This window comes from Citrobacter sp. Marseille-Q3906 (assembly GCF_916618775.1).
GTDB classification, from domain to species: domain Bacteria; phylum Pseudomonadota; class Gammaproteobacteria; order Enterobacterales; family Enterobacteriaceae; genus Citrobacter; species Citrobacter murliniae.
In genome coordinates this window covers 288,357-403,699 of the sequence record NZ_CAKAKA010000001.1, presented here as the reverse complement: position 1 = coordinate 403,699, position 115,343 = coordinate 288,357, and the positions used below count along the sequence as shown (strand labels likewise).

Genomic DNA, 115,343 nt, shown 5'->3' with positions numbered 1-115,343 from the left:
TTCAATATGGCTGACATTCAGCTGCAGCTTTTCATACGCTACTGTTAAGCCGTGATAGCGAAACTCCAGGTATTCATGCGCGCTTTGCGCATAGTTCAATAACTTATGTGACGCAGAGCGTAGTGCATAGAGCGAAGCATTAGCGTAGGCAGCATGGATCAATTTTTGAATCGGCTGCTCAAACAATGAATCTTCCCAAAGCAAATCGGCGGCATGCCTAATATGCTCCGTATCATCAAGATCGGTGGTTCGCCAGCGCCTGCCGAGCGCCGCTTCGGCAAAATCCTGTACCCAGCGTTGTTTATGGTGATCCGGCAACCGCCCGTTAGTCGTCAACTCATGACGCGCTCTGTTCGCCAGATATCCCCACATTGAAGAAACCGGATAAATACGTTCAGGTGTAATAGCGCCTTTCATCAAGGTACCGGAAATCAACGCCCGCACCTGCTCTTCATCATCACTATTGCGGTCTTTCTGATCGAATTTATTCACCAGAGCGTACAACGGCACCGACTTTCCAACCGCTGTAATGGCCTGACGGACTTCCTCATCCGAAATAGATTTCAGTTGGGTATAATCCATCACCGCCAGCACCGCTGAAGCCCGCGCCAGCTGTTCATTAAGCATCTTTTGTAAGTGCGGCTGCCCCGCCTCATTTGGCCCCGGCGTATCCAGCAGGGTCAATTGCCCCGGATAGCTCGCCAGCCCGGCCAAATGCACAAACTCAACTTCAATAACCGGAATATGCTCAATCGCTGCGTAAGCGGAAAAAGGAAAATCGACCTCCAGCGCTTTTGACAGACGCACAAGATCGTTCAGACTTTTGAGACAGTGGAAAATAGGTTCTGCGCCAAGATAATACCGTTCAAATGCCACGCCGGTTTCAATACGCTGAAGCAGGGCATTCATATCCTTATCAATTTCCAGCGTCTGAGTCAGAAGCTGGCGATCGCACTCCCGCACGCGCTGCTGTAATAAATTCATCAAGGCATCAATCGGTGCAACATGAGAAAAATGCAGCACCGGCTCTTTCTGACCTGGCGTATGGCGGATAAGCGTCGGCAGCGCCGTCATCGGGCGATTACGATTAGGCAGAACCTCCGTACCCACAATCGCGTTTATTGTCGTCGATTTACCCGCCTTCATGGTGCCGACAATAGCCAGCACCATCTCCAGACGCGTTATCTTTCGCAGCTCATTGTTGAGCGTTGCCTGCTGGACATCCATGCCACGCGCACTGAAATGCAGGGGCTGTACCTGTCCGCTATGCTCTCCTTCTTTCTGCGTGACGTTATCCAACGATGTCGCGGGCAATTTTTGTAATTGCTTGAGATGTTCCTGAGAGAGCATCAGCAAGCGTTCAGCTTCCTGACTTAATTCATATATTGTCTGTGTGTACATGGAAAATTTTTCCTTAACGCAAATAGCAGTGCTTTTATTTAGCCAAATCGTTTTATTTATAGACTTTCGGCTTTTATAATTACGTGTGGAAATAATTAAAAATCAAAACAACCAATTGATATTTTTAATATAGAATTCAATGTATAACCGTTGGCCTGAGGCCTCTCACTTACTGTATTAAGTAAGAAAGATAAAGAGAGTAGTTCAGTTTTAAAAAATGCCAGCTTAATTCCCCTACCTAAATTAAGGGGTCGTGAAGCATTCACATACAATGGCTAAGTGATACTGAAAGTCGTGTGACCTATGAATATCAGGTGGTTTGCCTCACCTTATCTTAAATAACAAAGCGTAGCAATTTCCCTTAAAAAATATTCAGTCCGGATTTCAGGTACTGGAAAGCAAAGGAATTGTGGTGTTTAACTGCAGCCTGCCATTTTTCTTAATCGGACAGTAGTCCCGACAAAAGCAGGGATTTTATGTATAATTGCGGCCTTTTTCGGCAATCTGCCATTTTTGGGCGCTTTTGCCCCTGCTGACTTTTGAGGAAATCTACATGTCATTACCACACTGCCCACAATGCAACTCCGAATACACTTACGAAGATAACGGCATGTTCATTTGCCCGGAATGCGCCCACGAATGGAACGATGCCGAACCGGCTCAGGACAGCGACGAACTGATCGTGAAAGACGCTAACGGCAACCTGCTGGCCGACGGCGACAGCGTTACCGTCGTGAAAGATCTGAAGGTAAAAGGTAGCTCTTCAATGCTGAAGATTGGGACCAAAGTGAAAAACATCCGTCTGGTTGAAGGCGACCACAACATTGATTGCAAGATCGATGGATTTGGCCCAATGAAACTGAAATCCGAGTTCGTGAAAAAGAACTAATGATTATGCCCGGTGGCGCTTCGCTTACCGGGCTTACGCTAACTACACTTAACTGGCTTCTTTTACTGAGGTAAAAATTATGCCATTAAGTCCCTACATCTCTTTTGCCGGCAATTGCGCCGACGCCATCGCATACTACCAACAGACATTGGGCGCAGAGCTGCTCTACAAAATCAACTTTGGTGAAATGCCCAAATCGGCACAGGACAGCGAAGAGGGTTGCCCTTCAGGTATGAAATTCCCCGATACTGCAATAGCCCACGCTAATCTGCGTATCGCGGGCAGCGATATCATGATGAGTGATGCTGTTTCATCAGGAAACGCACATTATTCCGGTTTCACGCTGGTTCTTGATACGCAACATGTCGACGAAGGGAAGCGCTGGTTTGACAAACTTGCCGCCAAAGGCCAAATCGAAATGGACTGGCAGGAAACCTTCTGGGCGCACGGATTCGGTAAAGTCACCGATCAATACGGTGTGCCATGGATGATTAACGTCGTGAAGCAACCGCAGCCAACCGAATAACCTGACGGGAGGCTCGCCCTCCCGTACTGTCATCAAATCTCGCTCAACTCTTCATCGCCAGGTAACCTTCCTTTAACGAAAATGTCACATTAATCCGCCACGATGGGGCCACTTTTTTAGGGAGGCCGCATCATGCAAACGATTATTCGCGTCGAAAAACTCTCCAAATCCTTCAATCAACATCAGGCGCTAAACGCGGTTGATCTCAATATCGGTGCCGGTGAGATGGTCGCTCTGCTTGGGCCGTCTGGCTCCGGCAAATCCACCCTTTTACGCCATTTAAGCGGTTTGATTACTGGTGATAAATCACCAGGCAGTCACGTCGAACTGTTAGGTCGCACCGTACAGCGTGAAGGCCGGCTGGCGCGCGACATTCGCAAAAGCCGCGCTAACACCGGCTACATCTTCCAGCAGTTCAATCTGGTGAACCGTCTGACCGTGCTGGAGAACGTGCTGATTGGTGCGCTCGGCAGCACACCGTTCTGGCGCACTTGTTTTAGCTGGTTTACATCAGAACAGAAACAACGTGCGTTACAGGCGCTAACCCGGGTTGGCATGGCGCACTTTGCATATCAGCGCGTTTCCACGCTTTCAGGCGGGCAGCAGCAACGCGTCGCCATCGCCCGCGCGCTGATGCAGCAGGCAAAAGTGATCCTCGCCGATGAGCCGATTGCCTCGCTGGACCCGGAATCTGCGCGCATCGTGATGGACACCCTGCGCGACATTAACCAGACCGACGGTATCACCGTGGTTGTCACGCTGCATCAGGTGGATTACGCCCTGCGTTACTGCGAACGCATTGTCGCACTGCGTCAGGGGAACGTCTTCTTTGATGGCAGCAGCCAGCATTTCGATAACGATCGATTTGATCATCTCTACCGCAGCATGAACCGCGTCGAACAGAACGCGCAGGCTGCTTAATTGAACTGAAAAGGCCAGGCTGACAAGTGAAATAGCCTGGAACAATGACTCGTTGAGGAAAAAACATGAGCTATAAGGCCGTTGCCGCGCTGGCGTTCACCAGCATGTTCAGCATCAGTACCTTGTTAAGCCCGGCGCATGCCGAAGAGCAGGAAAAAGCGCTGAACTTTGGCATTATTTCGACTGAATCACAGCAAAACCTGAAGCCACAGTGGGAACCGTTCCTGAAGGACATGGAAAAATCACTGGGCGTAAAAGTGAACGCTTTCTTTGCCCCGGACTATGCCGGGATCATCCAGGGAATGCGTTTTAACAAAGTCGATATCGCCTGGTACGGCAACCTCTCCGCCATGGAAGCGGTGGACCGCGCCAACGGACAGGTCTTTGCACAGACCGTCGCCGCAGATGGATCGCCGGGTTACTGGAGCGTGCTGATCGTTAACAAAGACAGCCCGATCAACAACCTGAACGAACTGATCGCCAAACGCAAAGATCTGACTTTCGGCAACGGCGATCCTAACTCCACTTCAGGCTTCCTTGTTCCTGGTTACTACGTCTTCGCCAAAAACAATATTTCTGCCAGCGACTTCAAACGCACGGTTAACGCCGGGCACGAAACTAACGCCCTGGCGGTCGCCAACAAGCAGGTGGATGTGGCAACCAACAACACCGAAAACCTCGACAAACTGAAAACCTCCGCGCCAGACAAACTAAAAGAACTGAAGGTGATCTGGAAGTCACCGCTGATCCCGGGCGATCCGATCGTCTGGCGTAAGAACCTCTCCGAAAACACCAAGGACAAGGTGTACGACTTCTTTATGAGCTACGGCAAAACACCAGAAGAGAAAGCCACTCTGGAACGTCTGGGCTGGGCGCCATTCCGCGCCTCCAGCGATCTGCAACTGGTGCCGATTCGTCAGTTGGCGTTGTTTAAAGAGATGCAGGGCGTGAAGGACAACAAAGGGCTGAATGCAGAAGAGAAAACCAGCAAAACCTCAGCGCTGAAAGCACAGCTCGACGACCTCGACCGCCTGACTGCTGCACTGGGTGCGATGACCAGCGTCACCAAAGCGGTGCAGTAACGGATTGCCCGGTGGCGCGATGCTTACCGGGCCTACGAACGTAGGCCGGATCAGGCAAAGCCGCCATCCGGCAATACAGAATAACGGAGCCAAATATGCAAACCATCACCGTCGCCCCACCCAAGCGCAGCTGGTTCTCGCTGCTGAGCTGGGCCATCCTTCTCGCCGTGCTGGTTGTCTCGTGGAAAGGTGCCGAAATGGCCCCGCTCACGCTGATCGAGGATTCCGGCAATATGGCGACTTTCGCCGCCGACTTCTTCCCGCCGGACTTCAGCCAGTGGCGGGACTATTTGGGCGAAATGGCCGTCACTCTGCAAATCGCCGTCTGGGGTACCGCCCTCGCTGTTGTTTTATCGATTCCTTTTGGCCTGATGTGCGCCGATAACCTCGTGCCGTGGTGGATTTACCAGCCGATGCGAAGGGCGATGGACGCCTGTCGCGCCATCAACGAAATGGTCTTCGCCATGCTGTTTGTCGTCGCCGTCGGCCTGGGTCCGTTTGCAGGCGTCATGGCGCTGTTCATCCATACCACCGGGGTGCTCTCCAAGCTGCTTTCCGAAGCAGTAGAAGCCATTGAACCCGGTCCGGTAGAAGGGATTCGCGCTACCGGTGCTAACAAGATTGAAGAGATCCTCTACGGCGTTCTGCCGCAGGTCATGCCGCTACTCATCTCCTACTCGCTGTACCGTTTTGAGTCCAACGTCCGCTCCGCCACGGTGGTTGGGATGGTCGGCGCAGGCGGGATCGGCGTAACGCTATGGGAGGCGATTCGCGGCTTTCAGTTCCAGCAAACCTGCGCCCTGATGGTGTTAATCATCGTCACCGTCAGCCTGCTGGATTTCCTCTCCCAGCGTTTACGTAAGCACTTTATCTGATTAGCGAGGCATTGATTGCTATGCACTTGTCTACACATCAGACCAGTTATCCGACGCGTTATCAGGAGATTGCCGCGAGACTTGAGCAGGAGCTTCGTCAACATTATCGCTGCGGCGACTACCTTCCCGCGGAGCATCAGCTTGCCGCGCGCTACGAGGTGAACCGCCATACATTGCGCCGTGCCATCGACCAACTGGTTGAACGCGGCTGGGTGCAGCGTCGCCAGGGCGTGGGCGTACTGGTGCTGATGCGCCCGTTCGATTACCCACTCAATGCTCAGGCGCGCTTCAGCCAGAACCTGCTGGACCAGGGGAGCCACCCTACCAGCGAAAAACTGCTGGCGGTGCTGCGCCCGGCGTCCAGCCACATTGCCGACGCATTGAGCGTCAAAGAGGGCGACAACGTCATTCATCTGCGCACCCTGCGCCGGGTGAACGGTATCGCTCTGTGTCAGATTGACCACTACTTTTCCGACCTCACCCTCTGGCCGCTGTTGCAGGGCTTTAACAGCGGCTCATTGCACGACTATCTGCGCGAGCAATCTGGCCTGACATTACAGCGCACGCAGACGCGTATCAGCGCCCGCCGCGCGCAGGCCAAAGAGAGCAAGATACTGGAAATCCCCAACATGGCGCCGCTGCTGTGCGTGCGTACCCTGAACCACCGTGATGGCGAAGAGCATGCAGCGGAATACTCCGTCAGCCTGACCCGCGCCGACATGATCGAATTCACCATGGAGCACTGACTGAATGCACGTCGATATCGCCACCCGCCAGCACTGGATGCGCGTGCTGGCTTACAGCAACGCTGAAACCCTGAATGCGCGTCTGCAGGCACTGAAGCTGACGCCGGAATATGAACTGATCCGCGCACCAGAAACCGGACTGATGCAGATTCAGGCCCGTATGGGCGGCACCGGCAACCGTTTCTTTGCTGGCGACACCACGCTCACCCGCGCAGTAGTACGCCTTAAAAGCGGCACGCTGGGCTACAGCTACCTGCTCGGACGTAATAAACACCATGCTGAGCAGTGCGCCGTCATTGACGCGCTGCTCCAGGAACAGACGCATTTCCAGAGCCTAATGGAAACCCTTATTACCCCGCTGGAAGCGGAACGCGATGCACTGATTAGCGCTCGCCGTGCCGAAGTTAACGCCAGCCGGGTCGACTTCTTCACGCTGGTACGCGGAGATAACGCATGACCTTACAAACAGCCTTTAACCTACCCGTCCAGGACGCGCAACAAAGCTTTCGTCGTCTGCTGAAAGCAATGAGCGAACCGGGGGTGATTGTCGCCTTGCATCAACTGAAACACGGCTGGCAGCCGCTGAATCTCGCGACCACCAGCGTGTTACTGACACTGGTCGATGGCGACACACCGGTCTGGCTGGCACCTTCCATGAATAATGACATTGCCAGCCAGAACCTGCGTTTTCACACTAACGCGTCGCTGGTGGATCAGCCACAACTGGCGGCATTTGCCGTTGCCGACGAACGCATCAGCAGCGAACAACTAAACGCACTCTCCTCCGGCTCCGCCGTTGCGCCAGAGACCAGTGCCACCCTGATTGTGCAGGTCGCAGGTTTAAGCGGTGGCCGAATGCTGCGCCTGACGGGTGCGGGCATTGCAGAAGAACGGATGATTGCGCCACAACTGCCTGAATGCATTATTCATGAACTCACCGAACGCCCACACCCGTTCCCGCTGGGAGTCGATCTGATCCTGACCTGCGGCGAGCGGTTGCTGGCTATTCCGCGAACCACCCATGTGGAGGTGTGCTGATGTACGTCGCCGTCAAAGGGGGTGAAAAGGCGATAGCCAACGCCCACGCACTGCAAGAAAACCGACGCCGGGGAGATGATGACATTGCCGAACTGAGCGTGACGCAAATCGAACAGCAGATGAACCTGGCGGTCGATCGCGTGATGACTGAAGGCGGGATTGCTGACCGTGAACTGGCCGCGCTGGCACTGAAACAAGCCAGTGGTGATAACGTCGAAGCCATCTTTCTGCTGCGCGCCTACCGCACAACGCTGGCAAAGCTGGCGGTGAGCGAGCCGCTAAACAGTGCAAAGATGCGCCTGGAACGCCGTATCTCCGCCGTCTACAAGGACATTCCCGGTGGACAGCTGTTAGGCCCTACTTACGACTACACCCACCGCCTGCTGGATTTTACCCTGCTGGCCAATGGCGAAACGCCACCACTGCGAACCGCTGATAGCGCACAGGAGGCCTCCCCACACGTCTTCTCTCTGCTGGCAAATCAGGGACTGGCAAAGCGTGAAGAAGATAACGGGGCAACGCCCGATGACATCACCCGCACACCGCCAGTTTACCCCTGCTCACGCGCCTCACGCCTGCAACAGCTAATGCGTGGTGATGAAGGTTATCTGCTGGCACTCGCCTACTCCACTCAACGCGGTTACGGGCGTAACCATCCGTTTGCGGCAGAGATCCGCAGCGGCTATGTGGAACTGGAAACTGTACCGGAAGAGCTGGGATTTGCGGTCAATGTCGGCGAACTGTTGATGACCGAATGCGAAATGGTCAACGGTTTTGTCGCGCCAGAGAACGAAGCGCCCCATTTTACCCGCGGTTACGGGCTGGTGTTCGGCATGAGTGAACGTAAAGCGATGGCAATGGCACTGGTGGACAGAGCCCTACAGGCACCCGAATACGATGAAACGGTCACGGGACCCGCGCAGGACGAAGAGTTCGTGCTGGCGCATGCGGATAATGTCGAGGCGGCGGGTTTTGTTTCGCACCTCAAGCTCCCCCATTACGTCGATTTCCAGGCCGAGCTGGAACTGCTCAAACGTCTGCAACAGGAGGCCTCTCGTGACCACTAACCTCTCCGGTTACAACTTTGCTTATCTTGATGAGCAGACCAAACGCATGATCCGCCGCGCAATTTTGAAAGCGGTCGCCATTCCCGGCTATCAGGTGCCGTTCGGCGGCCGTGAAATGCCGATGCCCTACGGCTGGGGAACTGGTGGTATTCAACTGACTGCCAGCGTGATTGGCGAGCCGGATGTGCTGAAGGTGATTGACCAGGGTGCAGATGACACTACCAACGCCGTGTCGATCCGCAACTTCTTCAAACGCATTACTGGGGTAAATACCACTGAGCGAACAGAAGACGCCACGCTGATCCAGACTCGTCATCGGATCCCGGAAACACCCCTGACTGAAGATCAGATCCTGATCTTTCAGGTACCGATCCCGGAGCCGCTGCGCTTTATCGAACCTCGCGAAACGGAAACCCGCACCATGCACGCGCTGGAAGAGTACGGCGTGATGCAGGTGAAGCTGTATGAAGATATCGCCCGCTTCGGCCATATCGCCACCACTTATGCCTATCCGGTGAAGGTTAACGGGCGCTACGTGATGGACCCATCACCCATTCCAAAATTCGACAACCCGAAGATGGATATGATGCCAGCCCTGCAACTGTTTGGCGCAGGCCGTGAAAAACGGATCTACGCCGTTCCGCCCTATACCCGGGTGGAAAGCCTCGATTTTGACGATCACCCGTTCACGGTGCAGAGCTGGGATGAGCCCTGCGCCATCTGCGGCTCAACCCACAGTTATCTCGACGAAGTGGTGCTCGATGACACCGGCAAACGGATGTTTGTCTGCTCCGACACCGATTACTGCCGCCAACAGAGTGAGGCTCTCAGCAAATGACGCAACCGCTGCTTTCGGTCAACAACCTGACCCACCTCTACGCGCCGGGCAAGGGCTTCAGCGATGTCTCTTTCGACCTGTGGCCTGGCGAAGTGCTGGGCATCGTCGGCGAGTCCGGCTCCGGCAAAACTACGCTGCTGAAGTCGATCTCCTCACGGCTGACGCCGCAGTCTGGCGACATTTTGTATCAGAACCGTTCGCTGTACGGCATGAGCGAAGCCGACCGTCGCCGCCTGCTACGCACCGAATGGGGTGTGGTACATCAGCACCCGATGGACGGCCTGCGCCGTCAGGTTTCGGCGGGCGGTAATATCGGTGAACGCCTGATGGCCACCGGCGCGCGCCACTATGGCGATATCCGAGCCACCGCGATGCGCTGGCTGGAGGAGGTCGAAATCCCCGCCTCACGTATTGACGACCTGCCGACCACCTTTTCCGGCGGCATGCAGCAACGTTTACAAATCGCCCGTAACCTCGTCACCCATCCCAAACTGGTGTTTATGGATGAACCCACCGGCGGGCTGGACGTCTCGGTACAGGCCAAACTGCTGGACCTGCTACGCGGCCTGGTGGTGGAACTGGATCTGGCGGTGGTGATTGTCACCCATGATTTAGGCGTGGCGCGTCTGCTGGCAGACCGTTTGCTGGTGATGAAGCAAGGTCAGGTGGTGGAAAGTGGATTAACTGACCGCGTGCTCGATGATCCACATCACCCCTATACCCAACTGCTGGTGTCGTCCGTATTGCAGAATTAAGAGGCCAACATGATTCGCGTTGAAAATGTCAGTAAGACTTTTGTACTCCACCAGCAAAACGGTGTACGTCTGCCGGTGCTGCAAAACGCCACTCTGGAAGTTAAAAACGGGGAATGCGTGGTACTGCACGGCCATTCCGGTAGCGGAAAATCAACGCTGCTGCGCTCGCTGTACGCCAACTATCTGCCGGATGAAGGGCACATCCACATTCGCCACAGTGATGAATGGGTGGATCTGGTGCAGGCTCCGGCACGCAAAGTACTGGAAGTCCGTCGCGCAACCATCGGCTGGGTGAGCCAGTTTCTGCGTGTGATCCCAAGGATTTCCGCGCTGGATGTCGTAATGCAGCCTCTGCTTGATCTGGGGGTTTCTCGCGAGGAATGCGCTGCCAAAGCGGCGAATCTGCTCACTCGCCTGAATGTCCCGGAGCGGCTGTGGCATCTTGCACCGTCGACGTTTTCCGGCGGTGAACAGCAGCGCGTCAACATTGCTCGCGGGTTTATCGTTGATTACCCCATTCTGCTGCTCGATGAGCCCACTGCCTCACTGGATGCCAAAAACAGCGCCGCCGTCGTCGCACTGATTGAAGAAGCGAAAGCCCGCGGCGCGGCAATTGTCGGCATTTTTCACGATCAAACCGTGCGCGACCGCGTAGCGGATCGCCTGCACCTGATGGGAACAACAGCATGATTATCAACAATGTAAAGCTGGTGCTGGAAAATGAAGTGGTGCAGGGATCGCTGGAAATACAGGACGGGGTTATCCGCGCTGTTGCCGAAGGCCAGAGCCGTCTTCCGCAAGCGCTGGACGGTGAAGGCGGTTGGCTGTTGCCGGGACTGATCGAACTACATACCGATAATCTGGATAAATTCTTCACCCCCCGCCCGAAGGTGGACTGGCCCGCCCATTCGGCAATGAGCAGCCACGACGCGCTGATGGTCGCCAGTGGTATCACGACCGTGCTGGATGCCGTCGCCATTGGCGATGTGCGTGACGGCGGCGACCGTCTGGAAAACCTGGAGAAGATGATTAACGCGGTAGAAGAGACACAAAAACGCGGGGTCAATCGCGCTGAACACCGCCTGCATTTGCGCTGTGAGTTGCCGCATCACACCACCCTGCCGCTGTTTGAAAAGCTGGTCGGTCGCGAACCGGTAACTCTGGTTTCGCTGATGGACCACTCGCCGGGTCAGCGTCAATTTGCCAACCGCGAGAAGTACCGCGAGTATTATCAGGGCAAATATTCACTCACCGATGCGCAGATGGCCCTTTATGAAGAGGAACAAGTGGCACTGGCGGCACGCTGGTCGCAGCCCAACCGCTCAGCCATTGCGCAGATGTGCCGCGAACGTCAGATTGCGCTGGCAAGCCACGATGACGCGACGCATGAACATGTGCTGGAATCGCATCAGCTTGGCAGCGTTATTGCCGAATTTCCCACCACGTTTGAGGCCGCAGAAGCCTCACGCCAGCATGGTATGAATGTGCTGATGGGAGCGCCAAACATCGTGCGCGGTGGTTCCCACTCTGGCAACGTGGCGGCACATAAGCTGGCAGAATTAGGCCTGCTGGATATCCTCTCTTCTGATTACTACCCCGCCAGCCTGCTCGATGCAGCCTTTCGTGTTGCCGATGACGAAGCCAACCGCTTTACGCTATCGCAGGCAATCCGGCTGGTCACCCGCAACCCGGCACAAGCGCTGAATCTCAACGATCGTGGCGTTATTGCTGAAGGCAAGCGTGCGGATCTGGTGCTGGCACACCGTAAGGGCGATCACATCCATATCGATCACGTCTGGCGTCAGGGGAAAAGGGTGTTCTGACTATGGGAAAACTGATCTGGCTGATGGGGCCATCCGGCTCAGGTAAGGACAGTTTGCTGGCGGCACTCCGCCAGCAGGAACATACGCAGTTACTGGTGGCGCACCGCTACATTACCCGAGCCGCTAACGCCGGGAATGAAAATCATATCGCCCTCAGTGAACAAGAGTTTTTTACCCGCGCCGGGCAGAATCTGCTGGCGCTGAGCTGGCATGCCAACGGCCTATACTACGGCGTGGGCGTGGAGATCGACCTCTGGCTGCACGCCGGTTTCGATGTCGTCGTCAACGGATCGCGCGCCCATCTGGCACAGGCGCAAACGCGCTATGGCACCTCGCTTTTGCCCATTTGCTTACAAGTTTCTCCTGAGATTTTGCGCCAGCGCCTGCAGATGCGCGGGCGGGAGAGCGCAATGGAAATCGCCGCCCGCCTCGAACGCGCAGCACGCTACACGCCGTTTGACTGCCATGTCCTCAATAACGATGGAAGTTTGCTACAGTCAGTCGATACATTGCTCACACTGATGGGACGCAAGGAGAAGAAACATGTCTGTCTGTGAATTACGCCGCGCCACGCTGTACGATGTTGATGCGGTTTACGCGCTTATTTGCGAACTAAAGCAGGGCAAATTTGACCACCAGGCATTTAGCGCCGGGTATGCCGCAAATCTGCAGGACCACAATATGCGCTACCAACTGGCGCTATTGGACGGACAAGTCGTCGGGATGATTGGTCTGCACTTACAGTTTCACCTGCACCACGCCAACTGGATCGGTGAAATTCAGGAATTAGTTGTAATGCCACAGGCGCGAGGGCTAAAAGTAGGCAGTCAACTGCTGGCCTGGGCTGAAGCGACAGCACGTGAGGCTGGCGCAGAAATGACCGAGCTTTCCACCAGTGTTCAACGCCACGACGCACACCGTTTTTATCTGCGTGAAGGCTATGTACAAAGCCATTACCGCTTCACCAAGCCGTTGTAGGGAGAGCTATGAGTCTGACCATCACGCTGACGGGAACGGGCGGTGCCCAGTTAGTACCGGTTTTTGGCTGCGACTGTGCAGCCTGCCAACGGGCACGTATACAGACACAATACCGTCGTCGCCCCTGTAGCGGGGTGGTCAGGTTCAATGATTCGGTGACGCTGCTGGACGCGGGGATCCCACACCTGATGGATGACTGGCCCGCAGGCAGTTTCCGGCAATTTCTGCTAACCCATTACCATATGGATCATGTACAGGGGCTGTTTACGCTGCGCTGGGGTGTAGGCAAGACCATCCCGGTGTACGGACCGCCGGATAAACAGGGCTGTGACGATCTGTTTAAGCATCCCGGCATTCTCGATTTTAGCCATACGGTCGAACCGTTTGTGGTCTTTGATCTCCAGGGCTTACAGGTTACTCCATTGCCGCTTAACCACTCAAAACTGACGTTTGGTTATCTGCTGGAAACCGCGCACAGTCGCCTGGCGTGGCTCTCCGACACCGCCGGACTACCTGACAAGACGCTGAAATTCCTGATCAACAATCAACCTCAGGCAATCGTCATCGATTGTAGCCATGCCCCGCGCACCGAACCGCCGCGTAATCATTGCGATCTCAACACCGTAATGGCACTCAATGAGCTGATTCGCTGCCCGAGGGTGATCCTGACTCACATCAGCCACCAGTTCGACGCATGGATGATGGAAAATCCATTACCAAAAGGGATTGAGGCAGGATATGACGGGATGGAGATTGTGGTGGATTAGCCCACTTCACGCGCGCTTCACACTCCAGGCCTATGCTCCCTGCACATTGTTCAATTTGAAGGGAATCGCATGACCCGAACACGACGTATCATCCACCACGCCAGTTGGTTCACGCTGCTGGGGCCGTTTATCGGCATGCTGTTAACCATTATCGGTCTGATGTGCATAACGTCTGATTCAGCCATGCGCCTGCTGGCCGACATTCTGCACATGTTTTCGCTGTTTATTACGCTGACATGGATAATCGGTGCGATTCCCGCGCTACTGACGGGAATCATCGTCGCGAAAAAAGGTGAATGGGGCGTTAACGCTCGTAGTCTTCTTCCATTCTACGCTCTTCATCTTCAAGCTGACGCCGTTCCTGATCGAGCTGACGCTGGCGGTCGTCTAACTGACGACGACGGTCTTCAAACTGGCGACGGCGGTTATCATACTGCCTGCGACGATCGTCGCTCATCTGGCGCTGCCAGCTTTCATCACGAGAATCGTCGTAATCCCGATTATTTTCAGGTTTATAGGCATCGCTGACGGCACGTTGAATATTGCCGATGGCGTCATCGATAATATCCGCCTGTGCCGAAATGGTGGTCAACATCAGTAGACTGAATAAAAAGAGTGTCGTGGAGCGTTTCATAAAACCAGCCCTGAAGAGAAACTCGCTCCACGGTAATCAAAGCACTGTCACACAAGTAGCGGAGGATTCTCAATTCCGTGGGTGGCGTAGCACCTGCGCCAGTTCGCTACGGGTAAAAGGTTTACGCAATAACGCTACGTCCGGTAGCGCTGGGTTGTGCGCCGGGCGTAAATCCTGGCCGCTGATCAGCAGGATGGTCAACTGCGGATAATGCTTCAGCGCGTGGTTAACCACATCCACCCCGCTTAAGCCACCAGGTAACATTAAGTCACTGATAAGAATATCAATCTCAGATGACGACGCCAGCATATGCATCGCCTGTTCGCCGTTGGACGCCTCCAGCGTCAGATAGCCCAGCAGGTGTAGCTGCTCGCACAACGTCTGGCGCACGTCGGCCTCATCTTCGAGTACCAGAACCAGTTTTTCGCCACGGGTTGTGGCGTGTTCCGTTATCGGTTCCACCTGAATCTGCACCGGCACAATCGCGCGAGGAAGCTGTAACCTGACGGTAGTTCCCTGCCCTGGCGCGCTTTCAATCTCGACGCGACCGCCGGACTGGCGCACAAATCCGTATACCATCGACAACCCCAGCCCGCTGCCGCTGCCGGTCTGTTTGGTAGTGAAAAACGGTTCAAAGACCTGTGCTTTGATCTCCTGCGACATGCCGCTACCCTGGTCGGCAACCTCCAGCATCACCATGTCCTGCCTGCGTCCATCGCTGCGCGTCACCCGCTGATTCCAGCTGCGAATTTTAATCGTGCCCGCCTGCCCTTCCATCGCATCACGGGCGTTCATGACCAGATTAATGATGGCATTTTCCAGTTGGCTGACGTCAATCCACGCCGGCCAGGCGGGCGTCTGGGCTTCAATCTCCAGTGTCAGCGTGGCGGGTAACGAGTGGCGCATCAACTCACCCAGATTCTCCAGCAACGTTTTCAGCTCTACCGCATGCGGATGCAAAGATTGTTTACGCGAAAAGGCTAATAGCCGTTGGGTGAGTAGTGCGCCACGCTCCGCCGCTTTGAGCGCCCGGTTGATACGCGGCGCATCGGGAGAATCCGGATTAACCAGATCCAGACTGCCGATAATCACCGCCAGCAGGTTATTGAAATCATGCGCTAACCCGCCGGTCAGTTGCCCCACAGCCTTCAGCTTTTGGCTGTGCAACAGTGCTTCTTCAAGGCCCTGACGTTCGGTTCGATCGATTTCCATTTGCGTGGTTTTTTCTTTCAGCAACCGGGTGGTGTGCTCAAGCGAAGCCGTGTTACGCGCAAAAACGCTAAAAGCACGCGCCAGCTCTCCCAGCTCATCGCGCCGTTGCAGGGCAGGAACACTAACGTCTGATTCACCATGCGCCAGCCGGGTCATCGCACGCGAGATAGCCGTCAGGTTGGAGCCAAGATTACGGTAGATATACCAGCCGGCAAAACCCGTGATCACCACCGCCAGCAGCGCAAAGATCATGATAAACAGCACGCCGGATCGCAATTCATGATGGCTTTGCGCCACCCGCTGTTCGGAGATAATCGCCACCTGTGAGACATACTGGTTGATATCACTGTTGAGGATCGCTACCAGCGCTTTGATATGAAACATATACCAGTTGATCGCCAGATCGCTCTGTTCCAGCGCTGACGAAAGCGGTTCAAGCTTATGTAGCTCCTGATTGAAGTCGTTGAGAATACGGTTAATCAACAGGCTGGCATTGTGCAGTGGCAACGCAGGCATTACATCGTCCAGCTGTTTGATCACCGATCGCGGCGTTGGCGTTTCGATAGCGGCGACGATCAAGCGATCCATTTGCCCCAGCAGCACGTCATCCTGCCCATCGGTGAGTTTTTGCAGATGGCGTAAGTAACTTTGATTCTGGTACAGCGAACTGAGCAATGCGTTACGTTCCAGATGTCGTAACTGACCGCGCTGTAACATGCCTTCCACACTGCTTTGCAACTCATTGCTGCGTTGAATAATTCGCCCAACCAACTCCGGTTCCTGCTGTGCCAGCGGTGCGCTGGCCAGTTGTTCCAGCGAATGTTTTAGCGCCCGCTGGGTCTCCTGTAACCGCTCCGCTTCACCTTTGTATTCCAGCGCCCCCACCACTTGCGAGAGCCGCACCGCCGCCGTTGCCACGTTTGCTGTATCGCGCGCCAGATTCATGCTACCGGTCATATCGTCTACGGTTTGCTGTTGCACCTGTTCCTGAATCTGACTGGCATGCTGAAAACCCAGCACCGCAACGCCACTCACCATCAGCGTGACCGCGACCACCAGCAGGTTAAAGAACAGCAGTCGCCCACGCGCACTGGCGAAAAAGTGACGTCCGGGTTGCGGCATATCACGCTCCATGAAGAAAAATCGCAATATGACAAATATGAACGGCTTCTGACATTTTGCATTTACATTCCTGTGATGGACTGCTGATATCGGCCACCCCGCAGGAGATCCGTTATGAGCAAGACACCGGTTCTGGAAATGCGCAATATTGCCAAAGCATTTGGCAAATTTTATGCGCTGAAAGGGGTCGATTTGACGGTCTGGACCGGTGAGATCCACGCGCTGATGGGCGAAAACGGCGCGGGAAAAAGCACCCTGATGAAGATCCTTGCTGGCGCCTATACCGCCACCAGTGGTGAGATCCTGATTGACGGTCAGCCTTTTCATATTCGTGGGCCAAAGGATGCGCTTAGTGCAGGCATTACGTTGATTTATCAGGAGATGCAGCTCGCACCTAATCTTACAGTAGCGGAAAATATCTTCCTCGGCAGCGAGCTGTCGCGTGGTGGCCTGGTCCAGCGTAAAGAGATGGTGATGCAGGCGCAAAAGGTCATCGACCGGCTTGGCGCGCAGTTTAAGGCCAGCGATCGCGTGATGACACTCACTATCGCCGAACAGCAGCAGGTGGAAATCGCCCGCGCTCTGCACCGTAACAGCCGCATCCTGGTAATGGATGAACCCACCGCCGCACTCTCCTCCCGCGAAACCCACCGCCTGTTTGAGCTGATCATGCGTCTGCGTGATGAAGGCATGGCGATTATCTACATCAGCCACCGTATGGCAGAAGTCTACGAACTGTCGGATCGCGTCAGCGTATTACGCGACGGGCAGTACGTCGGCAGTCTGACCCGCGACAAGCTCAACGCCTCCGAACTGGTACGTATGATGGTGGGCCGCCCTTTAAGCGATCTGTTCAACAAAGAACGCGATATCCCATTAGGCAAAGCGCGTCTGAATGTCCATCACCTGACTGATGGCAACAAAGTCCAGCCATGCAGTTTACTGGTACGTTCCGGGGAGATCGTTGGCCTGGCTGGGCTGGTCGGAGCCGGGCGTTCCGAACTGGCGCAACTCATATTTGGCGTACGTAAAGCGATCAGCGGCATGATTGAAGTGGACGGTGAGCCGGTGGTGATCCACTCCCCGCGCGAAGCCATTGACCACGGTATCGGTTTTCTTACCGAAAATCGCAAAGAACAGGGGCTGTTTTTAGAGCTGGCGGCGGCAGAGAACATCACCATGGCAACCCTGGAACGTGATGCAAACTGGGGCATGCTCAACCGCAAAAAGGCACAGACCATTTCTGATGACGCCATCCAGTTGCTCAATATCCGCGTCCCACATGCTCAGGTTCGCGCAGGCGGTCTGTCTGGCGGTAACCAGCAAAAATTACTGATCTCACGCTGGGTAGCGATTGGCCCACGCATTTTGATCCTTGATGAACCGACCCGTGGTGTGGACGTCGGAGCAAAAAGCGAGATCTACCGGATCATGAACGATATGGCGCGCAAAGGCGTGGCGATCCTGATGATCTCCAGCGAACTGCCGGAAGTCGTCGGCATGAGCGATCGGGTGTATGTGATGCGCGAAGGCAGTATTGCCGGAGAGCTGAACGGACAAAGCATTACTCAGGAAAACATTATGACGCTGGCGACCGGCGTGAACGACTCCCATCATCAGGCGGTGCACCATGACTAATCCAACCACTCCCCAGCAGGTGGCAAAATCGGCCTCCGCAAAAAAAATGCTGATGAGCGATCTGATGCAAACGGTCGGCATTTTACCCATTTTGATCCTGATTGTGGCGGTATTTGGTTTTATCGCCCCAAACTTTTTTACTGAGAGCAACCTGCTCAATATTACCCGTCAGGCATCGATTAACATCGTACTGGCTGCCGGAATGACCTTCATCATTCTGACCGGCGGGATCGATCTCTCCGTGGGCTCCATTCTTGGTACTACCGCAGTCGCGGCGATGGTCGTTTCTCTTATTCCTGAACTGTCCATGCTGTCGATTCCGGCTGCGCTGATGCTCGGTCTGGTTCTGGGGTTGTTTAACGGTGCGCTGGTCGCCTTTGCCGGATTGCCACCGTTTATCGTTACGCTTGGGACCTACACGGCACTACGCGGTGCGGCCTATCTGCTGGCAGACGGGACGACAGTAATTAACTCCAACATTAGCTTTGAGTGGATCGGCAACAACTATCTCGGGCCGATTCCGTGGCTGGTGGTGATTGCCCTGGCGGTGATTGTCGTGTGTTGGTTTATTCTGCGCCGCACCACACTGGGCGTTCATATCTACGCAGTCGGCGGCAACATGCAGGCGGCACGGTTAACCGGCATCAAAGTGTGGCTGGTGCTGCTGTTCGTCTACGGCATGAGCGGTCTGCTTTCGGGTCTTGGCGGGGTGATGAGCGCCTCACGACTGTACAGCGCCAACGGCAACTTAGGCATGGGCTATGAGCTGGACGCCATCGCGGCGGTGATCCTCGGCGGCACCAGTTTTGTCGGCGGAATTGGCACCATCACCGGCACGCTGGTTGGGGCGCTTATTATCGCGACGCTCAATAACGGAATGACGCTGATGGGCGTTTCCTATTTCTGGCAACTGGTGATCAAAGGGGCGGTGATCATCATAGCGGTGCTAATCGACAAATACCGTACCCGACACCATCAAAGTGCATAAGCCAACTTGCCGGATGGCGGCGCAATTGCCTTATCCGGCTTATAACAACAATACCCTACGTGAGGAAACGAGTATGCGTTTGAAGCCATTAGTGACTGCGCTCTGTGCTGGCGCACTGCTTGCTGCTACGCCTTATGTGCAGGCAAAAGAACTGAAATCAATCGGCGTAACGGTGGGCGATCTTGCCAACCCGTTCTTCGTACAGATAACCAAAGGTGCGGAGCTGGAAGCGCGCAAACTGGCGGGTGATGGTGTCAAAGTAACGCTGGTTTCCAGCGGCTACGATCTGGGGCAGCAGGTGTCTCAGATCGACAACTTTATTGCCGCCAAAGTTGACATGATTATTCTTAACGCTGCCGATTCCAAAGGCATCGGACCGGCGGTCAAGCGGGCAAAAGATGCGGGGATCGTCGTGGTCGCTGTTGACGTGGCGGCTGAAGGTGCAGATGCGACCATCACCTCCGATAACACCCAGGCAGGTGAAATGGCCTGTAAGTACATCACCGATCGCCTGAAAGGCAAAGGCAACGTCGTGATCATCAACGGGCCTCCGGTTTCCGCGGTACAGAACCGCGTGGAAGGCTGCCAGACCGAATTCAAACGCCACCCGGACATCAAGGTGCTTTCACATAACCAGAACGCCAAAGGCAGCCGTGAAGGTGGACTGGAGATCATGACTGCATTGCTGGCGGCCAATCCGAAGATCGACGGCGTATTCGCGATTAACGATCCCACGGCGATCGGCGCCGATCTGGCAGCAAAACAGGCGCAACGCAGTGAATTCTTTATTGTTGGTGTTGACGGATCTCCGGACGGAGAAGAAGCACTTAAGCGTGAGAATTCACTGTTTGTGGCGACCCCGGCACAAGATCCGCAAGTGATGGCTGCCAAGGCGGTAGAAATCGGCTATGACATATTACAGGGGAAACCCGCGCCGAAAGAGCCTGTGCTGATCCCGGTGACGATGATCGATAAAAACAACGTCGGTAGCTATAAGGGTTGGACGGTGAAATAACCCCCCACCACGACACTGCCGGATGGCGGCATCAATGCCCTGTCCGGCGTTATAAGGAGAATGCTGCCCATGAAACGCTCCGCAATAAACGAAATTCTCGGCCACACTCGCCAGTTTTTTTCCCTGCACGATGTGCATCTCCCGCCTTTTGCCAGCTTTCCGCCAACCCAATGGCGCAAACTCGATGCCTCCGCATGGAGCGAAGTCTTTGACCTCAAACTCGGCTGGGATGTCACTGCATTCGGTGGCAACAACTTCGCCGCACTGGGATTAACGCTGTTCACCCTACGTAATGGCTCGCCGAAAGGCATGCCTTATGAGAAATGCTACGCCGAAAAAATCATGCATGTCCGTGATGCACAGGTCACCCCAATGCACTTTCACTGGCGCAAGCGCGAAGACATTATCAATCGCGGCGGCGGCAATTTGATTGTTGAACTGTGGAACGCCGATATTCGCGAGCAAACAGAAGCGAGCGACGTCAGCGTGGTCATTGACGGTTGTCGGCAAATCCACTCCGCTGGCAGCCAGTTACGCCTGACTCCAGGGGAAAGCATCTGCCTGACACCCGGTCTGTATCACAGCTTTTGGGCTGAGGAAGGTTTCGGCGACGTACTGGTTGGCGAAGTGTCTTCTGTTAATGACGACGACCATGACAATCACTTTCTGCTGCCGATCGCCCGTTATAACGACATTGAAGAAGATGAACCGGCGCAGTTGGTGCTGTGTAACGAGTATCGCCTGTTCCGTTAACCAAGGAGCGTATTATGCCGTTGATTTCTCTTGCCGATGGCCTCGCCCATGCTCGCGAGCACCGCTATGCCTTAGGGGCTTTTAACGTCCTCGATTCACACTTTCTGCGCGCGCTGTTTGCCGCAGCCAAACAGGAACGTTCACCGTTTATTATCAACATTGCCGAAGTCCACTTTAAATATGTCTCGCTGGATTCGCTGGTCGAAGCGGTGAAATTTGAAGCCGCACGGCATGATATCCCTGTGGTGCTTAACCTTGACCACGGTCTGCACTTTGAGTCAGTCGTCCGGGCACTGCGATTAGGATTCAGTTCAGTAATGTTCGATGGTTCAACGCTGGATTACGAAGAAAACATCCGTCAGACCCGCGAAGTGGTGAAGATGTGTCACGCCGTCGGCGTTTCGGTGGAAGCGGAACTGGGTGCGGTGGGCGGTGATGAAGGCGGTGCGCTGTACGGTCATGCCGACGAATCATTATTTACCGATCCCATGCTGGCACGCGATTTCGTCGACAGAACCGGTATTGACGCGCTGGCAGTTGCTATTGGCAATGCGCACGGCAAGTACAAAGGCGAGCCAAAACTCGACTTCCCGCGTCTGGACGCCATTCGCCAGCAGGCAGCGATCCCGTTGGTACTGCATGGGGGTTCAGGCATCAGTGATGATGACTTCCGCCGCGCGATCGAACTGGGGATTCATAAAATCAACTTTTATACCGGCATGTCACAGGCGGCACTGGCTGCAGTAGAGTCGCGCATGGCCAATCGTCAGCCGCTGTACGATGAATTTGCCGAGCTGTTATTAGGTATTGAAGAGGCCATCACCGATACCGTTTCCGAACAGATGCGCATCTTTGGCAGCGCGGGGCAGGTCTGATGGAACGCAGGGGCATTATCGCCGCGGGCAACATGCTGGTCGATCATGTACATCAGATCGTGCAATGGCCGGAGCGCGGCTGGCTGGCTGAAATAACCCGTAGCGAACGCGCAACGGGCGGTGCGCCGTTAAACGTGCTGCTCACGCTGGCGAAAATGCACACGGGTTTGCCGCTGCAGGCGGTGGGATTGATCGGCCAGGACAGCGACGGGGACTACATCATGGCGATGCTCGAGCAGTATCACGTTAATCGCCAGCACGTACAGCGCACCACCTCAGCCCCTACCTCGATGTCTCAGGTGATGACCGACCCAGGCGGCCAGCGTACTTTTTTCCACTCTCCCGGCGCGAACCGGCTACTGGATTTGCCCGCATTTGGCGCACTTGATACGTCGATGAAAATTTTCCATCTGGGTTATCTGCTGCTGCTCGACAGTCTGGACATGCCAGACGAAGAGTTCGGCACGCGCAGCGCACGATTGTTGGCACAAATGCGTGAGAATGGATTTGAAACATCGCTGGATCTTGTGTCTCGCAAGGGTGATCCACGCTATCAACCACTGGTAATGCCCGCGCTGCGTCATCTGGATTATCTGGTCATCAACGAGCTGGAGGCCGGAGAATTCAGCGGTCTGGAGATCCGCCAGCCCAACGGTGAGTTACATATCCCCCATATCGCCAGCGCCGCGCGTGAACTCCTGGACGCAGGCGTGCGCCAGCGAGTGGTGATCCACTGCCCGGAAGGCGCCTGGGGAGAAACGCCGGATCAGGATGGCGTCTGGATACCGTCACAGTATCTGGCACAGGAGGAGATCGTGGGCAGCGTCGGCGCGGGGGATGCGTTTTGCGCGGGTTTTCTGTACGGCTGCCACGAACGCTGGTCGCTGACGGATAGCGTCAGACTGGCGCACGCCTGCGCACGGGCAAGCTTGCTGTGCGCCAACGCGATTGACGGTGCAAAAACGCTGGAAGAGTTAAAAGCCGGAATGGCTGACGCCTGATGGCGCGACGCTTATCAGGCCTACGGGAAACGTGTAGGCCTGGGTGATAAAATTACGCTGCTTTATCGTGATGCTGCACGTCAGCGGCGAACACATAACCCAGGCCGCGCAGAGTTTTGATCAACGTCGGCTGATGCGGATTGTTCTCTATTTTTCGCCGCAAACGCATAATTAATACATCGATAGTACGGTCAAAGACTTCGACGTTGTCGCTACGCGTTAGCTCCAGTAACTGTTCACGGCTCAGTACCCGACGGGCGTTTTGCGCCAGCGCCAGTAGCAGACTGTACTCGCCTTGCGTCAGATCCACTTTCAACTGTTGGGGGTTATGCAACTGGCAGCCTGTGGTATCAAGATGCCAGCCATTAAAGGAGAGTCCCGTCGTTTGCGGGCCTGTGCTTTCTGCACTGAGCACTCCGACACGCCTGAGCACCGCCTTCACCCGCGCCACCAGCACGCGGGCGTTGAACGGTTTGCCAATGTAGTCATCAGCGCCCATTTCCAGTCCCACAACCACATCTGACTCACTGCCCAGCCCGGTCAACATCACGACCGGCAACCCTGGCCTCATCTTTTGCACCTGTTGCAGCACCATCAACCCGTTGGTATCGGGCAGCATCATATCCAGCAATACCAGAGCAATATCCGGCTGGGTATCAATACAGCGCAACGCCTCCTGCCCGGTATGACAGGCCGTCACAGCAAAGACATGCTCACTCAGCACATCCTGTAACAATGCGCAGATCGCCACGTCATCATCCACAACCAGTATGGCTGGCTTCATTATTCTTCCCCATTTTATGCCAACTCAAATGAGTGTGAATGATTCTGCACAGAGTGACAGCGATAAGGCACAAGGACATGCGGGAAACATAACCTTGGTCACACTGCCAGGCCGTCACACATTTGGAATTCGTCACGTCAAATATGACGACAGCCTGTTTTTCGTCAGGGTTTTGTTCAAAATTCACCCGTAATATCAGTAAATGCCCCTAATAAAAACATGGCATAAAAGATGCATAACTAAAGCGACAAGCGCGTATGCGCGATTTGATTAACTGGAGCGAGACCGATGAAAAAAGTCGTCACGGTTTGCCCATATTGCGCATCAGGTTGCAAAATAAACCTGGTGGTCGATAACGGCAAAATCGTCCGGGCTGAGGCGGCGCAGGGGAAAACCAACCAGGGTACCCTGTGTCTGAAGGGCTACTATGGCTGGGATTTTATTAACGATACCCAGATCCTGACCCCTCGTCTGAAAACCCCAATGATCCGTCGCCAGCGTGGCGGCAAGCTGGAATCTGTATCCTGGGATGAAGCGCTTAATTACGTCGCCGATCGCCTGAGCGCCATCAAAGCGAAGTATGGCCCGGACGCCATTCAGACGACCGGTTCATCTCGCGGCACAGGTAACGAAACCAACTATGTAATGCAAAAATTCGCGCGCGCCGTTATTGGTACCAATAACGTTGACTGCTGCGCTCGCGTCTGACACGGCCCTTCGGTTGCAGGTCTGCACCAATCGGTCGGTAACGGCGCAATGAGTAATGCTATCAATGAAATTGATAACACAGATTTAGTGTTCATCTTCGGGTACAACCCGGCGGATTCCCACCCTATCGTGGCGAATCACGTGATTAACGCTAAACGTAACGGGGCGAAAATTATCGTCTGTGATCCGCGCAAAATTGAAACTGCGCGCATTGCCGACATGCACATCGCGTTGAAAAACGGCTCGAATATCGCGCTACTCAACGCCATGGGACATGTCATTATCGAAGAAAAACTGTATGACCAGGCGTTCGTGGCCTCGCGTACGGAAGGCTTCGAAGAGTACAGCAAGATTGTCGAAGGCTACACGCCGGAGTCCGTCGAAGATATTACTGGCGTTAGCGCTCAGGAAATTCGTCAGGCTGCGCGTATGTACGCATCGGCAAAAAGCGCGGCCATCCTCTGGGGCATGGGTGTTACCCAGTTCTATCAGGGTGTGGAAACCGTGCGTTCACTGACCAGCCTCGCCATGCTGACCGGTAACCTCGGTAAGCCAAGCGTGGGTGTTAACCCGGTCCGTGGCCAGAACAACGTTCAGGGCGCGTGCGACATGGGTGCACTGCCGGATACCTATCCGGGCTATCAGTATGTGAAAGATCCGGCTAACCGCGAGAAATTCGCCAAAGCCTGGGGCGTTGAAAGCCTGCCTGCACATACCGGCTATCGCATCAGCGAACTGCCGCACCGTGCGGCACATGGCGAAGTTCGCGCAGCGTACATTATGGGTGAAGATCCATTACAGACCGATGCTGAACTCTCCGCGGTGCGCAAAGGCTTTGAGGATCTGGAACTGGTCATTGTGCAGGATATCTTCATGACCAAAACAGCCGCTGCCGCAGACGTTATTTTACCGTCTACGTCATGGGGTGAGCATGAAGGCGTTTTCTCCGCAGCTGACCGTGGCTTCCAGCGCTTCTTTAAAGCCGTTGAGCCGAAGTGGGACCTGAAAACGGACTGGCAGATTATCAGTGAAATCGCTACCCGTATGGGCTATCCGATGCACTACAACAACACCCAGGAAATCTGGGATGAGTTGCGTCATCTGTGCCCTGATTTCTACGGTGCCACTTACGAGAAAATGGGCGAGCTGGGTTATATCCAGTGGCCGTGTCGCGACACCTCAGATGCCGACCAGGGTACGTCTTACCTCTTCAAAGAGAAGTTCGACACCCCGAACGGCCTGGCGCAGTTCTTCACCTGCGACTGGGTAGCGCCAATCGATAAACTCACCGAAGAGTACCCAATGGTACTGTCTACGGTGCGTGAAGTTGGCCACTACTCTTGCCGCTCCATGACCGGCAACTGTGCAGCGCTGGCTGCACTGGCGGATGAACCGGGCTATGCCCAGATCAACACCGCCGACGCTGAACGTCTGGGTATTCAGGATGAAGATCTGGTGTGGGTTAACTCTCGCAAGGGTCGAGTTATCACCCGCGCGGCAGTGAGTGACCGTCCGAACAAAGGTGCGATTTACATGACCTACCAGTGGTGGATTGGGGCATGTAATGAACTGGTAACCGAGAACTTAAGCCCGATTACCAAAACGCCGGAGTATAAGTACTGTGCCGTCAACGTTGAACGCATTGCCGATCAGCGTGCTGCCGAACAATACGTTATTGATGAGTACACCAAGCTGAAAGCCAGCCTGCGCGAAAGCGCAATGGGTTAAGCTTGTCTCTACGGCCTCCATTCGGAGGCCGTTTTTTTATGCAAATAATCTCTCTATACTGTTCATTCCCTACACTAAATCTAAAAATAAGATGAAACGACTTTTCGCCTTAATGGTGTTAATCACATGCTTTGTCCATGCCGAAGAGCCTGGTAGCCAGTTTCTGCAGGCTGCCGAATCCGGAGACCGACGTGCGCAATACTTCCTCGCTGATACCTGGTTTAGTTCCGGCGATTTGAGCAAAGCCGAATACTGGGCGCAAAAAGCCGCCGACAACGGTGATGCAGATGCCTGGGCCTTACTGGCGCAAATTAAGATAACCAATCCGGTCAGTCTGGATTACCCGGAAGCCAAAACGCTGGCCGAAAAAGCCACTCAGGCTGGCAGTAAGGCCGGGGAAATCACGCTGGCGCGGATTCTGGTGAACACTCAGGCGGGGCGACCAGATTATCCCAAAGCCATTACGTTGCTACAAAATGCATCCGAGAATCTGGAAAGCGATTCAGCTGTTGATGCACAAATGCTGCTAGGGCTGATTTATGCCAACGGTGTGGGCATACCCGCAGATGATGAGAAAGCGACATGGTATTTCAAACGCAGTTCTGCCATTTCGCGTACCGGTTATTCCGAGTACTGGGCGGGGATGATGTTCTTAAACGGCGAGCAGGGCTTTATCGAGAAGAATAAACAGAAGGCTCTGCACTGGCTGAATCTGAGCTGTACGGAAGGATTTGATACCGGCTGCGAGGAGTTTGATAAGTTAACGAACGGCTAGTTTTGAGTTGCCGGATGAACGTAGTCGTTATAGGCCTGATAAGCGTAGCGCCATCAGGCAACCCAGAGCAGGTTGCCGGATGGCGGCGTTGCCTTATCCGGCCCTACAAGGCGGTCTTCTCAAATTTCCCCAGCACCTCACGCTCATAGGCCAGCGCTTTTTTGCGGTCAAATTTGTGTTCCCATTTCGCAATAACCAGTACTGCCAGCGCGTTACCCACCACGTTCAGTGCGGTACGCGCCATATCGAGGATACGGTCGACACCGGCAATGAACGCCAGACCTTCAAGTGGAATCCCCACGCTGCCAAGCGTAGCCAGCAGCACGACAAAAGATACGCCCGGCACGCCTGCGATCCCTTTCGACGTCACCATCAACGTCAGCACCAGCACGATTTCCTGCCACAATGACAGATCAATACCGTACAACTGAGCGATAAAGATAGCGGCGATACTCTGGTACAGCGTCGAACCATCAAGGTTGAATGAATAACCGGTCGGCACCACGAAGCTGGTGATCGACGCCGGAGCGCCATAGGCTTCCATCTTCTCAATAATACGCGGCAGCACGCTCTCGGAACTGGCGGTGGAATAGGCCAGAATCAACTCGTCTTTCAGAATACGAATCAGGATCCAGATGCTCAGCCCACACACGCGTGCCACGATACCCAGTACGACCAACGCGAAGAACAGGATGGCGAAATGCACCAGCAGTACCAGCTTCGCCAGCGGCCACAGGGATGCAAAACCGAAGTTTGCAACGGTAACGGCAATCAACGCAAAAACACCGACCGGCGCATAACGCATCACCATGTGCGTCACTTTAAACATGGTTTCAGAGATGGAGCGAAACACGGTAACCAGCGGTTCGCGGTGGGTTGCTGGCAGAGAAGACAACCCTAAGCCAAACAGCACCGAGAAGAAGATAATCGGCAGCATTTCGCCTTTTGCCATTGATGCAACAATGTTGGTCGGCACCAGTGACAAAATAGTGCCCATCAGGCCATGCGCGTGGCTCTGCACTTCTGCGGTTGTGCTTTGATATTTCGAAATATCCACGGTCGCCAGTTGCGACATATCAACGCCGGTACCGGGCTGGAATACGTTCGCCAGCGTGATACCGAGGATGATCGCAACGGTGGTGATCACTTCGAAATAGATAATGGTTTTTGCGCCAATACGACCCAGTTGTTTTGCATCACCGACCCCGGCGATACCTACAATCAGCGTTGAGATAACAATCGGAACTACGATCATTTTGATCAGGTGGATAAAGATATCGCCTGCCGGGGACAGCAGGTTTAACACCAGCCATTCTCGGCTGTCACTATGGTAATGCAGGTAACTCCCTAGCAAAATGCCCAGCACCATGGCGATCAAAATCTGCCAGGCCAGGCTGACTTTCAAATTTTTCATAACAACGGACTTCCTCGGTGGAGCGCTATTCCACATGCAGTGTGTGGTAATAGTACATACTGAAAGGGTATGAATTGTGTTGCGTTCGTTTATGGAGTTTTTTAACGCTTATTATCATTATCATTTGCGTGCTATCTCGCGCAACCCTCCAGGAACAGAGCCTTCAGCTGAATTTATGCATAAAAATGCAATTTTATCGGGATAACGATGAATAACTTTTTGTTATAAAAGAATTTTAATATGTTCAAAAATGAAGAAGTCATGGCGTGAGTTTTTTTTGCTCATTTGTTCGTTCGCCTGTTTTTTAAACAGCAAAAACGATGCAAATCACAAAAAAACAATTTTATTTCTGCCGATTCTGCAACAACTTCGCCATATTGATAGAGTCAATCAACTGCACACGATTCACCCTTGGTGAGTTTAAATCCAGTACTTTTTGCCACTGCGAAATAGCCTGATCGTAATCAGCCTGCATAAACGCATCGGAAGCCAGAAGCATCAACGCGGTGACTTCACTGGCGTCCAGCGCCAGGGCTTTATCTATCATTTCACGGGTTTTCGGTGTCATGTGCTGCCCGGCCTGATAGTACAACACCGTCGCCAGAGCCGAGTAGATTTCAGCGTTTTCGCCGCGTAAACGCAGCGCCTGTTCATAGACCAGCAGCGCATTATGATACGCATTTTGCCAGAGATAATACTCACCAAGCAGCGCCCACTGCGCGCTGTCCTGCGGGTTAGCGCGGATTTTCTCCTGCAGGGATAGTAGCTGTTTTTCCTGCACATTTTCAGCAGAAAAGGCGTGTAAAGGGTCCGCCAGACGCGCCTGTTCCACGCGGATCGCCTGCCATTTTGGCATCAGAAAATAAGCCCCCACGCAGGCTGCTGCCACCAGCATGACCGAGACACTCAGCCACTTCAGCGGAAGCCGACGTGATGAGGTAACAAGCCGCGATGGTTCTGCCAGATCATGGCTCAGCTCCTGCTGTAACTGCTCCGCCTCGGGTTGTGCCAGTAGCCGCTGAGCCTGCTGTTGGCTGTGACGCAGTAATATTACACTGACCTGATGCAGACTCATTTACGTTCTCCGCGGTTACGTTGGCTGACTCTCACCCGCCACAGGATAATCCCTCCCAGCAACAACAGGACGCACGGCAATGCCCACAGCAGCAGCGTTTGTCCAGTCAACGGGGGGTTATAGCGCACAAAATCGCCGTAACGCTCAGTCATCCAGGTGGTGATTTCCTCCTCGCTTTTCCCCTCTTCCACCATACTGTAAACCTGATGACGCATACTGACCGCCACTGGCGCATTGGATTCCAGTAAGTTTTGGTTCTGGCACTGGGGGCAGCGTAGTTGGCTGGCAATAAATAGCGCTTTTTCCTGCTGTTGCGGGTTTTCAAAGCGCCAGGTATCCACAATCTGAGCATGGCCGCTAAAGGGCAGAAAAATCAGCACTGCCAGCAGTAACATCGTTTTGCCGGATGATGGCGTCGAAGCCTTATTCAGCTTGTCTGATTCATCACACACAGGAGCGATAAGCGCAGCATCATCAGGCAACAATCCAGGATGCTTCCTCCCTCGCCATCCGCTGAGCAGCGCACCGAGTACCATCAACAACCCGCCGCCCCATACCCAACGCACGCCGGTCTGAATGTAAAAGCGCATCGCATATCTCTCTTCCCCGGTTTTTTCGCCCATCACCGCATACCAGTCATGAAGCAGATCCCAGCGAATGCCCGGCTCCATCATCTGTTGACGCCGTGCCGCATAAAAACGTCGCTCTGGCACAACGCTGCCGATGTGCTGCCCATCTTCTGAGATAACGATTCGCGCTTTTTCGGTGGTGTAGTTCCCGTGTGCGGCAAGATCGAGGCGATCAAAACGAAACGTATAACCTGCCAGTTCAACCTGTTCCCCGGGGCTTAAATTAAGGCTTATCTCGTGCCGACTGCCGCTGGAGAAGATGATCCCCGCAGCGAATACCAGCACACCGGTGTGCGCCAGCAATGCCGGAAGCTGGCGGCGTAGCGCCTCCAGAGGCTGAAACCAGAGTCGCACCATTACCGCAGCGACCAGCCCACCAGCCATTGCGTCCAGCGTACCCAGCGACCAGCACAGCGCAGCCACCAACAAACCAATGGCAAATGGCCAGACCCGTCGGCGCAAGGAAATACGTGCAGAGCGTTTCCAGAACCCGCCCGCCGACAGACCAAGCACCACCAGCATGAGCAGGCCGAACGGCAGCGTGGCACGATTAAAATAAGGTGCGCCAACGGAGAGTCGTCCCCAACCAAACAGGCCATAAATCATCGGATAGAGCGTACCGATCAGCACGATTAGCAGCACTGCGCAAAAGAGCAGCAACGCCGCCAGAATCGACATCTCGCGCGACCAGCCGCCAAAACGCGCAGCCTGGTGGACATCCCGCGCCCGCCAGGCATACAGACCAAGTGATGCCAGGCTTAGCACGGTAAACAGCGCGAACAGCGGCGCGGCGCGGACGTTATCCAGTGCGAAGGCGTGGACAGAAACCAAAATACCGGAACGTACAATCAGCGTACCCAGCAGCGATAATATCAGCGTCACAATCGCCAGCAGCAGCGACCAGTGGCGGAAGATTCCTCGCTGGCAAGTGACATACAGGCTATGCAGCAACGCGCTGGCAGAAAGCCAGGGTAATAAAGAAGCGTTTTCAACCGGGTCCCAGAACCACCAACCGCCCCAACCCAGCTCGCAATACGCCCACCAGGAACCGAGGATGATACCCAACGTCAGAGCGCACCAGCCAGGCAGCGCCCAGCGCCAGCATACCCAGGCGGTCGCCGCGCTAAAGCTCCCGCGTAGCAGCGAAGCCAGCGCTACGCCAGCCGCCACCATCAGGCCACCGTAGCCAAGATAGAGCAGCGGCGGGTGGAAGATAAGTCCAGGGTGTTGCAGCATCGGATTAAGGTCGCGCCCTTCAATCGCTGGCGGGAAGATACGCACAAACGGATCAGACCACACCACCACAAACAGCAGGAGCAGAGCTGTCATGATTGACAGAACGCTGAGAGTCAGCGGAAACAGCGTGTCCGGTTCCCGCCGATAGCGCCAGGCGAACAGCGCACTCCAGCCGGAAAGAAACAGTACCCACAACAGGAGCGATCCTTCATGACCGCCCCATACCGCCGCAAGTTTTAACCCCCACGGCAGCAGGCTGTAACTATGCTGGGCAACGTAAACAACGGAGAAATCGCTGGTCAGAAAACAGAAAGCCAGAATGGCAAAAGCCAGCAGCAGCAGTGTAAATTGCGTCCATACGCCAACGCTTGCCAGACGCATCACGCCCTGCCAGCGCAGGCGAACACCCACCAGCGCGGCAAGCGGGGTCAACACGTTGACCCCGAGACTTAACAGCAGTGCCAGAAAACCGGCTTCAGGAAGGAATATTTCCAGAAATCACCCTACCTTATGCAACTGTAAGCTGGCCTGCGTACAGAATAAAAAAGCGCAGTAACAGCACTCCTGTCAGACTGGCGCCACACACCGCCAGAACGCCGTGAAACGTCGAGCTACGATTAGCCCAGGGTTTCAGCAGCATCGGTAGTATCAGCCCAAGCCCGGCAACGCCAAGCCAGAACCACCAGGTCCAGAAACCACCACCCAGCGCTGCTGCCAGTGCACGCATTTTGCCGTCATCGCCTAATGCCAGCCCCACAAAGAACGCTGCCAGCAGGAAGATCTCCAGCCAGACAACCGGGGTTTCCATACGGTGAACAAAGTGCGCCTCAGTACTGTGCGGGTTGCTGCGATGGCGTAATGCCATGGCAATTAACGCAACCGCCGCCCCGGAGGAGATCCCGGAGAACAGGAACAGGACCGGCAGGATCGGGTTATTCAGGAACGGATAGGATTTCAGCGCCGACAGCAGGAACCCGGTATATGCCCCGAGCAGTACCGCCAGCACCAGCATTACTGTTTCCAGCAGACGATGGAACGGCGTTATCAGCGCCAGCAGTTTCTGCACGATACTCAGACGCGGGATGAAGCGCTGTTGCAGGGCAATAACATCTTTTTCGAAGATTTTTGCCAGCCACAACACCAGCACCACCATGTACAACTGAAACAGCATGACCCCCATCGACATCACCGAAGTGAAGCTGTAGTGGAACATCAGTTTCCAGAAGGTCCACGGTCGCGTCAGGTGGAATACCAGAATCAACAGACCAAGAATAATCGCTCCCGGCCCGAGTACCAGCGTGGTGCGCAGCAGCGTACTGTCGGCACCGCCCGCTTCCGGGTGCAGCCGTCGCAGCAATACCGACAACGTCACCAGTCCAGCGGATATGCCAATCAGAAACAGATAGATGGCAATGGGCCAATCCCACACCAGTGATTCAAAATGAAAAGCAGAAGCGGGTGTCATTGGCTCACCTCCCCATATTTAAAGGGAACGCGGTAGACCTTCGGTTTTGTGCCCAGCGCCAGCTTGTAACGGTAGGTGTTTTTCTGGTGCAACAAACGAGAGATGTCGCTGTTGGGATCGTCCAGATTACCGAACGTCAACGCTTTCGTCGGACACGACTCAACGCAGGCAGGCTGTTTGCCCGCTTTCAGGTTGGTTTTCCGACAGAAATCGCATTTATCCGCCGTCTTATTGACCGGGTGGATAAATCGCACACGGTAAGGACAAGCGGCAATGCAATACTGGCAGCCGACGCAAAGATCCGGGTTTACATCCACAATCCCGGTGGCGGCATCGCGATACGACGCCCCCGTCGGGCAGACGTCAACACAGGGAGCATGATCGCAGTGCTGGCAAGAGTGACGGAAGAAGCGGTACTTCACATCGGGAAACGTCCCCAGCGGCTCACTACGAATAATCGTCAGACGCGAGACGCCTTCTGGCACGTTGTTGACTTCCCGACAGGCATCCATACAGGCAGTGCAGCCGATGCATAATGACTCATCATGTATCATGCCGTAACGGACGCCGTTGATATTCAACGTCTTCGCCACAACGCGTCCCGCCGTCCCGCTCACAGCCACCAGCGCGCTGACGCCGGTGATAAACTGGCGACGAGAGCAACTCATGGATGCTCCTTAAGCAAGGGAATAGACGCCGGGTTAAAGTTTGGATTGTTACGCTGATCGCTGTGGCAATCGACGCAAATCTTAATCCGTCCTTTATCGCTTAGCGTCTGCATCGTGTCTTGCTTCGGATGCAATGAGTGACAGCTGGCACAGGCCACTTTAGTCACGTGGACATCATGCGGCCAGAACGCTTTTTGCAACTGCTCAGGTAGGTGGCAGGACATACAGACGCTGTTCTGTTGCTCCACGTTGTACATCGGCTCATTAAAGCGCATCACATCCTTCACCCCTTCACGGTGATTCGGGGATGGCTGGCCGTGACAGTTGGTACAGGTAACCGGCAGTTTATTATTCGGGTTGATGACTTGTGCATGTTTACCATGCATGCCTTCAGTGTCTGGCTTATGACAATCCAGACAGGCGGCATCCGGGTTACGCTGTTGGGTTACCGTCCAGCGTTGCTCCGATTCCTGTGGCGTTGGCGTGGCGGTTATCCCGCACAGGCTCCAGAACAGGCCTGACGCCAGCACCCCAGCAGTTAATAACGAACGTAATACGCTCATATTCACTCCGTTGAGTTATCCGCCCCTTGCGAGGCGGAATGGGGTTATTGGCTTAACAGACCGTTTTTACGTGCCTGGTCTTCCCATTGCGGAATCACCGTTTTGATGAAGTCCTGCTTCTCAGCATTGATTTGCTGCATATTCAGACCAATCGCCTGCTGGGCTTTCTCCTTGGTGGAGATATCCGGCAGAGGGATTTCATGAGTGATGCCTTTGGTCGCCAGCAGACGTACCAGTTTGGTGCGTGCATCAGCGGCTTTATCCATCGCGCTACCCAACATACGCAGACCTTCTTCCGGCGCGTGCATGTGAATACCGTGTGAAGCAATCGACAGATCCCAGCGCCATTGTGCATGGCGAATATCTTCCAGAATCGGCTTCATTTCAGCTTCCGTCGCGCCCGCATCCCATGCAGCTTTTGCTTCAAAGTGCGCATGAACCAGTTGATCCTCAACTTTGATTTTCAGGTCATGAATCGCTTGTTTACGCTCAGCAACCACTTTTTGCAGTGAGGCTTTATCCTGGGTGTGGCAGTTAGCGCAGGTCTGAGGGAAGTTATCGAACGGGTTACCAATTTTATGGTCGGTATAGATCTTGCCTTCGGCGTTCTGTACTTTCGGCATGTGACAGTCAATACAGGTCACATTGTTCTTGCCATGAATGCCCACGCTCCAGGTTTCATATTCCGGGTGCTGCGCTTTCAGCATTGGCGTTTTAGACAGAGAGTTGGTCCAGTCGGAGAACGCGATGGCGTCGTAGTATTTCTCCATGTTCTCAACTTTCATGCCCTCATCCCACGGGAACTTAACGGCTTTGTTTTTACCGTCAAAGTAGTACTCCACGTGGCACTGACCGCAAACCATTGACTGCTGGTCAAAGCGACCGGCTTTATCAAACGGTTTGCCAATCGTTTCCATGGCGCGTTCCGCGTAAGGGCGAGACAGCGTCAATTCAGGCTTCCCTTTGGCGAAATCTGGCGATGCGGTGTTATGGCAATCGCCGCAGCCTAAGTTGTTAACAATTTCAGGGCCGCCACGCGCCCATTTGCCGTGAAAGTAACCGTCTTCCCCGTCTTTCTGGATCAGACGTGCCACATCCGGGCTTTTACAGCTCCAGCAGGCCATCGGCAGCGGACCATCTTCTGCCGTTTTTGGCGCGCCGGTACGTAAGGTTTCACGCACATCGGTAACCGCGTACGCGTGCCCACGCGGTTTGTTGTAATCGCGGGAGAAAGGATATCCCGCCCACAGGATCACCAGTCGAGGATCTTCTGCCAGCGCATCTTCACGAGCTGACTGCTCCGACGTGGCTTTCCAGGAGAGATATTGATCGGGATGCTGAGGGGCGAAGGTTTCATTCTTCGCTTCAACGGTGACGGTCTTTGCGGGTACAGGGGTTTGTTCAGCGTTAACAACAGATATAAATAAAAACGGTAATATCAGGCTGAAGAAACGGCGTACGCGTGATTTTGTCCTTGCCATAGGGGTCTCATCCAGATGACGCCATTACTTTCAATGGCGGTTCTTTTATTGTTTTCCATAACAGCAACCACACGAATACTGTCATGACATTGCTCCACCCTATTTGTAACAAGAAACCCCACAAGAAATGTTGTTTTTAATCAATTGTAAGTGTATGTAAAATACCACTTTAGAGTTATTCACCCCCTTCTGAGCCTCACTCTTTTGTCTATTTTCGATACGGATCACCTTTTCAACAATTTATTGATAACTGCATGTTATTACGAGATTTAATCAATTTTTGCTAGTTCCCTTCAAAAATCAGTTTGCCGCTAATTTGCACAATTCCTTTATTGCGTGATCTGCCGCGCAAATACTAAACAAAAACGCCAAAGCCCCTACATTTAACGTTTGTGCGACATATTATTAACATCCTACAAGGAGAACAAAAGCCATGAGCCAAATACACAAACACGCTATTCCCGCAAATATTGCGGACCGTTGCCTGATAAACCCGGAGCAGTACGAAGCGAAATACCAGCAGTCCATTACCGATCCCGACACATTTTGGGGCGAGCAGGGAAAAATTCTTGATTGGATCAAACCGTACAGCAAGGTTAAGAACACCTCTTTTGCACCTGGCAACGTATCCATAAGATGGTACGAAGACGGCACGCTGAATCTGGCGGCGAACTGCCTTGACCGTCATCTGCTGGAAAATGGCGATCGCACCGCCATTATTTGGGAAGGCGATGATGCCACCCAAAGCAAACATATTACTTATCGCGAACTGCATCGCGATGTCTGCCGTTTTGCCAATACCCTTCTGGATTTGGGGATTAAAAAAGGCGACGTCGTGGCTATTTATATGCCAATGGTTCCGGAAGCTGCGGTTGCCATGCTGGCCTGCGCCCGCATTGGCGCTGTGCATTCGGTTATCTTCGGCGGTTTCTCACCAGAAGCCGTTGCCGGACGTATCATTGACTCAAATTCACGCCTGGTAATCACCGCTGATGAAGGTGTGCGCGCCGGACGCGGCATCCCACTGAAAAAGAATGTGGATGATGCGCTGAAAAACCCGAACGTGAAAACCGTTGAACATGTAGTGGTCCTCAAACGTACTGGTGGGAAGACAGACTGGCAGGAAGGTCGTGACCTGTGGTGGTCCGATCTTATTGAAAAAGCGAGTCCTGAGCATCAGCCGGCAGAAGTGAACGCGGAAGATCCGCTGTTTATCCTGTATACCTCCGGCTCCACCGGTAAACCGAAAGGCGTGCTACACACCACTGGCGGTTATCTGGTTTACGCGGCGACGACCTTTAAGTATGTCTTTGATTATCATCAGGGGGATATCTACTGGTGTACCGCTGATGTGGGCTGGGTTACCGGACACAGCTATCTGCTGTACGGCCCGCTGGCCTGCGGTGCAACGACGCTGATGTTTGAAGGCGTACCAAACTGGCCAACGCCTGCGCGTATGTCGCAGGTTGTGGACAAGCACCAGGTGAATATTCTCTATACCGCACCAACCGCAATTCGCGCCCTGATGGCAGAAGGTGATAAAGCGATTGAAGGTACTGACCGTTCATCGCTGCGTATTCTGGGATCGGTGGGCGAGCCTATCAACCCGGAAGCGTGGGAGTGGTACTGGAAGAAGATTGGTAACGAAAAATGCCCGGTCGTCGATACCTGGTGGCAGACCGAAACCGGTGGCTTCATGATCACCCCACTGCCGGGTGCAACCGAGCTGAAAGCCGGATCCGCGACGCGCCCGTTCTTTGGTGTGCAACCCGCCATCGTTGATAACGAGGGTAATCCGCTGGAAGGCGCTACCGAAGGCAATCTGGTTATTACCGACTCCTGGCCGGGTCAGGCGAGAACCCTGTTTGGCGATCACGAGCGCTTCGAGCAGACCTACTTCTCCACCTTCAAGAATATGTACTTCAGCGGCGACGGCGCGCGTCGTGACGAAGATGGGTATTACTGGATCACCGGACGCGTTGATGACGTGCTGAACGTCTCCGGTCACCGTCTGGGTACGGCGGAAATCGAGTCGGCGCTGGTGTCGCATCCGAAAATCGCCGAAGCCGCGGTAGTCGGTATTCCACATAACATCAAAGGCCAGGCGATCTACGCTTACGTCACACTCAACCACGGCGAAGAGCCGTCACCTGAGTTGTACGCTGAAGTTCGCAACTGGGTGCGTAAAGAAATTGGCCCGCTGGCAACGCCAGATGTGCTGCACTGGACTGACTCACTACCGAAAACCCGCTCCGGCAAAATCATGCGCCGTATTCTGCGCAAAATTGCGGCGGGCGATACCAGCAATCTGGGCGATACCTCGACCCTCGCCGATCCAGGCGTGGTAGAGAAACTGCTCGAAGAGAAGCAGGCTATCGCGATGCCATCCTAACAAAGTCCTGAAAATGCCGGATGGCGACGCCAAAACGTCTTATCCGGCCTACAAATCTGACCCTACCCTCTCTTCACCGGGAGGGAAATATAAAAACCTCCCCCAAAGGATTTCGCGTTACAGGAAGGCGACAAACGAGCACATCCCCAAGAACAGAGTTCACTATGTCACTGGGGTGGGTGAGTGCGGCCAACAAGCCTGTAACGCGAAAGACGCAGGGGGACCTCTGGAGAGCTCTGTGATGAATGACAATATTTATCAGCGGATAGAAGACAGTGCGCGTTTCAGGGAATTAGTTGAAAAAAGGCAACGGTTTGCCGCTGTTCTGTCCATCATCATGCTGGTGGTTTATATCAGCTTTATTTTACTGATTGCCTTTGCGCCTGGCTGGCTGGGAACGCCGCTGCATGCGGGAACCAGCGTTACCCGGGGTATTCCGATTGGGGTGGGCGTGATCCTTATCTCCTTCATTCTGACCGGGATCTATATCTGGCGGGCAAACGGTGAATTCGATCGTCTTAACAATGCGGTTCTGCACGAGGTTAAAGCATCATGAAGAGAGTCCTGACGGCGCTTGCCGCCACGCTGCCCTTCGCCGCAAATGCGGCGGATGCTATTAGCGGTGCAGTCCAACGCCAGCCAACCAACTGGCAGGCGATTGTTATGTTCCTGATCTTCGTCGTCTTTACGCTCGGTATTACCTACTGGGCCTCTAAACGCGTACGGTCGCGTAACGACTATTACACCGCTGGCGGCAATATCACCGGCTTCCAGAACGGGCTGGCGATTGCTGGCGACTATATGTCAGCAGCCTCGTTTCTCGGGATTTCCGCGCTGGTCTTTACCTCTGGCTATGACGGTCTGATTTACTCGCTGGGCTTCCTGGTCGGCTGGCCAATCATTCTGTTCCTGATTGCTGAACGTCTGCGTAACCTTGGTCGTTACACCTTTGCTGACGTCGCCTCTTATCGCCTGAAACAAGGGCCAATTCGTATTCTGTCTGCCTGCGGTTCACTGGTGGTGGTGGCGCTGTACCTGATTGCCCAGATGGTAGGCGCCGGTAAACTTATCCAGTTGCTGTTCGGTCTGAACTATCACATTGCCGTGGTGCTGGTTGGCGTACTGATGATGATGTACGTGTTGTTCGGCGGCATGCTGGCAACTACGTGGGTGCAAATCATCAAAGCCGTACTGCTGTTGTTCGGCGCCAGCTTTATGGCATTCATGGTGATGAAACACGTCGGCTTCAGCTTCAACAACCTGTTCACCGAAGCCATGGCGGTACACCCGAAAGGGTCGGCCATTATGAGTCCTGGCGGGCTGGTAAAAGATCCGATCTCCGCGTTGTCGTTGGGACTCGGGTTAATGTTCGGTACTGCAGGATTGCCACATATTCTGATGCGCTTCTTCACGGTCAGCGATGCCCGCGAAGCGCGTAAGAGCGTGTTCTATGCCACCGGTTTTATGGGTTATTTCTACATTCTGACCTTTATCATCGGCTTTGGCGCCATCATGCTGGTCGGTGCTAATCCGGTGTACAAAGACGCGGCTGGCGCGCTGATTGGCGGTAATAACATGGCGGCGGTGCACCTGGCGAATGCGGTAGGCGGCAACCTGTTCCTCGGCTTTATCTCAGCCGTGGCATTTGCCACCATTCTGGCGGTGGTTGCCGGTCTGACGCTGGCAGGCGCATCAGCAGTTTCTCACGACCTGTATGCTAACGTGTTCCGCAAAGGCGCAACCGAGCGTGACGAACTGCGTGTTTCAAAAATTACTGTGCTGGTACTGGGCGTGATCGCTATCGTGCTCGGCGTATTGTTTGAAAATCAGAACATCGCCTTCATGGTGGGTCTGGCCTTCGCTATCGCTGCCAGCTGTAACTTCCCAATCATTCTGCTTTCTATGTACTGGTCAAAACTGACCACGCGAGGCGCTATGTTGGGTGGCTGGTTAGGTCTGTTGACGGCAGTAGTGCTGATGATTCTTGGCCCGACTATTTGGGTGCAAATTCTCGGCCACGAAAAAGCTATTTTCCCGTATGAATACCCGGCGCTGTTCTCTATCAGCGTTGCGTTCCTCGGGATTTGGTTCTTCTCCGCTACGGATAACTCAGCAGAAGGTAACCGTGAGCGGGAGCAGTTCCGTGCTCAGTTCATCCGTTCCCAGACCGGGTACGGTGTAGAGCAGGGTCGCGCGCACTAACTAATAGTCTCTCTCCTCCTCCGGCCTGCGGGTCGGAGGAGTTCATTTTCTCTCAAAACATCAATGTAGCCACCAGCGGTGCGACCAGAACCATCACCACACCGGAGAGCATCATCACCAGACTGGCGACAACCCCCTCCTGCTGACCAAGTTCATAAGAGCGCGCCGTACCCGCACCGTGGGACGCCGCACCAAATCCCGCCCCTTTCGCCATACCTTCGCGAATAGAGAGCCGCAGAAACAGCACATCGCCGACCGCCATACCGAACACGCCAGTAACTACTACGAACAACGCCACCAGATCCGGTTGACCGCCTAACGGCTCCGCCGCCGCCAGCGCAAACGGTGTGGTGACAGAGCGTACTGCCAGACTGCGTTGGATCTCATCGGGTAACATGAACAAACGTGCCAGCCAGACGGAGCTGGTCACAGCCACCAGCGTTGCTGTGACAACACCTGCTGTCAGAGACATCCAGTGGCGCTTAATCACCGCGAGATTATCGTAAACCGGAACGGCAAAAGCGATGGTCGCCGGGCCTAACAGCCACAGCAGCCAGTGAGATTCACCAATATAGTTTTGCCAGGAAATGTGGCCAAAAACCAGCATCAGTACCAACAGGGCCGGTGTAAGAACCAGCGGCATCAGCGGTAATTTACGAAAGCGGCGATACAAACGCTTGTTGGCAAAATAGATACCCAGCGTTATCACCAGACAAAGCACGCTTAACTGGAAGTTACTCACGGTTTAACCTGCTCATTTCATAGCGATACACTTTATCTACTACCCATGCGGTTGCACCAAGTACCATCAGCGTACTGATCGCAATAACAGCAAAAATGCGCCAACCATCGACCAGCAACAGTTGCGTATAGTTCACGACAGCCACAACAGCCGGAACAAAAAACAGCAGCATTTCAGCCAGTAACCAGCGGGCGCCTGCACGTATCCAGTTAAGTGGGATAACCCGGCAGACAATCAACGCCAACATCAAAATCATCCCTACCAGATTGGCAGGAAGCGGCAGGTGTAGCCAGGAGACAAGATATTGGGCAAAAACAAATAAACCTGCGTACAACAGTACCTGAACGGGTATCTGGAGTCGGTGAATAACGGCAGGCGTCACGCGGCTTATCGCCACAGCCATGAGGGAATGTCCTTAAAAAATAGAGAGCGCCAGTATAGAGAGCCTCCCCCCAGGACTGAAATGAATTAAACTCATTGCAGGCATAGTCTTAAGGAATAATCATGGATATCAGAACGCTGCGATATTTTGTTGAGGTAGTACGTCAGCAGAGTTTCACCCGCGCAGCGGAGAAGCTCTTTGTCACCCAACCCACCATCAGCAAAATGTTGAAGAACCTTGAAGACGAGCTTAATTGCACGCTGTTAATTCGTGACGGACGTCGGCTGTTGTTGACCGACACCGGACAGGTGGTGTTTGAGCGTGGTCTGGCGATCCTGGCCGAATTTCGGCAACTCGAAGCAGAACTCAGCGACATTAACCATCTCAATAAAGGGATCCTGCGACTCGGGATCCCCCCGATGGTCGGCATGCTTATGGCGGGGCCAATCAGCCTGTTTCGCCAGCGCTATCCCGGCGTGGAACTGAAGGTATCTGAATTTGGCGGCTTAACCGTCCAGCAGGCAGTGATGAATGGCGATCTGGACGTGGCAATGACGGCGCTACCGGTCGAAGAAGAGAGCGGACTGGCAACCTTACCGCTTTTCAGCCACCCACTCTGCGTACTTGTGCCACGATCCGGCCAGTGGACAACCTGCGATTCCATTTCACCCGAAGCACTGGCTGAGCATCCGTTACTGATTTACAACGAAGATTTTGCTCTCAGCCGTCAGCTACTTGAACTGTTTAATCAGCACAACGTTAAGCCGCGAATCGCGGTGCGTAGCGGGCAGTGGGACTTTCTGGCGGCGATGGTGCAAGCCGGGGTCGGGATCGCTATTTTGCCAGAGCCGATCTGCCAGCGGCTGGATAAGCAGACGCTGCGCTGGATCCCGCTGGAAAGTAATTTACGCTGGCAGTTGGGCATGATTTGGCGTGAAGGTGTGTATCTGTCGCACAGCGCCCAGGCGTGGCTGAAATGTTGCGAAGGGTTTTGGTTAACGCAGGAGTCATAAATTGCCGGATGCGGCTTAACGCCTTATCCGGCCTACATCGGTATTGCCGGTTTGTAGGCCGGATAAGCGTAGCGCCATCAGGCACGTTCGCCCGCATTAAAATCCATTATTTCACCAGCCCAATTTTGTGGGTACAAACCATTCCTCACATCACGATGGAATGTTGAAAAAGGCCATGCCTGTACCTGCTTTACCCAACCGTGCTTCACCGGGTTAATGTAAATATAATCAACATGCTGGCGATAATCGTGCTCATCACGGATGGTGTGCTCCCAAAAGCGAGATTGCCAGATATGTCGTGCAGACAATGAGCGAGTGAAATGCTTCTTAATTTCCCGCCAGCGGGAGGAAAAATCCGCATCATTGCCAGGTAACGTCCATATGCAATGCATATGCTCTGGTAATACGACCCACGCATTGATCTGAAATGGCCTAGCCTTTTTAACCGTAGCGATTGCACACCGAAGCGCGTGAATGTTGGCTGTCAGAAGATAGCTTCGGCGGTCCTGCAAGTTCACAGTAAAAAACCAGGTGCCTCCATGGATGTAATTTCGTCGATAGTTGGACATGTTTCCCCCTTTCCTCAACCGTACGGAGAAAAGAGGGAATCGACAAGAAGGACGGATTCGTTCAGGAAAGCCGCTCGCAAATTACACGATGAATAATTTTTTGCAGTCCTGGAAGCTGTGCGCCACCAGGCACAACCTTCGCCGGATGCGGCTTAACGCCTTATCCGGCCTACATCGGTATTGCCGGTTTGTAGGCCTGATAAGCGTAGCGCCATCAGGCACAACCGTTTATTGGTTCTCGATTAACAGCGCTTCCAGCAAATCCAGATCGTGCAGTAGCTTCTGCAACGTTTCATTGCTGATCTCACGCGTAGCACGCAGATGGTACAGCTCCGCCCGCTCTGAACGCAGTGCCGCCAGACGGAAGCGCCGTTCCAGGTTCTCTTCCTGCATGGAGCTTTCTACATCGTTTCTCCCATCGGCACGTCTACGCAAATTACCAATAACGCGGGAGCTCACCTCAGTCAGCAACTGATTATCGATATTCTCTTCGGTATCCGCAGCCAAACGCTCTTCCATTTTCTGGATGGCGACAATCGCCACTTCGGCCGTCGCCGCACGGGCAATGCGCTCTTCTTTCAGTTGCTGAGAGTGATCGGCCACTTCGAGATGTTGCAGCAGAATTGGCAGCATCACCACGCCAACAAACAGCGAGAACAGAATGACGCCAGCAGCAAGAAATACTAATTCATAACGCGCCGGGAAGCCGCTACCATCCGGCAGCAGTAACGGAATAGAGAGCACACCAGCCAGTGTGATTGCACCACGCACGCCGGCAAAGGACGCGATCAGGATTTCACGCGTCGTCCAGGAGCCAAACTCCATCGGCTTCTTCTTCAGGAAGCGCATGCTGAATTTTTTCATCGTCCACAGCCAGCCAAAACGCACCAGCATCAGCGCGACATAAATCAGGACGATATCAGTAAACAACATCCAGGTTTCGACGTTTGGATCGGCTTCTGCCGCCACCAGCGACGATTCCAGGATTCCTGGCAACTGCAGCCCTAACAGCAGGAATACCATGCCGTTAAAGACAAACTCCAGCATTGCCCAGGTGCTGTTAGCACGTAAACGCATCGCCAGAGGCGCGCGCCGCATTACGCCAGAACGGGTAATCGTCATCCCGGCAGCGACCGCGGCAAGGATCCCGGATACGCCAATGTGTTCAGCAATTAGGTAAGAAGCAAACGGCAGCAGGAACAGCAGGACGATTTGCGTTGCTGGCTCATCACCGCCCCAGCGGCTGAGAAAACGCAGAGAGCGGCCGTACAACCAACTGACAACAAAACCGGCCAGGATACCGCCAATCGCTACCTTGAAGAACTCAACCGTCGCACCGCCGACGGTAAACACCATCGTACCCATCGCCACGGCGACGGCAAATTTCAGCGATACCAGGCCAGAAGCGTCGTTCATTAACGCTTCACCCTGCAGGATACCCATGATTTTCTTCGGTATACGCCCTTCACCGACAATGCCGGAAAGCGCGACGGCATCGGTTGGCGACAACACGGCAGCCAGTGCGAAAGCGGGGATCAGCGGAATCCCCGGCACCAGCCAGTAAATCATAAAACCAATCCCGATAACCGTGACCAGAACGAGCGCCAGCGCCAGGCCGAAGATCTCCCGACCGTGCTCGAGAAACTCACGCGTTGGCGTTTTCCAGCCGTCGGCAAACAGCAAAGGAGGGATGAACAGAACCAGAAACAGTTCGGGGTCGAACTCCACATGCAAACCAAACGTCGGCCATGCCAGCGAGGCGCCAATGGCGATCTGCATGAGAGGTAAAGGGACCTGAAAGGGCAATACGCGAGTTAATACCCCCGACAACGAGACCACAAGGGTCATGATAAGTATGGTGAAGAAGATTTCCATGCGTTCCCTGTTTGCGATGTTTCTTATGATATGTGACGAGAAGCGTCGTGCCTCAATTCTATCTACTTCAGAGTAACGCAAAAGACAACGAGATGTGTTCTGAAAATAAAAACGGGCGGCAAAAGCCACCCGTTTTCAGGATCATCAGCGTATCAGGATCAGATAGCCCAACCGCCTGCGTAGAAGACTACCAGCGCTACAGCAATCACCACGGTCCCAATGTTTAGCTTGCGCCATTCACCAGAAACGATACGACCAATAACCAGCGTGGCAAAGCCAATCATAATGCCGGTAACGATGTTACAGGTCAGCACGATGAACACGGCTGTCACCAGACCCGCCATCGCATCAACAAAGTCAGTGAAGTCGATTTTCGCCACATTGCTCAGCATCAACAGACCGACGTACATCAGTGCTGGAGCCGTTGCATAAGCAGGAACAAGATAAGAGAGCGGAGAGAGGAACAGGATCAGCAGGAATAAAACGCCGACGGTGATCGCCGTCAGACCAGTTTTACCGCCAGCCGCCGTACCTGCTGCGGATTCAATGTACACCGCCGCCGGTGCTGCGCCCACCAAACCGGAGAACACGCTGCTCAGGGAGTCGGTGGTTAACGCTTTGCCACCATCAATAATCTGCCCGTCTTTGTCCAGCAGATTCGCCTGCCCGGCCACGGCACGGATAGTACCCGTCGCATCGAAGACTGCAGTCATCACCAGCGCCAGCACGCTCGGCAGGACGACAGGGTTCAGTGCGCCCATAATATCCAGGCTACCAATCAGCGAATTACCTTCAGCATCGCTCAGAGAAGGCATAGCGAAAATACCGGAAAAGTGTACGGTGGGGTCGAAAATCAGGCCGACCACGGAAATACCAATAATGGTCAGTAAAATGCCGCCTGGTACTTTCAGTTTTTCAAGGCCAATAATCACCGCCAGACCAATCAGCGACATAATGACCGGGAAGGTATCGAAGTCACCCAGGGCAACCGGCAGACCATCCAGCGGATTCTTAATGACCAGACCAACACCGTTTGCCGCAATCAGCAGCAGGAACAGGCCGATACCAATACCGGTGCCGTGCGCAACACCTTGTGGCAGGTTGCGCAGGATCCAGCTACGAATACCGGTTGCAGAAATGATGGTAAACAGGACACCCATCAGGAACACCGCACCCAGCGCGACAGGCACGCTGATATGCTGTCCCAGAACCAGGCTGAATGCAGTAAATGCCGTTAACGAAATGGCGCAGCCAATAGCCAGCGGCAGGTTTGCCCACAGGCCCATCACAATCGAACCAACCCCTGCCACCAGACAGGTCGCCACAAATACAGCAGCAGGCGGGAACCCGGCTTTACCCAGCATTCCTGGAACCACGATAACAGAGTAGACCATCGCCAGGAACGTCGTTAATCCGGCAACGACTTCCTGACGGACGGTACTGCCACGGTGTGAAATTTTAAACCAGGCGTCGAGTGAGCCGCCGGTACGCGCTGAAGGCGTAGACATAGAAAACATCCCCTGAGAGTTTATTTTTTCGTCCTTATGCGTGATGGACAATCCACTGCCTGCTAAACGTTTTCTCCATGTGCCAGGTTTGCGTCAATAGGGGTGTCGCAAAAAAGCAAACGTTTAGCTCCGCGCATAAAAAAACGGGTGGTAAAAAAAAGCAAACGATTATCCAGCGATCATACGACGGTTTTCAACTGAACTTTGCCAGTTTTTACTCATTTCTTCTTATAACGTACAAGAAATAGACAGTCGATGCGCAAACGTTATCGTCAATGCGCAATCTGGCAACAAATTTCGCTGAGTTGTCGCAACAATCGTTTTGTTTTGGACGCAAAGTTACGCAGAAAAATTGGTGGAGTTGTGGGAAATTTTTAGGCGAAAAAACCGTCAATACACTGGCAAATACCCTGAGCTGGCTTACAATTAACTTATCAACACAAGCCGGAACCTCCCCTAATGTGCTCGACTGAGGGGTGTTGATGTCGGGGGAAACCCTCCCGTGAACCAGCGGGATAGAGTGAAAGACAAAGACCGGAACCAAACTAAAGCGCCCTCTGTGGCGCTTTAGTTTTATCCCCGTCATACTTCATGTTGTTTAGGGGATATGCCCATCGAATATTTCACATCAATCATCTTCCAGCAATCGCGCCCCTGTTCCCTGCTCACCAAGCTGATCGCCTGGGTTACGCAACGGACAATCGCTGCGCGACAAACAACCACAACCAATGCAGCCGTCCAGCTCATCTCGTAACGCCACCAGGGTATGAATGCGTCGATCCAGTTCCTCACGCCATTGCGACGAGAGTTGCTTCCACTCTTTCGCACTAAGCGAGTGCCCTTCTGGCAAGACACCGAACGCGTCGCCAATCGTCGCCAGCGGAATACCTATGCGCTGAGCAATCTTGATAATCGCGACATAGCGCAGCACATCACGTTTATATCGACGCTGATTGCCGCTATTGCGCATGCTACTGATTAAGCCTTTGCTTTCATAGAAATGCAAAGTTGATACCGCCACACCGCTACGTTTTGCGACTTCGCCAGGCGTTAGCAGAGCTTTTATGCGGGGTAATTTCTTTTCCATAAATCGCTTTACCTCAAGTTAACTTGAGGAATTATACTCGCCCACAGACAAAACGACGAATCGAACACTGAGCAAGAGGCAACTATATGTCCCATCAGCAAATTATTCAGACCCTTATTGAATGGATTGATGAACATATCGACCAACCGCTGAATATTGAGGTGGTCGCGAAAAAATCAGGCTATTCGAAGTGGTATTTACAGCGGATGTTCCGCACGGTGATGCGTCAGACGCTGGGCGACTATATCCGTCAGCGTCGACTTCTGCTGGCCGCTGTCGAGTTGCGTAACACCGAGCGGCCTATTTTTGATATCGCGATGGATCTGGGTTATGTATCGCAACAAACGTTCTCACGCGTGTTCCGCCGCGAGTTTGATCGTACTCCCAGCGACTACCGTCATCGCCTGTAAGATTATTGCCCGCTTTGCGACAGTATGGCGGGCGATCGCTGGAGCCAGTGCATGAATTCCTGTGGCGGCAACGCCTTCGCGAAGTACCATCCCTGACAGTATTGTACGCCGCGCTCCAGCAGCCACTTGATCTGCTCCGACGTTTCTACACCTTCTGCAATAGTTTTCAGATGTAAACTTTGCGCCATCTCGATGATATGTTCCGCAATCAGGTGGCTGGTGCTATTGGTGGCTAGCGTACTGATAAAAGATTTATCGATCTTCAGAATATCAACATTCAATGAAGACAGGTTATGCAGGTTGGAATACCCCGTACCAAAATCATCAAACGCGACTTCATAACCCGCCTGACGAAATGCCTGGATGACCGGGGTCATTTTATGCACATCAATAAATCCGCGTTCAGTCACCTCAACTTTAATCTGCTGCGCTTGCACCGAATACTCGCGTGTTTTATCGGCAATTAAGGCAATCAGTCGGGATGAATGAAAATCAGAAGCGGAAAGGTTTATTGAGATATAAAGCTGAGGGTGCGCCGATAAAAAATAGCCCAGATCGTTGAACACTTCTTCCACCACGTAATCCGTGATCTTCTCTATCATTCCCTCTTTTTCTGCCAGCGGAATAAATTCTGTCGGACTCATTACTTCACCTTTTCCGCCAGGCCAGCGCAGCAAAGCTTCGGCCCCGACGCATTTACCATTTTTGATATCAATGATTGGCTGGTAATGCAGACAAAGCTGACGTTTTTTGATCGCGCGTTTTAACAGGCGGCGGGGAGAGTAGTATTGCTGACGCGTACGCCACCACATTAACAGTATCAGAATGCTGCTAATTGCCCCGAAGGGAAGTGTTAACGCAGCTTCATGATAGAAATTTTGAATTACGCGATCGCCTGTCGTCGACACAATAATCGCAATTGGCCGCTTTTCAGAACGAACGATGGTATAGAAGCGATTACCTTGCTGGAACGTAGAGGCTGCGCCGCGCACCAACGGCAATAATTGCGCAACGTTTACCCCTTCACTTGCAGAGAAGAAGGAATCCGTAACCGTATCATATACTCCCCAGGCCAGACCTGGATCGTCTGACATTACCTCGCTGTAAGATAATGGATTGATAACGACAACGTAGTTTCCCCTTTGCATATACGTCATTCTGTAGCCGGAGAAAAAAGGCGTATCGCGATAGTAATAGATGGAGATGTCCGGTGTACGCTTATAGTCAGCGGTCGGCATAATATACGAGGCAGGGGGTACTAACGATGTAGAGCACAAAAAACGATCAGCCTGCGCATAAATTAGCTCACTGATATATAAGCGACCGCGAATAATATTCAGCATGCTTTTCTGATGTTCAGGGGTACACATCTTCCCTTGATACAGTTGGGCCATATCGCGAGCTAAATCAGCCTGCTGGATCACCAGTTCCGTTTTATTTAACACCAGTTGAGCAAAAGAGCGGAGTTGATTGCGGGTTTCGGACATTGCCCTCAAGTGAGCAAACCATAACGCCAGTACCACGGGGAGCATTACCACCATGAACGTTCCGAGGAGCCTCAGCGTCTTGCGTCGCGCACTGTGAGTCATGTCAGCCCTATTTCCCTGTATCGTATATGCCAGTACCCATCAAGGCAGGATGCTATAAACACCAGCTAGCTAAGTTGCATGAATCTATCAGTATTAGCAACAGACTTCTCTATGTAAAAGTCTGATATTAGTTGATGATGATATTATTTTTCCGTAAGCCAAACTTAGAGTTTAGCTTATTCAGGAACAACATTATCCAGAAGTCGTAATGTTTTATGGGCGTAATACTGGCTGCATAAAAAAAAACACATTAAAAAATTTAAAGATTAATTTAGGATAAAGATAACAGGCAGTATGAATGCATCTTATATTGTGAATACTTTATTATCTGCTCGCTCTCAATATAACCACAACTTTACCATGGCTATAAGCCGACAAAAATAGCGCTCAACACTGGTGAACAAACGAGCATATGTGATATAGTTCACAAAAATCATGTAACAGAAACAACGTTTCATTCATGTAAATGCCCGTCGATAGCCAGAGAGCCACACCCCCTGTGAATCCCCCCGCGCTGTCCTGGGCATCAGATTTTCTGAGGACATTTTTCATGGCAACAATAACAACTGGCGTGGTTCTTCTGCGGTGGCAACTGCTCAGCGCGGTGCTCATGTTTTTAGCCAGTATGCTCAATATTCGGTTTCGTAAATCAGATTATATTGGCCTGGCTGTCATCAGCAGCGGTTTAGGGGTTGTTTTTGCCTGCTGGTTTGCGACCGGATTACTTGGTATCACTCTGGTGGATGTCTCTGCTATCTGGAAGAACATCGAATCTGTAATGGTGGAAGTAATGAGCCATACACCGCCTGACTGGCCGATGGTACTGACCTGACCCCAATGAGCCTCCTGCATGGAGGCTTTTTATTACCCACAAAATCAGTCAATTATTCTCTCTCTTGTACAAATTCCTCCGCCAACATTGAAATGATAACCATTCTCATATTAACATGCCGCCGTGATGATTAACTGTTGAAACTATCGGCCATGTCTAATCCTGCTCAGTGCGCCCCTCTCTCGTTTGAATCGTTGTACCGTGCGCATCACGGTTGGTTAACCCACTGGCTGACGCGAAAATTACAATCAGCATTCGATGCCGATGATGTCGCTCAGGATACTTTTCTACGTGTTATCAATGGTGAGTCACTCGCCGCCATTCGCGATCCAAAATCATTTTTATGCACCATCGCTAAGCGGGTAATGATCGACCTGTTCCGCCGTAATGCACTGGAAAGAGCGTATCTGGAGATGCTCGCACAGTTACCCGAAGCGCTGGCACCTTCTGCAGAAGAAAAGCAGTCTCATCTTGAAACGTTACAACTTGTTGACCAGATGCTGGACGGACTGAGCACCAAAGCCAGATATGCCTTCCTGCTTTCTCAACTCGATGGTCTTACTTATAGCGATATCGCGCAGCGACTGAGCGTATCGGTAAGCTCGGTGAAAAAGTACGTCGCTAAAGCCACTGAGCACTGCCTGCTGTTCCGTCTGGAGCACGACCTGTGAAAACAACACTTACCGATTCCCGTCGCCAGGCATTACGTTCAGCCTCTCACTGGTACGCTGTACTGACCGGTGAACGTGTCAGCCCTCAGCAGGAAGCCCGCTGGCAACAATGGTATGAACAGGACAAAGATCACCAGTGGGCATGGCAGCAGGTTGAAAATCTGCGTTGCCAGATGAACAGCGTACCAGGAAACCTTGCCAGTCGGACGTTGAATGATACCCGCCTGACTCGTCGCCATGTGCTGAAAGGCTTGCTGATCCTCGCCTGTGCAGGAAGCGGCTGGTCGCTCTGGCACTCAGAAACAGGGGAAGGGTTACGCGCGGATTACCGGACCGCGAAAGGGCAAATCCAGCGACAAAAACTGCAAGATGGCACTCTACTTTCACTGAATACCGACAGCGCAGTAAACGTAAAATTTGACGATCAGCAACGCCTGGTACGCCTGTGGTACGGTGAAATTGCAATTACCACCGGGAAAGATGATCTACAGCGCCCCTTCCGTGTACAGACGCGTCAGGGGCAACTCACCGCACTGGGTACAGAATTTACTGTTACCCAACTGAGCGATGAAACGCACCTTAGCGTCCATCAGCACGCGGTTGAAGTGCGTCTTGCCAGCGAGCCCCACCAAATACGGGTGATCCAGCAGGGTGAAATGCTGGTTTTCAGCGCATCACAATTTGGTCATGTACAGCCGCTTAATAACGAATCAGCGAGTTGGACGCAAGGTGTGCTCAGCTTCAGCGACAAACCACTGGAAGACGTTATTACCACTCTCTCTCGCTATCGCCCCGGCATTCTGCGCTGCGATCCTGCCATCGCCGGATTACGTCTGACAGGAACTTTTCCATTAGGAAATACTGATGCAGTGCTGAATGCGATAGCCAAAACACTCCCCGTTAAAATTCAGTTTGTTACCCGCTATTGGGTCACTCTCAGCCCCATCAGTTAAACGATAACGAAAAAAATTATCATTTCCATTATCCCTTTTCCTCTGGTCGTTCGACTTTATTAATGAAAATACAAAATAATATGATGGAGACGTGATGGCCTTTCATAACACAGCATCTCTGGGGATGTGGATTCGTTTAAGCCTGCTCCCGCTCGCCGGGCTGGCTTCGCTCCCTGCAATCGCGACACAATTTAATATTGCCGCAGGGGATTTAGACAAAGCGCTGAACCAGTACGCTACGCGCAGCGGTATTATTCTGTCGGTTGATGCCTCGCTGACGCGCGGCAAACACAGCGATGGTCTGCAAGGGGACTTTAATCTCGACGAGGGTCTGCATGCGCTATTAAAAGGCAGTGGCCTGCAGGAGAAATCGCTCGGAGATAACACCTGGACGCTGGAACCCGCCCCCGTTGCGACTGAAGACTCATTGACTGTGGTCGGCGACTGGCTGGGCGATGCCCGTGAAAACGACGTCTTTGAACATGCCGGAGCACGTGACGTTATCCGCCGCGATGATTTTATCAAAACCGGTGCAACGACAATGCGCGAAGCGCTTAACCGTATTCCTGGCGTCAACGCCCCAGAAAATAACGGTACCGGTAGCCACGATCTGGCAATGAACTTCGGCATTCGCGGCCTCAACCCACGCCTGGCAAGCCGTTCAACGGTGCTTATGGACGGCATCCCCGTTCCGTTTGCCCCCTACGGTCAACCACAACTCTCGCTAGCACCGGTCTCTCTGGGCAATATGGATGCCATTGATGTGGTTCGCGGCGGCGGCGCGGTGCGCTATGGACCGCAAAGTGTCGGCGGCGTAGTGAACTTCGTCACCCGCGCGATCCCACAAGACTTCGGTATTGAAGCCGGGACGGAGGGGCAACTGAGTCCAACCTCATCACAAAATAATCCGAAAGAAACGCACAATCTGATGATTGGCGGCACGGCAGATAACGGCTTCGGCTCCGCTCTGCTCTATTCCGGCACCCGTGGTAGTGACTGGCGTGAACACAGCGCCACCCGTATCGACGATATCATGCTAAAAAGCAAATATTCGCCGAACGAAGTCCACTCATTCAATAGCCTTTTGCAATACTACGATGGTGAAGCCGACATGCCTGGTGGACTGTCTCGCGCCGACTATGACGCCGACCGCTGGCAATCCACCCGTCCATATGATCGCTTCTGGGGCCGCAGAAAACTGGCCAGCCTCGGGTACCAGTTCCAGCCGGACAGCCAACATAAATTCAATATCCAGGGCTTTTATACACAAACCCTGCGTAGCGGTTTTCTGGATCAGGGAAAAAACCTCACGCTTTCGCCACGTTACTACTGGGTTCGCGGCATTGAACCACGCTACAGCCAGAGCTTTATGATCGGCTCTTCCGCGCATGAAGTCGGTGTAGGTTATCGCTATGTCAACGAATCAACGCATGAGATGCGCTATTTCAGCGCAGCAGCGAGCGGGCAGTTACCTTCAACATCCAGCCCACACGATCGTGATACCCGCTCCGGTACTGAAGCGCATGCCTGGTATCTGGATGACAGAATTGATATCGGCAACTGGACCATTACGCCAGGTATGCGTTTTGAGCATATCGAGTCGTATCAGAACAACAACATCAAAAAAACACATCAGGAAGTGAGCTATAACGCTCCGCTTCCGGCATTGAACGTTCTCTATCATCTTACAGACAGCTGGAATCTCTATGCCAACACAGAAGGCTCATTCGGCACCGTACAGTACAGCCAAATTGGCAAGGCTGTGGAAAGCGGCAACGTGGAACCGGAAAAAGCGCGAACCTGGGAGCTCGGAACCCGATACGACGGCGGGGCGTTAACGGCGGAAATGGGGTTGTTCCTGATTAACTTTAATAATCAGTACGACTCTAACCAAACCAATGACACCGTTACCGCACGCGGCAAAACGCGCCATACCGGCCTGGAAACTCAGGCTCGTTACGATCTCGGCAGCCTGACGCCCACGTTCGATAACGTATCCATCTATGCAAACTACGCCTATGTAAACGCCGAAATTCGTGAAAAAGGCGATACCTACGGCAACCAGGTTCCTTTCTCGCCGAAACATAAAGGCACGCTCGGTGTGGATTACAAGCCGGGTAGCTGGACCTTCAACCTGAACAGCGATTTCCAGTCCAGCCAGTTTGCAGATAATGCAAACACTGAGAAAGAGAGCGCAGACGGCAGCACCGGACGGATCCCCGGCTATATGCTGTGGGGAGCTCGCGTGGCGTATGACTTCGGCCCACAGATGGCAGACCTGAATCTGGCATTCGGTGTGAAGAACATTTTCGACCATGAGTACTACACCCGCTCGTATGACGATAACAACAAAGGTATCTACACCGGACAGCCCCGCACGCTGTACCTGCAAGGCTCGCTGAAGTTCTGATAAGGGTTCTTTTTCCGAGAGCGACGTATACCCCAAATAATTCGAGTTGCTTGTAGGCGGCAACAGAGCGAAGCCCCTGGAGCTTACACAAGTAAGTGACTGGGGTGAGTAAGGGCAGCCAACACCCAAGCAGCTTGAAGAATGACGGGTATAAACACTTATCTGGCCTGCAGGTACACCAATGCAGGCCAGAAAACACCGCGCTATCCGGCACCGGGAGTACATATGTTGGCATGTTTTCGTTTTCTATTTGCAGGTCTGATGCTGGTAGCCAGCCACACCTTTGCCGCCACGGTTCAGGATGAACATGGCTCTTTTACACTCGACAAAACACCACAGCGGATTGTGGTGCTGGAACTGTCGTTTGCCGATGCGCTGGCCGCGGTGGAGATAAGTCCGGTGGGGATTGCCGATGATGGTGATGCGGGCCGCATTCTTCCGGAGGTTCGCGCGCATCTAAAACCCTGGCAATCTGTCGGTACGCGCGCCCAGCCAAGTCTGGAGGCTATCAGCGCCCTGAAGCCAGACCTGATTATTGCCGACAGCCACCGCCACGCGGGCATCTATAGTGCATTACAGCAGATCGCCCCGGTTCTGTTGCTTAAATCCCGCAACGAAACCTACGCAGAAAATCTGCAATCAGCCGCAATTATCGGGAATATTGTCGGTAAGAAAGAGCAGATGACCGCACGACTGGAACAACATCGCCAGAAGATGGCTCAATGGGCCGAACTTCTCCCGCAAGGGGCCAGCGTGGTATTTGGAACCTCTCGCGAACAGCAGTTCAATCTGCACTCCAGCGAGACCTATACCGGGGGCGTATTAACGGCTCTTGGCCTGAACGTCCCCCCAGCAATCGCAGGTGCGCCCATCCCCTCGATAGGCCTTGAACAACTCCTGGCGATCAATCCGTCATGGCTGCTGGTGGCACACTATCGCGAGGAAAGTATCGTTAAACGCTGGCAACAGGACTCATTGTGGCAAATGCTTGATGCGGTGAAAAAACAGCAAATTGCCGCCGTTGACAGTAATGCCTGGGCCAGAATGCGCGGCATTTTTGCTGCCGAGCGCATTGCCAGCGATACGGTAAAGGTCTTTCAGCACCAGTCAGTTGACGATATGAAATGACTTACCCTAAACATCCAGCACTGTTGTGGGGTATTCCCGCTGCGGCGCTTATCGCTATTTTCTGGCTGAGTCTGTTTTGCTACTCAGCCATCCCTGTTTCCGGTATGGATGCTTTAGGCGCGTTGATCCCCGGCCATACGCTGACGCTCCCGCAAACGCTGGTCCACAATCTCCGCTTACCCAGAAGCCTGGTCGCGATTCTGGTGGGAGCAAGCCTGGCGCTAGCCGGATCGCTACTGCAAACCCTGACCCATAACCCACTGGCCTCGCCTTCCCTGCTCAGTATCAACAGCGGTGCCGCGCTGGCAATGGCGCTCACCAGCGCCCTCAATCCCACGCCAGTGGCAGGATATCCACTTGCCATCGTCGCAACCTGTGGTGGTGGTATAAGTTGGATGCTGGTCATGATCGCCGGAGGCGGTTTTCGTCATACACAGGAGCGAAACCGGCTGATCCTCGCCGGGATCGCGCTTTCCGCCTTTTGTATGGCATTCACCCGGATCACGCTACTGCTGGCTGAAGATCATACCTGGGGCATTTTTTACTGGCTGGCTGGCGGTGTGTCACATGTTCGCTGGCAGGATTTCTGGCATCTGTTCCCGATTGTGGCGATAGCAGCGCCGGCGATCCTGCTGCTGGCAACCCAGCTTAACTTGCTGAATATAGGGGATAGTACCGCCCACACGTTGGGAGTAAATCTGCCGAAATTGCGATTTACCATCAATATTCTGGTACTGGCGTTAGTCGGTGCCTGCGTCAGCGTGGCGGGCCCCGTGGCATTTGTCGGTCTGCTGATGCCACATCTGGCACGATTCTGGATTGGGTACGATCAGCGCAAGGTTCTGCCTATGAGCATGTTGTTGGGTGCTACGTTCATGCTGCTGGCTGACGTTTTGGCCCGCGCCCTGGCCTTTCCTGGTGATTTACCTGCCGGTGCAGTGCTGGCGCTCATCGGCGCACCGTGTTTTGTCTGGCTGGTCAGGAGGCGCGGATGAGAACCTCCCTGGTGATGTTGATTGCGCTGGCTCTGCTGGTATTCGCCTCGCTGTCGCTACAGATGGGGATGATCCCTGTTCCCTGGCGAGCACTGCTGACTGACTGGCGTCCCGACAGCACACACTATTACGTGTTGATGGAATACCGTCTACCAAGACTGATTCTGGCGATATTCGTTGGTGCCGCGTTAGCGGTTTCTGGCGTGCTGGTACAAGGCATTGTACGCAACCCGCTGGCCTCACCGGACATTCTCGGCGTCAACCATGCGGCCAGTCTTGCGGCAGTGAGTGGATTGCTGCTACTGCCCTCGCTGCCAGCAATTTTTCTGCCGCTACTGGCATTTGGCGGCGGTATTGCAGCGTTGTTGCTGCTACGCATACTGGCCGATACCACGCAGCCAATGCGGCTGGCGTTAACAGGCGTGGCGCTTTCCGCCTGCTGGGCGAGCATGACGGATTACCTGATGCTTTCACATCCGCAAGATGTAAACAGTGCTTTGTTGTGGCTCACCGGAAGTTTGTGGGGGCGCGACTGGACGTTTGTAAAAATCGCGGTGCCATTGCTGGCGGTATTTCTTCCCCTTAGCCTGCGTTTTTGCCGCGACCTCGACCTGCTGGCACTGGGCGATGCGAGCGCGGCGACGCTTGGCGTGGCCGTTCCGCGCGTAAAATTTTGCGGGCTAATGCTGGCGGTGGCGATGGCCGCAACCGGAGTAGCCGTTTGTGGACCAATCAGTTTTATTGGTCTGGTGGTGCCACACATGGTGCGCAAAATGACCGGCGGTCGCCATCGCTGGCTGCTGCCAGTTTCCGCGCTAACTGGCGCTTTGCTGTTGCTGGTCGCCGATCTGCTGGCGCGAATTATCCATCCCCCGCTGGAGCTTCCGGCAGGGATACTGACAGCCATCATCGGCGCACCATGTTTTGTCTGGCTGCTTGTGAGAATGCGTTAAATGAAATTACATACCGAAAATCTGACCGTCAACTATGGTACTCGCCAGGTTCTGGACGGACTTACGCTCGCACTGCCGTCAGGGAAAATTACCGCACTACTGGGACCAAACGGCTGCGGAAAATCAACTCTGTTGAACTGCTTTTCGCGTCTGCTCATCCCAACATCGGGTACCGTGATGCTCGACGACCAGCCGATTGATAGCCTGTCATCACGCCAGTTAGCCCAACGTCTGGCGCTGCTACCCCAACATCACCTTACTCCTGAGGGGATCACCGTCCGGGAGTTGGTGAGTTACGGTCGCAGCCCCTGGCTTTCCTTATGGGGACGACTTTCTATGGGGGATCATTCCCGGGTCAACGTTGCAATGGAGAAAACGCAGATGCATGCTCTGGCAGACAGACGTTTAACCGAGCTGTCTGGCGGTCAGCGCCAGCGAGCATTTCTGGCCATGATGCTGGCGCAGGACACTCCTGTCGTGTTGCTTGATGAGCCGACGACCTGGCTGGATATTAATCATCAGGTCGAACTAATGCGGTTGATGGACGAGCTCAAGGCGCAGGGAAAAACGGTAGTGACGGTACTGCACGATCTGAATCAGGCGAGCCGCTATTGCGATCACCTCGTCGTGCTGGCAAATGGTCGCGTGACGGCGCAGGGAACACCAGAAGCGGTAATGCAGCCGGAAATGCTAAAAAGAGTGTTTAGCGTGGAAGCAGAGATCCACCCGGAGCCAATATCAGGAAGGCCGATGTGCGTGGTGGTGTAATACTTTCAAGGGCAGAGATTTGGGATGCAATCGAGCCGGACATTTAACGTTTCCCGAAACAAAAAAGGCCCTTTACGGGCCTTTTTAGCAGAATGCTTAGAACGGGATGTCGTCGTCAAAGTCCATCGGCGGTTCGTTAGACGGTGCTGCCGGAGCTGACTGCTGCGGACGAGACTGAGCACCGCCGCTAAACTGATTGCCACCCTGCGGCTGTTGAGGCTGACCCCAACCACCCTGCTGACCACCACCCGCGTTACCACCAGCAGGAGCGCCACCACCCTGACGGCCACCCAGCATTTGCATGGTGCCGCCTACGTTTACAACCACTTCAGTGGTGTACTTTTCTACGCCAGACTGATCGGTCCATTTGCGGGTACGCAGCTGACCTTCGATGTAGACCTGAGAACCTTTACGCAGATATTCGCTGGCAACTTCTGCCAATTTGCCAAACAGCACAACGCGGTGCCATTCAGTCTGCTCTTTCATCTCACCGGTCGCTTTATCACGCCAGGATTCGGAAGTAGCCAGCGTAATGTTGGCAACTGCGCCACCATTCGGCATATAGCGTACTTCCGGGTCCTGGCCCAGATTACCGACGAGAATCACCTTGTTTACGCCTCTGCTGGCCATGATCGTGTCTCCTGAAAAACGTTTCTTAATAAGTGTAAGCGCGGGATTGTAGCATTTCCAATAGCGCTTTTACTACGTTGGGAGGTCGATTCCAGTAAACAACCTCAGCCAGACATTGTTGCACAGACACCTGCGTTTTGCATTCCAATACTGTATATCCATTCAGGTTAGGTTGTGTCATAATTAACCGTTTGTGATCGCCGGTAGCACCATGCAGCCAGGCAAAAAAGCGTTTAATCCGGGAAAGATGAATGGATAAGATCGAAGTTCGGGGCGCCCGCACCCATAATCTCAAAAACATCAACCTCGTCATCCCGCGCGACAAGCTGATTGTCGTCACCGGGCTTTCGGGCTCAGGCAAATCCTCGCTTGCTTTCGACACGTTATATGCCGAAGGGCAGCGTCGTTACGTTGAATCCCTTTCCGCGTACGCGCGTCAGTTTCTGTCGCTGATGGAAAAACCGGATGTCGACCACATTGAGGGGCTGTCTCCTGCCATCTCAATTGAACAAAAATCGACATCCCACAACCCGCGATCCACGGTAGGCACCATTACCGAAATTCACGACTATCTGCGTCTGCTGTTTGCCCGCGTTGGTGAACCGCGCTGCCCGGACCACGACGTCCCACTGGCAGCACAAACCGTTAGCCAGATGGTTGATAATGTCCTGTCGCAGCCGGAAGGCAAGCGTCTGATGCTGCTGGCACCAGTAATTAAAGAGCGTAAAGGTGAGCACACCAAAACGCTGGAAAATCTGGCAGGCCAGGGTTATATCCGTGCGCGAATTGACGGTGAGGTGTGCGACCTTTCCGATCCACCTAAGCTGGAGTTGCAGAAGAAACACACCATCGAAGTGGTGATTGATCGTTTCAAAGTGCGCGACGACCTCTCTCAGCGTCTGGCGGAATCTTTTGAGACCGCGCTGGAGCTTTCCGGCGGCACAGCGATAGTTGCCGATATGGACAACCCAAAAGCGGAAGAGTTGCTCTTCTCCGCCAACTTTGCCTGTCCGATTTGCGGCTACAGCATGCGCGAACTGGAACCGCGCCTGTTCTCGTTCAACAACCCGGCTGGTGCGTGTCCAACCTGTGACGGTCTCGGCGTACAGCAGTATTTCGATCCCGATCGGGTGATTCAGAACCCTGAACTGTCGCTGGCAGGCGGGGCTATTCGCGGATGGGACCGCCGTAACTTCTATTACTTTCAGATGCTCAAGTCGCTGGCGGAACACTACAAGTTTGATGTGGAAGCGCCATGGGCTAGCCTGAATCCTGCCGTTCACAAAGTGGTCTTATACGGTTCCGGCAAAGAAAACATTGAATTCAAATATATGAACGATCGCGGCGATACATCGGTACGCCGCCATCCGTTCGAAGGCGTATTGCACAATATGGAGCGTCGCTATAAAGAGACGGAATCCAGTGCGGTACGTGAAGAACTCGCAAAATTCATCAGCAACCGGCCTTGTGCCAGCTGTGAAGGAACACGTTTACGTCGTGAAGCACGCCATGTATTCGTTGAGAACACACCGCTACCCGCCATTTCCGACATGAGCATCGGCCATGCGATGGACTTCTTCAACAATCTCAAACTCGCGGGCCAGCGGGCGAAGATCGCAGAGAAAATCCTCAAAGAGATTGGCGACCGTCTCAAGTTCCTGGTTAACGTCGGTCTGAACTACCTGACGCTGTCCCGTTCAGCCGAAACGCTCTCCGGTGGCGAAGCCCAGCGCATCCGTCTGGCAAGCCAGATCGGCGCAGGCCTGGTGGGCGTAATGTACGTGCTGGATGAACCGTCCATCGGTCTGCACCAGCGCGATAACGAACGCCTGTTAGGTACGCTTATCCATCTGCGCAATCTGGGTAATACCGTGATAGTGGTGGAACACGATGAAGACGCTATTCGCGCCGCCGATCACGTTATTGATATCGGTCCTGGCGCCGGTGTCCACGGTGGACAGGTGGTCGCGGAAGGAACGCTGGACGACATCATGGCAGTACCTGAGTCACTGACCGGCCAGTACATGAGTGGCAAGCGCAAGATTGAAGTGCCGAAACAGCGCGTTGCGGCCGATCCAGAAAAAGTGCTGAAGTTAACCGGTGCACGCGGCAACAACCTGAAAGATGTCACCCTGACGCTGCCAGTTGGCCTGTTCACGTGTATTACCGGTGTTTCCGGTTCGGGTAAATCGACGCTGATTAACGACACGCTGTTCCCGATTGCCCAGACCCAGCTTAATGGCGCAACACTGGCGGAACCCGCGCCGTATCGCGATATTCAGGGACTGGAACATTTCGACAAAGTTATCGATATTGACCAAAGCCCGATTGGTCGTACGCCGCGTTCTAACCCGGCGACCTATACTGGCGTGTTTACGCCCGTGCGCGAACTGTTTGCTGGCGTACCGGAATCACGCGCGCGCGGCTATACGCCGGGTCGCTTTAGCTTTAACGTGCGCGGTGGACGCTGCGAAGCCTGCCAGGGCGACGGCGTAATCAAAGTCGAAATGCACTTCCTGCCGGATATCTACGTGCCGTGCGACCAGTGCAAAGGCAAGCGCTATAACCGTGAAACGCTGGAGATTAAGTACAAGGGCAAGACCATCCACGAAGTGCTGGATATGACTATCGAAGAAGCCCGCGAGTTCTTTGATGCCGTTCCAGCGCTGGCGCGTAAGCTGCAAACGTTGATGGACGTTGGTTTGACCTACATTCGTCTGGGTCAGTCCGCGACAACGCTCTCCGGTGGTGAGGCGCAGCGCGTGAAACTGGCACGCGAGCTGTCAAAACGCGGAACCGGCCAGACGTTGTATATTCTGGATGAGCCGACCACAGGTCTGCATTTTGCAGATATTCAGCAGTTACTGGACGTACTGCACCAGCTCAGAGATCAGGGCAACACCATCGTAGTCATTGAGCATAACCTGGACGTGATTAAAACCGCGGACTGGATTGTGGACCTCGGACCGGAAGGCGGGAGCGGCGGCGGCGAAATCCTCGTCTCCGGTACGCCAGAAACGGTTGCCGAGTGTGAAGCTTCGCACACGGCCCGATTCCTCAAACCCATGCTGTAATTGCGCGAATGCCGCTTCCTGAATCATCAGGGAGCGGCAAATTTACGCCAGCAGTTTGCGCTTATCTTCCGGCAGCGTGTTTACGGCCTGTTGCCAGGAGGCATCGACCAGATAGTAAATCTGAGAATCCGGTAACGAGCCATCCAGATATACCGTGCTCCAGTGCGCTTTATTCAGATGTCTGCTTGGCCTTACGTCACTATGCTGCTGACGTAATAACTCTGCCAGTTCAGGGCTGGTTTTCAGAGACACCGCCGGGCGACCTTCCACCTCTTTTACCATGGCAAAAAGCACATCTTCGACTTTAATTTGTGTGGCTTTCCAGTCACTGTGGACGCTCTGCTCCGCACCTGTTTTTGCCATGCAGTATTGCAGCAACTCCGAATTCGTCATTTTTATTCCCCTTACCAGCATATCGCCTGATGAGAACATCTTTTACTCAGTGTGCAGCAAGTCAGCGAAAGGTAAAAGCCAGTAACGCAAATTTGTTTAAAAAAACAGCAATCGAAAAAGCGACGCCTTAGTACTCGGAGTTCACGATCACCTCTTCACCAAACCCTCCAGCCTGTGGCAACGGTTTATAGGTGGAGTTAGAAGCACGTAAAATGCGAATACCGCGAATACCGACCTCACGGGCCGCAGTGATGTCATTGTCGGAATCGCCGTAATACATACGGATGTTTTTATCCTGCAACCACTGCGTTTTGGTGTTCTGTCCAGGTTTGTCACCCGCGAAGATAACCGGATTCATATTGGCGGGTGGAATATGGAAGTTGTCGGACAGCGTTTTAGAAACCGTTTCGGTTTTGGTCTGGCTACGCCCGGTCACAAAAAAGATGCTGTCGCCGCGACGCACGTGCATATCAATAAGCTGTCGCGCCACTTCTTTCGGGATACTGAACTCATCCCAGCCATTATTCATTTTCTCCCAGAAGGCCGGATTCTTCAGGTAATCCTCGCTGTCCGGGGAGTACGTTTTTTTGCCACGCCAGAATCCCGGGCTGGAAAAGAGAACCGTATCATCAATATCAAATCCGACAGCCATCGGCGGACGACCAGTCAGACTATTTTCAATTTGTGCGACAGAAACCCAATGAATAGGAGCCTGCTCAGCAAGTTTTGCAACGTTAGTGCCTGGATTAAGCTGAGAGGGAGAAGAAACTAAAGCCTGGGCGGAATGGTTTAACGTGAACAATAAACAAACGGCACTCAGTGCCAAAGAAATCTTGCGCATATTTTTCCCTAATTAGTCAGTTAGTTATGATTTTTTTATTAACAACTGGTCAAAAAGCTATCTGACCTTACCCCCTGAGGGGGGGGAAAGGAAGGGCTTTATCTGGTTTTGTTACAGAAAAAGAGAACGATCACATATGAATAGAGGCATGTCACGTAGGCCAGATAAGGTATTTACGCTACCATCTGGCACACAAAACCTGATGGTGTTGCCATTATCTGACCTACGTGTTTCGGGAAAAAAATATTACATTACCGCAGCAAACGCCTTCGCCACGCGCTGAACGTTACTGTGGTTCAGACCGGCCACACACATACGACCGCTGGCAATCAGGTAAACACCAAACTCATCACGCAGACGATCAACCTGGGCTGCGCTCAGTCCGGTATAGCTGAACATACCGCGCTGTTGCAGCAGATAATCAAAATCGCGACCAGGGATCTCAGTATTAAGAACGTTGACCAGTTCCTGACGCATCGCCTGGATACGGGTACGCATACCCTCTACTTCAGCCAGCCAACTGGCTCTGAGCTCATCATCCCCCAGTACGGCAGCAACAACCTGAGCACCAAAGTTCGGCGGACTGGAATAGTTACGACGAACGGTGGCTTTTAACTGTCCCAGTACGCGACTTGCCGTCTCAGCATCTTCACAGACAACGGAAAGCCCGCCGACACGCTCGCCATACAGTGAGAAAATTTTTGAGAACGAATTGCCGACCAGAGCAGGCAATCCGGCGCTGGCAATAGCACGGATCGCGTAGGCATCATCATCCATTCCGGCGCCAAAACCTTGATAGGCAATATCCAGAAACGGGATCAGGTCGCGTGCTTTCAGTATCTCGATGACCGTATCCCACTGAGCATGAGTCAGATCTGCACCGGTTGGGTTATGACAGCACGGATGCAGCAGCACAATGCTGCGCGCCGGTAAGGTATTGAGCGTGGCTAGCAGATCGTTGAAACGCACACCATTGGTTGTATTGTCATACCAAGGGTAAGTACTGACTTCGAACCCGGCGCCTTCAAAAATTGCGATATGGTTTTCCCACGTCGGATCGCTGACCCACACGCCAGAATCAGGAAAATAGCGTTTCAGGAAATCAGCGCCCACTTTTAGCGCGCCCGATCCCCCCATCGTCTGAATCGTCGCTACACGCTGTTGCTGGAGAATCGGGTGTTCTGCGCCAAACAGCAGTTTTCCGATAGTATGGCGATAGCTATTCAACCCTTCCATTGGCAGGTACAGGGAAGCACCATGTGGCTTAGCATTAAGCCGCGCTTCCGCTTCAACTACGGCTCTAAGCTCAGGAATAATCCCGTCTTCGTTGTAATACAGGCCGATACTGAGGTTCACTTTGTCGCTACGTGAATCTTCTTGGAAACGCTCCATGAGCGATAAAATCGGGTCGCCAGCGTAGGCGTCAACTTTTTGGAACACGCGATGGTTCTCCAGGTTTACAGGCAGGGGATAAAGACACAATAAACCGGAAGTGAGAGAAGATCGAGAGGATGTTGAGGGGAATATTGCCGGATGGCGGCGGAACCGCCTTATCCGGCTTATAACCAAATTTAGTCCACGTACTTCATCGCTACCCTTGACGTCAGGCGCGTGATAAGTTCGTAAGCACTTACTTTTGTCATTTCAGCAATACGCTCAACCGGCAGGCCATCACCCCACAGGATCACCGGGTCGCCAGCTTTATCCTGCGCATCAGGGCCTAAATCAACGCAAATCATATCCATCGCAACGCGCCCGACTATCGGCACTTCCCGGCCATTAACCAGTACTGGCGTACCAGAGGGAGCCGCACGCGGATAACCGTCTCCATACCCCATCGCCACGACGCCCAGACGCGTGTCGCGCTCACTGAGCCACGTTCCGCCGTAACCAACAGGTTCTCCTGCTTTATGTTCGCGTACCGCAATCAGGCTGGAGGTGAGTGACATCACCGGCTTGCAGCCGAAATCTGCACCTGTGGAGTGATTTTCCAGCGGTGATACGCCATACAGAATTAACCCCGGACGCGCCCAGTCGAAGTGAGACTGTGGCCACAACAGGATGCCGCCAGAAGCGGCGATAGAACGCTGGCCCGGCTTGCCTTCACAGAAGCTATTAAAGATATCGAGCTGTTTTTCGGTTGCACCACACTCGGGTTCATCTGCACGAGCAAAGTGGCTAACAATATTGACCGGCTGACGCACGTTTTCACACTGAGTTAAACGCTGATAAAAGGCCTCGGCCTGCTCAGGGCGTACGCCCAGACGGTGCATTCCGGTGTCGAGCTTCATCCATACGGTGACCGGTTCAGCCAGTTCTGCCGCTTCCAGGGCATCAAGTTGTTCCTGGTTGTGCACGGCGGTATGCAGACGCTGTGCGGAGATAGTCGGCAGATCGGCTGCATCGAAAAACCCCTCCAGCAGCAGGATGGGTTGCGTGATCCCTCCCGCGCGCAGCCGCAGGGCTTCTTCAAGACGAGCGACACCAAAAGCGTCCGCATCGGGGAGCGTTCGCGCGGTCTCTAACAGACCGTGTCCGTAAGCGTTCGCTTTCACGACCGCAACCAGTTTGCTGGCAGGCGCCAGTTCACGCAGACGTTGCAGGTTGTGTCGCAGAGCGCGGCGGTTAATGACTACAGTTGCCGCTTGCATTTGTGTTCCTTGAATTATGTGTCTGGAATTTGGTGTTATTGGTGCAGCGAGTTTGGGTGCGGCAAACGCTCAGCCACCAGAGCGTACTAAAGTACGTGGGGATGACGAGCACTCCCCAATCCTTAAATCGCAAACAAAATGGCCAAATTATTTACTCATCATCGTATTGTGGTCCGGCATAGTTATCAAAGCGTGACCACTGGCCGTTAAACGTCAGACGTACCGTGCCGATAGGACCGTTACGCTGCTTACCAATAATAATTTCTGCGATCCCTTTCAGATCGCTGTTCTCGTGATAAACCTCATCACGATAGATAAACATGATTAAGTCGGCGTCCTGCTCGATAGAGCCTGATTCACGCAAATCCGAGTTGACCGGGCGTTTGTCGGCGCGTTGTTCCAGAGAACGGTTAAGCTGCGACAATGCCACCACCGGCACATGCAGTTCTTTTGCTAACGCTTTCAGTGAGCGAGAAATTTCAGCAATTTCCAGCGTACGGTTGTCGGAAAGCGACGGCACGCGCATAAGCTGAAGGTAGTCGATCATGATAAGCCCGATACCGCCGTGCTCACGAGCGATACGGCGCGCGCGCGAACGCACTTCCGTCGGCGTCAGACCGGAGGAATCATCAATATAGATGTTTCGTTTCTCCAGCAAAATACCCATTGTTCCGGAAATTCGCGCCCAGTCTTCATCATCCAGTTGACCAGTACGAATTTTGGTCTGATCCACGCGCGAAAGCGAGGCCAGGGAACGCATCATAATCTGCTCAGAGGGCATCTCAAGAGAAAAGATGAGTACGGGCTTATCCTGTAACATCGCTGCGTTTTCGACGAGGTTCATCGCAAATGTCGTTTTACCCATCGATGGACGCGCCGCGACGATGATCAGATCTGACGGCTGCAAACCTGCAGTCTTTTTATTGAGATCGTCATAACCGGTATTCACCCCGGTGACGCCATCATGCGGTTGCTGGAACAACTGTTCTATACGCGCGACGGTCGCATCCAGCACATCGGCGATGTTTTTCGGACCTTCGTCTTTATTGGCGCGGCTTTCAGCGATTTTAAAGACGCGAGATTCCGCCAGATCGAGCAGGTCTTCACTGGAGCGCCCCTGCGGATCGAAACCCGCGTCGGCTATTTCATGGGCGACAGAAATCATATCGCGAACAACGGCACGTTCGCGGACAATATCGGCATACGCGCTAATGTTCGCCGCACTTGGCGTATTTTTAGATAACTCAGCCAGGTAAGCAAAACCGCCGACGCTGTCCAGTTGTCCCTGAACTTCCAGCGACTCTGCCAGTGTAATCAGATCGATGGGTTTTCCCATCTCCTGCAGGCGGTGCATTTCTGTGAAGATATGCCGATGTGGTCGGGTGTAAAAATCCTCCGCAACCACGCGCTCGGCCACATCGTCCCAGCGTTCGTTATCCAGCATTAAACCGCCCAACACCGACTGTTCCGCTTCAATCGAGTGCGGCGGCACTTTCAGTCCCGCAACCTGCGGATCGCGGTCACGAGCATCAGTCTGTTGTTTGTTGAAGGGTTTATTTCCTGCCATAGTGAATGGAGTTACCTGCGTTGAAAAAGACAAGAGAGTATAGCGAGAAACACCATCTCGCTACAGGCATTTAACGCCCGCGCGGCCCGGTTGATGCCCGGATCTGAAGCGTAGGTCGATACACATAATGGTTAAGAGGCGTATCCGGTTGTGTTATCCGCCGCAGAATTTGTTGAGCTGCTTGTTTACCCAGCGCCATGGGTTCAACCGCGATAGTCGACAGCGGCGGGTTACTGTATGCGCAAGCTGCAACGCCATCATAACCAATCAGGGAGATATCTTTCCCGGCAAATAACCCTCTTTCCCCCAGTGCAGATTCAGCCCCAAACGCCATTAGATCGTTATAGCAAATTACCGCTGTTGGCGGTGACGTGCTATCAAGCAATTGCTGCATTAGCAAGAACCCATTCGCGCGGGTCGGTTCACAGCGCAATGAAGCATCATCGATACACCAGGGTTGTAACCCATGATGAATCATTGCTTCGAGGTAGCCCTGATAGCGTGAGTGATTCAGTGGCCCGCCGATAAACGCGATCTGCTTGTGACCCTGGTGAATTAGATATTCCGTCGCTTCTCGTACCCCGGCATAGCTATCCACGCCGACATAGTCGACTGGCAAACACTGCCAGTCCAAAGGCCTCATCGCGATAAGTAGTGGCGTTGCGCTGTTGGCATAACGCTGGAGATCGACCTCTGAAGAGCTGTTCACCGGGCACAGGACGATTCCCGCGACGTGGTGTTCCAGTAACGCATCCAGCACCTGCTTTTGCCGGTCGCTACGCTGAGAAGTGTTCGCCATTACCGTAATGTACCCCTGCTCCGCCAGAGTCATTTCCAGTCCCATGGTAAACTCAGCGAAAAATGGGTTGGTAAGATCATCAATAACCACACCAATGGTTAACGATTTTTGTGAACGCAAATTTGCCGCGAAGCGATTATAGACATAGCCCAATGCTTCCATGGCCTGCTGGACTTTCTCCTGCGTCTCTTTTTTGATCAAAGGGCTGTCATTCAGTACCAACGATACTGTCGATTTTGACACGCCTGCCGCGCGAGCTACATCCGTTAAGGTAACGCGCTTTCTTCCTGTCTCCGCCCTTACCATGCCTGCTCCCAAATAGCCCTCAGATCAAAGGCGGTTACTTTACCATATTCTGTTCCAGCTCAAGGCAAACGATCAGAATCAGGATCGTAAAGAGATCGCCAGATCGATCACAATTTTGCACTTCTCATCTTGTTTTTTATTTATCTCAATCGTACAAATCATACACGATTTGGAACGTTCCAATAAACATAAAAGCATTAACTTTATGTTTTTATGCAATTAAATATTTTTTATTTAAATCGAAATAAGGAGAAAAGATATGTGTGCTGTACGTACAATCTCCGCCACAGAAGCCTCTGAACTGATTATCGATCACGCTATCGTAACGGTGTCCTCTTCCAGCGGCATGGGGTGTCCGGACGCCGTCCTGGCCGCCATCGGCGAAAGATTCAAAAACGAAGGACATCCGCAAGCCATCACCACACTGCATCCGATTGCGGCAGGAGATATGTATGGCGTGAAGGGGATAGATCATCTGGCGCAACCGGGTTTACTGACGAAAGTGATCGCCGGATCGTACCCCTCCGGTCCCTCATCCATGTCACCACCAGCAATCTGGCAAATGATCAATAACAATGAGATACCTGCCTGGAATCTCCCATCCGGGATCTTATTCGATATGCATCGCGAGGCCGCCGCGCATCGTCCTGGTGTGCTGACGCAAACGGGGATGGATACCTACGTTGACCCACAACTACAGGGCGGTGCGATGAATGAAAAAGCAGCGCAGATCCCCTTAGTCGAGCGGATCAGATTCGCCAATGACGAATGGCTTTTTTTCCCCAGTATAGTGCCACAGGTTGCCATTATCCGGGCAACGACTGCCGATGAACGCGGCAACCTCAGCTATGAACACGAAGGCGCCTACCTTGGGCCACTGGAACAAGCCATGGCGGTACGCAACAACGGCGGAATTGTGATTGCCCAGGTTAAGCGACAAGTAGCGGCAGGCAGCCTGAAACCAAAAGACGTTCGTATCCCTGGCGTCTTGGTGGACTACATCGTGGTTGCGCCGGAACAAACTCAAACTACTCAGACAGTTTACGAACCAGCGATTAGTGGGGAAATAGTCCGTCCTCTCGATAGCTTTAACCTGATGGAAAACGGTCCTGCACGTGTTATTGCTCTGCGCGTTGCTGAAGAGTTACGGGCAGGCGATGCGGTGAATATCGGTTTCGGCATCTCCGCCAATGTACCGCGTATTTTGCTTGAACAAGGCCGTCATGGTGATGTCACCTGGCTACTGGAACAAGGCGCAATCGGCGGGGTGCCATTGCTGGAATTCCAGTTCGGCTGCGCGTCTAACGCCGAAGCTTTTTTACCGTCCCCACAGCAGTTCACTTACTTTCAGGGCGGTGGCTTTGATCTGACGCTGATGTCCTTCCTGCAAATTGGTGCGGACGGCTCCGTTAACGTTTCATATCTGCCCGCAAGACCGCACGTCACCGCAGGGTGCGGCGGGTTTATTGATATAACCTCTCATGCAAAACGCATTATTTTCTCAGGTTTTTTCAACGCAGGCGCGCAATTGAGTCTGGAAGGCGGGCGACTTCATATCGCCAAAGAAGGGAAAGCCAAAAAGCTGGTGCAGGAGGTCTCACACGTCACGTTCTCTGGCAAACGCGCGTTGGCTCGCGGGCAGCAGGTGCAATATGTCACCGAACGCTGCGTTATGGAATTAACAGCAGATGGCCTGATTGTCACAGAAATCGCCCCTGGACTGGATCCTGAGCGCGATATCCTGGCACAAAGCGAGGCACCTTTGCGGTTATCCGCCAATCTGAAAATCATGAACGCGAACTATTTCATACAAGGATGTCCTCATGAATAACGGCACTATTGATCTTCATCGCGACGGCTATGTTGCAACATTAATAATTAATCGACCGACAAAACTCAACGCATTAACACCCGAAATGCTGGAACAGCTCTTAGCGCATTGCTGCACAATCGAAATGGATACGGAAATCAGAGTGGTTTTGTTAACCAGCGCCTGTGAAAAAGCCTTTTGCGTAGGTGCTGATATTCATCGCTGGACAGCGCTTTCACCCCTGGATATGTGGCGAAGCTGGATCCGCCGGGGACATAAGGCCTTTGATGCACTGGCGCAACTGCCACAGCCAGTTATTGCATTAATACATGGGCTGGCATACGGCGGCGGTCTGGAACTGGCTGCCGCCGCCGATATCCGCTTATGCAGCGAAGAGGCACAAATGGCACTGCCAGAAACCGGGCTGGCGACGGTTCCTGGCTGGTCTGGAACCCAGCGTTTGACGTCTCTGCTGGGACGCTCATTGGTGAAAGAGATGGTGTTCATCGGTGAGCCGCTGGATGCTCAGCGAGCACTAGATTGTGGCCTTGTGAGTCGCGTTACACCGGCTGCTGACCTCGTTGCTGCCGGTCAAGATCTGGCCCAGAAGATTTCACAGCGCGCGCCAATCGCGGTACAGATCGCCAAGCAAGTTATTGATGCGGGTGAAGGAATCTCGACTGGACGAACACTTGAAGCTCTGGCGGGTGCCTGTTCGGCAGCTACAGAAGATGCACTTGAGGGTAGCCAGGCATTCAGGGATAAACGGCAGCCTCACTTTACAGCCAGATAACACCCGTTCTGGCTAATCCACAAGGATTGCAATTAAAAACAGTAAGTTCCCCATTAATTTCGGGCGGGATTCTTGTATCCGCCGGAAAGGAGACATCACCATGCAGTCAAAAAATACAGAGATGGCATCATCAGAAAACCTGACAGAGCAAGGACATGTAACACCGCAGGATCTCCGCCGCGCGGCATGGACCTGCTCACTGGGCAGCGCCCTGGAATATTACGATTTTGCCCTGTACAGTCTGGCCTCGGCGATTATTTTTGGCCCGCTATTTTTCCCTAATCAGGAACCCGGCATCGCCCTTATTGCCAGTTTTGGTACCTACTTTTTAGGCTTCGCCGTCAGACCAGTCGGCGGTATTCTTTTCGGCTCGTTAGGTGACAGGCTAGGAAGAAAATTTGTCCTGCTGGCAACGGTACTATTAATGGGCACAGCCAGTACACTTATCGGCTTACTCCCCACCTATGAAACTGCAGGTATCTGGGCTCCCGTGATGCTGGTCGCACTGCGCCTGCTGCAGGGGCTGGGTGCTGGCGCGGAGCAAGCGGGTGCTGCCGTACTGATGACGGAATACGCCCCTCGAGGCAAACGCGGTTATTACGCTGCATTACCGTTCCTGGGCATTCAGATCGGTACATTTATGGCATCAGCCGTCTATTTTATCCTGCTGCATAATGTGACCAATATTGCTGAAAGCTGGTTGTGGCGTCTGCCGTTCCTCGCCAGTGTTCTGATCATTGCCGTCGCGATTTATATCCGTTTGCACCTGAAAGAGTCACCTTCATTTTCGAAGTTGGAAGCTCGTAAGCAGGTCACCGATTCACCATTACGCAATTTGCTGAAAACCTCACGCCGCAATGTGTTTGTCGGTATTGGCCTGCGCCTCGCGGAAAACGGTGGCTCCTCGATTTACCAGGCACTTGCCATCAGTTATATCGTGGGTGTTGTCGGGCTGGATAAATCGGTCGGCACTCTGTGCCTGATGTCCGCCGTGGTGGTTGGGGCCATTATGGTGCCAATTGCAGGATGGCTTACTGACCGCTTCGGTCGGGTGATTGTTTACCGCAGTCTGGCAATTTTCCAATTACTCATCACCTTCCCTGTATGGTGGTCATTCAGCCACGGTAATGTGCCAGTTACCATCGTGTCTCTCTCACTGGCTCTTGGCGTGGGTGCATGGGGAATGTTCGGCGCACAAGGTGCATTCTTGCCAGAGTTATTTGGTGCCCGTCACCGCTATATTGGTGTCGCCCTGGCTCGAGAAGTTTCTGCCGTTATCGCGGGTGGGATTGCTCCTCTGATCGGCTCAGCCATTATTACCTGGGTTATCCACACTAATGATCCGAGCGGAATCTCAGCCTGGATGCCGATTGCTATCTACCTCAGTCTGCTCACCGTGGGAACTATCATCGCCACGTTTTTCGCGCCGGAGACACGCGATCGCGACCTGGATGATTTAGCGGATGCAAAAGTGAATGCAACCGCACCACACCAAGGGACCACGGAGTCATATCATGACGCATAACGTTTCCAGCGCCATTGTTGATAACCTGACTGATGTAAAAATGCCTCATTACTCTCCGCTGGCGCAAGCCAGCGGAAGTATCGATATTAATGACGATGCTTTTCCAGAGTATTGTTGCAATACGTTAGTGCTGGGTAGTGGTGCTGCGGGTTGGCGCGCCGCTGTTGAACTGAAGCGCCGCGATGTTGATGTGATCGTGGCCTCCAGCAAAGCGTTTTGGGGAACATCTGCCTGCTCGGGTTCCGATAAGCAAACCTTGCATACCGCAAACACACGCGGTAATGGCGATCGCTTCCTGGCTCTGAGCGATGCGCTCTCGGCAGGCGGGTCAATGGATGAAGATACAGCCTATATTGAGGCTGTCGGATCAGTGAATACGTGCGAGGTGCTGAAATACCTTGGGCTGGATCTGCCAGAAGACACATTCGGTGCGACATTGCGTTATCAGACGGACCACGATGAATTCGGTCGGGCCACCAGTTGTGGCCCACGGACGTCTCGCCTGATGGTTAAAGTACTGGCTCAGGAAGCGATGCACCTGAATATTCCTCTGCTCAATCATACTACGGCAATAAAAATCCTTACCGATGGCGAAGGTGAGATGCGACATGTGACGGGCGTGGTCGCTATCGACAAATCATGCAGGGAAAATCCCTGGCGTATGGTTATTATCCGTTGTCAGCATCTGGTATTCGCCACAGGTGGCCCCGGTGAGCTTTATCGGGAAAGCGTTTATCCGGTGAGCTGCTTTAGCGGACTGGGTATGGCGTTGGAAGCAGGGATTACGCTGGTTAACCTTACTGAGAGCCAGTTCGGTATCGGTACGCCGCGCACGCGGTTTCCCTGGAACCTTTCAGGGACCTACATGCAGGCGATGCCCCGTATCTTCTCTCAGGACAGCGAAGGTCAGCGATACAATTTTCTGGCAGATTATTACCCTACTACCCGTATGCTCGCTTCGGCCATTTTCCGCAAAGGATATCAGTGGCCGTTTCATGCTGAGCGTATGCTTGATTATGGTTCCAGTTTGCTGGACGTTGCCGTTTTCGAAGAGACGCAAAAAGGGAACGCCGTTTTTCTCGATTTTCTGTCTGAACCCGAACCGGCAGCGGACGGCATCCCATTCAACCTCAACAATCTGGATGAAGATGTCGTTACCTACCTGAAAAATAACGATGCTCTGCTGGTGATGCCGCTTGCCAGATTGCAGCGTATGAATCCACTCGCTATCCGACTCTATCAACTACATGGGCAAGATATCAGCAAATCACCGCTACAATTTACTCTGAACAACCAACATCTTAACGGTGGAATTGATGTCGATATCTGGGGAAAAACATCTCTTGCCGGTTGCTATGCTGCCGGAGAAAACGCCGGTACACACGGTGTAACGCGTCCCGGTGGAGCTGCACTCAATGCCGGGCAGGTTTTTGCTCGCCGCTGCGCGCAACACATCGCACATCAGCCACAACAAGCCCAACATGCAGGCGTCGATCGACAGCAAATATTGTCTGCAATACATGAGGCGCAAAAATGTCTGACATCAACCCCACAAGGCTTACTACGTGAGAATGTGCGGGAAATCATCCAGACCACGATGAGCACCCACGCCGCCATTTTATGCCACGCGGAAGGGATCGAAGATGCCGTGCAGACAATTAAAAAACTGTGTGACGATATTAAGCAGTTCGGCATTCAGTCTGATGCAAACAGCCTTACTCGCTCACTCCAGTGGCAACAGAGCGCTCGTCTCGCGCTGGCCGTACTGCTTTCACTTCAGTTTTATATCCACAACGGTGGCGGAAGTCGGGGAGCCAGAGCGATTTATGACGGAAAATCAGGCATCTCACCACAAAGCGCTCGTGGACCACTTCAGACCTGGAGCTTTCGACCTGAAACTCAAACTGACCGTCAAAGAATGATCTGTATTCGCCGGGTTTCCGACAATTATCAAATCTATTCGAGGATCTGCCGTGAAAGGGGATCATTATCATCAGGCGATTTTGAACGTCAGTGGCTCAATTGGTTAACAGCCAGTGTTTTTTACACGACTGAGTAATCATTTACTGATAACTGCTTCACTGGCAAAAAAATGACCACAGAGGATGTCGACTACTGTTAGGCTTAGGAAAGATCTGTCGCTCAGCAAAGGAGTTTACATGGCAACACGTATTGAATTTCATAAGCACGGCGGGCCTGATGTTCTGAAGGCTGTGGAGTTTGCGCCCGTTGACCCGGCGGAACATGAAATCCAGGTCGAAAACAAAGCGATTGGCATCAATTATATTGATACTTACATCCGTAGCGGGCTTTATCCGCCGCCATCATTACCCAGTGGCCTGGGCACCGAGGCTGCTGGCGTAGTCAGCAAAGTCGGCAGCGGTGTGAAGCACATTAAAACCGGCGATCGGGTCGTCTATGCTCAGTCCGTACTCGGCGCTTACAGTTCAGTGCATAACGTTCCAGCCGATAAAGTCGCCATTCTGCCCAATGCCATTTCGTTTGAGCAGGCTGCCGCCTCCTTCCTGAAAGGGCTTACCGTTTTTTATCTGTTACGCAAAACCTATGAAATCCAGCCTGGCGAACCGTTTTTGTTCCATGCTGCGGCAGGGGGGGTCGGTCTGATTGCCTGTCAGTGGGCAAAAGCATTGGGTGCAAAACTGATTGGTACCGTCGGCAACGCGCAAAAAGCGCAAATTGCCTTGCAGGCCGGTGCATGGCAGGTGATTAACTACCGTGAAGAAAGCATTGTCGAGCGCGTTAAAGAGATAACTGGCGGTAAAAAAGTTCGGGTGGTTTACGATTCGGTAGGGAAAGATACCTGGGAAGCTTCGCTGGATTGTCTGCAGCGCCGGGGACTGATGGTAAGTTTCGGTAACGCTTCCGGACCAGTGACTGGCGTAAACTTAGGTATTCTGAATCAGAAAGGCTCGTTATATGTGACGCGCCCTTCTCTTCAGGGTTACATCACCAACCACAATGAGTTAGCCGAAGCCAGCAATGAGCTTTTTTCGCTGATTGCCAGCGGGGTTATCAAGGTTGATGTGGCAGAGAGTCAGAAGTATGCCCTGAAAGATGCGCAACGCGCGCATGAAGTCCTGGAAAGCCGGGCGACGCAGGGTTCAAGTCTTCTGATCCCTTAATTTCTACCGTTCCTAATTCATTTCAGTAGCAGGAAAAAAAACGATACGTTACTGAAGCTTGTGTCCGGGGTCAGTGAAAACAGCCAGCACACCAGCGGTTTGAATGATGGCGGGAATACAAAGAAATTGGGCTTCCCGCAGGAAGCCCTTTCTTTTTTTAGTTCGGCTGTATGTAGGGTACAGCTCGATGAATTCGTTAACGGCGTAATAGTGACAGATTTGATTATCAATTCCTATTTGGTTCTAAAGGCAAAGTTGCATGTTGTGACGAACCACTCAATACCTTAGTAAAACCGACGGTTATTGCGCTGATACTGTGGGACTTTTGGCGCTTTTATCGCCTTGATAACCCATACCACAGCAATGGCCAGTAACAACCAGGGCAACAATTTAATCATTAACGCAAACAAGCCACCCAAAAACATCACTGCGGTAGCCACCATCAATGCAGCCAGCACACCCAGCAGTGATACACCGGTGACCATCAGCATGATAAAAAAGCCAACGACAAAAAGTAGTTCCAGCATGGTGCTCTCCCGAAATGAAAACTCTCCAGAGTCTTACAAAAAGCATGCCAAAATTATTTTATTGATTTATAAAGAAAACGCCCCGCGACATATCGCAGGGCATGGTGAAATTGACTAACTTTTGGCGAGAAATTAACGCTTGTCGGCCACCAGCTTTAACGCATGTTCCAGGACGTTAATATCAGCACCTGCTTTATGCGCATTTTCGCTCAGGTAACGGCGCCACTGACGTGCCCCAGGGATCCCCTGAAACAAGCCGAGCATATGGCGGGTAACATGACCAAGATAGGTTCCCTTGCTCAGTTCACGCTCAATATACGGATACATTGCGCGCACTACGGCAACAGGATCGGCATCGGTGGTAGTTGCAGCAAAAATTTCGCGGTCCACAGAGGCCAGCATACCAGGATTTTGATAGGCTTCACGCCCTACCATCACACCATCCATATGTTGAAGATGCGTTTTTGCATCGAGCAGCGATTTAATACCACCGTTGATCGACATGGTCAGGTGTGGAAAGTCACGCTTCAACTGATAGACACGTTCATAATCCAACGGTGGGATCTCACGGTTTTCTTTCGGGCTTAGCCCGGAAAGCCAGGCCTTACGCGCGTGGATGATAAACATCTCACACTCGCCTTTACCGGAGACCGTATTGATGAAATCACACAGGAATTCGTAGCTATCCTGGTCATCAATGCCGATACGAGTTTTGACCGTTACCGGAATTGACACCACATCACGCATCGCTTTGACGCAATCGGCAACCAGCTGTGCGTTCCCCATCAAACAGGCACCGAACATGCCATTCTGGACACGATCGGAAGGGCAACCCACATTGAGGTTAATTTCGTTGTAGCCACGTTCTTCAGCCAGCTTCGCGCATTGCGCCAGCGCTGCCGGGTCGCTCCCCCCTAACTGGAGCGCGACCGGATGCTCCTCTTCGCTATACGCCAGATAGTCGCCTTTCCCATGAATAATTGCCCCGGTGGTCACCATCTCCGTATAGAGCAACGTTTGGCTGGACAGTAAGCGCAAAAAGTAGCGGCAGTGTCTGTCCGTCCAGTCGAGCATCGGCGCGATAGAAAAACGATGAGCAGGAAAAGCAGTAGGCTGAGATTCAGGCAGCATGGTGAATAATTAAGCATCCGGTTAAAAAGGGGCGCTACTATAGCATAGACCGTTACGATAGTGAGCCACATCGTCGCGGGAACTCACGCCCCTGCCGAGACAAGGCTATTTCCGTCCCGGTTTCCCGTCATGCGGGCCAAAAAATTGCGGGGGATGATCAACCCAGCGATCCTCGCGCGTTGCAGCATAGACCGGATTGAGGGGGTAATAGATACGATTAAACTTTTTGTTTGCTTCACCCACCACTAACAGACGCACCTCTTCACTGGTGTTATTGATAAAGGTGTGACACACGCCGGTTCCTGCTGGAAAGCCCACGCTGTCGCCGGGCTCCAGTTTCCATAAATAGCCATTAATCCAGGCCTCAGGGTAACCTTCCAGCACATAGATAAATTCTTCTTCATCACTTTCTGCATGAGGATATGAAGTACGACGTCCTGGTGGCAGTCGTTCATGATGAATACCGAGCCGCCCTAATCCCAGCTTGCGGGCAAGCGGTGCGCCAATAGAAAAAAATTCATTGCTGCCAGGATAAGTGGAGTCATCAGCTCCCTCTACTTCACGCCAGTGGCGAATACAATCAGGTCTTTTCATTTTTATTTTCCAGTATTGCGATGCGTCAGGTATAGCACACGGTGGGGATCTCGGTGTTTTGAGCAGAATATGATAAAGTAAGGGATTAACCTTCCATGCAAATCGAGGCGTCAAATGGAAAAAACCACCACGCAGGAGTTATTGGCCCAGGCTGAAAAACTCTGTGCGCAACGTAACGTGCGGCTGACACCACAACGCCTCGAAGTGCTGCGCCTGATGAGCCTGCAACAAGGCGCGATTAGCGCTTATGATCTGCTTGATCTGTTACGGGAAACCGAACCACAGGCCAAACCGCCTACCGTTTATCGCGCTCTCGATTTTCTGCTTGAACAAGGTTTCGTGCACAAGGTGGAATCCACCAACAGCTACGTGCTTTGTCATCTGTTCGATCAGCCGACCCACAGCTCAGCAATGTTCATTTGTGACCGCTGTGGTGTGGTTAAAGAAGAGTGTGCTGAAGGCGTGGAAGACATCATGCATACATTGGCCGCCAGGATGGGCTTTGCACTACGTCATAACGTGATTGAAGCCCACGGCCTCTGTCCGGCATGTGTGGAAGTTGAATCGTGCCGCCATCCAGGCGACTGTCAGCATGATCATACGATTCAGGTGAAGAAGAAAGTTGGGCGATAAAAGAGCGTACATCCTTGTACTCTCAGGAGGGAGGGATTAATTACCAGCGGTAATCGTTGCGTTTTTCCCAATCTTTAACTTCTTTCTCCGCCTGATCTTTCGCGTAACCGTAACGTTCCTGGACTTTACCCACCAGTTGGTCGCGTTTACCTTCAATGACCGTCATATCATCATCGGTCAGTTTGCCCCATTGCTCTTTCACTTTACCTTTGAACTGCTTCCAGTTACCGCCGACTTCGTCTTTATTCATCATCAAGTCCTCATCGTTAGGTTGTGAATAGCGAGAGTGCTATATCCAGACATGTTATGTTTTCGCTGGACGTGAGATTAAGTGTAGTCAGTGATTCCAGGAATTATTAACTATTCAGAATTTTTAACCATCTGGGTCAGGCGAACCAGGTACCATTACGCCAGTGACGCCGCCAGATGAAGGCCAGTGAGAGCCCGCGCAGCGCGAGGAAAACGGTTAACGCGAGCCATAAACCGTGGTTTCCCAACAGTGGTACAGCAAATAACGTTAATGCAAATCCCGCGGCAGCGACGGCCATACTGTTACGCATTTCTGCCGCTCGCGTCGCACCAATAAACATGCCGTCCAGCAGGTAACACCAGACGCCCACCAGCGGCAAAATCACCTGCCAGATAAGATAACGATCGGCCAGTAGCTGAATCTGGGGCAGAGAGGTTAGCAGCGCAATAATCTGTTCACCGAACAGGGCGTATATCAGGGAAAACAGAATTGCCACAATACCCGACTGCCTACATGCCGCCCTCCAGACATCCAGTAACTGACCGCCATCGCGCGCGCCATAAGCCTGACCAGAATGAGCTTCGACGGCGTAGGCAAACCCGTCCAGCGCATAAGCTGTAAACGTCAGCAGAGTCATCAGGACGGCATTTACCGCAATGATGTCACCACCAAGGCGCGCGCCCAGTACCGTAATGGCGCCAAAACAGAGTTGTAGCAACAGCGAACGCAGCATAATGTCGCGGTTAAGCGCCAGCAGACGGCGAAAATTGCCGCGCCATGCAAGCTTCAGCATCGCAAGCGAGACACCACGCAAATGGAGAACCTTGCGCACCATCAGAAGACCAATCAGCAATGTGGCATATTCGGCAATCACAGTTGCCAGTGCAGCGCCTTGCACGTTCATATGCAAGCCCATCACCAGCCATAAATCGAGCACAATGTTGAGAATATTACCAACAATGAGCAGGATAACCGGCGCACGGGCATACTGGACGCCCAGCAACCAGCCCAGCAGCACCAGGTTTGCCAGAGAGGCTGGCGCGCTGAGCCAACGAATTTCAAGGAAGCGCCGGGCTTGCTCCAGTACCGCCTCACTGCCACCAACTATATGCAGCGCCAGATCGATAATTGGCGTCCTGAACAGGGCAATCGCAGCCCCTGCTCCCAGCGCCAGGATCAACGGTTGCACCAGCGCGCGAGCCAGTGCCTGCGAATCTTTCGCGCCAAATGCCTGGGCCGTCAGCCCAGTGGTGCTCATGCGTAAAAAGAGCAACAGCATAAAGAGAAAACTGGTCGCCGTTGCGCCAACGGCTACGCCGCCAAGATAGACCGGACTCTCCAGATGACCAATCACTGCGGTGTCCACCAGCCCCAGCAGGGGGACAGTGATATTGGAGAAGATCATCGGTAGGGCAAGGAGCCAAAGTGCTTTGTCGGAAGAGGTAAAGAAAGGCATGCAGAAAGCCTGAGAAGGAGTTAAACGGATAATATTGTTTTTCGTAGACCCGGTAAGCGTGGCGCTACCGGACCAGAGTGATGCCGGATGACGGCGTAAACGCCTTATCCGGCCTACTTAATTACAGCCACTCACCGTTACGAATGACGCCGACCGCCAGCCCTTCAATAGTGAAGTTTTGCTCGCGCAGGTCAACTACGATAGGCTTGAATTCGCTGTTTTCTGGCAGAAGTTCGACCTTGTTGCCCTGTTTTTTCAGGCGCTTAACCGTAACTTCATCGTCAATGCGTGCAACAACCACCTGGCCATTACGCACGTCCTGAGTTTTATGTACGGCCAGTAAATCACCGTCCATAATCCCGATATCTTTCATCGACATTCCGCTGACGCGCAGTAAAAAATCGGCACTGGGTTTAAACAGTGAAGGATCAACCTGATAATGGCCTTCAATATGCTGCTGTGCCAGAAGAGGCTCACCCGCCGCAACACGGCCGACAAGTGGTAATCCCTCTTCTTCTTCCTGCAACAGACGAATTCCACGCGATGCGCCAGAAACAATTTCCAGCACACCTTTACGTGCCAGCGCTTTAAGGTGTTCTTCAGCTGCGTTTGGGGAACGGAACCCCAAACGCTGCGCGATCTCCGCACGCGTCGGTGGCATACCTGTCTGGCTGATGTGATCCCGAATGAGATCAAACACCTCTTGCTGCCTGGCCGTTAACGCTTTCATTCCGCCCCCTGGGTGTATATACAGTTATGCTGTGAGTATATACAGCTAAAGGCGATTTTGGAACCGCAAACTGCACAAAAAACAGGAGATTTATGAAGTTGTGGAATGCTTATCGAAAATGCGACCACAACAGGATGCCCCAGGTGATCAAGGCTACAAAAATAGAAAGTAGTACCGCCGCCGATCCCATATCTTTCGCCCGGCCAGAGAGTTCGTGATACTCAGAGCCGATACGGTCGACCACCGCCTCAATAGCGCTATTAAGAATTTCAACAATCATCACCAGCATCACCGAGCCAATCAGCAGCACACGGGTAATCGCATCAACATCCAGCCAGCAAGCAATCGCGACGCCCAGCAGTACGGCAACACTTTCCTGGCGAAACGCCGCTTCATTAATCCATGCGGCACGAAAACCTTTCCACGAATAGCCTGCTGCCTTGATAATTCGAGTGAACCCAGTGGTATTATTAGCCATCAAAAGAACCTTTTTACATTATTAGCGTCAATGTCATTGTACCGTTACCCTATTTACTTCAGGGCTGATGCAAAGCAGCGCGAAGTATGACGGGATACACCAGAAATTCACTAAACTTTCTGATATCCTTGCAGCGCATTTGCATTATTAACCAGAGGCTTTACATCGTTTATGTCCGGCTGGCCAAGAATTTACTACAAATTACTGAATTTACCATTAAGTGTGCTGGTAAAAAGCAAGTCTATTCCGGCGGATCCTGCTCCGGAATTGGGGCTCGACACTTCGCGTCCCATTATGTACGTCTTGCCGTACAACTCAAAAGCGGACTTGCTAACGCTGCGCGCTCAATGCCTGGTTCACGATCTCCCCGACCCCCTGGAGCCGTTGGAAATCGACGGGACTCTCCTGCCGCGCTACGTGTTTATTCACGGCGGCCCGCGTGTCTTCACTTATTACACGCCTAAAGAAGAGTCTATCAAGCTGTTCCATAACTATCTCGACCTTCATCGCAGCAATCCTGACCTGGATGTGCAGATGGTGCCGGTATCGGTGATGTTTGGCCGCGCTCCCGGACGCGAAAAAGGCGAAGTGAATCCGCCTCTGCGCATGCTGAATGGCGTACAGAAATTCTTTGCCGTTTCGTGGCTGGGTCGCGACAGTTTTGTTCGCTTCTCCCCGTCGGTGTCCCTGCGTCGCATGGCTGACGAACACGGCACAGATAAAACCATTGCACAGAAACTGGCGCGCGTGGCGCGTATGCACTTTGCCCGCCAACGTTTAGCTGCAGTTGGTCCGCGTCTTCCTGCCCGCCAGGATCTGTTTAATAAGCTGTTGGCCTCAAAAGCTATCGCCCGCGCGGTAGAAGATGAAGCACGCAGTAAAAAAATATCCCACGAAAAAGCGCAGCAAAATGCCATCGCGCTGATGGAAGAAATTGCCGCAAACTTCTCCTATGAGATGATCCGCCTGACGGACCGTATTCTGGGGTTCACATGGAACCGGCTGTACCAGGGGATTAACGTTCATAATGCAGAACGTGTGCGCCAGTTGGCGCACGACGGACATGAAATCGTCTATGTGCCATGCCATCGCAGCCATATGGACTACATGCTGCTGTCGTACGTTCTGTATCACCAGGGCCTGGTTCCTCCACACATTGCCGCTGGAATCAACCTGAACTTCTGGCCGGCAGGCCCGATCTTCCGCCGTCTGGGTGCATTCTTTATTCGCCGCACCTTTAAGGGCAATAAACTTTACTCCACCGTATTCCGCGAATACCTGGGCGAACTGTTCAGCCGTGGCTACTCGGTTGAGTACTTTGTCGAAGGTGGGCGCTCACGTACAGGCCGTCTGCTCGACCCGAAAACCGGCACGCTGTCCATGACCATTCAGGCGATGCTGCGCGGCGGTACGCGTCCGATCACGCTGGTGCCTATCTACATTGGCTACGAGCATGTGATGGAAGTGGGAACATACGCAAAAGAGCTGCGTGGTGCGACGAAAGAGAAAGAGAGCCTGCCACAAATGCTGCGCGGCTTAAGCAAGCTGCGTAACCTGGGCCAGGGCTACGTTAACTTTGGCGAACCGATGCCATTGATGACTTACCTGAACCAACATGTTCCGGAATGGCGCGAATCTATCGATCCTATCGAGTCTATTCGCCCGGCCTGGCTGACGCCGACAGTGAATAACATCGCCGCCGATCTGATGGTTCGTATTAACAACGCAGGCGCGGCCAACGCCATGAACCTGTGTTGTACCGCGCTACTGGCATCCCGCCAGCGATCTCTGACCCGTGAGCAGTTAACCGAACAACTTGATTGCTACCTGAGCTTGCTGCGCAACGTGCCGTATGCTGCGGATTCGACGGTTCCCGCGCAAAGCGCCAGTGAACTGATCGACCACGCTTTGCAGATGAACAAGTTTGAGGTCGAGAAAGATACCATCGGCGACATCATCATTCTGCCGCGCGAGCAGGCTGTACTGATGACTTACTACCGCAACAACATTGCGCACATGCTGGTTCTGCCTTCATTGATGGCGGCGATTGTGACTCAGCATCGTCGTATTTCACGTGAGGCACTACAGCAGCATATTGAAGCACTGTACCCGATGCTGAAAGCTGAGCTGTTCCTGCGCTGGGAACGTGACGAGCTTGCAGGAGTGATCGACGCACTGGCCAGCGAAATGCAGCGTCAGGGTTTAATCACCATGCAGAACGATGAGCTGCATATCAATCCGGCACACTCCCGCACGCTACAGTTGCTGGCGGCAGGTGCTCGTGAAACCCTGCAACGCTATGCCATTACCTTCTGGCTGCTGAGTGCAAACCCATCCATCAACCGCAGCACACTGGAGAAAGAGAGCCGTACCGTGGCTCAGCGTCTTTCCGTACTGCACGGTATTAACGCCCCTGAATTCTTCGATAAGGCGGTGTTCAGCTCTCTGGTGCTGACTCTGCGTGACGAGGGATACATCAGCGATACCGGTGATGCCGAGCCGGAAGAAACGATGAAGATCTATCAGATGCTGGCCGAACTGGTCACGTCCGATGTACGTCTGACCATCGAGAGCGCAACGCAGGGCGAGTAAGCATAAAAAAACCGGTCGAAAAAATGACCGGTTTTTCTTTTGTCGCCTCACCTAAAATCAAAGGTGCCAGTAACTCATTGCCAGCCCCAAAAACAGCACCAGACCGACATAGTTGTTATTCATAAACGCTTTAAAACAGGCATCCCGTTCGCGATTGACGATCAATTTCTGCTGATACACAAACAGCGCGCCCGCCACCAGCAGAGACCAGTAATAGCCCAGACCCAGCCCGTTCAGCCAGCCAATCAACGCCATCAATACCAGTACGCCAACCTGCAGAATACCAATAATCAGCTTATCGTTTTGGCCGAACAGGATCGCGGTCGATTTAATACCAATCTTCAGGTCATCATCCCGGTCAACCATCGCGTACTGTGTATCATACGCTACCGCCCAGAGAATATTGGCAAGGAACATCAGCCAGCAACTCAGCGGAACAGATTCGCTCACGGCAGCGAACGCCATTGGGATAGACCAGCCAAATGCAGCGCCCAGAACCACCTGTGGCAAATGGGTATAGCGCTTCATGAAGGGATATACCCACGCCAGTGCTAACGCAGCGACAGACAACAAAATTGTCATCGTGTTTAGCGTCAGTACCAGCAGGAACGCAAGCAACACCAGTACCACAAACAACGTTCGGGCTTCTTTCTCTGTCACCGCACCACTTGGCAGCGGCCGGTTCGCGGTGCGTTTGACATGCCCGTCAAATTTGCGGTCAGCATAATCATTCACCACGCATCCGGCGGCGCGCATTAACCAAACGCCAGCGACGAAAACCGCCAGGATCCATAATTGCGGTACCCCAGGGGTCGCCACCCACAGCGCCCACAGGGTCGGCCAGAGCAGCAGTAAGGCGCCGATTGGCTTATCCGTACGCATCAAGCGGTGAAACGCCAGTAGCTTATTCTGCGTCAGACTCCACTCCATTTTTTCTTCCTCTCAGTACAACGGCGATGCAGGTAAAAAAAGCTCGGTAAGCATCAGCGGCTTACCGCTCAGCCGCAGGCGGGAACGACGCCCCCACAGCGCTGCATCGCGACCTATCTCAATAAAATCTCGGGTCAATGTCGATGATGTAAACAGGTAGCGCCCGAGCGGGGTTTTCCCCAGATTTTGTAAGGCCAGCTCAGGACCACACAGAGTTGATTCAGGCACCACGGTGCGCCCGGCAAGCCAGGGTTCACCATCCGCACATAACAGAATTTCACGCAACCAATAACGGGATTCGCTCGGCAGCAGCGTCAGTTCTTCAGCCACCTCATTTTGCCCAACAAATCCTTCTCGTATCAACGTTACGGTGACCTGTTTTCCCTCCTGCTCAAAGCGTTTGGTCATGGAGTCTTCCAGTAACAACCAGTCAAGCAGTTGAGGGTCAAGCGCGGGGATCGCATCAAAATAACGCAGCGCACGCAGTTGCGTTAACGCAGGGTGTGGCATGCCTTACTCTCCGATTTATAACGTGATGGCATTGTATCGCAGAAAAGGCATTACAGGGTGAGCAAACGTGATTAAGTGATCGGCTAATCAACATTAGTGTAACAAATCGCATTGCACGATAAAAAAAGGTGCGCCAGGAGACGCACCAGTTGTTGCAAAATCAGCAATGTGGGGAGATGGTTACCCCTTGCCTTTTACACTACTGATAAAGGTGGAACGGGCAGATGTGGACCCCAAACGTTCAGCTTCATCAAGCAGCTTCAGCGCTTTATCAACATCACCTTTCGCTACCGCATCTTTAATCGCTTTATTAAAGTAGCTTTCCGTGTCATTCAACATCGGTTCACTTTTCTTCGCAGGCGCTGGAGCGGCGGTCGCTACAGCAGCCGGAGCTGGAGCTGCATAAGCCGCTGCTGGCGCGGCAGTATTCCCAACCGTCACCGGCCCCGGACCGGAGGAGCCAAACAGCGGCCCGACCAATACGCTGGAAGAAGAGCTGGTTTTGACTTTCAGTTTCAACAGGCCATCGGTGGTATGACGGGCGATCGGGTCTGGAATATCCGGAATGGAGTTACCCACACCCTTGGCATACGCTTTCGCCGGGTCAAGCAGAGTTGTGGTCTGCTGAAGATCTTTTTCTGTTGTAAATACCAGCACATAGAGCTTCTGCTGGCCCAGCGCAGGCGTCAGACGCATGACTCCTTCCAGACGATCGGCACTCATCACGCCGGGCTCCTGATAGGTGAAATAGCTGCTGGGGAAGAACGCAGATGGCGTCATGTTCTGATCAAGAATCAATACGTTTGGTGCAAATACACTGGTTTGTTTGTTCACTTCACTGGACAGCGTCAGGGTCAATTCACCAATATTTGCCGGGACGCTATAGGCGGCGACCGGGCCGGTAATCCCGGCAACGTCCAGACGCTGACCACCAGTAGAGAGCTGAGTAGACTGCGTATTCGATTGATCAACAGGTGTCCAGGTTAACTGTTGCAGTGCAGCAGTGGGGATAGCAGGCGCAGCGGTGGTATTTTGCGGCACAAAATTCACATCGGCCAGGCTGATGCCAGGAGCACTTGCAAATAAACCTGCAGATAAACAAAGGGCAACGAGACTTTTCTTCATTTTCATTGTTATCACCTCAGATAGCATGGGTTCAGCGGTGGCCAGGCAATAGCGCGCTAAACCGTAATCAAGAGGGGCTTACGCCCCTCTTTCGGTCATGACGTCAGATTAATGCTGGATTACCACCAGATTTCCATCTGGGCACCGAAGGACCACTCGTCACTGTCGCCACGGCTGGTGGTGCTGATACCGGAATTAGTCGCCGCAGCGAATTTGGTTACGTCGTTACCATTTTTGACGTAGCCCCACTCTTCATCCCATTTTGCGTAGGTTGCGAAGACGCGGATTGCCGGACGAGACCAGATGCTGTCGCCTGCCTGCCACTGTTGCGCCAGGGTGATTTTGTACTGGCTGTTACGATCGCCGGTCTGTTGGGATTTGACGTTGTCGTAACCGACTTCCATCAGGGTGCTCATGATTGGCGTCCATTTGTACATCGGACGAATACCGACGGTGTACCATTCGGTACCCAGGTCGTTATCCATATCGAGATTCTGGTACATACCGACGTACATCAGGTCCCACTTGTCGCCCAGGGAAATCGCACCGTGATCCAGGACACGCACCAGGCTACCGTTGTTATTGACGACGTTGTTAGCGAAGTTTGTCTTAACGCCAGTAACAGGGTCTTCAATAGTAGTGGTAGAAGAACCGTAAGAGCCCTGGTTCAGGCCTTTACCCTGAGTGGTCATGGAGTCTGTCGCATACTGAACGACAAACTTGTTATAGCCTTTCAACATGCTCTGGGTATGTTCAGCGGTGAACATCCAGCCATCTTTTGATGCACCGTCTGCCAGGCTGTAGTCATCTGTTGTATTTGCGCGACCATAGTCAACGCCCAGTTCCAGCATACCGTCCGGGTTAATGGCCATCTGCGCTAAACGCACATCGAACACGTCGTTGGCGGTATCTTTGGTACGATCATAAATATTCTGGCTGCTGAACGCGTAAGAGCCGCCCGCTTCCTGAGAACGGGTTGCTGCCAGAGCCAGTTTACCGAAGCCCAGATCGATGTTTTCAATACCGGCACCAGGACCCGAGATATCCCAGTAGTAGAAGTCGATCATGTGAACATCATGACGCTGATAGAAGCGCTTACCGGCCCAGATCGTAGAACCTGGCAGCCATTCAATCAGGTTTTTACCCTGCACGTTTGCTTCACGGAATGCCGGATCTGTTCCTTCCCAGTCATTCTGCTGTGCTACGGAGTAGGCGACGTTAGTGTCGAAATAGAAGCTCTTATCACCTTCTTTCCATACTTCCTGGCCCAGTTTCAGTTCCGCATAGGTTTCACATTCGTTACCGAGACGGTATTTACTTTGAGCACCAGTAGCCTGGAAACATTGTTGTTCGCCGCCACTACCCGTCCAGCCGATACCGGAACGAGCATAACCATGAAAATCTACAGCCATTGCCTGAACAGACATAATGCCTGCTGCTACAGCAACCGCCAGAGGGAGTTTGCGCAGAGTAATCATCGTTCTATCTCCTGAGATCATTGCTTTTCTTTAAACGCGTCCCCTTCGGGCTGCCTCTTTGTTGGCTGCGTTCTTTCACCCCGGTCACGTACTTTTTGTACGCTCCCGGGATTCATTCACTTGCAGCCTCGATGCAGCCTCGAATGGCTTTGCGTTTCGTTTTTTTTATGGGGACCTTAAACGCCCGGCTCTTGGTGCAACCGACGACATGCAGTGCCATCCTCACGGAACAGATGGCAACGCTCTGGCGGCAGACCGATAGCGAATGTGGCACCCTCTTCTACCAACACCACGTCGTTCTGGCGGTAAACCAGGTTTTGACGGATGGCGGGGATCTGGATATGAATTTGTGTTTCGTGACCAAGCTGCTCGACGACCTGTACTTCACCCTCGAGAGTGACATCAGCAATTTCGCTGGGCAGCAGATGTTCCGGGCGAATACCTAAAGACATGTTGGCGCCAACCTGAACGTGTGCGCTATCGACCGGTAGCCAGATTTGCTGGCGGTTAGGCAACTCTACCTGGACCTGATCGATTGCCGTCCCCGTGACTTTCACCGGCAGAAAGTTCATCTTCGGCGAACCAATAAAGCCCGCGACAAAGCGGTCAGCCGGGTAGTGATACAGCTCCAGTGGTTTGCCCACCTGAGCAACGCGACCAGCATCCAGCACCACAATTTTGTCTGCCAGGGTCATCGCTTCGACCTGGTCGTGGGTGACGTAAATCATCGTGCGGCCAAGACGTTTATGCAGGCGGGAGATTTCTATACGCATCTGCACGCGCAGCGCGGCATCAAGGTTGGAAAGCGGTTCGTCAAGCAGGAATACGCGCGGCTCTGCCACCAGCGTACGACCAATCGCCACACGCTGACGCTGTCCACCAGAAAGCGCTTTTGGTTTACGCTCCAGCAGGTGTGCCAGTTGCAGAACTTCAGCCACCTGATTAACGCGCTGATTCATTACCTCTTTTTTGGCACCCGCCAGCTTGAGACCAAACGACATGTTTTCTGCGACGGATAAATGGGGATAGAGCGCATAGGACTGGAAGACCATTCCCACACCGCGTTCGGCGGGCGGGATATCGTTCATCCGGGTTTCCCCGATATACAGATCTCCACTGGTGATAGTCTCAAGCCCGGCGATCATACGCAGCAAAGTCGACTTACCGCAGCCTGACGGTCCGACAAACACCACGAACTCCCCTTCGTGAATGTCGAGATTGATATCTTTCGATACCACCACGTCACCCCAGGCTTTCGTTACATTTCGCAACTGTACGCTCGCCATGCCCTTCTCCCTTCGTTACAACCTGTCATCGACAGCAACATTCATGATGGACTGACTATGCGTTATTCATTAATGGCGGGAATCCTCCACCCCCCAGCTTTTTTATGGGGGAGGAGGCGGGAGGATGAGAGAGCAGTGTCTGAGACCCTGGCTGTACTCCGTGGAGGAATTTCGTGATGGCGCCTGCAAAAATCAGTGGGTTTTTATGTGCGCCAGCACGCATTACTCACATTTATGCAACACAGATCACATAAAGAATGGGTGGGGCGTAGGGGTAAGGAGGATGGAAAGAGGTTGTCGTATAAAGAAACTAGTAACCGTTAAGCCACCTCTGAAAAATCACCAAACAGGATGGGAACTATGAAAATCAAAACTGGCGCACGCATCCTCGCATTGTCCGCACTGACGACGATGATGTTTTCCGCCTCGGCTCTCGCCAAGATTGAAGAAGGTAAGCTGGTTATCTGGATCAACGGCGATAAAGGCTATAACGGCCTCGCTGAAGTGGGTAAAAAATTCGAGAAAGACACCGGCATCAAAGTCACTATTGAGCATCCGGACAAACTGGAAGAAAAATTCCCGCAGGTTGCAGCGACCGGCGACGGCCCGGACATTATCTTCTGGGCGCATGACCGCTTTGGTGGCTACGCACAATCTGGTCTGCTGGCTGAGATCACCCCAGACAAAGCGTTCCAGGACAAGCTCTATCCGTTCACCTGGGATGCAGTGCGTTATAACGGCAAACTGATCGCCTACCCAATCGCCGTTGAAGCGCTGTCTCTGATTTACAACAAAGACCTCGTTCCTCAAGCGCCGAAAACCTGGGAAGAGATCCCTGCGCTGGATAAAGAGCTGAAGGCGAAAGGTAAATCCGCCCTGATGTTCAACCTGCAAGAGCCGTACTTCACCTGGCCGCTGATTGCTGCCGACGGCGGTTACGCATTCAAATTTGAAAACGGCAAATACGACGTCAAAGACGTTGGCGTAGACAGCGCTGGCGCGAAAGCAGGCCTCACTTTCCTGGTTGACCTGATTAAGAACAAACACATGAACGCGGATACCGACTACTCCATCGCCGAAGCGGCCTTTAACAAAGGTGAAACGGCAATGACGATTAACGGTCCGTGGGCATGGTCGAACATCGACAAGAGCAAAATTAACTACGGCGTAACGCTGCTGCCAACCTTCAAAGGCAAAGCCTCTAAACCATTTGTTGGTGTACTCAGTGCCGGTATTAACGCCGCCAGTCCGAACAAAGAACTGGCAAAAGAGTTCCTCGAAAACTACCTGCTGACCGATCAGGGTCTGGATGAAGTGAACAAGGACAAACCGCTGGGCGCCGTTGCGCTGAAATCCTTCCAGGAGCAATTAGCGAAAGATCCGCGTATTGCTGCCACCATGGATAACGCCCAGAAAGGCGAAATCATGCCGAACATTCCGCAGATGTCTGCATTCTGGTATGCCGTTCGTACCGCTGTAATCAACGCCGCCAGTGGCCGTCAGACTGTCGATGCAGCACTGAAAGACGCGCAAGGTCGTATCACCAAGTAGTGCTGTCGATGTGCCTGATGGCGCTTCGCTTATCAGGCCTACGGAGGATTGTAGGCCTGATAAGGCATTTATGCCGCCATCCGGCACATCTCCGGCCAGGAAGTTTCACCGTTGTTGAGGAAGATCCCCATGGATGTCATTAAAAAGAAATACTGGTGGCAAAGCGACACGCTGAAATGGTCAGTGATAGGTCTGCTTGGTCTGCTGGTGGGTTACCTTGTTGTTTTGATGTACGCCCAGGGGGAGTACCTTTTTGCCATCATGACGCTGATTTTAAGCTCTGCGGGTCTGTATATTTTTGCTAACCGTAAAACTTATGCCTGGCGCTATGTTTATCCTGGTGTTGCTGGCATGGGGCTGTTTGTTCTGTTTCCGCTCATTTGCACCATTGCCATTGCCTTTACCAACTACAGCAGTACCAACCAACTGACCTTTGAACGCGCCCAGCAAGTCCTGATGGACCGTTCTTATCAGGCGGGTAAAACCTACAACTTTGGTCTGTATCCAGCGGGCACGGAGTGGCAACTGGCCCTCACCGATGGAGAGACGGGTAAGAACTATGTCTCCGATGCCTTTAAATTTGGCGGCGAGCAAAAACTGCAACTGAAAGAAACCGATACGCTGCCAACAGGTGAACGCGCGACGCTGCGCATCATCACGCAAAATCGCCAGGCGCTGACTCAACTGACGGCTATACTGCCCGATGAAAGCAAAGTGATTATGAGCTCGCTGCGTCAGTTCTCTGGCACGCAGCCACTCTACTCCCTGGCGGATGACGGGACGCTCACCAACAACCAGAGCGGCGTAAAATACCGTGCAAACAACGATATCGGTTATTACCAGTCGGTCACGGCTGACGGGAACTGGGGCACTGAAAAACTCAGTCCCGGCTATACCGTCACCATCGGCTGGGAGAACTTCACCCGCGTATTTACCGATGAAGGGATCCAGAAACCGTTCTTCGCTATCTTTGTCTGGACAGTCGTTTTCTCGGTCCTGACCGTGATCCTGACCGTTGCCGTGGGTATGGTTCTGGCTTGCCTGGTGCAATGGGAATCACTAAAAGGTAAAGCGATTTACCGCGTACTGTTGATTCTGCCTTATGCCGTACCGTCGTTTATCTCGATTCTGATTTTCAAAGGGCTGTTCAACCAGAGCTTCGGTGAAATCAACATGATGCTAAGCGCACTGTTTGGCATCAAACCGGCCTGGTTCAGTGACCCAACCACAGCGCGTTCGATGATTATTATCGTCAACACCTGGCTGGGCTATCCGTACATGATGATCCTGTGCATGGGTCTGCTGAAGGCGATTCCTGACGATCTGTATGAGGCTTCTGCGATGGATGGCGCGGGCCCGTTCCAGAACTTCTTTAAGATTACGTTGCCGCTGCTGATTAAGCCGCTGACGCCGCTGATGATCGCCAGTTTTGCCTTTAACTTTAACAACTTCGTGCTGATCCAACTGTTGACTAACGGTGGCCCGGACCGTCTTGGTACCACCACGCCAGCAGGTTATACCGACCTGCTCGTAAGTTACACCTATCGTATCGCCTTTGAAGGCGGCGGCGGTCAGGACTTCGGTCTGGCAGCAGCGATTGCGACGCTGATTTTCCTGCTGGTAGGTGTACTGGCGATAGTGAACCTGAAAGCCACACGAATGAAGTTTGACTAAGGAGGGCATTGAACATGGCTATGGTCCAACCCAAATCTCAAAAAATGCGCCTCTTCGCGACGCACTTAGGCTTGCTGATTTTCATCGCGGCAATTATGTTCCCGCTGCTGATGGTTATCGCGATTTCATTGCGCGAAGGTAACTTTGCTACCGGGAGCCTGATCCCGGAAAATATATCCTGGGAACACTGGCGGCTGGCATTGGGTTTCAGCGTTGAACATGCTGACGGCCGTGTCACACCGCCTCCCTTCCCGGTTCTGTTGTGGCTGTGGAACTCAGTGAAAATCGCCGGAATTACCGCCATCGGCATCGTGGCACTCTCCACTACCTGCGCCTACGCCTTTGCCCGTATGCGCTTTCCGGGTAAAGCCACGTTGCTGAAAGGGATGCTAATTTTCCAGATGTTCCCGGCGGTTCTGTCACTGGTGGCGTTGTATGCCTTGTTTGACCGCCTCGGACAGTACATTCCGTTTATCGGTCTGAACACTCACGGTGGCGTGATCTTCGCCTACCTCGGCGGTATCGCCCTGCATGTATGGACGATTAAAGGCTACTTTGAAACGATTGATGGTTCGCTGGAAGAAGCGGCGGCGCTGGATGGCGCAACACCATGGCAGGCATTCCGTCTGGTGCTATTACCACTTTCGGTACCGATTCTGGCGGTGGTGTTTATTCTGTCGTTTATCGCCGCAATTACTGAAGTTCCGGTCGCTTCACTGCTACTGCGTGATGTGAACAGCTACACCCTGGCGGTAGGTATGCAGCAGTACCTCAATCCACAGAACTATTTGTGGGGCGACTTTGCCGCCGCCGCCGTTCTTTCCGCCATTCCGATCACCCTGGTTTTCCTGCTGGCACAGCGCTGGCTGGTCAACGGTCTGACGGCGGGTGGTGTGAAAGGCTAAGTTTCATCGAAGTACCTGCCCGGCAACGGGCAGTGCAATGCCACTGCAACCCTCAACTTATGTTATCCCAACCTGTGACTGTTTTTCGGCGCTCTACGGAGCGCCATTTTTTTACTCTCGCTTCAGCCGCTTGGAATTACACAGCCACAGCGTAATCACCAACAACAAGATCGCCGCAGAATAGATCAATACATCCATTGGCGCTTTATGATCGACAATGATCAGGCGCACAATCGCAGTGATCCCGATATAGACAAAGTAGCGTAGTGGAAAGTGAAAACCTGACTGAAAGTACTTCACAATCAGTGCGATAAATTCAAAGTAGAGAAAATACACCACCAGCCCTTCCACCAGCTCATACTTGCTGGTTTGTTCCGGCGCGAACAGAACGTCTGCCAGATGCAGCGTCTCTTTCCCAAGAAATACGACCAGAATCAGGCCCAGACTGAGCAGTCCTAGATTCAGGACGGTCTGTAAAATCGTGGAGATAAACTCAACACGTGGACGAGATAGTGACGTCATAACAGCACCTCTTACTCTGTGGCGAAGTTCCTGTATAACGCAAAAATGTGACAGAGATCTATATTTTTTGTTTGTTTTTTATTCAGGGATCGTAAGCACCTTATCTGGCCTGCTGCTTGCCCGATGCGCGTAGCGCCACCGGGCAAACAACGCTCACATCAGCGAAATTTCTCACTCTTGTCGCTGGTCATATCGTACAGACCAAACTTACGTCCAAGCTGCTGGCCTCCGTCACGCGTCAACGGTGTCCAGCCGATCGCCGCACGACTGCGGGTTGGGCCGGTGGAGAAGAGATCCAGCGGCACAGAAACATACACGCCTTTGGTAAAATCCCCTTCCCCGTACTCATCTGGTGATGCATCGGTGATGGTCGCATAGCCGCCCACCACGACACCGCTGTCGAAGCGTTTAGCAATCTCCAGCGTCCCACCTTTATCTCCAGCCAGATACTGCCCGACACTGGCTTTCACCAGCACATCCTGGGCGAACGAAGGATTCCAGTAGGCCGTCAGATGCCCGGTCTTCACGCTGTAGTCGGTGAATTTCATCATGTCCTGCGCACTGCGCCAGTCACGTTGTTTCACGTAGTTGGCGTCAATACCAAACGCCCAATTACCATCCAGCGGGCGGTACAGCACTTCAGCCCCCGCGCCGCCGTACATGGTCTCCAGATAGCCGCCGTAAACCTGTCCGTAAAACCCATGACCAAGAGACTGGAAGTAGTTAGCCTGGAGATTATTCACATACACGTCGTTCTGCACATAGTCACGTACGTGGGTACGAACCCGCGGCAAATGCGAATCCTGCGGCGGATTAGTGTAATTAAACTTGTCGTAGTTATTGGCAAGATTGGCAAACAGACTGCCAGTAGTGAGCAGGTGATCCGTGACCCACAGATCCGCCGTCCCCATAACACCCAACTGATACATATAGAAGTTTTCCGGGCCGCCAACCGACTGATTAAGCACCGGATCGATATGAAAATCGAAGCGTGACTTATCGATATACCAGCCCTGCTCGACAGTTTGTGGAACAACGGGTTCGACGCGGTTTTGCACCAGCGAAGTTTCATGTCCCAACGGTTCCCCTTGCAGATGGTTCTTCAGGCTTGATACATCCATTTCGGTCGTCACCTGCGGTAAATTCAAGCGATTTTCTGTTACGCGGATCGTGCGGATCCCTTCCGGAAGATCGTTCATCACGATCCGATTCGCTCGTTCGATCCCTTCACGAGAGTCACGGTACTTCACCTGTTCGCCGGTGACGTAAAGTGTCTCGCCCTTCACCTGAATCTTCGGATCCGCCAGCCCGGCGTTGTATTTCAGCAACGTTAACTGATTCGCCACTACCGAATGTTGCAGGATGGCATCCTGCGGCTGCGGCTGATATTTCGGTCGGGCATTGTCGTTATAGCTGGGCCGCAGATCGTTGAAGTTGGTACGCAACGTGACCCCAAACATAAAGGTATTGCCGCGTTCGTAGCTGAGGTTAACGTCGGCCCAATCGGTGACGCGGTAAATGGCGCCGACGTTAAACTTACTCTTCTGCTCCAGCTTACCCGCAAAATCCTGCTGGTAATTGTTCCCTTCATACTCCAGTTTCAGACGCAATGGCTGCCAGGGTGTCTGGTATTCCACGCCGCCAAACAACGATGCCGGACCGTGGAACATCTGGCTGCCATCGATAGATCCGGCCTGTTTATAGCTGTTATCGCGATAACAGAATTTATCGCTGTACGAACACAGCGGATTACTCACATTGCCGCTGGTTCCCAGATATCCCCAGCCAAGGCCGAGCGAGAAATCAAAAGGACCCCAGGCTTTATTCGCCACAATGTATTCCGCATCAAACAGGCCAGTCCCGCCGATATCCCGCGCACCAACCGCCACCTGCGGCATCCAGTAACTCTCTTCCCACAGCCGTAATTTGAGGTCGAAAGCCTTATCCTTGTATGTTTGATCGCCAGAAAACGACTCAACACTGCTGTATTTTTTAGTACGCACATCGGTGTAGCGCAGTGTGGTTTCCAGCCAGGGAAAAAGCTGCACAGACGCGGAGTAGTAGCGGTACTGATCGTTATCACGATAGTTGAGGCTCATTTCCCCTTCACGCGCCATCCGTGCGGTCGGGGTTTGCAGCAGCCCCACGCCGCCAAAGTCTGACTGAGAAGGGCCAACAGGCGCCGGGAAAGTTTCACCGTGGCACGCCACGCTTACACCCAGCGCCAATAAGCTGAGCAGATAAGTTTTTCTCATCATTCGGGTATCCGCTGGGTCAGAGTGCGAAGGATGTCGGCATTGATTTCATCCGGGGCTGTACTCCAGACGGCATCGGCGAGTCCGACAAAAAGGGTGCTGCCGGGCATCAGCTCTACGTGGCGTTTGTTCCAGTAAGCGACTGGCGCTTTCTGTGTACGTCCGTCGGGATAGACCACCCACGCATAACTGCGATCGGCACCACTGAGCAAACTTTGCCCATCGAGATAGCTGGCAACATCACGCCCGGCCACAAACGGCTGCTTCCCCGGGCGACTTACCAGCCCAAACAACGTAATTTCTGTTGGCTCTGGCCCGACCCAAAGCGTGTAGTTGCCCTGTAATGGCGGGTTACCGCCGTCACTTACCCGCACAACGTCCGGATCGAGATTAATCCGCTGTCTGCCGGTAACCTTCAGCACCTGCACTTGCTGATGTAACGTGTTGATGGCGGCAGCGGCGTCACCACTTTCCTCTGAACTCAGCGCCGCTAAACGTCCTAACAGCACCTGTTGTTGGCGCTGCGCTGTAATGGTCGCCTGTTCTTCACTGATGATCGCCGCTGGCCACCAGCTATTTGCCAGTTTCGGTTGTCCCACCAGATCGATCAGGTGCTCCACATCGGCCAGCGTTTTCGCCTCCGTGTTGCCTGTCGTCATCACTTTGACAGTGCCTGCTGCAAAAACAGATGACACGCTCAGGCTGACGAGGAGCGCTGTAATAGTCCGTTTCATCATGATTTTGCCGCCTTAATCAGCGTGGTTTTCACCGGGAAGTAATTTGCGCCCAGGTACTGTTTCGACTGACGAATCAGCCCGTCGCTATCGATCCAGTAGCGGTTATGCCAACGGGCCTGATCGGTCGTCACCTCTTCATCCAGCACGCGAACCGAGGTTTCATCGCTGGCAACCCTGATACTGTCAGTGCCATCCCATTTGAAGACCGAGCGGGCGGTGGCGTAGCGCACCTGCTTATGCTCGGTCCAGCCCATCGTACGGCTCCAGGTGACACCATCGACGATCTGGTTTGGCTTGATAAGCGGGTCTGCCGCCAGATTATTCACCTCGATCAGGTTGTCTCCGCCGAGCCATGTTTTCACCAGACGTCCGTGCTGTGTCACGAGAACGGCCTGATCCTGCGTCACCCATTTCTGCTGGTCGTTTTCTGCGAAAGCGAGCACCACAAACAGCTGAGGGCCGTCATTGAGCTGCATATACTGGCTGGCATAGGGCATGTTTTGGATATCATCGTCCGTCATCTGTACGCCAGGTGTACCGAACACGCTATTCCACAGCGAATGTCCCAGCCCCTCAGTTGAGGCAGAACACGCCTGCAGTAACAGGCAAACCAATATGAGCGCTGGTCGCTTCACGACGCTTCTCCGCATTATTGCCGGGTGGCGCTATGCTTACCCGGCAGGCCGATAAGTCCCGCAGGCTTACGGCAATCCAAAATAACCACACCGAAGTGTGGTTATGGTTAAACGTACCGCGATTACTGGGTACTGGTGGTCGTGGTGGTTGTGGTTCCGGTATTAGAGCCATCTCCACCACCGGTTGCCGCCAGGGCGACCCCCACCGCAGAACTTACGGTGCTCACGCTGGTTGCGGAGGAACTTCCTGCCGAAACCGACGCGGCAGCTGACCCTGCAGCCTCCCCCACCTGGACGGGGGCGGCATGGACAGAAGTCGCCGCAAGCGCAGATATAGCCAAAAGGCCATACAGAACTTTTTTCATCACAAATTCCCTTCATTGTATGAATGGAGATTTACCCAAAAGAATTTCGGGCGAGATCGAGTATACACAACCGAAGTATGCGAATTACGGCACGCGGGAATTTAGGATAATTAGAAAAAAGAACGTACTAATAATAACTTTTAATATATAAACAAATATAAATCAGTTAGTTAAAATAATTATATAAAAATACAATATCCGTAAACTCTGAAAATCATCGAGCAAACATTAAAGTAATAAAATTATTTTAGGATTAAGCTCAATTAAATTTTCACATAAGGTTCAAGAGAAAGGGAATTATCTTATAAAAAAAGCCGATAATAATATCGGCTTTTTAATTTCATTATTGCTGCGGTTCAAAGGAAGACGCAGATTAACGCCAGGACTTATAACGGTTAATCAAACCGTTAGTCGAGCAGTCGTGGCTGTTGATTTCTTTATCATCGTTCAGCTCTGGCAGAATGCGGTTTGCCAGTTGTTTGCCCAGCTCCACGCCCCACTGGTCGAAGGTGAAGATGTTGAGGATTGCGCCCTGAGTAAAGATTTTATGCTCATACAGTGCAATCAGCGCGCCCAGACTGAACGGGGTAATTTCACGCAGCAGAATGGAGTTAGTCGGACGGTTGCCTTCAAACACTTTAAACGGCACAACGTGCTCGAGCTGAGCCGGATCTTTACCCTGGTCACGATATTCCTGCTCAACCACTTCGCGAGATTTACCAAACGCCAGCGCTTCAGTCTGAGCGAAGAAGTTGGACAGCAGCTTCGGATGGTGATCCGACAGCGGGTTGTGGGTAATCGCCGGAGCGATAAAGTCACAAGGAACCATTTTGGTGCCCTGATGAATCAACTGATAGAACGCGTGCTGACCGTTAGTGCCCGGCTCACCCCAGATGATTGGGCCAGTCTGGTAATCCACCGCGTTGCCGTTACGGTCAACGTATTTACCGTTGGATTCCATATTGCCCTGCTGGAAGTAGGCCGCGAAACGGTGCATATACTGGTCATACGGCAGGATCGCTTCGGTTTCAGCACCAAAGAAATTGTTGTACCAGATACCGATCAGCGCCAACAGCACCGGCAGGTTTTTCTCTGCAGGCGTGGTGGAGAAATGCTTATCCATTGCGTGCGCACCGGACAGCAGCTCAACGAAATTGTCGTAGCCCACGGACAGGATGATAGACAGGCCGATTGCTGACCACAGGGAATAGCGTCCACCGACCCAGTCCCAGAACTCGAACATGTTGGCGGTATCAATACCGAACTCGCCAACCGCTTTGCCGTTGGTGGACAGTGCCGCGAAGTGTTTGGCAACGTGCTTGTTGTCGCCTGCGGTCGCCAGGAACCAGTCGCGCGCGCTGTGGGCGTTGGTCATGGTTTCCTGAGTAGTGAAGGTTTTAGACGCGACCAGGAACAGCGTGGTTTCCGGGTTCACTTTCTTCAGCACTTCGGCAATATGCGTGCCGTCAACGTTAGACACAAAGTGCATATTCAGGTGATTTTTGTACGGACGCAGCGCTTCGGTCACCATGAACGGGCCAAGGTCAGAGCCGCCGATACCAATGTTCACCACATCAGTGATTGCCTTACCAGTGTAGCCTTTCCAACTGCCGGAGATAATCGCTTCAGAGAAGGATTTCATCTTCTCCAGCACCGCGTTCACTTCCGGCATCACATCTTTGCCGTCAACAATGATTGGCGTATTGCTACGGTTGCGCAGCGCTACGTGCAGCACCGCACGGTCCTCGGTGCGGTTGATCTTTTCACCGGAGAACATGGATTTGATAGCACCTGCGAGATCGGTCTCTTTCGCCAGATCCTGCAGTTTGGCCAACGTCTCTTCAGTGATGCGGTTTTTGGAGAAATCCACCAGCATCAGATCGTCAAACGTCGCGGAAAATTTAGTGAAGCGATCGCTATCTTTCGCGAACAGGTCCGCGATTGTAACGTCTTTCATCTCTTCAAAGTGTTTTTGTAGTGCCTGCCAGGCTGAGGTCTGCGTTGGATTGATGTTTTTCATTAGCAATACTCTTCTGATTTTGAGAATTGTGACTGAGATCGATTGTAACGCCAGTCACAGAAAAGTGTGATTGTTTTAATGCCATTGCACTGGCCTGTATGAATCGAGGATGAAAAGCAGCAAAAGTATAGCTGTTATAAGCGCTGTTACTCATCGCTAACGCAGCATGAAAAATCCGCATAATCCCAGCGTTGACAGTACAGGCTACACATTTTATTTATAAATACGGTATTTGCATTTGCGCCTGCACCGGTTTCCGTTCTGCCTTTGTGCCATGGTCGCTTTTTTCATTCCCTGACACGAGGTCGTTATGACAAATCTAGTTGTCTCCAAGTTTGGCGGTACCAGCGTGGCGGATTTTGACGCCATGAATCGCAGCGCGGATGTGGTACTTTCCGATGCTAACGTCCGTTTAGTGGTACTTTCCGCTTCGGCGGGCATTACCAATCTGCTGGTCGCACTGGCAGAAGGACTGGAGCCAACCGAACGCTTCGAGAAGCTCGATTCCATTCGTCAAATTCAGTTCGATATCCTGGAACGCCTGCGCTATCCGAACGTGATCCGCGAAGAGATAGAACGCCTGCTGGAAAACATCACCACGCTGGCAGAAGCCGCTTCACTGGCCACCTCAACCGCACTGACTGACGAACTGGTCAGCCACGGTGAACTGATGTCTACCCTGCTGTTTGTCGAGATCCTGCGTGAGCGTAACGTGCAGGCGCAGTGGTTTGATGTGCGCAAAGTGATGCGAACCAACGATCGTTTTGGCCGCGCAGAGCCGGATGTTGCGGCGCTGGCTGAACTGGCGACGCTACAGCTGGCCCCGCGTCTGGATGAAGGTCTGGTTATTACCCAGGGTTTTATCGGTAGCGAAAGCAAAGGCCGCACCACCACGCTGGGACGTGGCGGCAGCGACTATACGGCAGCCTTGCTGGCAGAAGCGTTGCACGCAACGCGCGTTGATATCTGGACCGATGTTCCCGGCATCTACACAACCGATCCACGCGTAGTTCCAGCCGCTAAACGTATTGATGAAATCGCCTTTGAAGAGGCTGCTGAGATGGCAACCTTCGGCGCGAAAGTGTTGCATCCGGCGACCCTGTTACCCGCCGTACGTAGCGATATTCCGGTGTTTGTTGGCTCCAGCAAAGATCCAAAAGCGGGCGGCACGCTGGTGTGTAATAAAACCCAGAATCCACCGCTATTTCGCGCACTGGCGCTGCGTCGTAAGCAAACGCTGCTCACGCTGCATAGCCTGAATATGCTGCACTCTCGTGGATTTTTAGCGGAAGTGTTCGGCATTCTGGCACGTCATAATATCTCGGTGGATTTGATTACCACCTCAGAAGTCAGCGTGGCGCTAACCCTGGACACCACAGGTTCCACTTCCACCGGAGATACATTGCTGACACAGACTCTGCTCATGGAACTGTCTGCACTGTGCCGGGTAGAAGTAGAAGAAGGTCTCGCACTGGTGGCGCTGATTGGTAACGACCTGTCTAAAGCCTGTGGCGTGGGTAAAGAGGTGTTTGGCGTGCTGGAGCCGTTCAACATTCGCATGATTTGCTATGGTGCATCCAGCCATAACCTGTGCTTCCTCGTTCCCGGTACTGAAGCTGAGCAGGTTGTGCAGAAGCTGCACCATAATCTGTTTGAGTGACAACGTCCGTAGACCGGATGGCGGTGAATCGTCTTATCCGGCTTACGGTATGGGTGCACGGCCCGACAGGTGTAAACATCATCGGGCCGTACACTCCGTTAACGTTTATAGTTCCTGTCCTTTTATATTCACCAGACCGTGCAGAACCTGGTCCAGTCCACCGAATACCGAGATTTTATCGATACGCTCAGCCACTCTTTCGAGGGTTTCCAGCTCTTTTAAACGCAATGCAACCGGGTTGTTTTCCATAACTTTCGCCGTATTCAACAGCGAACGCGTCGCAGCAGTCTCTTCCCGACGACGAATCACGTTAGCCTGCGCCGATTTCTCAGCTTCAACCAGTTGGGACAATATGGCCTTCATATCTCCCGGCAGCACAATATCTTTTACGCCCAACGAAGCGACCTCGATACCAAACGGCGTCATACGGCTCTTCACCTGCGTACTCACGATTTCGTCGATAATCTGCTTATCTTCCAGCAGTTCATCCAGAGTTCGAGTACCCACCGCTTCACGCAGCGCAAACTGCAGTTCGCGATAGAGATGATCCACCGGTTTGGTGAGCTGACCAAAAGCCTGTAATACGTCGCTATAGCGCCAGTTAGCGGCCATATTCAGACGCAGGTTGACCTTATCTTTGGTCAGGATCTCCTGCCCGCCAACTTCCAGTACCTGCAAGCGGGTATCAACCACTTCGGCTTCAACCAGATGATTCACTTTCCAGTACGCGGTCAGGCCTGGCGATAACAATGCCTGCGTTTCACCGTCAATTTTCAGCACACCAACGTGCCACGCCGGAATCTGTACCGCTAAGATCGCTTCGCGTCCCTTTACCGCACCATTGCGTCGCGGTTGTAACACCGCATTCATAACCTCTGTTGGCACCAGAACCTGACGCGTATCCATGCGTACCAGCTGCAGCGCGTCGTCAGCCCGCCAGTACAAACGGCGTGTCGAGGGCGGCAAAATTTCTTGCAGAATACCGTTGGCATACAGCGCTGCCGCTTCGGTATCGGTTAAATCAGCCGCAAGGCAATACTGATCAACCCATGATGACTGGAAGCGGCGCAGATACTCCGCCAACGCTTCGGGCACTTCACTACCATCCATGTTAACGATCAGCACTTCCGGTGGGTTAAGCCACGGCAAACGGTGTTCGCCTGTTTCCAGCACCTGATAGTAATCCCCCTTACGGGATAAAAGACCTAACTGACCTTTTTTAATTGTGATTTTCTTAGCCATTTTTTATTCCTTAATGAGTGAACCAGGCGCGGGTGCAGAGGCGAAGCGACAGGGGAATTCCCTTTTGCCTGCCACACGGCATCGTTACCGGCAGCCTGTTTTGGGTCCGCTTACTACGCGAAACCCGTTTTTATTTATATGATTAACAACCAGTTTTCATTTGGAGGATGAAATTGGGAATCGAACCCGTTTTGAGTCATCGACTGACGGAACACTCCCGGAAAACAGCATCAGCCGTTCCTGACGTGCCGGCGGGGTTTAACCCCCTGCGCTTTCAGCGTTATTGACGAAGGGGTTATTGCCAGAAGCATGCCAGAAAGATAAATTGCCATGATTATTTTTTATTTTATTGATTTATATGATTTTAATTTTCAATCTTCATTCAGGTGGTTGCCGCGCTCATCGATATTTCTTATCTTTTAATATCTAAACTTATCTATCTGGATAAACCATGAAAAAACGTCGGGTGGTGATTGGTGTTCTTGGAACAGTGCTGGACGATCGCGGCAAGCGGGCGAGCCGCTTTAAGAGATGGCGACCCACGGTGGGCCTCTGTCTGCAGACTGATTTTCCCATCGACAGACTGGAACTGCTCCACCAGCCGCGCGATGAGAGCGTGGCGCAAAGGCTAATCAAAGACGTTACGCAACTTTCCCCGCACACCGAGGTGCGCGCACATGTAGTGACGATTAACGATCCGTGGGATTTTGAGGAGGTCTATGCCGCATTTCTCGACTTCGCGACCCATTACCCCTTTGATACTGAAAACGAAGAGTATCTGGTACACATCACTACCGGGACACATGTGGCGCAGATCTGCTGGTTCCTGCTGACGGAAGCCCGCTACCTGCCCGCCAGCCTGCTGCAAACCAGTCCAGCCCCCAAAGGCTCATCAGAAGACGCTGTCACCGCCGGCGTCTGCTCGGTTATCGATCTGGATTTAAGCCGTTATGCCACGCTGACCAGCCGTTTCCTGCGCGAGCAACAGCAGTCCGTCTCCTTTCTGAAAGCAGGGATAGATACGCGCAACGCTACGTTTAACAAACTGATTGACCGCATTGAGCGCGTTGCGTTGCGATCTACCGATCCTATTTTGCTCACGGGTCCTACCGGCGCGGGTAAATCCTTCCTGGCAAAACGTATTTTTCAGTTACGGCAGTCGCGCCATCTGGTGGCAGGCAAATTGGTGGCGGTAAACTGCGCCACCCTGCGCGGCGACAACGCGATGTCCACGCTGTTTGGTCATGTAAAAGGGGCATTTACGGGCGCACTCACTCCACGTACAGGGCTATTACGGGAAGCCGATGGCGGCGTGTTGTTTCTTGATGAAATAGCCGAACTGGGGCTGGATGAGCAGGCCATGCTGTTAAAAGCCATTGAAGAAAAAACCTTTTTCCCGTTTGGCTCGGATAAAGAGGTTTACAGTGATTTCCAACTGATTGCGGGGACACATCGTGATATGCAGCAATGGGTAGCCGAGGGACGTTTCCGCGAGGATCTCTATGCGCGTATTAATATGTGGCGCTTTGCCCTGCCGGGTCTGGCACAGCGACGGGAAGATATCGCACCGAATGTAGAGTATGAACTACAGCGTTTTTCCGATAAGAAACAGATGCAGATCCGTTTCGACAAAGAGGCACGAGAACGTTATCTGGCGTTTGCCTGTTCATCACAGGCGGAATGGCGCGGCAATTTTCGCGAACTGAGTTCATCCGTTGCCCGAATGGCGACACTGGCCGAACAGGGGCGCATCACGTTATCTCTTGTCGAAGAAGAGATTGTGCTGTTACAGGAGAGCTGGCAGCTAACGACCTCGCAGCCTGAAATCAATATGGAGATCGACCTGTTTGATAAGCGTCAGTTAGAAACGGTCCTCGACGTTTGCCGCCGCAGCGCATCATTGTCCGAAGCTGGACGCGAGCTGTTTGCCGTATCCCGCCAGAAGAAAACCAATCCTAACGATGCAGACCGCCTGCGAAAATATCTGGCCCGTTTTGGGTTGAACTGGGAGAGTGTCCGCAGCGGAACATGAACATAATTTGTTTGAATAAAATTCCTGCACGCGATAAACAATAGCTATGGTCGGGCTCGATCCCGGCCTGTTTATAACAAGCAAACACAACCGACTCTTAATAATTCTGGTGACAGCGACATCGCTGTTGCCTGAAATATGACGAGTAAAGTGCAAGGAAAACAACATGCTCGCCACTCTCACCCGGCTGTTCCCGTTATGGGCGCTGCTACTCTCTGTTATCGCGTATTATACGCCATCCACCTTTACCCCTGTTGGCCCATGGGTCACCACGCTGTTAATGCTGATTATGCTCGGGATGGGCGTACATCTTAAAGTTGATGACTTTAAGCGCGTACTCTCACGTCCTGCACCGGTCGCCGCAGGTATTTTCCTGCACTATCTGGTGATGCCGCTCGCGGCCTGGATTCTGGCACTGGCTTTCCATATGCCACCGGAACTGTCCGCTGGCATGGTACTGGTCGGTAGTGTCGCCAGCGGCACTGCATCCAATGTAATGATCTACCTGGCAAAGGGTGACGTGGCGCTGTCTGTCACTATTTCATCTGTTTCAACGCTGGTAGGCGTCGTCGCCACCCCGCTGCTGACACGACTGTATGTCGATGCGCATATTCAGGTGGATGTGATGGGAATGCTGCTCAGCATTCTACAAATTGTCGTAATCCCAATCGCTCTGGGTCTGGTCATTCACCATCTGTTCCCACGGGTAGTCAAAGCCGTGGAGCCGTATCTACCTGCTTTCTCAATGGTGTGCATTCTGGCGATCATCAGCGCAGTCGTGGCGGGTTCCGCGTCACACATCGCATCCGTCGGCTTTGTGGTGATTATCGCCGTGGTTTTGCACAACACTATCGGTCTGCTCGGTGGTTACTGGGGCGGAAAACTATTTGGCTTCGATGAATCCACCTGCCGCACGCTGGCGATCGAGGTGGGAATGCAGAACTCAGGACTTGCTGCCGCGCTGGGAAAAATCTACTTCGGCCCGCTGGCCGCGCTTCCAGGCGCACTGTTCTCTGTCTGGCATAACCTTTCCGGCTCACTGCTGGCAGGCTACTGGTCCGGTAAACCAATTGATGAGAAACACCATCAGGCGGTGAAGGAAAACTAAAAAAGTGCCGGGAGGCGCAAGCTTACCCGGCCTATATGCTATCAGACAGCCCGAGATTACCGTACACTGAGCTAACAGGCTAACTGAGGGCAACCGTATGGCACTCCCCCGCATTACCCAAAAAGAGATGACCGAGCGCGAACAGCGTGAGCTGAAAACGCTGCTTGACCGCGCCCGCATTGCACATGGCCGCCTGCTGACCAACGCAGAGACCAACAGTATTAAGAAGGAATACATCGATAAGCTGATGGTTCAGCGCGAAGCAGAGGCAAAAAAAGCCCGCCAGTTGAAGAAAAAGCAGGCTTATAAACCAGATGCGGAAGCATCGTTTTCCTGGTCAGCGAATACGCCAACGCGCGGCAGACGTTAACGTCCTTTCTTCTTACGCCCCGGCGAGGTAAAACGTTTACCGTTTGCAGCCGGGCGCGCTTTCTCTTTCTCAGCGGATTTTTCGATCTTCACGACCGGGCGCTTAATACCTGCCGTTTTTGGCTTCGCTTTCGCCTTCGGTTTCGCTTCTGAAGAAGAGTTTTCAATCAATTTGAACAGTTCGATCAGTTCATCATCCGTCAGATCACGCCATTCCCCCAGCGGTAAGCCGGAGAGACCGACGTTCATGATACGCGTACGTTCAAGCTTCGTGACTTCATAGCCAAAGTGTTCGCACATACGACGGATCTGGCGATTTAGCCCCTGAACAAGCGTGATGCGAAAAACAAACGGCGCCTCTTTCCGGACCTTACATTTTTTGGTGACAGTGCCAAGAATAGGCACACCAGCCCCCATTCCACGAATGAACTCGTCCGTGACCGGCTTATCAACCGTCACCAGATACTCTTTTTCGTGATCGTTACCGGCACGCAGGATCTTATTGACCAGGTCGCCATGGTTGGTCAGAAAAATCAGCCCCTGAGAGTCTTTATCCAGGCGGCCAATCGGGAACACGCGCTTACTGTGGTTCACAAAATCAACAATGTTGTCGCGTTCGCTGTCTTCGGTAGTGCTCACGATCCCCACCGGCTTATTCAGCGCGATAAAAACCAGATCTTCCGCTTCACGCGGCTCAATCAACCGACCATTCACTTTGACGACGTCGCCAGGCATCACCTGATCGCCAATGGTGGCGCGTTTGCCATTAATGAAGACATTCCCTTGTTCGATAAAGCGATCCGCCTCGCGACGCGAGCAGATTCCGCTTTCACTGATGTATTTATTTAATCGGATGGATGAGTCGGGCAGCATAAGTTCTCCTTTGGCAGAGAAATATACCCTACCTTGCGGGCGATAAAAAATAATCGTGTTCGAATGCCCAAGCGCTATATGTGATCAATCACACCTTTCTACACAAAAGTGTCAGCAATCCGCGCCTGCAATTTTGTTGGGCGAAAATAAACAGAATCAACGCATTACAGCAACAAGCACATTTGTGCCAGCAACGCGCTATCAGCACATCAAATGTGCAACATAATCAGCCAGTTCATGGCGATGAAATAAGTGAAAATAGCTTTGAGATGTGGAACGGATGGGGTTATATCAGATCAAGAAGTCAATTTCGTGATTTGCACAAATGTGCAGGAGCCCAAAGATGGCGACGGAAAACAGCGATGATATCCGCCTGATCGTAAAAATAGCGCAGCTTTATTACGAACAGGATATGACACAAGCGCAAATCGCCCGGGAGCTGGGAATCTATCGCACCACGATCAGCCGCTTGCTAAAGCGTGGTCGCGAGCAAGGCATCGTCACCATCGCCATTAATTACGACTACAACGAGAACCTGTGGCTGGAACAGCAGCTAAAACAGAAATTTGGCCTGAAAGAAGCGGTCGTGGTCTCCTGCGATAGCGAACACGAAGATGAACAGCTCAAGATGATGGGCGTGCACGGCGCGCAGTTACTGGAACGCTTGCTGGACCCTGGCGATATTATCGGTTTCTCATGGGGGCGCGCGGTAAGGGGACTGGTTGAAGGATTATCCCCCGCCAGCCAGTCACGTCAGCTTATCTGCGTGCCTATCATCGGCGGGCCGTCCGGCAAACTTGAAAGTCGCTACCACGTCAACACGCTGACTTACAGCGCAGCGGCAAAGCTCAAGGGTGAATCTCACCTGGCAGATTTCCCGGCGCTTCTGGAAAATCCGCTGATCCGTAACGGGATTATGCAGTCACGACATTTTAAATCGATTTCCGCCTACTGGGATAATCTGGATGTCGCGCTGGTGGGAATTGGTTCCCCGGCGATACGAGATGGTGCTAACTGGCATGCATTTTACGGCAGCGAAGAGAGTGATGACCTGCATGCCCGTCAGGTTGCCGGGGACATTTGTTCACGCTTTTATGATATCAACGGTGTAACGGTAGAGACCAATATGAGTGAAAAGACGCTCTCCATCGAAACCAATAAATTAAAGCAGGCGCGTTACTCCATCGGCATCGCCATGGGGGAAGAAAAACTGAGCGGTATTCTCGGTGCTTTACGCGGAAATTATATTAACGGTTTAGTCACTAACAGCCATACTGCTGAATTATTGTTGAAATAAATATATTCAAATTGATCCTGACGTAATTAATTTTATGAGGGATCCCCTTATCTGAAATTGGGAGTCTATTATGCAAACGTGGTTAAATCTGCAAGATAAAGTTATTATTGTTACCGGTGGCGCATCCGGAATTGGCCTGGCCATTGTTGAAGAATTATTAGCACAAGGCGCTAATGTGCAAATGGCAGATATTCATGGCGGAGAAGGTAAATATGAAAGCCATAGCGGATATCACTTCTGGCCAACGGATATTTCCAGCGCCAAAGAAGTTAATCATACTGTTGCTGAAATTATTCAACGCTACGGACGTATTGACGGACTGGTGAATAATGCAGGGGTTAATTTCCCACGCCTGCTTGTCGATGAAAAAGCACCCGCCGGACAATATGAACTCAACGAAGCTGCTTTTGAAAAAATGGTCAACATCAACCAGAAAGGTGTGTTCTTAATGTCGCAAGCAGTGGCACGCCAGATGGTGAAACAGCATGACGGCGTAATTGTGAATGTCTCTTCCGAAAGCGGACTGGAAGGCTCAGAGGGTCAAAGTTGCTATGCCGCCACCAAAGCCGCACTGAATAGCTTTACCCGTTCCTGGTCAAAGGAATTGGGCAAACACGGTATTCGTGTAGTCGGAATTGCACCTGGCATTCTGGAAAAAACCGGACTGCGCACCCCCGAGTATGAAGAAGCGCTGGCCTGGACCCGCAACATCACCGTCGAGCAGTTGCGCGAGGGCTATACCAAAAACTCAATTCCTATTGGCCGTTCGGGACGCCTGAGCGAAGTTGCTGATTTTGTTTGTTATCTTCTGTCAGAACGCGCCAGCTATATTACCGGAGTAACCACTAACATTGCGGGCGGAAAAACGCGCGGCTAAGGAGATTTTATGGTCAATGCAATCTTCTGCGCCCACGGCAAACTGGCCTGCGCCATGCTGGAATCGGTGCAGATGGTCTACGGCGATGCCAACGTGGAAGCGGTGGAATTTGTCCCCGGTGAAAACGCCAGTGACATCGTGGTAAAACTGGAAAAGTTAGTGAGCGCCCACACTAGCGATGAGTGGCTGATAGCCGTCGATTTACAGTGTGGCAGCCCCTGGAATGCCGCCGCCACACTGGCGATGCGTAACCCGGCAATACGGGTCATTAGTGGGTTGTCACTGCCGTTGGCGCTGGAACTGGTGGACAACCAGAGCAGTATGAACGTGGATGAACTGTGTGAACACCTGACGAGCATTGCGCTACAAACTTGCGTCGTCTGGAAGCCACTGGAAACGATCGATGAGGATTTCTGATGAACATTACCCTTGCTCGTATTGATGACCGCCTGATCCACGGTCAGGTCACCACCGTCTGGTCGAAGGTGGCGAATGCCCAACGGATTATTATCTGTAACGATGACGTCTATAACGATGAAGTACGCCGGACATTATTGCGCCAGGCTGCCCCGCCAGGGATGAAAGTTAACGTAGTCAATATCGAAAAGGCGGTCGCGGTATATCACAATCCGCAATATAAAGACGAAACCGTATTTTATTTATTTACCCGCCCACAGGATGCCTTGGCAATGGTAAAACAAGGCGTGCAAATCGCCACCTTAAATATTGGTGGCATGGCCTGGCGACCGGGTAAAAAACAATTAACCAAAGCGGTCTCGCTAGATGATGATGATATTAATGCGTTCCGTGAGTTGGATCAATTAGGCGTCATTCTGGATTTACGCGTCGTGGCTTCCGACCCATCGATTAGTATTCTCGAAAAAATAAAAGAACAATCTTTCGCTGAATAAATATACACAAAATCATTCAAGTTGCATCAAGGCTGAAAATGAGTGAATCCCGATGAGCTCACTCTGGCAAGTGATTCGGGTGAACGAACGTAGCCAACGCCGAGGCAGCCTGAAGGATGCCATGTATAAAAGCGCCTGTGTATTAAGGCTGTAACAGGCAGGGATGATCACACTCTGAAGGTGCCATATTATGGAAATAAGTACCCTACAAATTATCGCCATATTTCTATTTTCCTGTATTGCCGGAATGGGCAGCGTGCTGGATGAATTCCAGACCCACCGCCCGCTCATCGCCTGTACCGTTATTGGCTTAATTCTTGGTGATTTAAAAACCGGGATTATGCTCGGCGGCACGCTGGAGCTGATCGCGCTCGGCTGGATGAACGTTGGTGCAGCGCAGTCCCCCGATTCGGCACTCGCCAGTATTATTTCCGCCATTCTGGTGATCGTCGGCCAGCAGAGCATCGCAACCGGTATCGCGATTGCGCTTCCCGTAGCTGCCGCAGGCCAGGTGCTCACCGTCTTTGCCCGTACTATCACCGTGGTGTTCCAGCACGCGGCAGATAAAGCAGCGGAAGACGCGCGCTTTCGTACCATCGATATCCTTCACGTCTCCGCGCTGGGTGTGCAGGCGCTACGCGTCGCTATTCCGGCGTTGATTGTTTCGCTGTTTGTTAGCGCCGACATGGTCAGCAATATGCTGAATGCTATCCCGGAATTCGTCACTCGCGGCCTGCAGATTGCTGGTGGCTTTATCGTGGTGGTCGGTTACGCCATGGTGCTGCGCATGATGGGCGTGAAGTATTTGATGCCGTTCTTCTTCCTCGGCTTTATCGCCGGGGGCTATCTCGACCTGAGCCTGCTGGCCTTTGGCGGTGTGGGCGTAATTATCGCGCTGGTTTATATCCAGTTGAACCCGCAATGGCGTAAAGCCGAACCGCAGGCGCAAGCCACCACATCTACCGCCCTTGACCAACTTGACGACTAACGGAGCCCATCATGGAACAGAAAAAACTGACCAAATCGGACCTGTTTAGCATGTTTGTTCGCTCCAACCTGCAACAGGCATCATTCAACTTTGAACGTATTCATGGGCTGGGTTTTTGCTACGACATGATCCCCGCCATTAAACGCCTGTATCCACTGAAGGAGGATCAGGTCGCGGCGCTTAAGCGTCATCTGGTGTTCTTCAACACCACTCCGGCGGTGTGCGGACCGGTGATCGGCGTCACCGCCGCAATGGAAGAAGCACGCGCCAACGGTGCAGAAATTGACGATGGTGCGATCAATGGCATCAAAGTCGGCCTGATGGGTCCGCTTGCCGGCGTCGGCGACCCGCTGGTCTGGGGCACGTTACGGCCGATTACCGCCGCGCTCGGTGCATCTTTAGCGCTCTCCGGTAACATTCTCGGTCCGTTATTGTTCTTCTTTATTTTCAACGCGGTGCGTCTGGCGATGAAGTGGTACGGCTTACAGCTTGGCTTTCGTAAAGGAGTCAACATCGTCAGCGATATGGGCGGCAATCTGCTGCAAAAACTAACCGAAGGCGCATCGATTCTCGGCCTGTTTGTGATGGGGGTTCTGGTCACCAAATGGACCAGCATCAACGTACCGCTGGTGGTATCGCAAACGCCTGGCGCAGACGGTACCACTGTCACCATGACCGTACAAAACATTCTCGATCAGCTTTGCCCTGGCCTGCTGGCGCTGGGGCTGACACTGCTGATGGTGCGGCTGCTTAACAAGAAAATTAATCCGGTATGGCTGATCTTTGCCCTGTTTGGTTTGGGGATTATCGGTCATGCGCTGGGCTTCCTGTCCTGATTATTCGCCCCGGTCTCTACCGGGGCACCTTCAAATAACTATTCCCAGAAGATACAGGGAAAGAGGTGGTATATATGTTAACGACAGCTTTACGCCTTTATGGCAAACGCGATCTGCGCCTGGAAACTTTCGATCTTCCGGAAATGCAGGACGATGAAATTCTGGCTTCGGTCGTCACCGACAGCCTGTGCCTCTCTTCCTGGAAAGAAGCGAATCAGGGCGAGAACCACAAAAAAGTACCGGACGATGTGGCCATCAACCCGATCATCATCGGCCACGAGTTTTGCGGCGATATTCTCGCCGTGGGGAAAAAATGGCAGCATAAGTTTCAACCCGGCCAGCGCTATGTGATTCAGGCTAACCTGCAACTCCCGGATCGCCCGGACTGCCCCGGCTACTCCTTTCCCTGGGTTGGCGGTGAGGCGACGCGCGTTGTCATTCCCAATGAAGTAATGGAGCAGGACTGCCTGCTCGCCTACGAAGGAGAGACCTATTTTGAAGGCTCCCTGGTTGAACCACTGTCCTGCGTGATTGGCGCATTCAACGCCAACTATCACCTGCAGGAAGGCACCTATAACCACAAGATGGGCATTCGTCCGCAGGGGCGCACGCTAATCCTCGGCGGCACGGGTCCAATGGGGTTGCTGGCGATTGATTATGCGTTGCACGGCCCGGTTAATCCGGCGCTGCTGGTGGTAACCGATACCAACAAAGACAAACTAAGCTACGCCCGCAAACACTATCCGTCGGAGCCACAAACACAGATCCACTATCTTCACGCCCAGGAAGCGTCTTATGACACGCTGATGGCGCTGAGCGGCGGTCACGGATTTGACGACATCTTTGTGTTTGTGCCGAACGAGCAACTGGTCACGCTGGCCTCTTCCCTGCTGGCAGCCGATGGCTGTATGAACTTCTTTGCCGGTCCGCAGGATAAGCAGTTCACCGCGCCGATTAACTTCTACGATGTCCACTACGCTTTCACCCATTACGTCGGGACGTCTGGCGGTAATACTGACGATATGCGCGCGGCAGTAAAACTGATTGAAGAGAAAAAAGTACAGGCTGCAAAAGTGGTGACGCACATTCTCGGGCTGAATGCGGCAGGTGAAACAACGCTGGAGCTTCCGGCTGTAGGCGGCGGAAAAAAACTGGTGTACACCGGCAAAGCGTTGCCATTAACCGCGCTGACGCAGATAGACGATCCGGCTTTGCGCGATATCCTGGAACGCCATCATGGGATCTGGTCACAGGAAGCCGAGCAATACGTATTGGCGCACGCCAGGGAGATTTAACATGATTAATCGCAACACCCAGCTGTGTATGTCGCTTGCCGGTCGGCCCGGCAACTTCGGCACGCGATTTCATAACTATCTGTATGAAAAGTTGGGGTTAAACTTTATCTACAAAGCCTTCAGCACTCAGGATATCGAGGCTGCGGTGAAAGGCGTGCGAGCGTTAGGTATTCGCGGCTGCGCGATATCGATGCCGTTTAAAGAGAGCTGCATGCCGTTTCTGGATGTCATCGATCCCTCTGCGCAAGCTATTGATTCCGTGAACACTATCGTCAACGACAACGGTACGCTAACGGGTTTTAACACCGACTATATTGCAGTAAAAAGCCTGATTGCCAGCCACCAGCTTGATAACGGCGCTCGCGTCATGATTCGCGGCAGCGGTGGGATGGGCAAGGCGGTCATCGCCGCGTTTCGCGATGCCGGTTTTCACGATGTGCTCGTTGCTGCCCGCAACCGGGAAAGCGGCCCGGTGCTTGCAAGACAGTACGGTTTTCAATGGCAGCCACAGCCGGAAGGGATTGCCTGTGACATTCTGGTCAACGTCACCCCCGTCGGTATGGCCGGAGGTAAAGAAAGCGATGAACTGGCGTACAGCAAAGTGATGGTCGCTAACGCCCACGTGGTGTTTGATGTCGTCGCCCTGCCACCAGAAACGCCGGTGATAAAACTGGCGCAGCAGTTGGGTAAAAAGACTATCAGCGGTGCAGAAGTGATTGCCTTACAGGCCGTGGAGCAGTTCGCCATGTACACCGGCATGCGCCCGGACGACGCACTGATTGCCGAAGCTGCTGAATTTGCGCAAGCGGGGTAAGAGAGCAGGAGTAGAGCGCCGGGGATGGGCGCTCTTATTTGTCTTTGCCACTACGCAATTCGAGGCATAGCGAACAGTTGCTGATCCGCTTTCGCTTCTAACTCAGCCAGTGCAGGAATCAATTGGCTGATGTTCATCAGGCTGTGCCCAACTGGCAAACGCTCTCATTGGACATACGTTCCTGTTTTTCACCCACCATTGTCAGCAGGCTTTCACCCATAACATTCAGCGTGTGATACAGACCGGCCAGCGTCTCTTCGCAGCCAAATGACAGTGCCAGGTTTTCTTCAGTGGAGAGTTGACTACAGTCGAGATGGCGAAAGGCCTCAGCGAGTGGAAAGTGGAATAGATCAGCTTCAGGCAGGAGAGAAAAAGACGCCGAACGGGCGTTAGTGGTACGATTAGCATCAGCCATAGCATTACCTCGTATAATGTTGTGGTTAAACGCCCTGATCGTGTTGCTGCACTTTCGGGGCGTTGTCATTTTTAATGTGTGAGAGTAATGTGTCATCACACATGCTCACACCACTCTTGTGTAATTAAGGTGTCAATACACATGAATGAAAGAAGAGGCAATCCCCCGTTTCAATTCCGTCTGGATCCAGAACTGCGAAAAGCAATGGAAGAAGCACAAAAACAGGACGGCGATGAATCGCTTGCTGCCTGGATTAAACGTATTATCAGGAAAGAGCTGAAGCAAAAAGGGATTGAGGTTTAAGGGGATTTATGTCGGTTGGCTGAAAGTCCGCTGAGAGCGAAAAGCGGTCGTCACATCCAGCGTAAGAGCGTAAAAAAACCGCTGTGAGGCGGTTTAGCTGTCTAGTTAGGAAGTTGCACTTGCGAGTCGTGCTGCAAATCCAATGAAGAACATACCTACCAGTGCGTTCCCAATGGTTGATAATCTACGGTTGCCTTTCAGACGGCTTAGCAGATAAGAGCCGCAGAAAACGAGAAAGCCGAAATAAACTAGAGTAATCGCGAACATTACCGCAGCAAGAATGATAAATGCCATCCAGGAATGTTCAGCCTGAACATTGATGAACTGGGCGAAGAAAGAGATATAGAACAGCAGCGTCTTTGGATTCAGTAATGTAACCAGCATTCCGCGCCCGATGATCCCTTTAGCATCCGCTGAAGATTTCTTTTCCTGAGTCATTTCGACAGCTGGCTTAAAAA

108 protein-coding genes and 1 pseudogene (2 of these 109 cut by a window edge) are annotated in these 115,343 nt (G+C 52.9%); 62 read left to right on the top strand and 47 right to left on the bottom strand.

The annotated features are described in order from the left end of the window. On the bottom strand, positions 1–1,401 hold the 5' portion of the coding sequence (gene crfC, locus LG384_RS01870; RefSeq protein WP_045438762.1) for a clamp-binding protein CrfC. Its footprint begins 954 nt before the window's first position; only the first 1,401 of its 2,355 coding nucleotides appear in the window; its start codon is at positions 1,399–1,401; its stop codon lies off the left edge, out of view. A 553-nt stretch (positions 1,402–1,954) separates the two neighbouring features. Here crfC and LG384_RS01865 point away from each other — a divergent pair. The 16 genes from LG384_RS01865 to phnP all read left to right on the top strand — a co-directional run bounded on the left by LG384_RS01865 (position 1,955) and on the right by phnP (position 13,706). Next, positions 1,955–2,290, top strand: a complete 336-nt coding sequence (locus LG384_RS01865; RefSeq protein WP_003031835.1) for a zinc ribbon domain-containing protein YjdM — start codon at positions 1,955–1,957, stop codon at positions 2,288–2,290. 79 nt (positions 2,291–2,369) lie between these two features. Continuing rightward, positions 2,370–2,816, top strand: a complete 447-nt coding sequence (gene yjdN, locus LG384_RS01860; RefSeq protein WP_045438759.1) for a VOC family metalloprotein YjdN — start codon at positions 2,370–2,372, stop codon at positions 2,814–2,816. Between the two features lie 132 nt (positions 2,817–2,948). Then, complete coding sequence (phnC, locus tag LG384_RS01855; RefSeq protein WP_225760377.1) at positions 2,949–3,737, top strand: phosphonate ABC transporter ATP-binding protein; 789 nt, start codon at positions 2,949–2,951, stop codon at positions 3,735–3,737. A 65-nt stretch (positions 3,738–3,802) separates the two neighbouring features. After that, the gene (gene phnD, locus LG384_RS01850) at positions 3,803–4,819 is read left to right on the top strand and encodes a phosphonate ABC transporter substrate-binding protein (RefSeq protein WP_225760376.1); all 1,017 of its coding nucleotides are present in this window, start codon (positions 3,803–3,805) and stop codon (positions 4,817–4,819) included. A gap of 95 nt (positions 4,820–4,914) precedes the next feature. After that, complete coding sequence (gene phnE / locus LG384_RS01845) at positions 4,915–5,694, top strand: phosphonate ABC transporter, permease protein PhnE (RefSeq protein ID WP_045438742.1); 780 nt, start codon at positions 4,915–4,917, stop codon at positions 5,692–5,694. Positions 5,695–5,714: 20 nt separating this feature from the next. Next, complete coding sequence (phnF, locus tag LG384_RS01840; RefSeq protein ID WP_225760375.1) at positions 5,715–6,440, top strand: phosphonate metabolism transcriptional regulator PhnF; 726 nt, start codon at positions 5,715–5,717, stop codon at positions 6,438–6,440. Positions 6,441–6,444: 4 nt separating this feature from the next. Beyond that, positions 6,445–6,897 carry a phosphonate C-P lyase system protein PhnG gene (gene phnG / locus LG384_RS01835; RefSeq protein WP_045438737.1) on the top strand — a complete coding sequence of 151 codons (453 nt, stop codon included), beginning with the start codon at positions 6,445–6,447 and terminating at the stop codon, positions 6,895–6,897. Next, entirely contained in the window at positions 6,894–7,478 is a 585-nt protein-coding gene (gene phnH, locus LG384_RS01830) for a phosphonate C-P lyase system protein PhnH (RefSeq protein WP_045438734.1), read from the top strand. Before phnG ends, phnH begins: the two co-directional genes overlap by 4 nt. Further along, positions 7,478–8,545: a carbon-phosphorus lyase complex subunit PhnI gene (locus tag LG384_RS01825; protein WP_045438731.1), complete on the top strand. Its 1,068-nt coding sequence runs from the start codon at positions 7,478–7,480 to the stop codon at positions 8,543–8,545. The genes phnH and LG384_RS01825 overlap by 1 nt, the downstream gene beginning before the upstream one ends. 46 nt (positions 8,546–8,591) lie before the next feature. After that, the gene (gene phnJ, locus LG384_RS01820; RefSeq protein ID WP_231593097.1) at positions 8,592–9,383 is read left to right on the top strand and encodes an alpha-D-ribose 1-methylphosphonate 5-phosphate C-P-lyase PhnJ; all 792 of its coding nucleotides are present in this window, start codon (positions 8,592–8,594) and stop codon (positions 9,381–9,383) included. After that, a complete protein-coding gene (phnK, locus tag LG384_RS01815) occupies positions 9,380–10,138 on the top strand; it encodes a phosphonate C-P lyase system protein PhnK (protein ID WP_225760374.1) in 759 nt (252 codons plus the stop codon). Before phnJ ends, phnK begins: the two co-directional genes overlap by 4 nt. A 9-nt stretch (positions 10,139–10,147) precedes the next feature. Continuing rightward, a complete protein-coding gene (gene phnL / locus LG384_RS01810) occupies positions 10,148–10,828 on the top strand; it encodes a phosphonate C-P lyase system protein PhnL (protein ID WP_045438722.1) in 681 nt (226 codons plus the stop codon). Continuing rightward, the gene (gene phnM / locus LG384_RS01805) at positions 10,825–11,961 is read left to right on the top strand and encodes an alpha-D-ribose 1-methylphosphonate 5-triphosphate diphosphatase (protein ID WP_045438720.1); all 1,137 of its coding nucleotides are present in this window, start codon (positions 10,825–10,827) and stop codon (positions 11,959–11,961) included. The genes phnL and phnM overlap by 4 nt, the downstream gene beginning before the upstream one ends. Before the next feature lie 2 nt (positions 11,962–11,963). Further along, on the top strand, positions 11,964–12,518 hold the full coding sequence (gene phnN, locus LG384_RS01800; protein WP_045438712.1) for a ribose 1,5-bisphosphokinase: 555 nt from the start codon (positions 11,964–11,966) through the stop codon (positions 12,516–12,518). Then, positions 12,505–12,939 carry an aminoalkylphosphonate N-acetyltransferase gene (gene phnO / locus LG384_RS01795; RefSeq protein ID WP_200012901.1) on the top strand — a complete coding sequence of 145 codons (435 nt, stop codon included), beginning with the start codon at positions 12,505–12,507 and terminating at the stop codon, positions 12,937–12,939. Before phnN ends, phnO begins: the two co-directional genes overlap by 14 nt. Positions 12,940–12,947: 8 nt before the next feature. Continuing rightward, positions 12,948–13,706 (top strand): phosphonate metabolism protein PhnP, encoded by a 759-nt coding sequence (gene phnP, locus LG384_RS01790; RefSeq protein ID WP_225760373.1) that lies wholly within the window; start codon positions 12,948–12,950, stop codon positions 13,704–13,706. 304 nt (positions 13,707–14,010) lie between these two features. Here phnP and yjdP read toward each other — a convergent pair whose 3' ends face one another. Then, positions 14,011–14,340, bottom strand: a complete 330-nt coding sequence (gene yjdP, locus LG384_RS01785) for a DDRRRQL repeat protein YjdP (RefSeq protein ID WP_045438703.1) — start codon at positions 14,338–14,340, stop codon at positions 14,011–14,013. A 69-nt stretch (positions 14,341–14,409) separates the two neighbouring features. Next, a complete protein-coding gene (locus LG384_RS01780; protein ID WP_225760372.1) occupies positions 14,410–16,674 on the bottom strand; it encodes a hybrid sensor histidine kinase/response regulator in 2,265 nt (754 codons plus the stop codon). Positions 16,675–16,788: 114 nt separating this feature from the next. On the opposite strand from LG384_RS01780, the gene LG384_RS01775 reads away from it, so the two are divergent. The 6 genes from LG384_RS01775 (at position 16,789) to LG384_RS01750 (ending at position 22,944) form a co-directional block, all read left to right on the top strand. Beyond that, on the top strand, positions 16,789–18,312 hold the full coding sequence (locus LG384_RS01775; protein ID WP_045438697.1) for a sugar ABC transporter ATP-binding protein: 1,524 nt from the start codon (positions 16,789–16,791) through the stop codon (positions 18,310–18,312). Then, on the top strand, positions 18,305–19,300 hold the full coding sequence (locus LG384_RS01770) for a COG4158 family protein (RefSeq protein ID WP_045438694.1): 996 nt from the start codon (positions 18,305–18,307) through the stop codon (positions 19,298–19,300). Before LG384_RS01775 ends, LG384_RS01770 begins: the two co-directional genes overlap by 8 nt. Positions 19,301–19,373: 73 nt before the next feature. Continuing rightward, positions 19,374–20,315, top strand: a complete 942-nt coding sequence (locus LG384_RS01765; RefSeq protein WP_045438690.1) for an ABC transporter substrate-binding protein — start codon at positions 19,374–19,376, stop codon at positions 20,313–20,315. 69 nt (positions 20,316–20,384) lie between these two features. After that, positions 20,385–21,068: a D-lyxose/D-mannose family sugar isomerase gene (locus LG384_RS01760; RefSeq protein ID WP_225760371.1), complete on the top strand. Its 684-nt coding sequence runs from the start codon at positions 20,385–20,387 to the stop codon at positions 21,066–21,068. 14 nt (positions 21,069–21,082) lie between these two features. Continuing rightward, positions 21,083–21,943, top strand: a complete 861-nt coding sequence (locus LG384_RS01755) for a ketose 1,6-bisphosphate aldolase (RefSeq protein ID WP_045438681.1) — start codon at positions 21,083–21,085, stop codon at positions 21,941–21,943. Next, positions 21,940–22,944: a carbohydrate kinase family protein gene (locus LG384_RS01750; RefSeq protein WP_136345598.1), complete on the top strand. Its 1,005-nt coding sequence runs from the start codon at positions 21,940–21,942 to the stop codon at positions 22,942–22,944. Before LG384_RS01755 ends, LG384_RS01750 begins: the two co-directional genes overlap by 4 nt. Positions 22,945–22,996: 52 nt before the next feature. On the opposite strand, the gene LG384_RS01745 is transcribed toward LG384_RS01750, so the two are convergent. Beyond that, positions 22,997–23,728: a response regulator gene (locus LG384_RS01745; RefSeq protein ID WP_225760370.1), complete on the bottom strand. Its 732-nt coding sequence runs from the start codon at positions 23,726–23,728 to the stop codon at positions 22,997–22,999. Between the two features lie 288 nt (positions 23,729–24,016). On the opposite strand from LG384_RS01745, the gene fdhF reads away from it, so the two are divergent. Together fdhF and yjcO are read left to right on the top strand one after the other, a co-directional pair. After that, entirely contained in the window at positions 24,017–26,164 is a 2,148-nt protein-coding gene (fdhF, locus tag LG384_RS01740; RefSeq protein WP_081918179.1) for a formate dehydrogenase subunit alpha, read from the top strand. Between the two features lie 91 nt (positions 26,165–26,255). Further along, positions 26,256–26,939: a Sel1 family TPR-like repeat protein YjcO gene (yjcO, locus tag LG384_RS01735; protein ID WP_048222406.1), complete on the top strand. Its 684-nt coding sequence runs from the start codon at positions 26,256–26,258 to the stop codon at positions 26,937–26,939. A 103-nt stretch (positions 26,940–27,042) separates the two neighbouring features. Here yjcO and gltP read toward each other — a convergent pair whose 3' ends face one another. From gltP to nrfA, 7 genes are all read right to left on the bottom strand, one after another. After that, a complete protein-coding gene (gltP, locus tag LG384_RS01730; protein WP_045438658.1) occupies positions 27,043–28,353 on the bottom strand; it encodes a glutamate/aspartate:proton symporter GltP in 1,311 nt (436 codons plus the stop codon). 343 nt (positions 28,354–28,696) lie between these two features. Continuing rightward, positions 28,697–29,248 (bottom strand): heme lyase NrfEFG subunit NrfG, encoded by a 552-nt coding sequence (nrfG, locus tag LG384_RS01725; protein WP_255642479.1) that lies wholly within the window; start codon positions 29,246–29,248, stop codon positions 28,697–28,699. A gap of 176 nt (positions 29,249–29,424) precedes the next feature. Further along, complete coding sequence (nrfF, locus tag LG384_RS01720) at positions 29,425–31,788, bottom strand: heme lyase NrfEFG subunit NrfF (protein WP_225760490.1); 2,364 nt, start codon at positions 31,786–31,788, stop codon at positions 29,425–29,427. Between the two features lie 13 nt (positions 31,789–31,801). Then, positions 31,802–32,758, bottom strand: coding sequence for a cytochrome c nitrite reductase subunit NrfD (nrfD, locus tag LG384_RS01715; protein WP_045438653.1), 957 nt, complete (start codon positions 32,756–32,758; stop codon positions 31,802–31,804). Next, positions 32,755–33,426, bottom strand: a complete 672-nt coding sequence (nrfC, locus tag LG384_RS01710) for a cytochrome c nitrite reductase Fe-S protein (RefSeq protein ID WP_045438650.1) — start codon at positions 33,424–33,426, stop codon at positions 32,755–32,757. Before nrfC ends, nrfD begins: the two co-directional genes overlap by 4 nt. Then, positions 33,423–33,989 carry a cytochrome c nitrite reductase pentaheme subunit gene (gene nrfB / locus LG384_RS01705; protein ID WP_045438645.1) on the bottom strand — a complete coding sequence of 189 codons (567 nt, stop codon included), beginning with the start codon at positions 33,987–33,989 and terminating at the stop codon, positions 33,423–33,425. The genes nrfC and nrfB overlap by 4 nt, the downstream gene beginning before the upstream one ends. A gap of 44 nt (positions 33,990–34,033) precedes the next feature. Beyond that, positions 34,034–35,470: an ammonia-forming nitrite reductase cytochrome c552 subunit gene (gene nrfA, locus LG384_RS01700; RefSeq protein ID WP_045438632.1), complete on the bottom strand. Its 1,437-nt coding sequence runs from the start codon at positions 35,468–35,470 to the stop codon at positions 34,034–34,036. 433 nt (positions 35,471–35,903) lie between these two features. Here nrfA and acs point away from each other — a divergent pair, with 433 nt between their 5' ends. From acs to actP, 3 genes are all read left to right on the top strand, one after another. Continuing rightward, positions 35,904–37,862 carry an acetate--CoA ligase gene (gene acs, locus LG384_RS01695; RefSeq protein ID WP_200012913.1) on the top strand — a complete coding sequence of 653 codons (1,959 nt, stop codon included), beginning with the start codon at positions 35,904–35,906 and terminating at the stop codon, positions 37,860–37,862. A gap of 241 nt (positions 37,863–38,103) precedes the next feature. Then, on the top strand, positions 38,104–38,418 hold the full coding sequence (locus LG384_RS01690; RefSeq protein ID WP_045438627.1) for a DUF485 domain-containing protein: 315 nt from the start codon (positions 38,104–38,106) through the stop codon (positions 38,416–38,418). Next, the gene (gene actP / locus LG384_RS01685; protein ID WP_045438625.1) at positions 38,415–40,064 is read left to right on the top strand and encodes a cation/acetate symporter ActP; all 1,650 of its coding nucleotides are present in this window, start codon (positions 38,415–38,417) and stop codon (positions 40,062–40,064) included. The genes LG384_RS01690 and actP overlap by 4 nt, the downstream gene beginning before the upstream one ends. 52 nt (positions 40,065–40,116) lie before the next feature. Here the strand turns inward: actP and LG384_RS01680 are convergent, their stop codons facing one another. Further along, positions 40,117–40,806 carry an LrgB family protein gene (locus LG384_RS01680; protein ID WP_045438622.1) on the bottom strand — a complete coding sequence of 230 codons (690 nt, stop codon included), beginning with the start codon at positions 40,804–40,806 and terminating at the stop codon, positions 40,117–40,119. Continuing rightward, positions 40,799–41,209 carry a CidA/LrgA family protein gene (locus LG384_RS01675; protein ID WP_045438618.1) on the bottom strand — a complete coding sequence of 137 codons (411 nt, stop codon included), beginning with the start codon at positions 41,207–41,209 and terminating at the stop codon, positions 40,799–40,801. Before LG384_RS01675 ends, LG384_RS01680 begins: the two co-directional genes overlap by 8 nt. 101 nt (positions 41,210–41,310) lie before the next feature. On the opposite strand from LG384_RS01675, the gene LG384_RS01670 reads away from it, so the two are divergent. Further along, positions 41,311–42,201 (top strand): LysR family transcriptional regulator, encoded by an 891-nt coding sequence (locus LG384_RS01670; RefSeq protein WP_045438614.1) that lies wholly within the window; start codon positions 41,311–41,313, stop codon positions 42,199–42,201. Between the two features lie 77 nt (positions 42,202–42,278). On the opposite strand, the gene LG384_RS01665 is transcribed toward LG384_RS01670, so the two are convergent. From LG384_RS01665 to soxR, 4 genes are all read right to left on the bottom strand, one after another. Next, positions 42,279–42,770, bottom strand: coding sequence for a transposase (locus tag LG384_RS01665; RefSeq protein WP_225760368.1), 492 nt, complete (start codon positions 42,768–42,770; stop codon positions 42,279–42,281). Between the two features lie 228 nt (positions 42,771–42,998). Further along, a complete protein-coding gene (locus LG384_RS01660; RefSeq protein ID WP_045438610.1) occupies positions 42,999–44,645 on the bottom strand; it encodes a Na+/H+ antiporter in 1,647 nt (548 codons plus the stop codon). A 158-nt stretch (positions 44,646–44,803) separates the two neighbouring features. Next, positions 44,804–46,153 (bottom strand): guanine/hypoxanthine transporter GhxP, encoded by a 1,350-nt coding sequence (gene ghxP / locus LG384_RS01655; protein ID WP_045438606.1) that lies wholly within the window; start codon positions 46,151–46,153, stop codon positions 44,804–44,806. A 628-nt stretch (positions 46,154–46,781) separates the two neighbouring features. After that, positions 46,782–47,240 (bottom strand): redox-sensitive transcriptional activator SoxR, encoded by a 459-nt coding sequence (gene soxR / locus LG384_RS01650; protein ID WP_045438603.1) that lies wholly within the window; start codon positions 47,238–47,240, stop codon positions 46,782–46,784. 86 nt (positions 47,241–47,326) lie between these two features. Here soxR and soxS point away from each other — a divergent pair, with 86 nt between their 5' ends. Further along, the gene (gene soxS, locus LG384_RS01645) at positions 47,327–47,650 is read left to right on the top strand and encodes a superoxide response transcriptional regulator SoxS (protein WP_045438598.1); all 324 of its coding nucleotides are present in this window, start codon (positions 47,327–47,329) and stop codon (positions 47,648–47,650) included. 2 nt (positions 47,651–47,652) lie between these two features. On the opposite strand, the gene LG384_RS01640 is transcribed toward soxS, so the two are convergent. Next, a complete protein-coding gene (locus LG384_RS01640) occupies positions 47,653–49,239 on the bottom strand; it encodes an EAL domain-containing protein (protein WP_048222417.1) in 1,587 nt (528 codons plus the stop codon). Between the two features lie 550 nt (positions 49,240–49,789). Between LG384_RS01640 and LG384_RS01635 the strand changes: the two genes are divergently transcribed. The 8 genes from LG384_RS01635 (at position 49,790) to fecE (ending at position 57,949) form a co-directional block, all read left to right on the top strand. Then, positions 49,790–50,071: a YjcB family protein gene (locus LG384_RS01635; protein ID WP_045438590.1), complete on the top strand. Its 282-nt coding sequence runs from the start codon at positions 49,790–49,792 to the stop codon at positions 50,069–50,071. A gap of 152 nt (positions 50,072–50,223) precedes the next feature. Then, positions 50,224–50,742, top strand: coding sequence for a ferric citrate uptake sigma factor FecI (gene fecI / locus LG384_RS01630; protein ID WP_045438588.1), 519 nt, complete (start codon positions 50,224–50,226; stop codon positions 50,740–50,742). Continuing rightward, complete coding sequence (gene fecR / locus LG384_RS01625) at positions 50,739–51,695, top strand: ferric citrate uptake sigma factor regulator FecR (protein WP_225760367.1); 957 nt, start codon at positions 50,739–50,741, stop codon at positions 51,693–51,695. Before fecI ends, fecR begins: the two co-directional genes overlap by 4 nt. 94 nt (positions 51,696–51,789) lie before the next feature. Beyond that, complete coding sequence (fecA, locus tag LG384_RS01620; protein ID WP_045438582.1) at positions 51,790–54,105, top strand: TonB-dependent Fe(3+) dicitrate receptor FecA; 2,316 nt, start codon at positions 51,790–51,792, stop codon at positions 54,103–54,105. A gap of 225 nt (positions 54,106–54,330) precedes the next feature. After that, a complete protein-coding gene (locus LG384_RS01615) occupies positions 54,331–55,233 on the top strand; it encodes a Fe(3+) dicitrate ABC transporter substrate-binding protein FecB (protein WP_225760489.1) in 903 nt (300 codons plus the stop codon). Next, positions 55,230–56,228, top strand: coding sequence for an iron-dicitrate ABC transporter permease FecC (gene fecC, locus LG384_RS01610; protein ID WP_048222431.1), 999 nt, complete (start codon positions 55,230–55,232; stop codon positions 56,226–56,228). The genes LG384_RS01615 and fecC overlap by 4 nt, the downstream gene beginning before the upstream one ends. Then, positions 56,225–57,181, top strand: a complete 957-nt coding sequence (gene fecD / locus LG384_RS01605) for a Fe(3+) dicitrate ABC transporter permease subunit FecD (protein WP_225760366.1) — start codon at positions 56,225–56,227, stop codon at positions 57,179–57,181. The genes fecC and fecD overlap by 4 nt, the downstream gene beginning before the upstream one ends. Next, entirely contained in the window at positions 57,182–57,949 is a 768-nt protein-coding gene (gene fecE / locus LG384_RS01600; RefSeq protein ID WP_200012925.1) for a Fe(3+) dicitrate ABC transporter ATP-binding protein FecE, read from the top strand. A 96-nt stretch (positions 57,950–58,045) separates the two neighbouring features. Here fecE and ssb1 read toward each other — a convergent pair whose 3' ends face one another. Continuing rightward, positions 58,046–58,579, bottom strand: a complete 534-nt coding sequence (gene ssb1 / locus LG384_RS01595; RefSeq protein WP_045438572.1) for a single-stranded DNA-binding protein SSB1 — start codon at positions 58,577–58,579, stop codon at positions 58,046–58,048. Between the two features lie 251 nt (positions 58,580–58,830). Between ssb1 and uvrA the strand changes: the two genes are divergently transcribed. Next, a complete protein-coding gene (gene uvrA, locus LG384_RS01590; protein WP_045438569.1) occupies positions 58,831–61,653 on the top strand; it encodes an excinuclease ABC subunit UvrA in 2,823 nt (940 codons plus the stop codon). Positions 61,654–61,695: 42 nt separating this feature from the next. Here uvrA and LG384_RS01585 read toward each other — a convergent pair whose 3' ends face one another. The 6 genes from LG384_RS01585 to LG384_RS01560 form a co-directional block, all read right to left on the bottom strand. Further along, entirely contained in the window at positions 61,696–62,046 is a 351-nt protein-coding gene (locus LG384_RS01585; RefSeq protein ID WP_045438566.1) for an MmcQ/YjbR family DNA-binding protein, read from the bottom strand. A 127-nt stretch (positions 62,047–62,173) separates the two neighbouring features. After that, the gene (aphA, locus tag LG384_RS01580; protein ID WP_048222439.1) at positions 62,174–62,887 is read right to left on the bottom strand and encodes an acid phosphatase AphA; all 714 of its coding nucleotides are present in this window, start codon (positions 62,885–62,887) and stop codon (positions 62,174–62,176) included. Positions 62,888–63,133: 246 nt separating this feature from the next. Beyond that, the gene (gene tyrB / locus LG384_RS01575) at positions 63,134–64,327 is read right to left on the bottom strand and encodes an aromatic amino acid transaminase (protein ID WP_225760365.1); all 1,194 of its coding nucleotides are present in this window, start codon (positions 64,325–64,327) and stop codon (positions 63,134–63,136) included. Between the two features lie 131 nt (positions 64,328–64,458). Then, on the bottom strand, positions 64,459–65,538 hold the full coding sequence (gene alr, locus LG384_RS01570) for an alanine racemase (RefSeq protein ID WP_048222443.1): 1,080 nt from the start codon (positions 65,536–65,538) through the stop codon (positions 64,459–64,461). 151 nt (positions 65,539–65,689) lie between these two features. Further along, a complete protein-coding gene (gene dnaB / locus LG384_RS01565; RefSeq protein ID WP_045438554.1) occupies positions 65,690–67,105 on the bottom strand; it encodes a replicative DNA helicase in 1,416 nt (471 codons plus the stop codon). A 70-nt stretch (positions 67,106–67,175) separates the two neighbouring features. Then, positions 67,176–68,210: a LacI family DNA-binding transcriptional regulator gene (locus LG384_RS01560; RefSeq protein ID WP_045438552.1), complete on the bottom strand. Its 1,035-nt coding sequence runs from the start codon at positions 68,208–68,210 to the stop codon at positions 67,176–67,178. Positions 68,211–68,469: 259 nt separating this feature from the next. Between LG384_RS01560 and LG384_RS01555 the strand changes: the two genes are divergently transcribed. From LG384_RS01555 to LG384_RS01535, 5 genes are all read left to right on the top strand, one after another. Further along, the gene (locus tag LG384_RS01555; protein WP_225760364.1) at positions 68,470–70,041 is read left to right on the top strand and encodes an acyl CoA:acetate/3-ketoacid CoA transferase; all 1,572 of its coding nucleotides are present in this window, start codon (positions 68,470–68,472) and stop codon (positions 70,039–70,041) included. Further along, positions 70,034–70,813, top strand: a complete 780-nt coding sequence (locus LG384_RS01550) for an enoyl-CoA hydratase/isomerase family protein (RefSeq protein WP_225760363.1) — start codon at positions 70,034–70,036, stop codon at positions 70,811–70,813. Before LG384_RS01555 ends, LG384_RS01550 begins: the two co-directional genes overlap by 8 nt. A gap of 100 nt (positions 70,814–70,913) precedes the next feature. Further along, on the top strand, positions 70,914–72,338 hold the full coding sequence (locus LG384_RS01545) for an MFS transporter (RefSeq protein WP_223306969.1): 1,425 nt from the start codon (positions 70,914–70,916) through the stop codon (positions 72,336–72,338). Then, positions 72,328–74,397, top strand: coding sequence for an FAD-binding protein (locus LG384_RS01540; protein ID WP_225760362.1), 2,070 nt, complete (start codon positions 72,328–72,330; stop codon positions 74,395–74,397). The genes LG384_RS01545 and LG384_RS01540 overlap by 11 nt, the downstream gene beginning before the upstream one ends. Before the next feature lie 100 nt (positions 74,398–74,497). Then, complete coding sequence (locus LG384_RS01535) at positions 74,498–75,481, top strand: quinone oxidoreductase (protein ID WP_045438543.1); 984 nt, start codon at positions 74,498–74,500, stop codon at positions 75,479–75,481. Between the two features lie 284 nt (positions 75,482–75,765). Here LG384_RS01535 and pspG read toward each other — a convergent pair whose 3' ends face one another. The 3 genes from pspG to LG384_RS01520 form a co-directional block, all read right to left on the bottom strand. Next, positions 75,766–76,008 carry an envelope stress response protein PspG gene (gene pspG, locus LG384_RS01530; RefSeq protein WP_045438538.1) on the bottom strand — a complete coding sequence of 81 codons (243 nt, stop codon included), beginning with the start codon at positions 76,006–76,008 and terminating at the stop codon, positions 75,766–75,768. A 132-nt stretch (positions 76,009–76,140) separates the two neighbouring features. Beyond that, entirely contained in the window at positions 76,141–77,139 is a 999-nt protein-coding gene (gene dusA / locus LG384_RS01525; RefSeq protein ID WP_045438536.1) for a tRNA dihydrouridine(20/20a) synthase DusA, read from the bottom strand. A 105-nt stretch (positions 77,140–77,244) separates the two neighbouring features. Beyond that, positions 77,245–77,733, bottom strand: coding sequence for a cupin domain-containing protein (locus LG384_RS01520; protein ID WP_045438534.1), 489 nt, complete (start codon positions 77,731–77,733; stop codon positions 77,245–77,247). 114 nt (positions 77,734–77,847) lie between these two features. Between LG384_RS01520 and zur the strand changes: the two genes are divergently transcribed. Then, entirely contained in the window at positions 77,848–78,366 is a 519-nt protein-coding gene (gene zur / locus LG384_RS01515; protein WP_045438532.1) for a zinc uptake transcriptional repressor Zur, read from the top strand. 40 nt (positions 78,367–78,406) lie between these two features. Here the strand turns inward: zur and LG384_RS01510 are convergent, their stop codons facing one another. The 4 genes from LG384_RS01510 to LG384_RS01495 form a co-directional block, all read right to left on the bottom strand. After that, the gene (locus LG384_RS01510) at positions 78,407–78,616 is read right to left on the bottom strand and encodes a CsbD family protein (protein WP_045438529.1); all 210 of its coding nucleotides are present in this window, start codon (positions 78,614–78,616) and stop codon (positions 78,407–78,409) included. A 136-nt stretch (positions 78,617–78,752) separates the two neighbouring features. Continuing rightward, positions 78,753–80,072, bottom strand: a complete 1,320-nt coding sequence (gene dinF, locus LG384_RS01505) for an MATE family efflux transporter DinF (protein WP_225760361.1) — start codon at positions 80,070–80,072, stop codon at positions 78,753–78,755. Positions 80,073–80,193: 121 nt separating this feature from the next. Next, positions 80,194–80,802, bottom strand: a complete 609-nt coding sequence (gene lexA / locus LG384_RS01500) for a transcriptional repressor LexA (protein WP_045438524.1) — start codon at positions 80,800–80,802, stop codon at positions 80,194–80,196. Between the two features lie 109 nt (positions 80,803–80,911). Beyond that, on the bottom strand, positions 80,912–81,280 hold the full coding sequence (locus LG384_RS01495; RefSeq protein ID WP_045438520.1) for a diacylglycerol kinase: 369 nt from the start codon (positions 81,278–81,280) through the stop codon (positions 80,912–80,914). A gap of 171 nt (positions 81,281–81,451) precedes the next feature. Between LG384_RS01495 and plsB the strand changes: the two genes are divergently transcribed. Next, a complete protein-coding gene (gene plsB, locus LG384_RS01490) occupies positions 81,452–83,872 on the top strand; it encodes a glycerol-3-phosphate 1-O-acyltransferase PlsB (protein ID WP_225760360.1) in 2,421 nt (806 codons plus the stop codon). 57 nt (positions 83,873–83,929) lie between these two features. Here the strand turns inward: plsB and ubiA are convergent, their stop codons facing one another. The 5 genes from ubiA to malK form a co-directional block, all read right to left on the bottom strand. Further along, complete coding sequence (ubiA, locus tag LG384_RS01485) at positions 83,930–84,802, bottom strand: 4-hydroxybenzoate octaprenyltransferase (protein WP_045438512.1); 873 nt, start codon at positions 84,800–84,802, stop codon at positions 83,930–83,932. Positions 84,803–84,814: 12 nt separating this feature from the next. Beyond that, a complete protein-coding gene (gene ubiC / locus LG384_RS01480; protein ID WP_045438508.1) occupies positions 84,815–85,312 on the bottom strand; it encodes a chorismate lyase in 498 nt (165 codons plus the stop codon). Between the two features lie 180 nt (positions 85,313–85,492). Beyond that, a complete protein-coding gene (gene malM, locus LG384_RS01475) occupies positions 85,493–86,443 on the bottom strand; it encodes a maltose operon protein MalM (RefSeq protein ID WP_045438502.1) in 951 nt (316 codons plus the stop codon). Positions 86,444–86,556: 113 nt separating this feature from the next. Further along, positions 86,557–87,915, bottom strand: coding sequence for a maltoporin (locus LG384_RS01470; RefSeq protein ID WP_045438497.1), 1,359 nt, complete (start codon positions 87,913–87,915; stop codon positions 86,557–86,559). A gap of 176 nt (positions 87,916–88,091) precedes the next feature. After that, on the bottom strand, positions 88,092–89,201 hold the full coding sequence (gene malK, locus LG384_RS01465; protein ID WP_045438493.1) for a maltose/maltodextrin ABC transporter ATP-binding protein MalK: 1,110 nt from the start codon (positions 89,199–89,201) through the stop codon (positions 88,092–88,094). A 360-nt stretch (positions 89,202–89,561) separates the two neighbouring features. On the opposite strand from malK, the gene malE reads away from it, so the two are divergent. The 4 genes and pseudogenes from malE to malG all read left to right on the top strand — a co-directional run bounded on the left by malE (position 89,562) and on the right by malG (position 93,331). Then, entirely contained in the window at positions 89,562–90,752 is a 1,191-nt protein-coding gene (gene malE, locus LG384_RS01460; protein ID WP_045438487.1) for a maltose/maltodextrin ABC transporter substrate-binding protein MalE, read from the top strand. 10 nt (positions 90,753–90,762) lie between these two features. Next, a pseudogene (locus tag LG384_RS23325) lies at positions 90,763–90,870 on the top strand (hypothetical protein); the annotation flags it as partial. Positions 90,871–90,881: 11 nt separating this feature from the next. Then, complete coding sequence (gene malF, locus LG384_RS01455) at positions 90,882–92,426, top strand: maltose ABC transporter permease MalF (protein WP_045438484.1); 1,545 nt, start codon at positions 90,882–90,884, stop codon at positions 92,424–92,426. A gap of 14 nt (positions 92,427–92,440) precedes the next feature. Next, complete coding sequence (gene malG, locus LG384_RS01450) at positions 92,441–93,331, top strand: maltose ABC transporter permease MalG (RefSeq protein WP_045438481.1); 891 nt, start codon at positions 92,441–92,443, stop codon at positions 93,329–93,331. A gap of 111 nt (positions 93,332–93,442) precedes the next feature. Here the strand turns inward: malG and psiE are convergent, their stop codons facing one another. The 6 genes from psiE to pgi form a co-directional block, all read right to left on the bottom strand. Further along, entirely contained in the window at positions 93,443–93,853 is a 411-nt protein-coding gene (gene psiE, locus LG384_RS01445) for a phosphate-starvation-inducible protein PsiE (RefSeq protein WP_003031674.1), read from the bottom strand. Between the two features lie 158 nt (positions 93,854–94,011). Then, on the bottom strand, positions 94,012–96,108 hold the full coding sequence (locus LG384_RS01440; RefSeq protein ID WP_225760488.1) for a YjbH domain-containing protein: 2,097 nt from the start codon (positions 96,106–96,108) through the stop codon (positions 94,012–94,014). Further along, a complete protein-coding gene (locus LG384_RS01435; protein WP_048222463.1) occupies positions 96,108–96,845 on the bottom strand; it encodes a capsule biosynthesis GfcC family protein in 738 nt (245 codons plus the stop codon). Before LG384_RS01435 ends, LG384_RS01440 begins: the two co-directional genes overlap by 1 nt. Further along, positions 96,842–97,480 carry a YjbF family lipoprotein gene (locus LG384_RS01430; RefSeq protein ID WP_200012931.1) on the bottom strand — a complete coding sequence of 213 codons (639 nt, stop codon included), beginning with the start codon at positions 97,478–97,480 and terminating at the stop codon, positions 96,842–96,844. The genes LG384_RS01435 and LG384_RS01430 overlap by 4 nt, the downstream gene beginning before the upstream one ends. 122 nt (positions 97,481–97,602) lie before the next feature. After that, entirely contained in the window at positions 97,603–97,845 is a 243-nt protein-coding gene (yjbE, locus tag LG384_RS01425) for an exopolysaccharide production protein YjbE (RefSeq protein ID WP_045438470.1), read from the bottom strand. A 373-nt stretch (positions 97,846–98,218) separates the two neighbouring features. Further along, positions 98,219–99,865 (bottom strand): glucose-6-phosphate isomerase, encoded by a 1,647-nt coding sequence (gene pgi, locus LG384_RS01420; protein ID WP_045438468.1) that lies wholly within the window; start codon positions 99,863–99,865, stop codon positions 98,219–98,221. Positions 99,866–100,175: 310 nt separating this feature from the next. On the opposite strand from pgi, the gene lysC reads away from it, so the two are divergent. Then, positions 100,176–101,525: a lysine-sensitive aspartokinase 3 gene (gene lysC, locus LG384_RS01415; RefSeq protein WP_200012932.1), complete on the top strand. Its 1,350-nt coding sequence runs from the start codon at positions 100,176–100,178 to the stop codon at positions 101,523–101,525. A gap of 105 nt (positions 101,526–101,630) precedes the next feature. Here lysC and LG384_RS01410 read toward each other — a convergent pair whose 3' ends face one another. Beyond that, positions 101,631–102,767: a slipin family protein gene (locus LG384_RS01410; RefSeq protein WP_225760359.1), complete on the bottom strand. Its 1,137-nt coding sequence runs from the start codon at positions 102,765–102,767 to the stop codon at positions 101,631–101,633. Between the two features lie 451 nt (positions 102,768–103,218). On the opposite strand from LG384_RS01410, the gene rtcR reads away from it, so the two are divergent. The 3 genes from rtcR (at position 103,219) to LG384_RS01395 (ending at position 106,277) form a co-directional block, all read left to right on the top strand. Continuing rightward, positions 103,219–104,799 carry an RNA repair transcriptional activator RtcR gene (gene rtcR, locus LG384_RS01405; protein ID WP_225760358.1) on the top strand — a complete coding sequence of 527 codons (1,581 nt, stop codon included), beginning with the start codon at positions 103,219–103,221 and terminating at the stop codon, positions 104,797–104,799. 166 nt (positions 104,800–104,965) lie between these two features. Beyond that, positions 104,966–105,907, top strand: coding sequence for a ketopantoate/pantoate/pantothenate transporter PanS (gene panS / locus LG384_RS01400; protein WP_200012934.1), 942 nt, complete (start codon positions 104,966–104,968; stop codon positions 105,905–105,907). A gap of 97 nt (positions 105,908–106,004) precedes the next feature. Further along, positions 106,005–106,277, top strand: coding sequence for a DUF3811 domain-containing protein (locus LG384_RS01395; RefSeq protein ID WP_045438461.1), 273 nt, complete (start codon positions 106,005–106,007; stop codon positions 106,275–106,277). On the opposite strand, the gene rluF is transcribed toward LG384_RS01395, so the two are convergent. Further along, a complete protein-coding gene (rluF, locus tag LG384_RS01390) occupies positions 106,274–107,149 on the bottom strand; it encodes a 23S rRNA pseudouridine(2604) synthase RluF (protein ID WP_045438459.1) in 876 nt (291 codons plus the stop codon). The genes LG384_RS01395 and rluF overlap by 4 nt on opposite strands. Before the next feature lie 343 nt (positions 107,150–107,492). Between rluF and LG384_RS01385 the strand changes: the two genes are divergently transcribed. The 8 genes from LG384_RS01385 (at position 107,493) to LG384_RS01350 (ending at position 114,167) form a co-directional block, all read left to right on the top strand. Further along, positions 107,493–108,446, top strand: a complete 954-nt coding sequence (locus LG384_RS01385) for a sugar-binding transcriptional regulator (protein ID WP_225760357.1) — start codon at positions 107,493–107,495, stop codon at positions 108,444–108,446. A gap of 70 nt (positions 108,447–108,516) precedes the next feature. Further along, entirely contained in the window at positions 108,517–109,323 is an 807-nt protein-coding gene (locus LG384_RS01380) for an SDR family oxidoreductase (RefSeq protein WP_200012938.1), read from the top strand. Positions 109,324–109,332: 9 nt separating this feature from the next. After that, a complete protein-coding gene (locus tag LG384_RS01375) occupies positions 109,333–109,740 on the top strand; it encodes a mannose/fructose/sorbose PTS transporter subunit IIA (protein WP_045438451.1) in 408 nt (135 codons plus the stop codon). Further along, entirely contained in the window at positions 109,740–110,234 is a 495-nt protein-coding gene (locus LG384_RS01370) for a mannose/fructose/sorbose PTS transporter subunit IIB (protein ID WP_225760356.1), read from the top strand. The genes LG384_RS01375 and LG384_RS01370 overlap by 1 nt, the downstream gene beginning before the upstream one ends. A 190-nt stretch (positions 110,235–110,424) precedes the next feature. Beyond that, positions 110,425–111,222: a PTS mannose/fructose/sorbose transporter subunit IIC gene (locus tag LG384_RS01365; protein WP_045438446.1), complete on the top strand. Its 798-nt coding sequence runs from the start codon at positions 110,425–110,427 to the stop codon at positions 111,220–111,222. Positions 111,223–111,233: 11 nt separating this feature from the next. Next, positions 111,234–112,058, top strand: a complete 825-nt coding sequence (locus tag LG384_RS01360; protein ID WP_048222488.1) for a PTS system mannose/fructose/sorbose family transporter subunit IID — start codon at positions 111,234–111,236, stop codon at positions 112,056–112,058. A 74-nt stretch (positions 112,059–112,132) separates the two neighbouring features. After that, positions 112,133–113,353, top strand: a complete 1,221-nt coding sequence (gene sorE / locus LG384_RS01355) for an L-sorbose 1-phosphate reductase (protein WP_045438442.1) — start codon at positions 112,133–112,135, stop codon at positions 113,351–113,353. 1 nt (position 113,354) lies between these two features. Further along, positions 113,355–114,167 carry a shikimate 5-dehydrogenase gene (locus LG384_RS01350; protein WP_225760355.1) on the top strand — a complete coding sequence of 271 codons (813 nt, stop codon included), beginning with the start codon at positions 113,355–113,357 and terminating at the stop codon, positions 114,165–114,167. A 136-nt stretch (positions 114,168–114,303) separates the two neighbouring features. Here LG384_RS01350 and LG384_RS01345 read toward each other — a convergent pair whose 3' ends face one another. After that, complete coding sequence (locus LG384_RS01345) at positions 114,304–114,582, bottom strand: hypothetical protein (protein WP_225760354.1); 279 nt, start codon at positions 114,580–114,582, stop codon at positions 114,304–114,306. Positions 114,583–114,723: 141 nt separating this feature from the next. Between LG384_RS01345 and LG384_RS01340 the strand changes: the two genes are divergently transcribed. After that, entirely contained in the window at positions 114,724–114,885 is a 162-nt protein-coding gene (locus LG384_RS01340) for a phage protein (RefSeq protein ID WP_048222496.1), read from the top strand. A 105-nt stretch (positions 114,886–114,990) separates the two neighbouring features. Here the strand turns inward: LG384_RS01340 and leuE are convergent, their stop codons facing one another. Continuing rightward, positions 114,991–115,343, bottom strand: partial view of a leucine efflux protein LeuE gene (leuE, locus tag LG384_RS01335; RefSeq protein ID WP_200013359.1) — the 3' portion only. It continues 292 nt past the right edge of the window; 353 of the gene's 645 nt are visible here — the last part of the coding sequence; its start codon lies off the right edge, out of view; its stop codon occupies positions 114,991–114,993.

Bases quoted from the DNA above. Each gene is read 5' to 3' on its own strand.
- LG384_RS01770 (WP_045438694.1), top strand. From the start codon at position 18,305: ATGACTAATCCAACCACTCCCCAGCAGGTGGCAAAATCGGCCTCCGCA.
- LG384_RS01745 (WP_225760370.1), bottom strand. From the start codon at position 23,728: ATGAAGCCAGCCATACTGGTTGTGGATGATGACGTGGCGATCTGCGCA.
- yjdP (WP_045438703.1), bottom strand. From the start codon at position 14,340: ATGAAACGCTCCACGACACTCTTTTTATTCAGTCTACTGATGTTGACC.
- ssb1 (WP_045438572.1), bottom strand. From the start codon at position 58,579: ATGGCCAGCAGAGGCGTAAACAAGGTGATTCTCGTCGGTAATCTGGGC.
- LG384_RS01340 (WP_048222496.1), top strand. From the start codon at position 114,724: ATGAATGAAAGAAGAGGCAATCCCCCGTTTCAATTCCGTCTGGATCCA.
- pspG (WP_045438538.1), bottom strand. From the start codon at position 76,008: ATGCTGGAACTACTTTTTGTCGTTGGCTTTTTTATCATGCTGATGGTC.
- phnH (WP_045438734.1), top strand. From the start codon at position 6,894: ATGACCTTACAAACAGCCTTTAACCTACCCGTCCAGGACGCGCAACAA.
- LG384_RS01495 (WP_045438520.1), bottom strand. From the start codon at position 81,280: ATGGCTAATAATACCACTGGGTTCACTCGAATTATCAAGGCAGCAGGC.
- LG384_RS01470 (WP_045438497.1), bottom strand. From the start codon at position 87,915: ATGATTACTCTGCGCAAACTCCCTCTGGCGGTTGCTGTAGCAGCAGGC.
- LG384_RS01755 (WP_045438681.1), top strand. From the start codon at position 21,083: ATGCCGTTGATTTCTCTTGCCGATGGCCTCGCCCATGCTCGCGAGCAC.
- LG384_RS01550 (WP_225760363.1), top strand. From the start codon at position 70,034: ATGAATAACGGCACTATTGATCTTCATCGCGACGGCTATGTTGCAACA.
- alr (WP_048222443.1), bottom strand. From the start codon at position 65,538: ATGCAAGCGGCAACTGTAGTCATTAACCGCCGCGCTCTGCGACACAAC.
- LG384_RS01635 (WP_045438590.1), top strand. From the start codon at position 49,790: ATGGCAACAATAACAACTGGCGTGGTTCTTCTGCGGTGGCAACTGCTC.
- LG384_RS01670 (WP_045438614.1), top strand. From the start codon at position 41,311: ATGGATATCAGAACGCTGCGATATTTTGTTGAGGTAGTACGTCAGCAG.
- phnO (WP_200012901.1), top strand. From the start codon at position 12,505: ATGTCTGTCTGTGAATTACGCCGCGCCACGCTGTACGATGTTGATGCG.
- soxS (WP_045438598.1), top strand. From the start codon at position 47,327: ATGTCCCATCAGCAAATTATTCAGACCCTTATTGAATGGATTGATGAA.
- yjcO (WP_048222406.1), top strand. From the start codon at position 26,256: ATGAAACGACTTTTCGCCTTAATGGTGTTAATCACATGCTTTGTCCAT.
- lexA (WP_045438524.1), bottom strand. From the start codon at position 80,802: ATGAAAGCGTTAACGGCCAGGCAGCAAGAGGTGTTTGATCTCATTCGG.
- phnJ (WP_231593097.1), top strand. From the start codon at position 8,592: ATGATCCGCCGCGCAATTTTGAAAGCGGTCGCCATTCCCGGCTATCAG.
- panS (WP_200012934.1), top strand. From the start codon at position 104,966: ATGCTCGCCACTCTCACCCGGCTGTTCCCGTTATGGGCGCTGCTACTC.
- phnF (WP_225760375.1), top strand. From the start codon at position 5,715: ATGCACTTGTCTACACATCAGACCAGTTATCCGACGCGTTATCAGGAG.
- fecE (WP_200012925.1), top strand. From the start codon at position 57,182: ATGAAATTACATACCGAAAATCTGACCGTCAACTATGGTACTCGCCAG.
- LG384_RS01780 (WP_225760372.1), bottom strand. From the start codon at position 16,674: ATGCCGCAACCCGGACGTCACTTTTTCGCCAGTGCGCGTGGGCGACTG.
- LG384_RS01520 (WP_045438534.1), bottom strand. From the start codon at position 77,733: ATGAAAAGACCTGATTGTATTCGCCACTGGCGTGAAGTAGAGGGAGCT.
- malG (WP_045438481.1), top strand. From the start codon at position 92,441: ATGGCTATGGTCCAACCCAAATCTCAAAAAATGCGCCTCTTCGCGACG.
- LG384_RS01380 (WP_200012938.1), top strand. From the start codon at position 108,517: ATGCAAACGTGGTTAAATCTGCAAGATAAAGTTATTATTGTTACCGGT.
- gltP (WP_045438658.1), bottom strand. From the start codon at position 28,353: ATGAAAAATTTGAAAGTCAGCCTGGCCTGGCAGATTTTGATCGCCATG.
- phnP (WP_225760373.1), top strand. From the start codon at position 12,948: ATGAGTCTGACCATCACGCTGACGGGAACGGGCGGTGCCCAGTTAGTA.
- aphA (WP_048222439.1), bottom strand. From the start codon at position 62,887: ATGCGCAAGATTTCTTTGGCACTGAGTGCCGTTTGTTTATTGTTCACG.
- phnC (WP_225760377.1), top strand. From the start codon at position 2,949: ATGCAAACGATTATTCGCGTCGAAAAACTCTCCAAATCCTTCAATCAA.
- nrfB (WP_045438645.1), bottom strand. From the start codon at position 33,989: ATGAGCGTATTACGTTCGTTATTAACTGCTGGGGTGCTGGCGTCAGGC.
- soxR (WP_045438603.1), bottom strand. From the start codon at position 47,240: ATGGAAAAGAAATTACCCCGCATAAAAGCTCTGCTAACGCCTGGCGAA.
- LG384_RS01640 (WP_048222417.1), bottom strand. From the start codon at position 49,239: ATGACTCACAGTGCGCGACGCAAGACGCTGAGGCTCCTCGGAACGTTC.
- lysC (WP_200012932.1), top strand. From the start codon at position 100,176: ATGACAAATCTAGTTGTCTCCAAGTTTGGCGGTACCAGCGTGGCGGAT.
- yjdN (WP_045438759.1), top strand. From the start codon at position 2,370: ATGCCATTAAGTCCCTACATCTCTTTTGCCGGCAATTGCGCCGACGCC.
- dinF (WP_225760361.1), bottom strand. From the start codon at position 80,072: ATGCCTTTCTTTACCTCTTCCGACAAAGCACTTTGGCTCCTTGCCCTA.
- LG384_RS01555 (WP_225760364.1), top strand. From the start codon at position 68,470: ATGTGTGCTGTACGTACAATCTCCGCCACAGAAGCCTCTGAACTGATT.
- malM (WP_045438502.1), bottom strand. From the start codon at position 86,443: ATGAAAATGAAGAAAAGTCTCGTTGCCCTTTGTTTATCTGCAGGTTTA.
- LG384_RS01375 (WP_045438451.1), top strand. From the start codon at position 109,333: ATGGTCAATGCAATCTTCTGCGCCCACGGCAAACTGGCCTGCGCCATG.
- LG384_RS01825 (WP_045438731.1), top strand. From the start codon at position 7,478: ATGTACGTCGCCGTCAAAGGGGGTGAAAAGGCGATAGCCAACGCCCAC.
- nrfG (WP_255642479.1), bottom strand. From the start codon at position 29,248: ATGCTGGTGGCAGCAGCCTGCGTGGGGGCTTATTTTCTGATGCCAAAA.
- psiE (WP_003031674.1), bottom strand. From the start codon at position 93,853: ATGACGTCACTATCTCGTCCACGTGTTGAGTTTATCTCCACGATTTTA.
- LG384_RS01760 (WP_225760371.1), top strand. From the start codon at position 20,385: ATGAAACGCTCCGCAATAAACGAAATTCTCGGCCACACTCGCCAGTTT.
- malE (WP_045438487.1), top strand. From the start codon at position 89,562: ATGAAAATCAAAACTGGCGCACGCATCCTCGCATTGTCCGCACTGACG.
- nrfC (WP_045438650.1), bottom strand. From the start codon at position 33,426: ATGAGTTGCTCTCGTCGCCAGTTTATCACCGGCGTCAGCGCGCTGGTG.
- LG384_RS01385 (WP_225760357.1), top strand. From the start codon at position 107,493: ATGGCGACGGAAAACAGCGATGATATCCGCCTGATCGTAAAAATAGCG.
- LG384_RS01690 (WP_045438627.1), top strand. From the start codon at position 38,104: ATGAATGACAATATTTATCAGCGGATAGAAGACAGTGCGCGTTTCAGG.
- LG384_RS01560 (WP_045438552.1), bottom strand. From the start codon at position 68,210: ATGGTAAGGGCGGAGACAGGAAGAAAGCGCGTTACCTTAACGGATGTA.
- fecC (WP_048222431.1), top strand. From the start codon at position 55,230: ATGACTTACCCTAAACATCCAGCACTGTTGTGGGGTATTCCCGCTGCG.
- phnK (WP_225760374.1), top strand. From the start codon at position 9,380: ATGACGCAACCGCTGCTTTCGGTCAACAACCTGACCCACCTCTACGCG.
- ubiA (WP_045438512.1), bottom strand. From the start codon at position 84,802: ATGGAGTGGAGTCTGACGCAGAATAAGCTACTGGCGTTTCACCGCTTG.
- LG384_RS01350 (WP_225760355.1), top strand. From the start codon at position 113,355: ATGATTAATCGCAACACCCAGCTGTGTATGTCGCTTGCCGGTCGGCCC.
- LG384_RS01660 (WP_045438610.1), bottom strand. From the start codon at position 44,645: ATGGAAATCTTCTTCACCATACTTATCATGACCCTTGTGGTCTCGTTG.
- LG384_RS01535 (WP_045438543.1), top strand. From the start codon at position 74,498: ATGGCAACACGTATTGAATTTCATAAGCACGGCGGGCCTGATGTTCTG.
- plsB (WP_225760360.1), top strand. From the start codon at position 81,452: ATGTCCGGCTGGCCAAGAATTTACTACAAATTACTGAATTTACCATTA.
- nrfD (WP_045438653.1), bottom strand. From the start codon at position 32,758: ATGACACCCGCTTCTGCTTTTCATTTTGAATCACTGGTGTGGGATTGG.
- malK (WP_045438493.1), bottom strand. From the start codon at position 89,201: ATGGCGAGCGTACAGTTGCGAAATGTAACGAAAGCCTGGGGTGACGTG.
- zur (WP_045438532.1), top strand. From the start codon at position 77,848: ATGGAAAAAACCACCACGCAGGAGTTATTGGCCCAGGCTGAAAAACTC.
- LG384_RS01345 (WP_225760354.1), bottom strand. From the start codon at position 114,582: ATGGCTGATGCTAATCGTACCACTAACGCCCGTTCGGCGTCTTTTTCT.
- uvrA (WP_045438569.1), top strand. From the start codon at position 58,831: ATGGATAAGATCGAAGTTCGGGGCGCCCGCACCCATAATCTCAAAAAC.
- LG384_RS01765 (WP_045438690.1), top strand. From the start codon at position 19,374: ATGCGTTTGAAGCCATTAGTGACTGCGCTCTGTGCTGGCGCACTGCTT.
- fecI (WP_045438588.1), top strand. From the start codon at position 50,224: ATGTCTAATCCTGCTCAGTGCGCCCCTCTCTCGTTTGAATCGTTGTAC.
- fecA (WP_045438582.1), top strand. From the start codon at position 51,790: ATGGCCTTTCATAACACAGCATCTCTGGGGATGTGGATTCGTTTAAGC.
- LG384_RS01365 (WP_045438446.1), top strand. From the start codon at position 110,425: ATGGAAATAAGTACCCTACAAATTATCGCCATATTTCTATTTTCCTGT.
- phnG (WP_045438737.1), top strand. From the start codon at position 6,445: ATGCACGTCGATATCGCCACCCGCCAGCACTGGATGCGCGTGCTGGCT.
- yjbE (WP_045438470.1), bottom strand. From the start codon at position 97,845: ATGAAAAAAGTTCTGTATGGCCTTTTGGCTATATCTGCGCTTGCGGCG.
- phnL (WP_045438722.1), top strand. From the start codon at position 10,148: ATGATTCGCGTTGAAAATGTCAGTAAGACTTTTGTACTCCACCAGCAA.
- LG384_RS01675 (WP_045438618.1), bottom strand. From the start codon at position 41,209: ATGGCTGTGGCGATAAGCCGCGTGACGCCTGCCGTTATTCACCGACTC.
- dusA (WP_045438536.1), bottom strand. From the start codon at position 77,139: ATGCTGCCTGAATCTCAGCCTACTGCTTTTCCTGCTCATCGTTTTTCT.
- phnM (WP_045438720.1), top strand. From the start codon at position 10,825: ATGATTATCAACAATGTAAAGCTGGTGCTGGAAAATGAAGTGGTGCAG.
- phnE (WP_045438742.1), top strand. From the start codon at position 4,915: ATGCAAACCATCACCGTCGCCCCACCCAAGCGCAGCTGGTTCTCGCTG.
- phnD (WP_225760376.1), top strand. From the start codon at position 3,803: ATGAGCTATAAGGCCGTTGCCGCGCTGGCGTTCACCAGCATGTTCAGC.
- LG384_RS01360 (WP_048222488.1), top strand. From the start codon at position 111,234: ATGGAACAGAAAAAACTGACCAAATCGGACCTGTTTAGCATGTTTGTT.
- LG384_RS01775 (WP_045438697.1), top strand. From the start codon at position 16,789: ATGAGCAAGACACCGGTTCTGGAAATGCGCAATATTGCCAAAGCATTT.
- actP (WP_045438625.1), top strand. From the start codon at position 38,415: ATGAAGAGAGTCCTGACGGCGCTTGCCGCCACGCTGCCCTTCGCCGCA.
- dnaB (WP_045438554.1), bottom strand. From the start codon at position 67,105: ATGGCAGGAAATAAACCCTTCAACAAACAACAGACTGATGCTCGTGAC.
- LG384_RS01395 (WP_045438461.1), top strand. From the start codon at position 106,005: ATGGCACTCCCCCGCATTACCCAAAAAGAGATGACCGAGCGCGAACAG.
- LG384_RS01865 (WP_003031835.1), top strand. From the start codon at position 1,955: ATGTCATTACCACACTGCCCACAATGCAACTCCGAATACACTTACGAA.
- LG384_RS01665 (WP_225760368.1), bottom strand. From the start codon at position 42,770: ATGTCCAACTATCGACGAAATTACATCCATGGAGGCACCTGGTTTTTT.
- LG384_RS01440 (WP_225760488.1), bottom strand. From the start codon at position 96,108: ATGAGAAAAACTTATCTGCTCAGCTTATTGGCGCTGGGTGTAAGCGTG.
- fecD (WP_225760366.1), top strand. From the start codon at position 56,225: ATGAGAACCTCCCTGGTGATGTTGATTGCGCTGGCTCTGCTGGTATTC.
- acs (WP_200012913.1), top strand. From the start codon at position 35,904: ATGAGCCAAATACACAAACACGCTATTCCCGCAAATATTGCGGACCGT.
- malF (WP_045438484.1), top strand. From the start codon at position 90,882: ATGGATGTCATTAAAAAGAAATACTGGTGGCAAAGCGACACGCTGAAA.
- LG384_RS01410 (WP_225760359.1), bottom strand. From the start codon at position 102,767: ATGGCTAAGAAAATCACAATTAAAAAAGGTCAGTTAGGTCTTTTATCC.
- rtcR (WP_225760358.1), top strand. From the start codon at position 103,219: ATGAAAAAACGTCGGGTGGTGATTGGTGTTCTTGGAACAGTGCTGGAC.
- LG384_RS01370 (WP_225760356.1), top strand. From the start codon at position 109,740: ATGAACATTACCCTTGCTCGTATTGATGACCGCCTGATCCACGGTCAG.
- ubiC (WP_045438508.1), bottom strand. From the start codon at position 85,312: ATGCCACACCCTGCGTTAACGCAACTGCGTGCGCTGCGTTATTTTGAT.
- LG384_RS01510 (WP_045438529.1), bottom strand. From the start codon at position 78,616: ATGAATAAAGACGAAGTCGGCGGTAACTGGAAGCAGTTCAAAGGTAAA.
- nrfA (WP_045438632.1), bottom strand. From the start codon at position 35,470: ATGGCAAGGACAAAATCACGCGTACGCCGTTTCTTCAGCCTGATATTA.
- LG384_RS01540 (WP_225760362.1), top strand. From the start codon at position 72,328: ATGACGCATAACGTTTCCAGCGCCATTGTTGATAACCTGACTGATGTA.
- ghxP (WP_045438606.1), bottom strand. From the start codon at position 46,153: ATGTCTACGCCTTCAGCGCGTACCGGCGGCTCACTCGACGCCTGGTTT.
- LG384_RS01615 (WP_225760489.1), top strand. From the start codon at position 54,331: ATGTTGGCATGTTTTCGTTTTCTATTTGCAGGTCTGATGCTGGTAGCC.
- pgi (WP_045438468.1), bottom strand. From the start codon at position 99,865: ATGAAAAACATCAATCCAACGCAGACCTCAGCCTGGCAGGCACTACAA.
- LG384_RS01585 (WP_045438566.1), bottom strand. From the start codon at position 62,046: ATGACGAATTCGGAGTTGCTGCAATACTGCATGGCAAAAACAGGTGCG.
- phnN (WP_045438712.1), top strand. From the start codon at position 11,964: ATGGGAAAACTGATCTGGCTGATGGGGCCATCCGGCTCAGGTAAGGAC.
- rluF (WP_045438459.1), bottom strand. From the start codon at position 107,149: ATGCTGCCCGACTCATCCATCCGATTAAATAAATACATCAGTGAAAGC.
- sorE (WP_045438442.1), top strand. From the start codon at position 112,133: ATGTTAACGACAGCTTTACGCCTTTATGGCAAACGCGATCTGCGCCTG.
- LG384_RS01545 (WP_223306969.1), top strand. From the start codon at position 70,914: ATGCAGTCAAAAAATACAGAGATGGCATCATCAGAAAACCTGACAGAG.
- LG384_RS01435 (WP_048222463.1), bottom strand. From the start codon at position 96,845: ATGATGAAACGGACTATTACAGCGCTCCTCGTCAGCCTGAGCGTGTCA.